Source organism: Sphingomonas sp. Root241 (genome assembly GCF_001428865.1).
Taxonomy (GTDB): Bacteria; Pseudomonadota; Alphaproteobacteria; order Sphingomonadales; family Sphingomonadaceae; genus Sphingomonas.
Window position 1 is genome coordinate 1,605,588 of sequence record NZ_LMIV01000001.1, and the last position, 115,343, is coordinate 1,720,930.

Annotated in this window: 92 protein-coding genes, 3 tRNA genes and 1 pseudogene (1 of these 96 only partly in view); 45 read left to right on the plus strand and 51 right to left on the minus strand. The window is 64.8% G+C overall.

The window, feature by feature from the left end:
- From ASE13_RS07515 to dapA, 5 genes are all read right to left on the minus strand, one after another.
- On the minus strand, positions 1 to 1,320 hold the 5' portion of the coding sequence (locus tag ASE13_RS07515; protein ID WP_056613177.1) for a M13 family metallopeptidase. The gene continues 771 nt to the left of window position 1, outside the view; 1,320 of the gene's 2,091 nt are visible here — the first part of the coding sequence; it begins with the start codon at positions 1,318 to 1,320; the stop codon falls past the left edge of the window.
- Between the two features lie 43 nt (positions 1,321 to 1,363).
- Positions 1,364 to 1,939, minus strand: coding sequence for a DUF2062 domain-containing protein (locus tag ASE13_RS07520; RefSeq protein ID WP_235536874.1), 576 nt, complete (start codon positions 1,937 to 1,939; stop codon positions 1,364 to 1,366).
- The gene (gene smpB, locus ASE13_RS07525) at positions 1,932 to 2,411 is read right to left on the minus strand and encodes an SsrA-binding protein SmpB (RefSeq protein ID WP_056613179.1); all 480 of its coding nucleotides are present in this window, start codon (positions 2,409 to 2,411) and stop codon (positions 1,932 to 1,934) included. The genes ASE13_RS07520 and smpB overlap by 8 nt, the downstream gene beginning before the upstream one ends.
- A 115-nt stretch (positions 2,412 to 2,526) precedes the next feature.
- Positions 2,527 to 4,839 carry a TonB-dependent receptor gene (locus ASE13_RS07530; protein ID WP_056613181.1) on the minus strand — a complete coding sequence of 771 codons (2,313 nt, stop codon included), beginning with the start codon at positions 4,837 to 4,839 and terminating at the stop codon, positions 2,527 to 2,529.
- 207 nt (positions 4,840 to 5,046) lie between these two features.
- On the minus strand, positions 5,047 to 5,928 hold the full coding sequence (dapA, locus tag ASE13_RS07535) for a 4-hydroxy-tetrahydrodipicolinate synthase (protein ID WP_056613183.1): 882 nt from the start codon (positions 5,926 to 5,928) through the stop codon (positions 5,047 to 5,049).
- 71 nt (positions 5,929 to 5,999) lie between these two features.
- Here dapA and ASE13_RS07540 point away from each other — a divergent pair, with 71 nt between their 5' ends.
- The 5 genes from ASE13_RS07540 to ASE13_RS07560 all read left to right on the plus strand — a co-directional run bounded on the left by ASE13_RS07540 (position 6,000) and on the right by ASE13_RS07560 (position 9,752).
- On the plus strand, positions 6,000 to 8,006 hold the full coding sequence (locus tag ASE13_RS07540) for a lytic transglycosylase domain-containing protein (protein WP_056614886.1): 2,007 nt from the start codon (positions 6,000 to 6,002) through the stop codon (positions 8,004 to 8,006).
- A gap of 97 nt (positions 8,007 to 8,103) precedes the next feature.
- Positions 8,104 to 8,583, plus strand: coding sequence for a transcription elongation factor GreB (gene greB / locus ASE13_RS07545; RefSeq protein ID WP_200955583.1), 480 nt, complete (start codon positions 8,104 to 8,106; stop codon positions 8,581 to 8,583).
- A gap of 109 nt (positions 8,584 to 8,692) precedes the next feature.
- On the plus strand, positions 8,693 to 8,971 hold the full coding sequence (locus ASE13_RS07550; RefSeq protein WP_056613184.1) for an acylphosphatase: 279 nt from the start codon (positions 8,693 to 8,695) through the stop codon (positions 8,969 to 8,971).
- Between the two features lie 51 nt (positions 8,972 to 9,022).
- Complete coding sequence (locus ASE13_RS07555) at positions 9,023 to 9,259, plus strand: hypothetical protein (RefSeq protein ID WP_056613187.1); 237 nt, start codon at positions 9,023 to 9,025, stop codon at positions 9,257 to 9,259.
- A 106-nt stretch (positions 9,260 to 9,365) separates the two neighbouring features.
- The gene (locus ASE13_RS07560) at positions 9,366 to 9,752 is read left to right on the plus strand and encodes a DoxX family protein (RefSeq protein WP_056613189.1); all 387 of its coding nucleotides are present in this window, start codon (positions 9,366 to 9,368) and stop codon (positions 9,750 to 9,752) included.
- Positions 9,753 to 9,756: 4 nt separating this feature from the next.
- On the opposite strand, the gene ASE13_RS07565 is transcribed toward ASE13_RS07560, so the two are convergent.
- Genes ASE13_RS07565 through ASE13_RS07575 form a run of 3 tightly spaced genes read right to left on the minus strand, consistent with a single transcriptional unit; the run spans position 9,757 to position 11,824 of the window.
- On the minus strand, positions 9,757 to 10,674 hold the full coding sequence (locus ASE13_RS07565) for a DUF2268 domain-containing putative Zn-dependent protease (RefSeq protein WP_056613192.1): 918 nt from the start codon (positions 10,672 to 10,674) through the stop codon (positions 9,757 to 9,759).
- A complete protein-coding gene (locus tag ASE13_RS07570; RefSeq protein WP_056613194.1) occupies positions 10,671 to 11,318 on the minus strand; it encodes a hypothetical protein in 648 nt (215 codons plus the stop codon). The genes ASE13_RS07565 and ASE13_RS07570 overlap by 4 nt, the downstream gene beginning before the upstream one ends.
- A 41-nt stretch (positions 11,319 to 11,359) precedes the next feature.
- Positions 11,360 to 11,824 carry a GNAT family N-acetyltransferase gene (locus ASE13_RS07575; protein WP_056613196.1) on the minus strand — a complete coding sequence of 155 codons (465 nt, stop codon included), beginning with the start codon at positions 11,822 to 11,824 and terminating at the stop codon, positions 11,360 to 11,362.
- 94 nt (positions 11,825 to 11,918) lie between these two features.
- Here ASE13_RS07575 and ASE13_RS07580 point away from each other — a divergent pair, with 94 nt between their 5' ends.
- Positions 11,919 to 12,719 (plus strand): transporter, encoded by an 801-nt coding sequence (locus ASE13_RS07580; RefSeq protein ID WP_056614893.1) that lies wholly within the window; start codon positions 11,919 to 11,921, stop codon positions 12,717 to 12,719.
- Positions 12,720 to 12,780: 61 nt separating this feature from the next.
- Here ASE13_RS07580 and ettA read toward each other — a convergent pair whose 3' ends face one another.
- Positions 12,781 to 14,460 carry an energy-dependent translational throttle protein EttA gene (gene ettA / locus ASE13_RS07585; RefSeq protein ID WP_056613198.1) on the minus strand — a complete coding sequence of 560 codons (1,680 nt, stop codon included), beginning with the start codon at positions 14,458 to 14,460 and terminating at the stop codon, positions 12,781 to 12,783.
- Positions 14,461 to 14,612: 152 nt separating this feature from the next.
- Between ettA and ASE13_RS07590 the strand changes: the two genes are divergently transcribed.
- The 3 genes from ASE13_RS07590 to ASE13_RS07600 all read left to right on the plus strand — a co-directional run bounded on the left by ASE13_RS07590 (position 14,613) and on the right by ASE13_RS07600 (position 17,841).
- Entirely contained in the window at positions 14,613 to 15,986 is a 1,374-nt protein-coding gene (locus tag ASE13_RS07590; RefSeq protein ID WP_056613200.1) for a M28 family peptidase, read from the plus strand.
- 173 nt (positions 15,987 to 16,159) lie between these two features.
- Positions 16,160 to 16,393, plus strand: a complete 234-nt coding sequence (locus tag ASE13_RS07595) for a hypothetical protein (protein WP_056613202.1) — start codon at positions 16,160 to 16,162, stop codon at positions 16,391 to 16,393.
- A gap of 122 nt (positions 16,394 to 16,515) precedes the next feature.
- The gene (locus tag ASE13_RS07600) at positions 16,516 to 17,841 is read left to right on the plus strand and encodes a dicarboxylate/amino acid:cation symporter (protein ID WP_056613204.1); all 1,326 of its coding nucleotides are present in this window, start codon (positions 16,516 to 16,518) and stop codon (positions 17,839 to 17,841) included.
- A 250-nt stretch (positions 17,842 to 18,091) separates the two neighbouring features.
- On the opposite strand, the gene ASE13_RS07605 is transcribed toward ASE13_RS07600, so the two are convergent.
- The 3 genes from ASE13_RS07605 to ASE13_RS07615 form a co-directional block, all read right to left on the minus strand.
- A complete protein-coding gene (locus tag ASE13_RS07605; RefSeq protein ID WP_200955585.1) occupies positions 18,092 to 18,997 on the minus strand; it encodes a YncE family protein in 906 nt (301 codons plus the stop codon).
- Between the two features lie 113 nt (positions 18,998 to 19,110).
- The gene (locus tag ASE13_RS07610) at positions 19,111 to 19,977 is read right to left on the minus strand and encodes a sterol desaturase family protein (RefSeq protein ID WP_056614898.1); all 867 of its coding nucleotides are present in this window, start codon (positions 19,975 to 19,977) and stop codon (positions 19,111 to 19,113) included.
- Positions 19,978 to 20,084: 107 nt separating this feature from the next.
- Positions 20,085 to 22,514: a TonB-dependent receptor gene (locus ASE13_RS07615; protein WP_056613207.1), complete on the minus strand. Its 2,430-nt coding sequence runs from the start codon at positions 22,512 to 22,514 to the stop codon at positions 20,085 to 20,087.
- Between the two features lie 274 nt (positions 22,515 to 22,788).
- On the opposite strand from ASE13_RS07615, the gene ASE13_RS07620 reads away from it, so the two are divergent.
- Together ASE13_RS07620 and ASE13_RS07625 are read left to right on the plus strand one after the other, a co-directional pair.
- Positions 22,789 to 23,124, plus strand: coding sequence for a hypothetical protein (locus ASE13_RS07620; protein WP_056613209.1), 336 nt, complete (start codon positions 22,789 to 22,791; stop codon positions 23,122 to 23,124).
- A gap of 112 nt (positions 23,125 to 23,236) precedes the next feature.
- Positions 23,237 to 23,563, plus strand: a complete 327-nt coding sequence (locus ASE13_RS07625) for a UrcA family protein (protein ID WP_200955587.1) — start codon at positions 23,237 to 23,239, stop codon at positions 23,561 to 23,563.
- Between the two features lie 65 nt (positions 23,564 to 23,628).
- On the opposite strand, the gene ASE13_RS07630 is transcribed toward ASE13_RS07625, so the two are convergent.
- Genes ASE13_RS07630 through ASE13_RS07640 form a run of 3 tightly spaced genes read right to left on the minus strand, consistent with a single transcriptional unit; the run spans position 23,629 to position 27,619 of the window.
- Positions 23,629 to 25,197: a tetratricopeptide repeat-containing sulfotransferase family protein gene (locus ASE13_RS07630; protein WP_056613213.1), complete on the minus strand. Its 1,569-nt coding sequence runs from the start codon at positions 25,195 to 25,197 to the stop codon at positions 23,629 to 23,631.
- Between the two features lie 24 nt (positions 25,198 to 25,221).
- A complete protein-coding gene (locus ASE13_RS07635) occupies positions 25,222 to 26,148 on the minus strand; it encodes a DNA-binding response regulator (protein ID WP_056613215.1) in 927 nt (308 codons plus the stop codon).
- Entirely contained in the window at positions 26,138 to 27,619 is a 1,482-nt protein-coding gene (locus tag ASE13_RS07640; RefSeq protein ID WP_235536875.1) for a hybrid sensor histidine kinase/response regulator, read from the minus strand. Before ASE13_RS07640 ends, ASE13_RS07635 begins: the two co-directional genes overlap by 11 nt.
- A gap of 306 nt (positions 27,620 to 27,925) precedes the next feature.
- Here ASE13_RS07640 and ASE13_RS07645 point away from each other — a divergent pair, with 306 nt between their 5' ends.
- The 12 genes from ASE13_RS07645 (at position 27,926) to ASE13_RS07700 (ending at position 41,108) form a co-directional block, all read left to right on the plus strand.
- The gene (locus tag ASE13_RS07645) at positions 27,926 to 29,008 is read left to right on the plus strand and encodes a putative urea ABC transporter substrate-binding protein (RefSeq protein ID WP_056613217.1); all 1,083 of its coding nucleotides are present in this window, start codon (positions 27,926 to 27,928) and stop codon (positions 29,006 to 29,008) included.
- 13 nt (positions 29,009 to 29,021) lie between these two features.
- Positions 29,022 to 29,837, plus strand: a complete 816-nt coding sequence (locus ASE13_RS07650) for an ABC transporter permease (protein WP_056613220.1) — start codon at positions 29,022 to 29,024, stop codon at positions 29,835 to 29,837.
- A complete protein-coding gene (locus tag ASE13_RS07655) occupies positions 29,834 to 30,631 on the plus strand; it encodes an ATP-binding cassette domain-containing protein (RefSeq protein WP_056613222.1) in 798 nt (265 codons plus the stop codon). Before ASE13_RS07650 ends, ASE13_RS07655 begins: the two co-directional genes overlap by 4 nt.
- 43 nt (positions 30,632 to 30,674) lie before the next feature.
- Positions 30,675 to 31,118, plus strand: a complete 444-nt coding sequence (locus ASE13_RS07660) for a CopG family ribbon-helix-helix protein (protein ID WP_056613224.1) — start codon at positions 30,675 to 30,677, stop codon at positions 31,116 to 31,118.
- Positions 31,115 to 31,936 (plus strand): urea amidolyase associated protein UAAP1, encoded by an 822-nt coding sequence (locus ASE13_RS07665; RefSeq protein WP_056613225.1) that lies wholly within the window; start codon positions 31,115 to 31,117, stop codon positions 31,934 to 31,936. The genes ASE13_RS07660 and ASE13_RS07665 overlap by 4 nt, the downstream gene beginning before the upstream one ends.
- Positions 31,936 to 32,571, plus strand: a complete 636-nt coding sequence (locus tag ASE13_RS07670) for an urea amidolyase associated protein UAAP2 (protein WP_056613227.1) — start codon at positions 31,936 to 31,938, stop codon at positions 32,569 to 32,571. Before ASE13_RS07665 ends, ASE13_RS07670 begins: the two co-directional genes overlap by 1 nt.
- On the plus strand, positions 32,568 to 36,167 hold the full coding sequence (uca, locus tag ASE13_RS07675; protein ID WP_056613230.1) for an urea carboxylase: 3,600 nt from the start codon (positions 32,568 to 32,570) through the stop codon (positions 36,165 to 36,167). The genes ASE13_RS07670 and uca overlap by 4 nt, the downstream gene beginning before the upstream one ends.
- Positions 36,164 to 37,915, plus strand: coding sequence for an allophanate hydrolase (gene atzF, locus ASE13_RS07680; RefSeq protein ID WP_056613232.1), 1,752 nt, complete (start codon positions 36,164 to 36,166; stop codon positions 37,913 to 37,915). The genes uca and atzF overlap by 4 nt, the downstream gene beginning before the upstream one ends.
- 75 nt (positions 37,916 to 37,990) lie before the next feature.
- Positions 37,991 to 38,332 carry a 2Fe-2S iron-sulfur cluster-binding protein gene (locus tag ASE13_RS07685; RefSeq protein ID WP_056613235.1) on the plus strand — a complete coding sequence of 114 codons (342 nt, stop codon included), beginning with the start codon at positions 37,991 to 37,993 and terminating at the stop codon, positions 38,330 to 38,332.
- 10 nt (positions 38,333 to 38,342) lie between these two features.
- The gene (bioB, locus tag ASE13_RS07690) at positions 38,343 to 39,383 is read left to right on the plus strand and encodes a biotin synthase BioB (RefSeq protein ID WP_082596424.1); all 1,041 of its coding nucleotides are present in this window, start codon (positions 38,343 to 38,345) and stop codon (positions 39,381 to 39,383) included.
- Positions 39,384 to 39,411: 28 nt separating this feature from the next.
- Positions 39,412 to 40,398 carry a sterol desaturase family protein gene (locus ASE13_RS07695; protein WP_056613237.1) on the plus strand — a complete coding sequence of 329 codons (987 nt, stop codon included), beginning with the start codon at positions 39,412 to 39,414 and terminating at the stop codon, positions 40,396 to 40,398.
- Positions 40,395 to 41,108 carry a hypothetical protein gene (locus ASE13_RS07700; RefSeq protein WP_321164332.1) on the plus strand — a complete coding sequence of 238 codons (714 nt, stop codon included), beginning with the start codon at positions 40,395 to 40,397 and terminating at the stop codon, positions 41,106 to 41,108. The genes ASE13_RS07695 and ASE13_RS07700 overlap by 4 nt, the downstream gene beginning before the upstream one ends.
- A gap of 103 nt (positions 41,109 to 41,211) precedes the next feature.
- Here the strand turns inward: ASE13_RS07700 and ASE13_RS07705 are convergent.
- From ASE13_RS07705 to ASE13_RS07720, 4 genes are all read right to left on the minus strand, one after another.
- Positions 41,212 to 41,288 (minus strand) — tRNA-Pro (locus tag ASE13_RS07705).
- Positions 41,289 to 41,354: 66 nt separating this feature from the next.
- Positions 41,355 to 41,430 (minus strand) — tRNA-Ile (locus tag ASE13_RS07710).
- On the minus strand, positions 41,421 to 42,479 hold the full coding sequence (locus tag ASE13_RS07715; RefSeq protein ID WP_056614901.1) for a polysaccharide deacetylase family protein: 1,059 nt from the start codon (positions 42,477 to 42,479) through the stop codon (positions 41,421 to 41,423). Before ASE13_RS07715 ends, ASE13_RS07710 begins: the two co-directional genes overlap by 10 nt.
- A 7-nt stretch (positions 42,480 to 42,486) precedes the next feature.
- Positions 42,487 to 44,211: a sensor histidine kinase gene (locus tag ASE13_RS07720; RefSeq protein ID WP_082596427.1), complete on the minus strand. Its 1,725-nt coding sequence runs from the start codon at positions 44,209 to 44,211 to the stop codon at positions 42,487 to 42,489.
- A gap of 182 nt (positions 44,212 to 44,393) precedes the next feature.
- Here ASE13_RS07720 and ASE13_RS07725 point away from each other — a divergent pair, with 182 nt between their 5' ends.
- Entirely contained in the window at positions 44,394 to 44,861 is a 468-nt protein-coding gene (locus ASE13_RS07725) for an Lrp/AsnC family transcriptional regulator (protein ID WP_025495035.1), read from the plus strand.
- A 51-nt stretch (positions 44,862 to 44,912) separates the two neighbouring features.
- Here ASE13_RS07725 and ASE13_RS07730 read toward each other — a convergent pair whose 3' ends face one another.
- Positions 44,913 to 46,169 (minus strand): hypothetical protein, encoded by a 1,257-nt coding sequence (locus tag ASE13_RS07730; RefSeq protein ID WP_056613241.1) that lies wholly within the window; start codon positions 46,167 to 46,169, stop codon positions 44,913 to 44,915.
- A 337-nt stretch (positions 46,170 to 46,506) separates the two neighbouring features.
- On the opposite strand from ASE13_RS07730, the gene gyrA reads away from it, so the two are divergent.
- From gyrA to ASE13_RS07760, 6 genes are all read left to right on the plus strand, one after another.
- Positions 46,507 to 49,251: a DNA gyrase subunit A gene (gene gyrA / locus ASE13_RS07735; RefSeq protein ID WP_056613243.1), complete on the plus strand. Its 2,745-nt coding sequence runs from the start codon at positions 46,507 to 46,509 to the stop codon at positions 49,249 to 49,251.
- A gap of 152 nt (positions 49,252 to 49,403) precedes the next feature.
- Positions 49,404 to 49,751, plus strand: a complete 348-nt coding sequence (locus ASE13_RS07740) for a DUF952 domain-containing protein (protein WP_056613245.1) — start codon at positions 49,404 to 49,406, stop codon at positions 49,749 to 49,751.
- A gap of 73 nt (positions 49,752 to 49,824) precedes the next feature.
- A complete protein-coding gene (locus tag ASE13_RS07745; RefSeq protein WP_235536876.1) occupies positions 49,825 to 50,229 on the plus strand; it encodes a hypothetical protein in 405 nt (134 codons plus the stop codon).
- Between the two features lie 55 nt (positions 50,230 to 50,284).
- Complete coding sequence (locus ASE13_RS07750) at positions 50,285 to 52,261, plus strand: TonB-dependent receptor family protein (protein WP_056613248.1); 1,977 nt, start codon at positions 50,285 to 50,287, stop codon at positions 52,259 to 52,261.
- On the plus strand, positions 52,261 to 53,592 hold the full coding sequence (locus ASE13_RS07755) for a PepSY-associated TM helix domain-containing protein (RefSeq protein WP_056613250.1): 1,332 nt from the start codon (positions 52,261 to 52,263) through the stop codon (positions 53,590 to 53,592). The genes ASE13_RS07750 and ASE13_RS07755 overlap by 1 nt, the downstream gene beginning before the upstream one ends.
- Before the next feature lie 44 nt (positions 53,593 to 53,636).
- Positions 53,637 to 53,711 (plus strand) — tRNA-Glu (locus ASE13_RS07760).
- A 755-nt stretch (positions 53,712 to 54,466) separates the two neighbouring features.
- Here ASE13_RS07760 and ASE13_RS07765 read toward each other — a convergent pair.
- From ASE13_RS07765 to ASE13_RS07780, 4 genes are all read right to left on the minus strand, one after another.
- Positions 54,467 to 57,385, minus strand: a complete 2,919-nt coding sequence (locus ASE13_RS07765; RefSeq protein ID WP_056613253.1) for a TonB-dependent receptor plug domain-containing protein — start codon at positions 57,383 to 57,385, stop codon at positions 54,467 to 54,469.
- Between the two features lie 507 nt (positions 57,386 to 57,892).
- On the minus strand, positions 57,893 to 58,954 hold the full coding sequence (locus ASE13_RS07770; protein WP_056614906.1) for a LacI family DNA-binding transcriptional regulator: 1,062 nt from the start codon (positions 58,952 to 58,954) through the stop codon (positions 57,893 to 57,895).
- Between the two features lie 375 nt (positions 58,955 to 59,329).
- A complete protein-coding gene (locus ASE13_RS07775; protein ID WP_056614908.1) occupies positions 59,330 to 60,871 on the minus strand; it encodes a tryptophan halogenase family protein in 1,542 nt (513 codons plus the stop codon).
- A 61-nt stretch (positions 60,872 to 60,932) separates the two neighbouring features.
- Positions 60,933 to 63,926, minus strand: a complete 2,994-nt coding sequence (locus ASE13_RS07780; RefSeq protein ID WP_056613255.1) for a TonB-dependent receptor — start codon at positions 63,924 to 63,926, stop codon at positions 60,933 to 60,935.
- A 305-nt stretch (positions 63,927 to 64,231) separates the two neighbouring features.
- On the opposite strand from ASE13_RS07780, the gene ASE13_RS07785 reads away from it, so the two are divergent.
- Both ASE13_RS07785 and ASE13_RS07790 read left to right on the plus strand, forming a co-directional pair.
- The gene (locus tag ASE13_RS07785) at positions 64,232 to 64,924 is read left to right on the plus strand and encodes a SapC family protein (protein WP_056613257.1); all 693 of its coding nucleotides are present in this window, start codon (positions 64,232 to 64,234) and stop codon (positions 64,922 to 64,924) included.
- Between the two features lie 14 nt (positions 64,925 to 64,938).
- Positions 64,939 to 65,931: a cupin-like domain-containing protein gene (locus ASE13_RS07790; RefSeq protein ID WP_056614909.1), complete on the plus strand. Its 993-nt coding sequence runs from the start codon at positions 64,939 to 64,941 to the stop codon at positions 65,929 to 65,931.
- A 20-nt stretch (positions 65,932 to 65,951) separates the two neighbouring features.
- Here ASE13_RS07790 and ASE13_RS07795 read toward each other — a convergent pair whose 3' ends face one another.
- The gene (locus ASE13_RS07795) at positions 65,952 to 68,012 is read right to left on the minus strand and encodes an alpha-L-arabinofuranosidase C-terminal domain-containing protein (protein WP_056614911.1); all 2,061 of its coding nucleotides are present in this window, start codon (positions 68,010 to 68,012) and stop codon (positions 65,952 to 65,954) included.
- A 470-nt stretch (positions 68,013 to 68,482) separates the two neighbouring features.
- On the opposite strand from ASE13_RS07795, the gene ASE13_RS07800 reads away from it, so the two are divergent.
- The gene (locus tag ASE13_RS07800; protein ID WP_321164345.1) at positions 68,483 to 69,355 is read left to right on the plus strand and encodes an alpha/beta hydrolase; all 873 of its coding nucleotides are present in this window, start codon (positions 68,483 to 68,485) and stop codon (positions 69,353 to 69,355) included.
- A gap of 1,026 nt (positions 69,356 to 70,381) precedes the next feature.
- Positions 70,382 to 70,834, plus strand: coding sequence for a DUF2231 domain-containing protein (locus ASE13_RS07805; protein ID WP_056613259.1), 453 nt, complete (start codon positions 70,382 to 70,384; stop codon positions 70,832 to 70,834).
- 175 nt (positions 70,835 to 71,009) lie between these two features.
- Here ASE13_RS07805 and ASE13_RS07810 read toward each other — a convergent pair whose 3' ends face one another.
- Positions 71,010 to 72,080: an alpha/beta fold hydrolase gene (locus ASE13_RS07810; protein ID WP_156404779.1), complete on the minus strand. Its 1,071-nt coding sequence runs from the start codon at positions 72,078 to 72,080 to the stop codon at positions 71,010 to 71,012.
- Between the two features lie 334 nt (positions 72,081 to 72,414).
- Between ASE13_RS07810 and ASE13_RS07815 the strand changes: the two genes are divergently transcribed.
- Positions 72,415 to 73,671, plus strand: a complete 1,257-nt coding sequence (locus ASE13_RS07815) for a ferritin-like domain-containing protein (protein ID WP_056613261.1) — start codon at positions 72,415 to 72,417, stop codon at positions 73,669 to 73,671.
- Positions 73,672 to 73,857: 186 nt separating this feature from the next.
- Here the strand turns inward: ASE13_RS07815 and ASE13_RS07820 are convergent, their stop codons facing one another.
- The 8 genes from ASE13_RS07820 to ASE13_RS07855 form a co-directional block, all read right to left on the minus strand.
- Positions 73,858 to 74,637 (minus strand): alpha/beta fold hydrolase, encoded by a 780-nt coding sequence (locus tag ASE13_RS07820; protein ID WP_235536878.1) that lies wholly within the window; start codon positions 74,635 to 74,637, stop codon positions 73,858 to 73,860.
- A gap of 22 nt (positions 74,638 to 74,659) precedes the next feature.
- Complete coding sequence (locus ASE13_RS07825) at positions 74,660 to 75,433, minus strand: SDR family oxidoreductase (RefSeq protein WP_056613265.1); 774 nt, start codon at positions 75,431 to 75,433, stop codon at positions 74,660 to 74,662.
- Entirely contained in the window at positions 75,430 to 76,059 is a 630-nt protein-coding gene (locus tag ASE13_RS07830; RefSeq protein ID WP_056613266.1) for a glutathione binding-like protein, read from the minus strand. Before ASE13_RS07830 ends, ASE13_RS07825 begins: the two co-directional genes overlap by 4 nt.
- A complete protein-coding gene (locus tag ASE13_RS07835; protein ID WP_056613268.1) occupies positions 76,056 to 76,790 on the minus strand; it encodes a sensor histidine kinase in 735 nt (244 codons plus the stop codon). Before ASE13_RS07835 ends, ASE13_RS07830 begins: the two co-directional genes overlap by 4 nt.
- A 64-nt stretch (positions 76,791 to 76,854) precedes the next feature.
- On the minus strand, positions 76,855 to 77,319 hold the full coding sequence (locus tag ASE13_RS07840) for a carboxymuconolactone decarboxylase family protein (protein ID WP_056613270.1): 465 nt from the start codon (positions 77,317 to 77,319) through the stop codon (positions 76,855 to 76,857).
- A gap of 20 nt (positions 77,320 to 77,339) precedes the next feature.
- Complete coding sequence (locus ASE13_RS07845) at positions 77,340 to 77,789, minus strand: hypothetical protein (RefSeq protein ID WP_235536879.1); 450 nt, start codon at positions 77,787 to 77,789, stop codon at positions 77,340 to 77,342.
- The gene (locus ASE13_RS07850) at positions 77,786 to 78,547 is read right to left on the minus strand and encodes an SDR family oxidoreductase (RefSeq protein WP_056613272.1); all 762 of its coding nucleotides are present in this window, start codon (positions 78,545 to 78,547) and stop codon (positions 77,786 to 77,788) included. The genes ASE13_RS07845 and ASE13_RS07850 overlap by 4 nt, the downstream gene beginning before the upstream one ends.
- Before the next feature lie 24 nt (positions 78,548 to 78,571).
- On the minus strand, positions 78,572 to 79,324 hold the full coding sequence (locus ASE13_RS07855; RefSeq protein ID WP_162254673.1) for an SDR family oxidoreductase: 753 nt from the start codon (positions 79,322 to 79,324) through the stop codon (positions 78,572 to 78,574).
- A gap of 353 nt (positions 79,325 to 79,677) precedes the next feature.
- Here ASE13_RS07855 and ASE13_RS07860 point away from each other — a divergent pair.
- Positions 79,678 to 80,498, plus strand: a pseudogene (locus tag ASE13_RS07860) (alpha/beta fold hydrolase).
- A 40-nt stretch (positions 80,499 to 80,538) separates the two neighbouring features.
- On the opposite strand, the gene ASE13_RS07865 reads toward ASE13_RS07860, so the two are convergent.
- The 4 genes from ASE13_RS07865 to ASE13_RS07880 all read right to left on the minus strand — a co-directional run bounded on the left by ASE13_RS07865 (position 80,539) and on the right by ASE13_RS07880 (position 83,799).
- Complete coding sequence (locus tag ASE13_RS07865; protein WP_056613275.1) at positions 80,539 to 82,164, minus strand: sensor histidine kinase; 1,626 nt, start codon at positions 82,162 to 82,164, stop codon at positions 80,539 to 80,541.
- The gene (locus ASE13_RS07870) at positions 82,158 to 82,523 is read right to left on the minus strand and encodes a response regulator transcription factor (RefSeq protein ID WP_056613277.1); all 366 of its coding nucleotides are present in this window, start codon (positions 82,521 to 82,523) and stop codon (positions 82,158 to 82,160) included. The genes ASE13_RS07865 and ASE13_RS07870 overlap by 7 nt, the downstream gene beginning before the upstream one ends.
- A 79-nt stretch (positions 82,524 to 82,602) precedes the next feature.
- Positions 82,603 to 83,259, minus strand: coding sequence for a response regulator transcription factor (locus tag ASE13_RS07875; RefSeq protein ID WP_235536880.1), 657 nt, complete (start codon positions 83,257 to 83,259; stop codon positions 82,603 to 82,605).
- Between the two features lie 78 nt (positions 83,260 to 83,337).
- The gene (locus ASE13_RS07880) at positions 83,338 to 83,799 is read right to left on the minus strand and encodes a hypothetical protein (protein WP_056613279.1); all 462 of its coding nucleotides are present in this window, start codon (positions 83,797 to 83,799) and stop codon (positions 83,338 to 83,340) included.
- Positions 83,800 to 83,891: 92 nt separating this feature from the next.
- Here ASE13_RS07880 and ASE13_RS07885 point away from each other — a divergent pair, with 92 nt between their 5' ends.
- Positions 83,892 to 87,005, plus strand: a complete 3,114-nt coding sequence (locus ASE13_RS07885; protein ID WP_056613281.1) for a sensor histidine kinase — start codon at positions 83,892 to 83,894, stop codon at positions 87,003 to 87,005.
- Positions 86,995 to 87,633: a response regulator transcription factor gene (locus ASE13_RS07890; RefSeq protein ID WP_056613283.1), complete on the plus strand. Its 639-nt coding sequence runs from the start codon at positions 86,995 to 86,997 to the stop codon at positions 87,631 to 87,633. The genes ASE13_RS07885 and ASE13_RS07890 overlap by 11 nt, the downstream gene beginning before the upstream one ends.
- On the opposite strand, the gene ASE13_RS07895 is transcribed toward ASE13_RS07890, so the two are convergent.
- The gene (locus ASE13_RS07895) at positions 87,630 to 88,379 is read right to left on the minus strand and encodes an SDR family NAD(P)-dependent oxidoreductase (RefSeq protein WP_056613285.1); all 750 of its coding nucleotides are present in this window, start codon (positions 88,377 to 88,379) and stop codon (positions 87,630 to 87,632) included. The genes ASE13_RS07890 and ASE13_RS07895 overlap by 4 nt on opposite strands.
- A 312-nt stretch (positions 88,380 to 88,691) precedes the next feature.
- Between ASE13_RS07895 and ASE13_RS20150 the strand changes: the two genes are divergently transcribed.
- Together ASE13_RS20150 and ASE13_RS07900 are read left to right on the plus strand one after the other, a co-directional pair.
- Positions 88,692 to 88,883, plus strand: a complete 192-nt coding sequence (locus ASE13_RS20150; RefSeq protein WP_200955588.1) for a hypothetical protein — start codon at positions 88,692 to 88,694, stop codon at positions 88,881 to 88,883.
- Positions 88,816 to 89,427 carry a hypothetical protein gene (locus ASE13_RS07900; protein WP_056613287.1) on the plus strand — a complete coding sequence of 204 codons (612 nt, stop codon included), beginning with the start codon at positions 88,816 to 88,818 and terminating at the stop codon, positions 89,425 to 89,427. The genes ASE13_RS20150 and ASE13_RS07900 overlap by 68 nt, the downstream gene beginning before the upstream one ends.
- Positions 89,428 to 89,530: 103 nt before the next feature.
- On the opposite strand, the gene ASE13_RS07905 is transcribed toward ASE13_RS07900, so the two are convergent.
- A complete protein-coding gene (locus tag ASE13_RS07905) occupies positions 89,531 to 91,906 on the minus strand; it encodes a putative bifunctional diguanylate cyclase/phosphodiesterase (RefSeq protein WP_162254674.1) in 2,376 nt (791 codons plus the stop codon).
- A 401-nt stretch (positions 91,907 to 92,307) separates the two neighbouring features.
- On the opposite strand from ASE13_RS07905, the gene ASE13_RS07910 reads away from it, so the two are divergent.
- The 3 genes from ASE13_RS07910 (at position 92,308) to ASE13_RS07920 (ending at position 97,705) form a co-directional block, all read left to right on the plus strand.
- Positions 92,308 to 93,372, plus strand: coding sequence for a serine hydrolase domain-containing protein (locus ASE13_RS07910; protein ID WP_162254675.1), 1,065 nt, complete (start codon positions 92,308 to 92,310; stop codon positions 93,370 to 93,372).
- A gap of 244 nt (positions 93,373 to 93,616) precedes the next feature.
- On the plus strand, positions 93,617 to 94,660 hold the full coding sequence (locus tag ASE13_RS07915) for a rod shape-determining protein (RefSeq protein WP_056613292.1): 1,044 nt from the start codon (positions 93,617 to 93,619) through the stop codon (positions 94,658 to 94,660).
- A gap of 546 nt (positions 94,661 to 95,206) precedes the next feature.
- Positions 95,207 to 97,705, plus strand: a complete 2,499-nt coding sequence (locus ASE13_RS07920) for a hypothetical protein (protein ID WP_156404781.1) — start codon at positions 95,207 to 95,209, stop codon at positions 97,703 to 97,705.
- Between the two features lie 85 nt (positions 97,706 to 97,790).
- Here ASE13_RS07920 and ASE13_RS07925 read toward each other — a convergent pair whose 3' ends face one another.
- Positions 97,791 to 98,819: a hypothetical protein gene (locus ASE13_RS07925; RefSeq protein WP_056613296.1), complete on the minus strand. Its 1,029-nt coding sequence runs from the start codon at positions 98,817 to 98,819 to the stop codon at positions 97,791 to 97,793.
- 1,014 nt (positions 98,820 to 99,833) lie between these two features.
- Here ASE13_RS07925 and ASE13_RS07930 point away from each other — a divergent pair.
- On the plus strand, positions 99,834 to 102,236 hold the full coding sequence (locus ASE13_RS07930; protein WP_162254676.1) for a TonB-dependent receptor: 2,403 nt from the start codon (positions 99,834 to 99,836) through the stop codon (positions 102,234 to 102,236).
- A 177-nt stretch (positions 102,237 to 102,413) separates the two neighbouring features.
- Here the strand turns inward: ASE13_RS07930 and ASE13_RS07935 are convergent, their stop codons facing one another.
- The 7 genes from ASE13_RS07935 to ASE13_RS20335 all read right to left on the minus strand — a co-directional run bounded on the left by ASE13_RS07935 (position 102,414) and on the right by ASE13_RS20335 (position 108,390).
- The gene (locus tag ASE13_RS07935) at positions 102,414 to 103,343 is read right to left on the minus strand and encodes a family 43 glycosylhydrolase (protein WP_056613300.1); all 930 of its coding nucleotides are present in this window, start codon (positions 103,341 to 103,343) and stop codon (positions 102,414 to 102,416) included.
- Positions 103,344 to 103,677: 334 nt separating this feature from the next.
- The gene (locus tag ASE13_RS07940) at positions 103,678 to 104,334 is read right to left on the minus strand and encodes a hypothetical protein (protein WP_056613302.1); all 657 of its coding nucleotides are present in this window, start codon (positions 104,332 to 104,334) and stop codon (positions 103,678 to 103,680) included.
- 69 nt (positions 104,335 to 104,403) lie between these two features.
- A complete protein-coding gene (locus tag ASE13_RS07945; protein WP_056613304.1) occupies positions 104,404 to 104,712 on the minus strand; it encodes a hypothetical protein in 309 nt (102 codons plus the stop codon).
- A 125-nt stretch (positions 104,713 to 104,837) separates the two neighbouring features.
- Positions 104,838 to 105,584 carry a hypothetical protein gene (locus tag ASE13_RS07950; protein ID WP_235536881.1) on the minus strand — a complete coding sequence of 249 codons (747 nt, stop codon included), beginning with the start codon at positions 105,582 to 105,584 and terminating at the stop codon, positions 104,838 to 104,840.
- Positions 105,577 to 106,803, minus strand: a complete 1,227-nt coding sequence (locus ASE13_RS07955) for an MFS transporter (protein ID WP_056613306.1) — start codon at positions 106,801 to 106,803, stop codon at positions 105,577 to 105,579. The genes ASE13_RS07950 and ASE13_RS07955 overlap by 8 nt, the downstream gene beginning before the upstream one ends.
- Positions 106,800 to 108,221 (minus strand): glycoside hydrolase family 30 protein, encoded by a 1,422-nt coding sequence (locus ASE13_RS07960; protein WP_156404783.1) that lies wholly within the window; start codon positions 108,219 to 108,221, stop codon positions 106,800 to 106,802. Before ASE13_RS07960 ends, ASE13_RS07955 begins: the two co-directional genes overlap by 4 nt.
- 43 nt (positions 108,222 to 108,264) lie before the next feature.
- The gene (locus ASE13_RS20335) at positions 108,265 to 108,390 is read right to left on the minus strand and encodes a hypothetical protein (RefSeq protein ID WP_268801286.1); all 126 of its coding nucleotides are present in this window, start codon (positions 108,388 to 108,390) and stop codon (positions 108,265 to 108,267) included.
- Positions 108,391 to 108,417: 27 nt separating this feature from the next.
- On the opposite strand from ASE13_RS20335, the gene ASE13_RS07965 reads away from it, so the two are divergent.
- Entirely contained in the window at positions 108,418 to 109,389 is a 972-nt protein-coding gene (locus ASE13_RS07965; RefSeq protein ID WP_056613307.1) for a cupin-like domain-containing protein, read from the plus strand.
- On the opposite strand, the gene ASE13_RS07970 is transcribed toward ASE13_RS07965, so the two are convergent.
- The 3 genes from ASE13_RS07970 to ASE13_RS07980 form a co-directional block, all read right to left on the minus strand.
- Positions 109,386 to 110,885: a tryptophan halogenase family protein gene (locus tag ASE13_RS07970; protein ID WP_056613310.1), complete on the minus strand. Its 1,500-nt coding sequence runs from the start codon at positions 110,883 to 110,885 to the stop codon at positions 109,386 to 109,388. The genes ASE13_RS07965 and ASE13_RS07970 overlap by 4 nt on opposite strands.
- Before the next feature lie 150 nt (positions 110,886 to 111,035).
- Positions 111,036 to 113,885 (minus strand): TonB-dependent receptor, encoded by a 2,850-nt coding sequence (locus ASE13_RS07975; protein WP_056613312.1) that lies wholly within the window; start codon positions 113,883 to 113,885, stop codon positions 111,036 to 111,038.
- Positions 113,886 to 114,084: 199 nt separating this feature from the next.
- On the minus strand, positions 114,085 to 115,182 hold the full coding sequence (locus ASE13_RS07980; RefSeq protein WP_056613313.1) for a LacI family DNA-binding transcriptional regulator: 1,098 nt from the start codon (positions 115,180 to 115,182) through the stop codon (positions 114,085 to 114,087).
- Positions 115,183 to 115,343 lie beyond the last annotated feature (161 nt).

Genomic DNA, 115,343 nt, shown 5'->3' on the forward strand with positions numbered 1-115,343 from the left:
ATAGCCGATCTTCGGGGTGAAAGCGGCGAGCTTGGCGTGTGCCTTCACCTTGGTCTCGGGCGCCATCCAGTCGAGCTGATCGATGCGGCGATCCATCGCGGCGATGACGTTCTTGACCAGGTCATCGGCCGCCGCCTTGGTCGCGGGCGGGAAATATTTGGCGACATAGGCCTTGCTGACCTCGTCCGACACCGCGCCGGTGGTGAACTCGACCGCGCGCTTCCAGCGGACCTGCTGTTCGGGCGTGCCCGAGAGCGTAGTGCCGTAGAAAGCGAACTGCTCCTTGTCGAAGGCCGAGGGGAGCACGTCGGCGAAATTGTCGAGGCTGCGAACGAGGAGCTGGTCCTTGAGCACCGCGATCGGCGTCGCCTGGACGAGCTTCGCGATCCCGGTCACCGCGCTGGGCTGGGCGACGATCACGCTGGCGACCGGCGCACCGATGCCCGCGAAATAGCCCTTGAAGTCGAAGCCCGGCGCCTTCCGCGCGAGATCGGCGACCGCCATCATGTTGTAGGTCTTGTTCGCGTCGCGGCTCTCGATGCGCGTCCAGTGCGCCTGCGCGATCCCGGTCTCGAATGCGACGATCGCCTTGGCGCGGATCGCGGCATTGGGCTCGCCGGCGAGCGTCAGGACGTTGGTCAGGTGCTTCTCGTACGCGGCCTTGGTTTCGACGAGCTTGGCATCCTTCGACAGATAATAATCGCGATCGGGCATGCCGAGGCCGCCCTGCGACAGGTTGAGCGCATAGGCTTCGGGGTTCTTGTCGTCCTGGCCGACATAGCTGCCGAACAGGCCGCGCACGCCGTTGCGATCGGCCTGCGCATAGAGCGCGGCGAGGCCGGATTTGGCCTTCACGGCCTTGATCTGGTTGAGCCAGGGCTGGATCGGGGCGAGGCCCTTTGCGTCGATCGCGGCGGTATCGAGATAGGTCGCGTAGGTGATGCCGATCTTCGAGTTCGGATCGTTCTTCGCAGCCTCGAGGATCTCCTGCGTGCGCTGCTTCGACAGGTCGTCGATGACGTTGAATGCGCCGTAATTCGACTTGTCCGCCGGGATTGGCGTGGTCCGCGCCCAAATGCCGTTGGCGAAACCGTAGAAATCGTCGCCCGGCGCGATCGACTTGTCCATGCCGGCTTCGTCGAAGCCGTAATTGCCGAGTTGCGGGCGCGGCGCGGTAGCCGGGGCGACGGGGCCTACGGAAGCCTGCGAGACGGTTTCAGTCTGGGCGGCGACCGCAGGCGGCGGGGTTTCGCCGCGCGTGCAGCCGGCGAGCAACGCGGGCGCAGCGAGGAAGGTGGTGGCGAGAAGCGAGAGACGCATGGAGGGCCCTTCGAAAAGAGAAAGGCGCTGTCTTAACCCTCTACTACGCCGCGTCAATCTGCCGCGCTGCGCGCTCGGCCGACCGCCTGCGCCACTTGCGCGAAATCCACAGCCGCCAGCTCAGCGCAGTGACGAAATAGCCCAGCACGCCGCCCAGCACCGCGCAGATCGCCATGCCGACGGCAGTGGGCAAGCCGACATCCGCCGCGAGCCAATGCAGCCACCCGGTATCGACGACGGCGGTCTTCGCAGCCGTCGCCGCAGTCGTGCCGCCCAGATGCAGGACCCAGCCGCCGATCTTGTAATAGAGGACGAGCAGGAACGGCGTGGTGAGCGGGTTGGTGAAGAAGGTGGTCAGCGCGGCCGCGGGCACGTTCGCACGCAGCGGCAGTGCGAGCACCGCGGACGCCGGGATCTGGCCCATCGGGATCAGGATGCCGGTGAACATGCCGAGCGCGACGCCGCGCGGCACCGAGCGCCGCGTCATCCGCCACAGCGACGAATGCAGGATGCGATGCGCGATCGGCTTCAGCCAGCGGTTCGACTCGAAGCTCTCGCGCGTCGGCAGGTTGCGATCGACCCAAGCGCGGAAGCGCGGGCCCAGCCCCCGCTCAACCACGATCGCGGAGGAGTCGGCCTTGCTCTCGCTTCCAGTCCCGTTCCTTGATCGAGTCACGCTTGTCATGCGTCTTCTTGCCCTTTGCCAGCGCGAGTTCGACCTTGGCACGCCCCCTTGCGTTGAAGAAGATCGAAAGCGGGACGAGCGTCATGCCCTCACGTGCGACGGCACCATGGAGCTTGTTTATTTCGCGCTCATGAAGGAGCAATTTACGGGGCCGCTTGGGCTCGTGATTATAGCGGTTGCCGTGGCTGAATTCGGGGATGTTCGAATTGATCAGCCACACGCCGGTATCGTTGACCTCGGCATAGGATTCGGCGATCGAGCCTTCGCCGAAACGCAGCGATTTCACTTCGGTGCCGGTGAGGGCGATGCCGGCTTCGTACACCGTATCGATGAAATAATCGTACCGCGCGCGCCGGTTCTCGGCGACGGTCTTTACCTTTGCGGAATGGGCGTGCGGGCGAGCCATGAGAGGGGCGCATGTAGGGGGCCGATGGGCTTAAGGGAAGCGCCCTCTGCGGCCGGAAATGCAAGAAGCCCGACAGCATGCTGCCGGGCCTCCCTTTCGATCTCGCGCGGGGCGATCAGCGCATGCGGGTGCTGAACGAGACGCCGATGATCCGCGGATCGTTGAACACCGCGGCCATATAGTTCTCAATCACGCCCTTGAGGTTCTTCTCGTTGGTGATGTTGCGCGCGAACGCCGCGATTTCCCATTCGCCACCGTTGCCTTCGTAGCCGATCTTCAGACCACCTTCGAAGTTGCCGTCGGACGTGAATTCCTTGGTGTCGTAGAGCACGAAGCTGGTGAAGCCCTGGAGGTTCCAGTCGGTCGAGACGAAGAATTTGCCGTCGTTCGCGGTCGGGATGTCATAGCGCGCGGCGATGTTGAGATTGTACTCCGGCGCATTGGGCAGGCGATTGCCGTCGATCCGGGCGAAGGTGCCGCGCCCGGCGATGGTCACCGTCGGGTCCTTGACGGTGCAGACCACGACTCCGCCGAGCACGCAGACCTGCGCGAGCGCGTCCTTGTCGTCGATCTCGGTGTGCAGCCAGCTGCCGCCCAGCGAAAGCGCGAGATTATCGGCCGGATGCACGTCGAGCTCGGCCTCGACGCCGTACGCCTTGGCCTTGTCCGCGTTGAGCAGCACGCCGTTGCCGTTCACGTCATTGGCGTTCAGCTGGATGTCGTCGACCGTGTAATAGAAGCCGCTCAGATTGAACCGGACGCGGTTGTCGAGCAGCGTGCCCTTCACGCCGGCTTCCCACGACAGGATCGTCTCCGAATCCGCCGTGGTGAAGTCGGAATTGAACACCGCCGAACGGCCCTGGATGGTGGGTCCGCGGAAACCCTTGGCGACGCGGGCATAGAGGCTGGCATTGTCGCCGAGCTTGTAGAGCGCACTGACGTCCCAGCTTTCCTTGGTGTCCTCGAGCTCGACGAAGCGGCGGCCGGTATAGGTCACCGCGCCGGTTCCGGTGTCGGCGGTCTTGAGCAGGCGCGTCGACTTGCTGTCGTTGGTGATGCGCGCGCCGGCGGTGATCGTCAGGTTCGGGACGACTTCGTAGCTGGCCTGGCCGAACGCCGCCCAGCTGGTGTTGATGTTGTGCAGGCGCACCCAGTTATTGGGGTTGCGGCTGTTGGGGTTGGCCGGATCGAACGGCGCCGAGAGGAAATAGCGGCGCTGGTAGAAATCGGTGACGTCGCGCGAATCGAAATAATAGCCGCCGAACTGCCAGTTGAACTTGCCCGTGCCCGGGCTGGCGAGACGCAGCTCCTGGCTGAACTGGTCAAGATCGCGGACATTGCCCTGCGACTGGCCGTAGAAGGGCGTGCCGGTGAACAAGGGCGCCGCACCGCCGTCGGTGTCGCCGCGGCTGTAACCCGAAGTCGTCTCCCAGGCGGAGATCGAGGTCAGCACCGCGCCGCCCAGATCGTAGCTCGCGCGAAGCGATGTGCCGTAGGTGTCGTATGCCTGGGGATTGTCCATCGCCTCGTCATAGGCGACGCGGTCGCGCGGTTCGTTCTCGACGCTGTTCGAACCCTTCACCAGCGCGCCGCGGTGGAAGAGCGTGGAGGTGCCCTTGTACCAGCGGCCATGGCCCGAGAGGTCGAAGGTCAGGCGATCGGTCGGGGTGAAGCGCAGTTGGAGGCGCAGGTTGCGGTCGTCGAAACCGCCCATCGCGTTGAAGCTGCCGCGGGTGCCGTCGAAGCTCGGGCCAGTATAGGTGTTGTCGACCCAGTCGTCGCGGTGCTGGTAGAGGCCGGAGACGCGGAACGACAGAATGTCGTCGACGATCGGGCCGCCGAAGCCGACATCGATGTTGCTGCTGCCATATTCGCCGACCGAGAGCGCGGCGCGGCCCTGGAAGGTGTCGCTCGGGCGGATCGTGTCGAACTTGACGATGCCGGCGGTGGTGTTGCGGCCGAACAGCGAGCCTTGAGGCCCACGCAGCACTTCGATGCGGTCGAGGTCATAAACCGGGTTCGACTTGAGCACGACATGCTCGAGCACGACATCGTCCTGGATGATCGACACCGGCTGCGAGGCGCCGAGGTAGAAGTCGATATTGCCGAGGCCGCGGATGTAGAAGCGTGGGAAGATGCGGCCCGTGGTGGTCTCGGCATAAAGGCCGGGAACGCGGCCGGCGAGCGCAAGCGTGTCGTCACCCGCCGCCTGGAAGTCGCGGAGCGAATCGCCCTGCACTACTGCTACCGAAACCGGCACGTCGACCAGCCGCTCCTCACGGCGCTGCGCGGTGACGACGATGTCACCATTGTCGGCCTGCGCCTCAGGCGCGGTTGCGGTTTCCTGCGCGAAGGCAGTGCCGGCGTAGAGCCAGGCGGCAATGGCGGCGCTCGAACGAAGCGCGCGGCGGGCAGATACGAATTTCATCGGTTCCCCAATCTTCTTTTCTTGGTTTCGCGGACGCACGCAGCCATCGCCCCGCACGCATGGTGCGCGGGACGGCTGGTGTTCGCGAAAGGGCTTGTTCCCTGAGCGGGCGGCTAGGCGTGGATTGTGATCGGATTGTGACAGCCAGGCGCGGCTTGCCGCATCGCAAGGTGCATAGTTTGCAAGTGAAGTCCGGAAAGAGCCCGGTCAGATCAGTCCAGCATGCGCCAGCGCGGCGTCGACCGCGACACGGCTCGCTTCGGAAGCCTCGGTCATCGGGAGGCGGATCTCGCCCGGGAAACCGGGGCGGACCTTACCGAGCGCATATTTGACCGGGCCCGGCGAGGCATCGGTGAACATCGCGATATGGAGCGGATAGAGCCGATCGTGGAATTCGAGCGCGCGGGCATTGTCGCCGGCGGCCCAGGCAGCCTGAAAGTCGGCACAGAGCCGCGGCGCGACATTGGCAGTGACCGAGATGCAGCCCGTGCCCCCCATCGCGTTGAAAGCCAGCGCAGTCTCGTCATTGCCCGAGAGCTGGATGAAGCCGGCGCCGCAGCCGGCGCGCTGCTCGGAGACACGGCCGAGCTGGCCAGTGGCATCCTTGACTCCGATGAAACGTTCCGGGAACCCCCGGGCGATCCGCGCCATCGTCGCCGGCTGGATGTCGGTCACCGTGCGGCCAGGGACGTTGTAGAGCACGATCGGCAGGTCGGTCGCTTGCGCCACCGCCTCGAAATGGCGGAAAATGCCTTCCTGGCTCGGGCGGTTATAATAAGGCGGCACCATCAGCACTGCGTCGGCGCCCGAAGCCCTGGCGGCGTGGACGTTGGCGATCGCCACCCGCGTATCGTTCGAGCCGGCCCCGGCGAGCACGGGCACCCTGCCCTTCGCCTGATCGGCGCAGACGCGCACGACTTCGAAATGCTCGTCCTTGGTCAGCGTCGCAGCTTCGCCGGTGGTGCCGCACGGGACCAGGGCCGCCGAACCTTCGGCAATCTGCCATTCAACAAGATCGCGGTAATCTTGCTCGGCAAAGGCGCCGTTACGGAACGGCGTGACCAGTGCGGGAATCGACCCGGAGAACATGGCGTGAAAATCTTTCTTAAGTCCCGAGATCGGGACTGGCAGATAGTCGGCGATTCCGTATGATGTCCAGCATGCTCGGGTCGTTTATCAAGAGCGCGGTGCTGCTCGCTGGAGTATCGGGGGTCGCGGTCTCGTCGCAGCTCTCGCAGGATCAAATCCGGTCGTTCGCGGGGGCGCTGCAAAATGCCGCCTCGCCGGCGCCCCCGGCATATGCCCAGTCGGATCCGCTTTCCTACGCATTGATCGAGTGGAAGCGGCTTCAGCAATCCGACAATTGGCCCTTTACCGATTATGCCAATTTCATGCTCGCGCATCCGGGCTGGCCGGGCGAGACCAGCCGGCGCGCGGCGGCCGAGACGGTGCTCGACAGCGGGAGCTACGCACCCGCGCTGGTGACGCGCTTCTTCGAGCGCTTCCCCCCGCTGACGCCCGCCGGCCGCCTCCGTTTTGCCGAGGCGCTGGCGGCATCGGGTAAGCGCGCGGAAGCCAATGAGCAGGCCAGCCAGGCCTGGCGCTCGGGGACGATGCGGGCATCCGACGAGAGCAAGCTGATGTCCGGCTTCTTCCCGGCGCTGACGCCCGCGGATCACGACGCGCGGATGGACATGCTGCTGTGGAAGAACGCGACCAGCGCGGCCATGCGGCAGCTTGCCTTCGTGTCACCGTCGAAGCGGTCGATCTTCGAGGCGCGGATCGCCTTCCGCACCAAGGCGGCGGACGCGGCACTCAAGGGCGTGACGGCGTTGGACACTGGCCGCAGCGATCCCGGCTATATCGCCGATCGCGCGCGCTGGCTGCGCGACACCGGCCAGAGCCCGGCGATGCGCTCGTACCTTGCGCAGCGCCCGCGGCTGACTTCGTACCCGGGCGATGCCGAGGCGTGGTATGAGGCGCTGCTGCTGGCGGCACGCGGTGCCTCGTCCGACAATCAGCACAGTCTTGCCTATCAGATCGCGAGCCAGGTCGACGACGCGTTCCCTTCGACCACCGTCATCGCCGAGCTGCCGCTGGGCGAACGCGACGATTATACCAGCCTTACCTGGCTCGCGGGCACGACTGCCTTCTACAATCTCGCCCGTCCGCGTGACGCGATCGGCATGTTCGAGCGCTATTCGCGCGGCTCGAAGACGCCGACCACCCAGTCCAAGGGATTATATTGGGCCGGGCGCGCCGCGGAGGCTGCGGGCGATCAGGTCGCGGCGCAGGACTATTTCACGCGGGCCGCAGGATTCTCCGATCTCTATTATGGTCAGCTCGCCGCCGAGCGGCTGGGCCGACCGCTGAAAGGGCCGCCGCCGCTCGATACGCGTGTGGCAGCCCCGGAGGCGCGCGATGCCTTCTATCGGCGCGAAACGGTGCGCGCGGCGCAATTGCTCGGGACGATGGGCGACCGCGTGTCGCAGGGAATGTTCATCCGCCAGATCGCGCGCGATGCGACTACCGACAATGACCATGTGCTCTCGGCCGAGCTCAGCCGCACGATCGGGCGGCCTGATCTGGGCGTGATGGTCGGACGCAGCGCGCTCGAGAACGGGCTGTCGGACTATACCGCCGCGGGATACCCCTCGGTGCGCGTGCCGGAATCGCAGCGCGATTACTGGACGATCGTCCACGCCATTGCGCGGCAGGAGAGCCAGTTCGATCGCGCGGCGGTGAGTCATGCCGGCGCGCGGGGCTTGATGCAGCTCATGCCCGGCACCGCGGCGGAAACCGCTGGAAAGCTGGGGCTGAGCTACAACCGGGAGTCGCTCACCACCGACACCGATTACAACATCAAGCTCGGCTCGAGCTATTTCCAGCGCGTCTTCAGCCTCTATGGCAGTTATCCCCTGGCGGTGGCGGCGTACAATGCCGGGCCGGGCAACGTGAACAAATGGCTCCGCGCCAACGGCGATCCGCGGCTGCCGGGCGGCGACATGGTCAAGTGGATCGAGCAGATTCCGATCTTCGAGACCAAGAACTATGTCCAGCGCGTGCTCGAGAACGCCGTGGTCTATGACCTGATGAACCCCGAACATGCCCGCTCGCGCGGGCCGGCGAACATGAGCTGGTATCTCGGCAAGAGCCGGCCGGGCTGATGGCGTATGCCGTCATCCCGGCGAACGCCGGGATCGCATGCCGCCAGCGTGTGCTTCGATCGCACGAGACCCCGGCGTTCGCCGGGGTGACGAGTAAATGATGGACCGCCCCAACTACATCACCCCTGCCGGATATGCGGCGCTCAAGGCCGAATATGACACCCTTTTCGCCGGCGAGCGCCCCAAGCTGGTGGAGACGATCTCCTGGGCCGCGGGCAACGGCGACCGCTCCGAGAACGGCGACTATATCTACGGCCGAAAGCGGCTGCGCGAGATCGACCGGCGGCTGGGCTTCCTGTCGAGACGCATGAAGGCGGCGAAGGTCGTCGATCCGGCACGGCAGGAGGATCGCAGCCGGGTGTTCTTCGGCGCGACGGTGACGATCGCCGACGAGGACGACAACCGCCGCGAACTGACTTTGGTGGGCGACGACGAAACCGACGCCGGCAAAGGGCTGATCGGATGGAATGCACCCCTGGCGTGGGCATTGCGCGGCGCCGCGGTGGGCGATCTCAGGCGCGTCACCTTGCCCGGCGGAGAGCGCGAATATGAAGTGATTGCTGTAACTTACCCCTGAAGCGTGCCCCGGATGCGGTGAACCGAATCGTCGCTCCGCTTGGTTCTCGATGGTCCGTGCTAGACAGGCGACGAGACCCGCATTCGGGTCCGGGTTCAGCGTGGGGATTATGGTAACACAGCGTATTCTGGTTTCCGGCCGCGTCCAGGGCGTCGGCTATCGCGACTGGGTGGTGCGCACGGCGCAACGCACCGGCCTTACCGGGTGGGTGCGCAACGTCAGGGATGGACGCGTCGAGATCCTCGTTTCCGGCGACGACGACACCGTCGCCAAATTGATCGAGGGATGCCGCGAAGGCACGCCGCTAGCGCGGGTCGAGAATGTCGAGGCCTATTCCGCCGAGGGCGAGAAACAGGCCAAGGGCTTCACCAAACGCTTCACCGCCTGACGCGGGAACAGCCGCCCTGCCCCGGCATTGTCCGGAGTGAGGAGATGGCAGATGGAAAATCCCCGCACCGAGGCCGCGCGCGCCAATGACGACAGCGACCTGATCGACGATACGGAAGGCAGCGCTGGCCAGGCGACCAGCAGCGGCGGCAACCTGGCGCGCGACGTGGCGAGCCGGGCCGAGGAAGCGCTGATCACCGACTCCGCCGGCGTGACACGCGTCACCAAGCAGGACGACATCGAGCACGGTACGGAGGTTCGTCCCGCTCGCGCCCGTGCAGCCGACTGACGCGGAAACGCAGGGTTTCGCTGGCACCGGTTGATTCGGCGGCGCGGGCATGAAAGGTTCCGCTTGTGAAACGGCGCGATCGAGCGTCGTCAACAGGAGGAACGCAATGCCCATTCCCGCAAGCTGGTCCGGCCCTTTGCTGAGCGTGCTTCGCATCGCCGCGGCGCTGTCTTTCCTGCATCACGGCACGTCGAAATTCTTCGGGCTCCCGCCCTTCCCGATGCCGGCACCGCTGCCGCCGATGCTGCTCGCGGCGGGCACGATCGAGCTGGTGGGCGGCGCGCTGCTGCTGGTAGGCTTCTTCACCCGGCCAGCGGCGTTCATCGCATCGGGCATGTGCGCGGTGGCCTATTTCATGGCGCATGCGCCCAAGAGCCTATACCCGTCGGTGAACGGCGGTGAGGCCGCTCTGCTCTACGCCTTCATCTTCCTCTATATCGCCGCAGCCGGCGCTGGCCCGTGGAGCATCGACGCGGCGCGCAGCCGGGCTTGATCGTTCAGCTGCAGGCGGCGAGCTCCGCCATCGCCTCCTGCAGCAGCGGCCTGACCTTGGCAGGCGGCATCTTCGCCAGCGCCGCCAGGTTATGCTTGGTGCCGATCGTCGCGACGAGACGATAGCCGAGATAATAGCCGAAGCGCGGCGGATATGGCGCGATTGCACTCGCGCCACCCGTGAAGAAGGCGCGGATATCGGTCTCGTCCTTCGATGCAAACTTGCCACGGGTGAAGCAGACCACTTCGGCCAGCTTCGGCTCGATCTCGGGTCGGATCGGCCGCGGCTGATTGAGCAGCAGGCCGGCGTCGTCCGCCGACGGGTTCATCTGCGCAGCGGCATGGACAGCGAGCCCCTCTATCCAGAGACTGCACCAGAGTTCGCCGCAATCGGGAAAATATTGACCGTGATAGATGTGGAAGAGCTCGTGATCGAAGAACGGCCCGATCGTCTTCTCGTCATGGATGCGCGCGATCACATCGGCGCCGAACACCATCACCTCCTTGCCGCGCAGCGTACGCCCACCCCCATCCATCTCGCCGAGCGAATGGACGAGGTAGATAGGCACCGAAGGGCGGAAGTCGGGAAACGTGTCACGGAAATGCGCGGTGCCGGCGACATAGGCGCGGCCGAACGCGGCGGCCGCAACGAGATATTTGTCGCGAAGCGCCGGATATTCGTTGAGCGCCTTGGCCACGCGCGCATCGTATCGGGCGTCGTCCAGCCCGTTGCGGGGTTCATAGAAGCCGGGAAGGAGCGCGTTGAAGCGCGCGCGGAACAGCTTCACGCGCTCTGCCCCGGGCAGGGCCGCAGTCTCGCGCGCGAAACGATCGAATTCGTCGGTGAAGGACCGGAACGAGGGCTGCGCCACTGCAGGTGCGGCGACGACGAGCGTCAGCGCAGCGAACAGCTCCCGTATCATCGGATGCCGCTGCAATCGCCGCCGAGCCGCTGGGCGAAGCCGCCGCCTGCATAACCGAGCTCGGCGTTATCGGCCTTGCCGATGAAGTAGCGGATCTTGCGCTGGCCGTCGGGGCTGGCCTCGACCACCCAGGCGTCGCGCTCTCCCATTTTTTCGCTGCCGACCACGTCGAGGCTGAAGCGGCCGAAGCCCTTGTCATATTGATAGAAGGGCAGTTCGAAATGCGCGCCCTCGGCGAGCGGCAGCGCGGCGAAGGTCAGGCCCCAGAGATTGCCGTCCCAGACGGGACCGGCCAGCGGGGTCTCGACAGGCGCGGCGCCGGGGCGCGTGGTGACCAGCTTGCCGAGCCCATAAGCGACGCGAACATGCTCCACACCCGCCTTGCGGCTATCGAAGGCGAGCGGTGCCAGATCCCTTTGCCGCAGCACGAAATGGTCTCGCAGATCGAACTTGTCGCCGACCCGCTGGTGAATGACGATATCCCATGCCGGCGCACCGTCGGCATCGGTTGCCTTCACGGTCTGGAGTGTGGCGCCCATCACCGTCTCGCCGCGGGCGATGGCATAGCAGACGGAGCCGGGCTGGAGACGGGTACCGTCGACAGCGGGGAGCGCGGCCTGTGCCGCCAGTGCGAGAAAAAGCATGCCGTCAGTCTAGCCGCATGGGCGGCCCCGTCCAGCGTGTTTTATTCAGCTAATGCACCTTCCAACCGCTTGCGTTGGATCACCACTTCGATGCCATGCGCATCCACTTCGAAGCCAGCGACGTGGAAGCCGTGGCGCAGATTGAGCCGGATCATCGGATTGTTGGCGGCGCGGGTGCGCGTTTCGACGAAGCTGTAGCCAAGGGCCGCGGCATGCGCGTGCTGGCGCTCCATCAACTCCGAAGCGACGCCCTGCCCGCGCAGCCGAGAATGGACGCCGCCGAGCCATGAATAGAGTAACGCGTCGCCGCGACGATAGCCGAGCTTGAACCCGGCCCATTCGCCATCCTCGATCGCAAGCCAGAGATCGGGATCGGCGATATGGGGCAACCGGGCGAGCAGATAGGTGGAGTCGAATTCGGCGAAAACGGCCTTGCAGAGCGCGAGCAGCGGATCGGCGGCGGCGGCGATCGGCCCGGTCCAGCGCTGATATTCAATGTCTGACATATCGGCTCGTTACACGAGCGCGCGGCAGGAACGAAAGTCAGTGCGTCTTCGAACCACGTATCGTCTCCTACCACCACCGTCTATGAATCAGGTCATGAGGCATTTTCTCGCGCTGTCCGTAATCCTGTTTGCCGGCATCGGCACTGCCGGCGCCCAGGAATTGCGGCCGCTCTGCCCCGACCGGCCGGGGCTGGGCACGCCAGCCTGCTCGGTGGACCGCGGTCATATCGTGACCGAATTGGGCAGCGTCGACTGGTCGCTCGAACAGGACGGCACCGAACGCATCGACAGCTGGACGCTGGGCAACGTACTGCTCCGCTACGGCGTGACCGACGATCTGGAGGTCCAGGCCGGCTGGACCGCGTTGGGCTCGGTTCGCACCCTCGACAGGGTCACCGGCTCGATCGCGCACAGCTCCGGCACCGGCGACATCATGCTCGCGCTACGGCGCAACCTCTCCCATCCGGACGGATCAGGCTTCTCGGCGGCGGTCATGCCTTATGCCACGCTTCCCGCCGGCGGCGCCGCGATCGGCGCGGGAGACTGGGCCGCGGGACTGATCGTGCCCGTTAGCTACAGCTTGAACGACACCTTCGGCATCGCGCTGACGCCCGAAATCGACGCGGCTGTCGACGAAGACCGGCGCGGGCGGCACTTCGCTTATGGCAGCGTGATCGGGCTGAGCGCCGCGCTGACCAAGTCGATAAGCAGCGCGCTCGAAATCGAGGCGGTGCGCGACGAGGATCCGTCGGGCAGTTCGACCGAAGAGCTGGCAGGCCTGTCCTTCGCTTGGCAGCCGCAGAACGACCTGCAGTTCGATGCCGGCGCGGTCGCCGGGCTGAACAAGGCGAGCCCCGATGTCGAACTCTACGTAGGGATCGCGCGGCGCTTCTAAGTTCGTGCCGACGGAAAATCTCGACGCGCTCTTCCCCGCGGGGGAAGAGCGCGTCAGGCGATCAGCGCGTCAGCTTCTTGTACGACAATGCCGTAGGCCGATCGGCGGCGTCGCCGAGGCGGCGGCGCTTGTCTTCTTCATAGGCTTCGAAATTGCCTTCGAACCATTCGACATGGCTGTTGCCTTCGAAAGCGAGGATGTGCGTGGCGAGGCGATCGAGGAAGAAGCGATCGTGGCTGATCACCACCGCGCAGCCCGCGAAATTCTCGATCGCCTCTTCCAGCGCGCCCAGCGTCTCGACGTCGAGATCGTTGGTCGGCTCGTCGAGCAGCAGGACGTTGCCGCCGCGCTTGAGCATCTTTGCGATGTTAACGCGATTGCGCTCGCCGCCCGAGAGCTTGCCGACGTTCTTCTGCTGATCCGCGCCCTTGAAGTTGAACGCGCCGACATAGGCACGGGTCGAGGCGTCGTGGCCGTTGACCTTCATGTAATCGAGCCCGTCGGAGATCTCTTCCCAGACGTTCTTCTTCGGATCGAGATGATCGCGGCTCTGGTCGACATAGCCCAAGCGGACGGTCGAGCCCATCTCGATCGTGCCGCTGTCGGGCTTCTCCTGGCCGGTGATCATCTTGAACAAAGTCGACTTGCCGGCGCCGTTGGGGCCGATCACGCCGACGATACCGCCCGCGGGCAGCGTGAACGAGAGGTTCTCGAACAGCAATTTGTCGCCATAGGCCTTGGAGATGTTCTCCACCTCGATGACCTTGCCGCCGAGACGCTCGGGCACCTGGATGACGATCTGGGCGCCGCTCGGCTTGCGATTCTTCTGCGTTTCGACCAGCTGCTCGAACTTGGCGATACGCGCCTTGGACTTGGTCTGGCGCGCCTTGGCGCCCTGGCGGATCCATTCGAGCTCGTTCTTGATCGCGGTCTGGCGGCTCGATTCCTCGCGCTCCTCCTGCTCGAGGCGCTTGGATTTCTTCTCGAGATAGGTCGAGTAATTGCCCTCATACGGGAAATATTTGCCGCGATCGATCTCGAGGATCCAGCCGACGACGTTGTCGAGGAAATAGCGATCGTGGGTGATCATCAGCACCGCGCCGGCATATTCCTTGAGGTGGTTTTCGAGCCACTGGACGCTCTCGGCATCCAAGTGGTTGGTCGGTTCGTCGAGCAACAGGATCGACGGCTTCTGGATCAGCAGCCGGGTGAGCGCGATGCGGCGCTTCTCGCCGCCCGAGAGATTCTCGACCGGCCAGTCCGACGGCGGGCAGCGCAAAGCCTCCATCGCGACTTCGAGCTGGTTATCGAGCGTCCAGCCATCGACTGCGTCGATCTTGGCCTGGAGATCGCCCATCTCCTCCATCAGCGCGTCGAAATCGGTGTCGTCCTTGGGATCGCCCATCTCGGCGGAGATCGCATTGAAGCGGTCTACGAGGTCGGCAGTCGCGCGCGCGCCTTCCTTGACGTTCTCGAGCACGTTCTTGGTCGGATCGAGCTGGGGCTCCTGCTCGAGATAGCCGACGGTGATGTACTCGCCCGGCCATGCCTCGCCGGTGAAATCCTTGTCGACGCCCGCCATGATCTTCATCAGCGTCGACTTGCCGGCGCCGTTGGGGCCGACGATGCCGATCTTGGCACCCTGATAGAATTGCAGGTTGATGTTCGACAGCACCGGCTTGGGAGCGCCGGGGAAGGTCTTGGTCATGTCCTTCATGACGAAGGCATATTGGGCGGCCACGATAGGGTCTCCGATGGGTATCTGGGAAATGCTGGAAGTTTGGCGGCGATGTAGCGATCGAAGCGCCAAATGGCAACGCGGCCGCGATGGAAACAAAAAGGAAACACGCGAACCATTGGCAAACGTTACGGGGGTGGCTAGCAACGCATCCCATGACCAAGCGCATCCTGCTCGCGGCCGCCGCCGCGCTCGCCCTTCCCTTTCCCTCGCTGGCGCAGACGCATGACGTGACGGCGTTGCGCGATGCGGCGCTCAAGGACGATCTCGCCTGGGAGATCACCGAGGGGCTGACCACCGAAGTGGGGCAGCGGCTGGCGGCGACCGAGGCCGAGGCGCGGGCACGCGCCTGGGCAGTGAAGAAGCTGACCGCGCTCGGCTTCCAGAACGTCCATATCGAGACTTACAGGATGCCCGTCTGGGTGCGCGGCGAGGAAAAAGCCGAAGTGCTCGGCGCCTCCGCGCAGAAACTGACGATCGCGGCGCTCGGCAATTCGGGATCGACCGGAGCCAAGGGCGTCGAGGCGGAAGTGGCCTTTTTCCCGACGCTCGCCGATCTGGAGGCCGCGCCGGCCGAAGCCGTGAAGGGCAAGATCGTGTTCGTCAGCCATTCGATGACGCCGACGCAGGATGGCTCGCAATATGGCGCGTTCGGCGGCGCGCGCCGCGCGGGACCGAACCTCGCCGCGACCAAGAACGCTGCCGCGATCCTGATCCGATCGATCGGCACCGACCATCACCGCAATCCACACACCGGCGTGACCAACTGGACGCAGGGCGTGAAGCCGATCGCCGCGGCGGCGCTGTCGCTCCCCGATGCCGATCAGCTCGAGCGGCTGCTCAAACGCGGACCGGTGCGGCTCAAGCTCCTCGTCACGCCCGAGTTCAAGGGCGAGGCCGAATCGGGCAACGTCATCGCCGATGTGCCGGGTAGCGACCCCAATGCCGGAATCGTGCTGATCGGCGGGCATCTCGACAGCTGGGATCTCGGCACCGGCGCGATCGACGACGCTTCGGGCGTCGGCATCACCACTGCGGCCGCCAAGCGGATCATGGACGCGGGCCAGCCGCGCCGGACGATCCGCGTCGTCTGGTTCGGCGCCGAGGAAGTCGGCGGGTTCGGCGGCGAGGCCTATGCCAAGGCGCATGCGGGCGAGCGCCACGTCTTCGCCTCCGAATCGGATTTCGGCGCCGATCGGGTGTGGAAATTCGAGACCAACCTGCCCGACAGCGCCAAGGCGGTCGGCGATCGGCTCGCCGTCGCTTTGACGCCGCTTGGCATTTCGCGCGGGCGCGGCAACGCCGGCGGCGGCACCGATGTCGGCCCGGTGCTGCGCACCGGCGTCGCGGGGATCGACCTCGGCCAGTCGGGCCTGCGCTATTTCGACTATCACCACACGCCCGACGATACGCTCGACAAGATCGATCCCGAGCAGCTGCGCCAGAATGTGGCAGCCTGGACCGCCTTGCTCGCGATCGTCGCAAATGCGCCCGAGGATATCGGCAAGGTGCCGCCCGCCGGACACTGACCCTCTCGCACCGCAAGGCGCTCGAATGTCCGAAATCGGGCAAAAAAGTGGCAGAATTTTTGCGGTTCGACGCATTTGCGATTGACGGAAACGCAACGACCGCTATTTCAGCACCTTCGCGTCGGCATTCGGGCCGGGTGCGAAACGTTTAATGTTCCATGGGAGCAACCCACATGAAGAAGATCCTCATTGTTGCTGCGACCGCCGGCCTGATGTCGCTCGCGGCTTGCAACGGCGGCACCACCAACACCACTGCCGAGAACGTCGCCGACAGCCACGAGGCGAACGCCGCGATCTATGACGACGCAGCCGACAACACCAGCAACGCCGCTGCCGCGGACGTGCTCGAGAACGCTGCCGACGTCGAAGAGAATGCCGCTGACGCCGCTGACGCGAACGCGCATTGATCGGCGTTCCGGTCCTACGGGATCGGAGCTGAGAGTTAGGAAGGGCGCTCCCGCAAGGGGGCGCCCTTTTCCGTTTGGGGCAGACCCGCGATCGGCATAGAAAAGACGCGAAGGGAATTAGGATGGGGCCGACCACGGCAGAGCACGGGCAGAAACAGCCTTTCTGGCGGCTGCTCTATTTCTGGGTCCTGGTGGGCATCATCGCCGGCGTTGCGGTCGGCACCTTCGCGCCGGCGTTCGGGGCGAGCCTGCAGCCGCTGGGCGAGGGATTCATCTCGCTGGTCAAGATGATCATCCCTCCAGTGATCTTCCTTACCGTGGTGACCGGCATCGCGGGATCGCACCAGCTCGCGGCGCTGGGCCGCGTAGTGGTCAAGGCCTTCGTCTATTTCCTGTTCTTCTCGACATTGGCGCTGATCGTCGGGCTGATCGTGGCCAATGTCGTCCAGCCGGGCGCGGGCATGCACGTCGATCCGCGCACGCTCAACGCCGCGGCGGTGCACGGCTTCGAGGAAAAGGCGCACGAGACCACACTCACCGGTTTCCTGCTCTCGGTGATTCCGACCACGCTGGTTTCGGCCTTCACCAGCGGCTCGATCCTCCAGATCCTGTTCGTGGCGGTGCTGTTCGGCGTGTCGCTCACGCTCGTCGGCGCACCTGCCCGGCCCGTTACGGACATGCTCGAGCGAATCGCCCTGGTCGTGTTCCGGCTGGTGACGATCGTGATGTGGGCCGCGCCCGTCGGCGCATTCGGGGCGATGGCGTTCACGATCGGCAAATACGGCCTCGGCAGCCTGTGGAGCCTCGGCGCGCTGGTCGGGACCTTCTATCTCACCGCCCTGATCTTCGTGCTGGTGATCCTCGGCACAGTGGCGGCGCTCAACGGCTTCTCGATCTTCAAGCTGCTCCGCTACCTCAAGGCCGAATTGCTGCTCGTGCTCGGCACCTCCTCGTCCGAAGCCGCCCTGCCCGCGCTGATCCAGAAGATGGAACGCGCAGGGTGCGACAAGGAAGTGGTCGGCGTGGTGGTGCCGACCGGCTATTCGTTCAACCTCGACGGCACCAACATCTACATGACCCTCGCCGCCCTGTTCATCGCGCAGGCGACCGGCGTTCAGCTGACCCTGGGCGAGCAGCTCGCGCTGCTGGGCGTGGCGATGCTGAGCTCGAAAGGCGCGGCGGGCGTCACCGGATCGGGGTTCATCACGCTCGCCGCGACGCTGGCGATCGTGCCGAAAGTGCCGATCGCAGGCATGGCGCTGATTCTGGGCGTCGACCGCTTCATGAGCGAATGCCGCAGCCTGACCAACTTCATCGGCAATGCCGTGGCGACGGTGGTGGTGGCGCGCTGGGAAGGTGCGCTGGATCGGGAGAAGCTGGCGCGGGCGCTGAACGGGGTGCCGGAGGAAGTGCCGGCGGCGGCGGCGGTGGAGACCGATCCGGATTGAGCGCCCCGGAGACGGCGATTCGTCCGCGTCTGGTAGGACTTCACGGGCTTAACTTCGCACTTTGCCCGCAGATTCGCTCATAAAATTGCGCAACTCGGAAACTTTCGTGCACGCACGGAAGACCGTTGCACGAGGTTCCAAAGAGCGACGGCCGTTCGCGGCCGCGCCCGGAGTGCACCAGACGAAATCCTACATACGATAGGAAGCTGGTCGGGAAAACGGCGCACCACGAGGACTGCTTTCGGGCGCCTCACTTCCCGATACGGGCAGGCTTCTTCCACCAGGATAGCGTGTGAACGTCATGCGATGTCGTCCACACGCCCTTGCGCGTATATCGCAGGGCGCCGCTGCCGGTTCCCTTTCCGACCCGCGCGCGAATGGCGAGCGTCCGGGGATCGATCACGACGAACGTCTGGCCCGCAGTGGTGCGCAGCCAGATCTTGCCGCCGCCTGCGTCGATATCCCCGTATTTCAACGTCTCGTCGACCTTCACGCGGCCGGAGATCTCTCCGGTCTCGGGGTCGATCCGGGCCAATGTCCCGTCTCCCTGCTCCTGAACCCAGACCGCGCCCTCCCCGGCGACGAGGAAGCCGGGCTCCCGGCCCAAGGCCGTTCGCTTGACGATCGCGTTGGTCTGCGGATCGATCTTCTGGAGGCTCTGATGCTCGGCACTGACGGCCCATAAAGATCCGAGACCGAATGACAGATAATAAGTGCCGGGATCGACCTGGATCGAGCTCGTCACGCTGTTGCTGGCCGGGTCGATACGGGCGATGACGCCCTTGGCGTCGCTCGCCACCCAGACCGATCCGGCGCCGGCCACGACATTCAGTTCACCCTTGGGATTGGCGATGCCGGTCGCGATCACGGCCGTTTTCCGCGCCGTCTTGAGATCGATCCGGTTGAGGGTCCCGTCCTTGCAGTCGGCGACCCATAAGGAGCCGAACGCGACTGCCATTGCGCCGCAGGGGTGCGTCATCGTGACTTCCGCGAGCTTGCGCTTGTTCGACCAGCGCTCGACCCGTCCGCTGTTGGTCGCCCAGACCGATGATCCGTCCACCGCGAGGAAATCGGCGAATCCCGGGACGTTGAGTACTCGCTCCTCCTGGGCGGAAGCGGCAGAGGACACCAGCGCAAGGCCTCCCGCGATCGCCATGACGACCCGATTCCTGTTCAAACACCCGATGATCATCAGGAAACGCCTCCAGATCGATATCCAAAAAATAGCGGACGGCGACGTCCATCCGCATCGGCCCGGTTGGGCGCAGTCTAGGCGTAACCCCGTCTCGCCCTGATCTTCGCGATCAGCGGCTGGAACGGGAAGAGCATTTGCTCGCCGATCGACAGGCGCCGGCGTTCGTCCTGGCCCACCAGCTCGGCCTCTCCGTCGCGAAAGGTGCCGAAGATGCGATCGAGCAGGATCAGCGAGTTCCCATAATTGCAGCGGGTTTCTTCATACCCCACCGAATGATGCAGGCTGTGGTTCTGGATCGTCGTGAAGAAGAACGCATACCACCGGGGCGGGTCGCACCGCGTATTGGCGTGCGCGAAGGTCGATATCACGGAGAGGACGTGGAAGGCGCAGAACATGGCAGCCAGCGGCAGATCGAACAATGCGACCACGCTGAGGCTGATCAGGAAGAGTTCGATCGGATTGCCGACCGCGCCCTTCATCGCATTCAGCTGGGTGATGTGGTGGTGCGGCGCGTGCGTCAGCCAGAATGGCGTGTAATTGTGCATCAGCCGGTGCATCCAATACTGGCCGAACTCGACCAGGAAGACGACCAGCGCCACCTGCACGACGAAGGGCAGATGCATGGCCCATTCCGTGGTGATGCCCAGTGCGTGCTTTGCTGCGATTAACGGATCTTCGGCCAATCGGGCAGTAACCCACGCGATCGCGGTCATGCTCAGGACCATGTAGAAGAGGTCGGTGAAGAATTCCTTCTTCGTCAGGCGCCAGCTGGCATGCCGTTCGTTGAGCCATTCGAGCCCGAGAACGAACAGCGTCGTGAGCGATATGCCAATGGTGAGTGTCCAGGCGTTTTCGACCCAGGTCTTGGGAACGAACGCCCAGAAGAACAGGACCGCCACGACCATCGCCGGCTGTATGTAGCTGAACAGGATCTTCTTCATGGCATTTGCTCCGGTCACGTCAGCGAAAGGAGGGCTCCCGGCGATGGCGCCGGCCCGTTCCTCGATCGCAAGCAGATTGCTGTCGACAGGCACGGGCCGGCGGTCGCTCAATAGTGAATGCGGAAGTCGATACCCACGCGGCGCGGCGTCAGCACGCCGCGGGCGTAATAGCGCTCGACCACATCGGTGCGGACCTGATTGTGGGACGAGATGTCATTGCTGATCGCAGTCACTGCATATTTGTCGAAGATATTGTCTGCGAACAGCCCGATCTCGAAGCGCTCGGTGATGTAGTTCAGCGAAGCGCCGTGCGTGACATAGCCCGGGATTTTCTCGCCGTTGCCCTGGAGCCCCACGCGCGAATAGATGTCGCCGCGATAGATGGTGGCCCAGGTCGCCTCGATTTTGCGTCCGTCGCCCAGCGGATAGCTGTAGATGAGCTGGCCGCTGGCCGAATTCTTGGCCGATCCAGGCAGCCTGTCGCCCGCGGAGGCGTCGTAGCGAACGCCCTGGCTGACCACCAGCCCCTCCACATCCTCGGTCAAGTGTGCATCGACATAGGAATAGGTGCCGAGCAGGCTGAGGTTCGGCGTGATCTTGAGCGCGCCCTGGAAATCGAAGCCCTTGGAGACGGCATTAGCGCCGTTCACCGTGATGCCGATCGCGCCATTCACCGTCTGGCTCGGCACCTGCACGCCGTTCCACGCGATATGATAGCCGTTGAGCGTCAGCTGGAGCCGCTTGTCGAACAGGCTGGCGCGCACGCCCAGTTCGATATTGCGTGTCTTGTCCGGCCCATAGACCAGTTCATTGGGCAGCGCGCAGAGATTCTGGCCGGGCGCCAGCGGCAGGACACAGGGCACCACCCGGTTGACTCCGCCGATGCGATAGCCGGTCGAATAAGTGAAATAGGCCAGCAGATTGTCGCTGAACTTGTAGGAAGTGTTCGCCTTCCAAACGACGCCGTCCTTGCCAGTCGATCCGGTCCGGATCCGCTTCGGGAGGATCGTCGTCGATGGATACGGGGCGACGCCGCTCCCCAGAAGCGGCAGCGCGGAGCCACCGGCGACATCCGCATCATATTTGAAGTAGCGAATGCCGCCCGTCACCTGCCACGCCTTGGTCAGGTGCAGCGTGGCCTCGCCATACACCGCCTTCTCGACGTTCTTGCTGTCGACCATGGAGATATATTCGAGGTTGTCCGGGCGATTGACACCCCAATAGACGGAAGATTCCGCAAAACCGGGCGTGTATTCGTGCCGGTCGGAAGTAAATTCCAGGCGGTTGTAGAACCCGCCGATTACCCAGTTGAATGGACCGCCGTGGGTCGAGACGAGCCGCACCTCCTGATTGAGCTGCTTATACTTCCGCCTGTTGTTCGCGTAGGAGGAAAACTCGGGAAACGCTTCGTAACCATAGTCCAGATCTAGGAGCAGATCGGTATTGTCGTCCGTATTGTCGATGGTCTGCTTCGTGTAGGCAGTGGTGCTGACAAGCTGCGCGATGTTGAAGAGATTGACGTAAATTTCGGCCGAGAAGAGATCCGACTTGCGATCGAACGGTTCGAGATAGCGCCACGGTCCTTCATATTTCCCGGTGCCCAGCACGCCGGCACCGTTGGCCTGGCGGCCACCGCTCTTGGTGCTCTGATGGGCGTAGGTGAGATACGCCCTGATATTGGGATTATATTCGAGCAGCAGCTGGTTGCGCGTGGTGAACGTATGCTCATAGTTCACGTCTTCGGCGCGCTTGAAATTGGCGAGATAGTCGGCCGGGCCGCCAAGGGAACCCGTCGAGCCGCCCGATGCGCGGACCGGCTGGGGATCGGAGACGCCCGGCTGCTTCAGCAGATAATTGTAATCGATGAAGCCAGCATTGCTGTAATAGCCCGTCGCGGTCCGGAACGCGATGTGATCCTTCAGAATCGGCAGGTTGACGGCGATATCGCCGATGCCGCTGAAATCATCCGAATGCGATTGCGCGTAGCCGCGGCCATGCACATCGACCGAGAAGCGCTCCGTATCGGGCCGATTGGGGATATAGCGCACCGCGCCCGCGAGCGTGCCGAGGCCATATAGCGTACCCTGCGGTCCTTGCAGCACTTCCACGCGGCTGATGTCGATCAGCTTGAAGTCCAGATAGAGCGGAACCTCGCCGAGATAGACGCCGACCGCGTCGTTGGAGTTGGAACCATTGACGCTGGTGTCGCCGGACGAAATGCCGCGCAGGATGATCTCACCCGTCGATGCCGGGCCGGTATCCGCGATCGTGACGCCGGGCGTGAAGTTGCCCAGCGCGCGGATGTCGTCGAGCCGCAGGCTTTCGATCGCCTCGCCGGATACCGCGCTGATGTTGATCGGGGCATCCTGGAGCGTGGTCCGCCGGCGGCTACCCGTCACCACGATCTCGTTCGCGGTAGCGGAGCCGGAAGATGCCTCCTGTTCCGGAGCGGACGCTTCCTGCGCCAGCGCCGGAGCGGCGGCGACGCTCACGAGCGCGGTCGCGCAAAGCAAGCCCGTGCGAGAAAGTCGTCCCATCTTCTACCCCTTGCTTTTTATGATCCCGAGCGCCTCCTTCGACATCCTTCCTTTGCGTCGGCTTGCTTCGAGCTTTCGCGTATTACGAATATGCTAAACGATAATAACGACCCTGTGACATGGGGTGTTTGACGTAAGCGGATCGGCAGGCGGCGCGCCCTACGTCAAACTGCCCATACCGCCGTGAGGCGGGGACCCGTATCCGACCGTGATGGTTGCCTCCGCCCGGACCCGGCCCGCATCGAGAACCCTCTGCTTGTTTCTGGGCCTCGCAATGGTTGCGATTCCGGAGAGTGCCGTCGCCGCACCAAAGGCGCGGCTGGTCCATTGCGGCGACGCGACCTGCCTGCGCATCTCTGGCCGCCGTCCCCATACCGCAGTGGCGGTCCGGGTGGCGGGCCGTCCCCTCATGGTCGAAGGCAAGCGCTCCTGGCGCGCGACAGTGCCGCTGACGACGGCGCGTGACTGGGCGAGTGCCGATGACGGCAGGCTGACGGTGACCCTGACCGACGCACGGAGCGGCGGCGAGAGCATGGAAACCGTTACGTTGCCGCCGGGCGCGCTCGGCAAGCGGATCGAACTCGCAAGTTTGATAGTAAGCGCATACTGATATTCTATTTAGTAATACTCATTATTTACTTGCAACGACTGTCGGCCAGCACTAATTGGCCGTGACCTGATCGCCGGAGAGCGGCTGGGCAGAACAGACGCAGGAGATGATGATGAAGATCGGCATAGTGGCGCTCGCCGCGCTGATGATGGCAGCGCCTGCCTTCGCGGCGCCCCGCGACAATCCCTTTTCGGCAGACAGCGCAGTGCTCGACTTGCGCGGGCTCGATCTCACCAGCGTCGAGGGCCAGCAGCGTCTCGCGATCCGGATGGATCAGGCGGCAAATACGGTCTGCGGCGAGGGGATGAGTTCCATCCATCTCGCGCTCGGCGCCCAGGCGCGGGCCTGCCACGCGGACGTGATCGCCAACATTCGCTCGCGTATCGCGGCCGCTACGGCCGCCAACGGCGCCACGGCAAACCAGCTGGCATCGCGCTGAGGCGGCCGGCAGCGTTCGGGTCCGGCGCCTGATCGCGGGTGCCGGCCCGATCGCTGGTGCGCGGCTCAGTCGACGGCGATACCTTGCGCCTCCAGCCAGGTGCGCACCGGCGCCAGCGCGTCAGCATGCTTGCGCCAGCGCGCCACGGAATCCCGATAGATCGGACGGCGAACCTGCGCGGCGCTCGGCGTCGACACCGCAGCGGAATTAGCATGAAAATTCAGGCATTCATCGGACCAGTCGAGCCCGCAATGGGCCAATAACCGGCGGGTCTCCCCCTCCTGGTCCTCGACCAGCTCTTCGTAGCTGAGCTCGAGGATGCGGCCCGGCAGTGCCGTGCGCCAGAACGCCATCAGCCGATCGAATCGCGCATAATAAGCGGCGATGTCGAAAAGATCGTAACTATAGTCATAGTAACGCGATCCGATCGCGAACAAATTACGGAAGTTGGCGAGTATCGCGTCCATCGGATTCCGCCGCAGGCAGACGATCGCCGCGTTCGGCAGCGCGCGCGCCGCGATTCCCGCATAGAAGAAGTTGCCCGGGAACTTGTCGACGAAGCGCAGCGCCGGGGTCCGCCGGTGATGGGCTGCGCGCGCCAGATAGTCGCGGCCGATCGCGCCCGCATCGTGCCCGGCGGCGGCCAGGATCGTCTCGGGATCGAGGACATTGCGGCTGCGCGTCTGCGCCGCGGCCTTGAACGCGAGCGGCAGGGCCTGAAGCTCGCCGACACTCTCGACCTGGGGGTGCGATGCCAGGATGCGATCGACCAAAGTCGTGCCGGTGCGCGGCATGCCGATCACGAGGATCGGCGCCTCGGGCGCGCCCTCCCCCACCGGCGCCCGTGCGGCGACGGGCCACGCCGCTTCGACTGCATCGAAGACCGCGGCATCGCGCGTGAAATCATAAGCGAGTGTCGCACGGTGCGCGCCGTTGATCGCGACGAGGCGCTCGAACGCCTCCTCCGAATCACCGACGTCCTCGAGCTCCTTCACGAGCGCATAGCCCGTCAGCAGACGGTCACGCCCCAGCGACGCGCGGCCGTGCACGGAGTGAAGCCGCTCGACATGGTTGCGCGCGGGGGTCTGCTTCCGCAGCCCGGCCAGCAGATGATGGGCCCTCGAATCGTTCGGCGCGCGGCTGAGGATCAATTCGACCACCGCTTCGGCTTCCTCGGTGCGGCCGAGGAAGCTCAAGGTCGCCGCATGATTGTAGCGGAACTGGTCGTTCTCCGGCGCGAGATCGACCGCGGCAACGAAATGCGGAAGCGCCGCCTGATGATCGCCCAGGCGCGCATAGACGCAGGCCATCGTGTCGCGACCGAGTGCATCCGCGGGCGGTGCGGCCTCGGCCGCGCGGAGTGTGGCCGCGGCCTCGCCGTCGCGGCGGACGAGCGTGTAGAGGCGCGCGAGTTGCGCACGATATTCGCCATGCGGCGCGATCGCGACCGCCTGCTCGATCTGGTGGATTCCGTCCTGCACCCGGCCCGCCTCGGCATCTGCGATACCGAGCAGGAAATATGCCTCCGCCTTGCCGGACGCCTCCGACATGCGGACCGCCGCCAGGCGGCGCGCGCCGGCGAAATCGCCCCCCTCCAGCACGGCTCGCCCCGCGGCGCTCAGGGCTCCCCTCATGCTCTGCCAGGCCCCTGTCATGACCTATTGCGAGAGCGTGGCGACCGCGATCGCGGTGGCAGAGGCACGATTCTCGACACCCATTTTCTCGAAGACCTGCTCCAGATGCTTGTTCACTGTCCGCGGGCTGATGTGCAGGATTTCGCTGATCTCGCGATTCTGCTTGCCGCGGCTGATCCAGACCAGGACCTCGGCCTCGCGCGACGTCAGGCCGTGCCGCTCGGCCAGAAGGCGCTCGGCATCCCCCTCGCGTCTCTCGGTCAGCCGGAACAGCCACTCGTCGGCGCTGCTCTGGCGCAGGAACGTGCATTCCACTGCGCCCTGATCGATCTTGAACGAAGCCTGGGCTCCCGGCGGCACACCGGGTTGCTGCAAGGGCCTGACCGTTGCGGCAAGCTGTTCCGGCAGCCGGCCGTCGCGCGGCGCCCAGCCGGGGAATAGCCGCTCGATCGTCGCAGTCGCCAGGGGCGTCAGCCAGATGGTCGCGCCGGTCTCGTCGATCGCGAAGGACGGTCGGCCTGCGGTGTCGAGCGCGAGCTGGCTGCCCTGCGCGACGCGGGCATTGGCAAGGTGTACCGATACGCGCGCCAGCAATTCGTCGACCACGATCGGCTTGTGGACATAATCGACTCCGCCCGCCTCCAGCCCGTGCACGACATGCTCGGTCTCGGTCAGTCCGGTCATGAAGATCACCGGCAGATGGTGGAAGCGGCTGTCCGACTTGATCCGGCGCGTGGTCTTGAAGCCGTCCAGACCGGGCATCACGGCATCCATCAGCACCAGATCGGGCGTGACATGTTCAAGCAGCTCGAGCGCGGCGAGCCCGTCGACCGCGATCAGGACGGTCATGCCGGCATGCTCGAGCGTGCTGGTCAGGAAGCGCAGCGATTCCGGCGTGTCGTCGACGACGAGGATCGTCGCGCGCGTTCCGGTTCCCGGGCTAGTCGCCATTGCCGAGCCTCCGGGCAAGCCCGCGCAGGTCGAAATCGTCCAGGTGTCGCCGCATCTCGGCAACCGCCCCGGCGCTGTCCGGCACTTCGGCCTCCAGCTCGGCGAGGAGCTTTTCGATGCCGCGGACATGACCGGTTTTGACATGGTGCCGCAAGCTCACGAGATAGGGTTCGGCGGCACGGGGAAGCGGGCCGGAAGACGGGCCCGCCGTGCGCTCGACCTCACCGTCACCGGACGCGATCCAATCCACACCGAGCTGCCGACCGACCATATCCAGCAACGCATCGAGATCGACCGGTTTGGAAAGAAAGGCGTCGTGGTGGCTCTGGCCGTCGCCGCCCGCGCGATATTCATGCGCATTGGCGGAAACCATGACGATCCGCAGCGGCCGGCCGAGGGTCGCGCGCAACCGCTCGGCAATCTCCCACCCGCTGCAGCCCGGCATCTGGATGTCGAGCAAGACCAGATCGGGAGCGCAACTCTCGGCCAGCGCAAGCCCCTCGGCAGGGCTCGTCGTCGCGAAAACCAGGAAGTCCAGCGGCAGCAGCAGACGCTGCACGACGATGAGTTGGGAGGGATCGTCGTCTATGACGAGGATCGTCTTGCGATCCCCGCTATGGCCGGTCACGCGCTCATAGGCCGGCGCCCAGGTCGGGGCGACCATCGGTTCGGGCAACAGCATCTGGAGGCGGAAGCTGCTGCCGCGGCCAACCTCGCTCGACACCGTCACTTCCCCGCCGAGTATCCGCGCGAGCACACGGGTAATAGCCAGGCCGAGGCCGATCCCGGGCTGCATCGCTGAATCGGGCAAAACACCGCGCTCGAACGGCTCGAAGATCCTTTCCAGATCCTCGGGTGCGATTCCGATGCCGGTGTCGGTGACGTCGATCTGGGCCATTTGACTGCGATATCGGATCGTCAGGGTCGCGCCGCCTTTGTCGGTATATTTGATGGCGTTGGACAGCAGGTTGATGAGGACCTGCCGCAACCTTTTCTCGTCGGTGCGGACGAACGGCGGCAGCCGGCCCTCGACCTTGTATTCGAGCGAAAGGCCTTTGGCCGCTGCCTGCATGCGGAACATGTCGACGACCTGATCGAGAAGAGCAGGCAGGCGAACGACGTCCTGCCGCAGCTTGAGCACGCCGCTCTCGATCCGCGATATATCCAGCAGACCTTCGACGAGATTGGTGAGATGCTCCGCGGAGCGCCGGATTACGCTGCCTGCCTCGACCGGCGGAATGGCATCTTCGCGCTCGAGAAGCTGGGCATAGCCATAAATGGCATTGAGCGGCGAACGGATTTCATGACTCACCGCAACAAGGTAGCGGGTTTTGGCGGCGTTGGCAGCCTCTGCCGCCTCCTTCGCGCGCGCGAGTTCGCCAAGGGTCAGCCGATGGGCGGCGATCTCATCCTGGAGGATTTGGGTCTGGCACAGGCGTTCCTGCCGCGCTTTTCGGCGCGCGCCGTGCATTATGATGAACAACGCCCCGATCAGACTGACGACGACGACCGCCGCACCTGACAATATCCATCGGGACACATGTGCCATCGTGCAGCCTATCCTCGGCGCCGCAGGCGATCGAGCGCCGACCGAACCGCAGGGCCATCTCGGATAGTGCGCAAATGACGCATTGCAGCATCATAAAATGCGGTGACACGTCTCATCGGCTCGATATATATTTTATTACTGGATTGCGCAAACGTAATATCGGCGGCAATGTGCATCCCACGGTTTCCGGGCGTTTCGGGGCGCGCGGCGCGAAGCAAGGGAAGAACCATGGCAAACTGGATGTCCAAAACAGGTTTGGCGGCTGCAGCCGCAGCCTTGCTTCTCACCACATCATGCGGTGGCGGTGCACAACAAAATGCTGCACCGCGACATGATTTCTCGATCGGATGGTCGATCTATGCCGGCTGGATGCCGTGGCCCTACGCCCAGAAAGCCGGCATTGTGAAGAAATGGGCCGACAAATACGGCGTCAAAATCAACTTCGTGCAGGTCAACGACTATGTCGAGTCGGTGAACCAGTTCAACGCCGGCAAGCTCGACGGCGTCACCGTCACCAATATGGACGCGCTCACCATCCCCGCCGCCGGCGGCAAGGACACGAGCGCGATCATCCTGGGCGACTATTCGGACGGCAATGACGGCGTGGTCCTGAAGAACGCGTCGAGCCTGGCGGACATCAAGGGGCGTACCGTCTACCTCGTCGAACTGTCGGTTTCGCACTATCTGCTGGCGCGCGCGCTCTCCACCGCCGGGCTCCAGCTTTCCGACGTGAAGACCGTGAACACGTCAGACGCCGACATCGTCGGCGCCTTCGCCAATTCCGCCACGAACGCCGCGGTCACCTGGAACCCGCAGCTCACCGAACTCGCCAAGATGCCGAACGCGAAATTGGTCTTCGATTCGCATCAGGTGCCCGCCGAAATCCTCGACCTGCTTGCGATCGACACTGCCACGCTCAAGGCCAACCCCAATCTCGGCAAGGCACTGGCCGGCATATGGTACGAGACGATCACGCTCATGCAGCGGAAGGACGCTGCGGGCGCCGCGGCTCGTGCCGAGATGGCGAAGATGGCCGGATCGAGCCCGCAGGCATTCGATGCGCAGCTCACCACCACGCACTTCTATGCCACGCCGCAGAACGCCGTGGCCGCGCTCAAATCGCCTGCACTCGCCGATACGATGATCAAGGTGCGGGACTTCAGCTTTTCGAAGGGCCTGTTCGGCACCGGCGCCAAATCGGCCGACGCCGTCGGCATCAGCCTGCCGGGAAAGACCCTCGGCAACCCGAACAATGTGAAGCTGCGCTTCGATCCGAGCTTCATGGAACAGGCCGCGGCGGGCAAGCTCTGAAGGGAGCGCCACGATGCGCTGGGTGAACATCAAGCCAAATCGTCGCACCGCGGTCCTGCTCGGAACATTGCCGCTGCTGGTGGCCCTGATCGGGTATCTGATCGCTTCGGCGACCCGCCACGCAGCCAATGCCTCGGACAAGGTACTCCCCACGCCCGCCGCGATGGCGGACGCGATGCGTGGCCTGCTCTTCGAGGCGGATCCGCTGAGCAGCCGGATCATCTTCTGGGCGGACACGGCCGCGAGCCTCGATCGACTCTTTCTCGGGCTCGGCATCTGCGCGCTCTCGGCGCTGCTCGTCGGCATGGTGCTGGGCGTCCTGCCCGCGGCGCGCGCGACCTTCGGGGCATTCGTCACGACCGTCGCGGTGATCCCGCCGATCGCACTCCTGCCGATCCTCTTCATCGCCTTCGGGCTCGGTGAGACGGCGAAAGTCGCGCTGATCGTGATCGGCGTGGCTCCCTTCCTGATCCGCGACCTCGCCGCGCATGTCGCGGCACTCCCGCAGGAGCAGTTGGTCAAGGCGCAGACGCTGGGCGCGAGCAGCTGGCAGCTGGCATTGCGCGTCGCCCTCCCGCAGGCGCTCCCGCGCCTGATTGCGGGACTTCGCCTGTCGCTGGGGCCGGCCTGGGTCTACCTCATCTCGGCCGAGGCGATCGCGTCCGACGTCGGGCTCGGATACCGGATCTTCCTCGTCCGCCGCTATCTCTCGATGGATGTCATCATTCCCTATGTCGCCTGGATTTCGCTGCTCGCGATCCTGACGGATGTGCTGCTCCTGCAGTTGAGCCGTCGCGCGTTCGCATGGGCGCATCAGGACCAGCGATGAGCGACCTCCTCGCCTTCGACAATGTCTGGCTCGAATATGGCGAGAAGATCGTGCTCGAGCGCGTGAATCTCGGCATCGCCGAGCGCAGCTTCGTCTCGATCGTCGGCCCGTCCGGCTCGGGCAAGAGCAGTTTCCTGCGGCTTGCGCTGGGTCAGGAAACCCCCAGCCGTGGCAACATCCTGCTCGACGGCAAGATCCTCACCCCCGAATGCGGGCCCGATCGCGGCGTGGTCTTCCAGCGCTATTCGGTGTTTCCGCACCTGACCGCCCTGCGCAACGTGATGTTCGGACAGGAGTGCGCGAAGGCGCCTTTCACTGCGCGCCTCTTCGGTGCCGCCCGGCGGCGCGCGGCAGAGGAAGCCGAGGCGATGTTGATCGAGGTGGGTCTCGGAGATTCGCTCGATCTGTATCCGTCCCAGCTTTCGGGCGGCATGCAGCAACGCCTCGCGATCGCCCAGGCATTGATGGCGCGGCCCCGCGCGCTGCTGCTCGACGAGCCGTTCGGCGCGCTGGATCCGGGCATCCGGCAGGACATGCATCGGCTCATCCTGCGGCTGTGGGAGGAACATGGGCTCACGGTGCTGATGGTGACGCACGACATCGTCGAGGCCTTCAAACTCGGCACGCGCGTGCTGGCATTCGACAAGCGTCGCATCGATCCGCACGCGCCGCACCGCTTCGGCGCGACCGCAGTCTACGACATCCCGCTCACCAACAAACTGCCGCTCGACGCGCCTGACGTATCGGTGTCAATTATTACGATTGACAGAATCAGTAATAACTTTGAGGGTTAAATCCGTGACCGACACCCCTCCTTCCAGCCTGGCCCGGCTCAGCATGAGCCTGCCTGCCGAGCTCTCCCGTCAGCTTGACCTGATGGTGGAGGAGCGCGGCCTGCCCTCGCGTTCCCAGCTGATCGCGGAGCTGATCCGCAACGAGCTTGCCCAACACGGCGCCACCATGCGGCCCGAGGACATGCTCGCCGGCACGATCACGTTGGTCTATCGCGGCGACATGGGGCGCGTGCGCCACCAGCTCGCACAGACCCAGGCTGAGTATCTCAAGGAAGTGATCTCCTCGCAGCACGTCTTCCTCGAGGATGACCAGTCGCTCGAGGTGTTGCTCGTGCAGGGCCCGGCAGTCCGGCTGCGCGATCTGTGCGACGCGCTGCGCAAGGTTCGCGGCGTGCAGCAGCTCCGGCTCTTCACCACCACGGCACTTCTGCCGCCGCTCCACGAGCAGGAGCGCGGCGCTGCACAGACCGGGGACAAGGTGGCATGAGTGCTGCACTCGCCGATCCCAATGCCGCGCGCGCGCATGCCCGTTCCATGGACGGCATTGTCGTCGAGGCGATGCCGGTCCTGCCGCCCCGCGCCGACGATTTGCCGGCGGGCGTTTCGTCCAACGACCTGCTCTGGGAAGAGACGATCGCGGGAGCCGGCTATGCCTCCCGAATTCTCGCACGGGGCACGCGGCTGCGTCTGATTGATCTCGAGGGCGATGCCTGCGCGTCGCTGCTGCTGTTCAACGCCGCCACGCCGACCGAGCGGCTCAACATCGCCGATACCGTCAAGGTGCAGTGGGATGCCTATCCGTCGGCGGGCAGCCTGCTGTTGTCGGACATGGGCCGTGTCCTCGCCAGCATCGAGCAGGACGATGCCGGCACCCATGACGCCTTTTGCGGCGCTTCCAGCGAAGCGTCGAACCGGCGTCATTATGGCGACGGGCGCAACTGCGGCGCCCATCCCAATGCGCGCGATCGGCTGCTGCTCGGTGCCGCGAAACACGGGCTGGGCCGGCGCGACGTCCATCCCTGCATCAATCTGTTCAAGGGCGTGCGGATCGCCGTCGACGGCGCCATCGTGCCGGAGCTCGGCCCCTTCGCGCCGGGCCGCGCGCTCGTCCTGCGTGCCGAGATGGACCTGATCCTGGTCCTCGCCAACTGCCCGCATGTCCTCGACGGCCGGCCGTGGCGCATCACGCCGCTGCGCGCCACCGCCTGGCGCGGTCCGGTCACCGACGCGGACGACCCGATCCGCAACGCGACGCCCGAACGGCGGCGTGCCTTCCTCAACACCGAAGATCTGTATCGCCGCTGATGGAAAACGATCCGCATATCGCCGGCCTTACCGGCCGCGTGGTCCACGACGAAATCGTGGCCGCCCGCGCTCCCTGGATGCACCGCGTGCGTGCCGGGGAAACGCTCCGCATCATCGACCTCGAAGGCAATCAGGCCGTCGATTTCCTGCTCTACGCCACCGACGAGGATGCCGAGCGCTACAGCGCACAGGACACGGTCGCCGCGCAGGCCAACATCTTCCTGCGTACCGGCAGCGTGCTGCTCTCCAGCGAAGGCCGGCCGATGATGACGATCACCGGCACGTCGGTCGAGTATCACGACACGATCGGCGGTGCGTGCTCGTGCGAGTCCAACAGCCTGCGCTACGGCCATCACACCAAGGCGCAGCACAGCTGCGTCGACAATTTCCTCGAAGCCAATCTGCGCGACGGCCGCGGCAAGCGCGACATGGTCTCGAACGTCAATTTCTTCATGAACGTGCCCGTCGAGGCGGACGGTGCGCTCGGCATCGTCGACGGCATTTCGGCACCGGGCCTTTCCGTCGACCTTCGCGCCGAGATGGACGTGACCGTCGTCGTCTCGAATTGCCCGCAGATCAACAATCCCTGCAACGGTTTCAATCCCACGCCAGTCCGCATGATCGTGACCGCATGAACTTCGGCACCGTCCTGATCGCCAATCGCGGGGCGATCGCCTGCCGGATCATCCGCACGCTGCGCAACATGGGCATTCGCTCGGTCGCCGTCTTCTCCGACGCCGACGAGGCGTCGCGCCATGTCGCTGAAGCCGATGTGGCCGTGCGGATCGGCCCGGGCCCGGCCGCGGAAAGTTACCTCGACACTGCGCGCATTCTCGCCGCCGCACGCGAGACCGGCGCCGATGCGATCCATCCGGGCTATGGCTTCCTCTCGGAGAATGCCGACTTTGCCGAGGCCTGCGCCGCGGCTGGCATCGTCTTCATTGGGCCGAAGCCGGACAATATCCGCGCCTTCGGCCTGAAGCACAGCGCCCGCGCCCTCGCCGAGGCCGAAGGGGTGCCGCTCGCGCCCGGCACCGGGCTGCTGGCGGATGCGGAGGCGGCAATCGAAGCCGCGGCGCGGATCGGCTATCCCGTGATGCTCAAGGCGACCGCCGGCGGCGGCGGCATCGGCATGCGCGTATGCGCCGATCCCGCGGCGGTGCGCGAGGGCTATGCCGCGGTGGCGCGGCTCGGCGCCGGCAATTTCGGCGACGCCGGCCTGTTCCTCGAGCGCTTCGTGCCTCGCGCCCGGCATGTCGAAGTGCAGATCTTCGGCGACGGCACGGGCCGCGTCGTCGCGCTCGGCGAGCGCGACTGCTCGCTCCAGCGCCGCAACCAGAAAGTGATCGAGGAGGCCCCTGCCCCCAATCTTCCCGAGCATGTCCGCACCGCGCTGACCGAAGCGGCGGTGCGGCTGGGAGCGGCGGCTCGCTATCGCTCGGCCGGAACGGTCGAATTCCTCTACGACGCAGAGCGGCAGGACTGGTTCTTCCTGGAGGTGAATACGCGGCTCCAGGTCGAGCATGGCGTGACCGAGGAAGTGACCGGCATCGACCTGGTCGAGTGGATGGTCCGCGGCGCGGCCGGCGACTACGCCTTTCTCGACGTCCCCGTCCCGGCCCCGCGCGGCTGGTCGATCCAGGCGCGGCTCTATGCCGAGGACCCCGCGGTCGATTTCCGGCCCGCCGCAGGTTTGCTCACCGAAGTCGCCTTCCCGGGCGAGGCGCGGATCGAGACCTGGGTCGAGAGCGGGGCGAAGGTCTCGCCCTTCTACGACCCGATGATCGCCAAGCTGATCGTGCGCGGGAAGGATCGCGACGCCGCGGTTACGGCGATGCAGGCGGCGCTCGACGCGACGCGTCTGGCCGGTATCGAGACGAACCTGCGCTGGCTGCGCGACGTGGCGCGCACCGACGATTTCGTGTCAGGCGACGTCTCCACGCGCTCGCTCGAGCGGGTCGAGCATCATCCGCGCAGTATCTCCGTGCAGGCGGCCGGCACGCTCACGACCGTGCAGGACTTTCCGGGGCGGATCGGGCTGTGGGATGTCGGCGTGCCGCCGTCCGGACCGATGGACGCGCGCGCCTTCCGGCTGGGCAACGCGCTGCTCGGGAATGATGCGGCGGCCACCGGGCTCGAGATCACGGTGACGGGCCCAACGCTCCGGTTCAACACGCCGACGCGCATCTGCCTGACCGGGGCCGAGTTCGATGCCACGCTCGACGGCAAGCCCGTGTCACGCAACCAGGCGCTCACGGTCGACAAGGGCCAGCTACTGGCGCTCGGCCGCGTCCGCGATGGCGGCATGCGCGGCTATATCCTGTTCGCCGGCGGCCTCGACATTCCCGCCTATCTCGGCAGCGGCAGCACCTTCGATCTGGGTGAGTTCGGCGGGCATGGCGGCCGCAGATTGCTCGCGGGCGACACCCTTCATTTGGCGCCGCACCCGCCCGCCGTGATCCCCGGCCCGCGGATGGTCGAGCAGCCGGCCTTCGGCCCGGACTGGACGATCCGCGTGCTCTACGGTCCGCACGGTGCACCCGATTTCTTCGCCCCCGAGGATATCGAGACGTTCCTCACGGCCGACTGGCGCGTCCATTATAACAGCAACCGTACCGGCGTCCGGCTCATCGGGCCGAAACCCCATTGGGCGCGCCGGGACGGTGGCGAAGCGGGGCTCCATCCATCCAACATCCACGACAATCCCTATGCGATCGGCGCGCTCGACTTCACGGGCGACATGCCGATCATTCTCGGCCCTGACGGCCCCTCGCTCGGGGGGTTCGTCTGCCCATTCGTGGTGATCGCGGCCGATCTCTGGAAAATCGGCCAGCTCGCGCCGGGCGACTCCATCCGGTTCGAGAACGTCAGCCTCGCCGACGCGGATGCGGCGAGCGCAGCCGAAGAGGAATGGATCGAGGGCCGCCCCGCCCGTCCCTCCCTGGAGACCTCCGGCAGCGGATCGGATGCGATCCTGGCTGAGATCGCGCCGCAGGGCCGCAGCCCGCGCGTCCTGTATCGCCGGCAGGGCGACCGCAACCTGCTCGTCGAATATGGCCCCATCACGCTGGATCTCGAGCTGCGCCTGCGGGTCCATGCCGCCACGACGGCGCTTGCCGCGCTGGAGCTGCCCGGCATTCTCGACATCGTACCCGGCATCCGTTCCTTCCAGGTCCATATCGACGGCGTGCGCATCCGGGAGGACGCGCTTCTCGACCGGCTGATGGCCATCGAGCAACAGCTCGGCGAACTCGACGATTTCGCGATCCCCTCGCGCATCGTGCATCTCCCGCTGAGCTGGGACGATCCCGCCATTCACCAGACGATCGAGCGCTACATGGCCGTGGTGCGCGACGACGCGCCCTGGTGCCCCGACAATATCGAGTTCATCCGTCGCGCAAACGGGCTGGAGAGCGCGGACGACGTCCATCGCACGGTCTTCGACGCGAGCTACCTCGTTTATGGGTTGGGGGACGTCTATCTGGGCGCGCCGGTAGCGACACCGATCGATCCGCGGCATCGGCTGGTGACGACCAAGTACAATCCGGCGCGCACCTGGACGCCGCCCAATGTCGTCGGCATCGGCGGCGCCTATATGTGCATCTACGGGATGGAGGGCCCGGGCGGCTATCAGCTGTTCGGCCGCACCATCCAGGTGTGGAACACTTGGCGGCAGGGCGGCGCCTTCATCGAAGGCAAGCCCTGGTTGCTGCGCTTCTTCGACCAGATCCGGTTCTTCCCCGTCAGCCATGAGGAACTCACCGAGTGGCGCCGTGATTTCCCACTCGGCCGCCGCACGATCGAGATCGAGGAGACCGAATTCCGCCTCGCCGACTATCGCGCCTTCCTCGCCGAGAATGCCGAATCGATCACGGCGTTCGAAGCGCGCCGCAACGCCGCTTTCGCCGCCGAGCGCGCCGAGTGGGAGCGCCGTGGCGAGTTCGATCGTATCGCGAGCCTGACCGAAGCGGTCGATGACAAACCTGCCGACGTCATCGTGCTTCCCGAAGGTGCGGAGCTGGTCGAGGCCCCCTTTGGCGGCAGTATCTGGAAGTTGATGAAAGCACCCGGCGACTTGGTCGCTGCCGGCGAGACCATCGCCGTGATGGAGGCGATGAAGACCGAATTTCCGCTGGTGAGTCCGGCCGCCGGGACGGTGGCGGCCCTCTACGTCGCCGAGCGGCAAAGCGTCATGCCCGGCGCGCCGATGCTGGCGCTGATCCGCACGTGACGGCACTCGATCGCCTGTCCGTCGAAGCCATCGCCGCCGACGTGCGATCGGGGCGCCGCACCGCCGCCGACGTGATGGAAGAGGTCATCCGGCGCCTCGACTGCTATGACGCCGTCCAGCCCGCGGCCTGGATATCCCGCTTCGACGCCGCCGCGCTCCACGCCGCCGCGGCAGCAGTCGATGAACGGGTCGCCGGCGGCGAAGTGCTGCCGCTTGCCGGTGTGCCGTTCGCGGTGAAGGACAATATCGACGTCGCCGGCCTCGACACGACGGCCGCTTGCCCCGCCTTCGCCTACGCGCCGCCGCGATCGGCGACGGTGGTCGAGCGCCTGGTCGCCGCCGGAGCCATTCCCGTCGGCAAGACCAATCTCGACCAGTTCGCTACCGGCCTCAACGGCACCCGCAGCCCCTATGGCATTCCACGCAACGCCTATAACCGGGCCTGGGTGAGCGGCGGATCGAGTTCGGGCTCGGCGGTCGCGGTGGCGGCCGGGCTGGTCGCCTTCGCGCTCGGCACCGACACCGCGGGATCGGGCCGCGTACCCGCAGCCTTCAATCACCTGATCGGCTTCAAGCCGACACGAGGACGATGGAGCAGCCGCGGGCTCGTCCCCGCCTGCCGGTCGCTCGATTGCATCACGGTCTTCGCCGGGACGGTCGAGGACGCCGGGCTTGTCGACGACATCGTCGCCGGCTTCGATCGCGAGGACAGCTTCTCGCGCGCGTTCGACGATCTGCCGCGCGCGCGCCGCCGGATCGGCGTCCCGCGCGTCGACCAGCGCCCCTGGTTCGGCGATATCGAGTCCGGCTTCCTCTACGACGCGGCGCTGGCCGGCCTCGATGCCGAGCTGGTCGAGATCGATATGGCGCCGCTCAACGAGGCGGCCCGGCTGCTCTACAACGGCCCCTGGATCGCCGAGCGGACCGCCGCGCTCCAGGACCTGCTTCGTGACGACCCGGATGCGATCCATCCGGTGGTCCGCAGCATCGTCGAGGAGGGTCAGGTCTACAGCGCAGTCGATGCCTTCGGGGCAAGCTATCGGCTTGCCGACCTCGCTCGCGCGGCGGAGGAGATGTGGGCAACGGTCGACCTGCTCGCCTTGCCGACCGCCCCGACCAGCTATCGCGTGGCCGAGATGCTCGCCGCCCCGATCACGCTCAATGCGAGCCTCGGTGCCTATACCAATTTCGTCAATCTGCTCGACATGGCCGCGCTCGCGGTCCCGACGGGCCGGTATCACAGCGGCGTCGGCTTCGGCGTCACGCTGATGGGGCCGGCCGGCAGCGACCGCAGCCTGATTGACCTGGCGAAGACTCTTTTACCCGCGCCGGTGGTTCCGCCGCGGCTCGATCTGGAGGGACGAATGGAGACTGTGAAGCTAGCCGTCGTGGGCGCGCATCTGAAGGACATGCCGCTGCACTGGCAATTGACCTCCCGCGACGCGCGCTTCGTCGGCGAGGCCCGCACCGCTCCCGCCTATCGTCTCTATGCGATAGCGGACAGCGTGCCTCCCAAGCCGGCGCTCGTGCACAGCGGCGATGGCGCCGCGATCGCGCTCGAAATCTATGAGCTCGACATGGCGGCGTTCGGCAGCTTCGTCGCCGAGGTCCCGCCCCCCCTCGCGATCGGCACTGTGACGCTGGAGGACGGCAGCCAGGTCAAGGGCTTCGTCGCGGAGCCGCGCGCGACCGTCAATGCCGAGGACATCACCGCGCTGGGCGGATGGCGGCGCTATCTCCAGCGATAGACGCTCGGGACGTATCGAAAATCAACCGGCGGCGCTCCGGCCGGAGTGCGCGCTTTTGTACGGAGTGAAACCAATATGACCGAAGCCGCCCTGGGAGCGTCGATCCAGCTGCATGTCCTGGATCTGGCGGGCGACACCCGCGTGATCGAGGGCGCGATCGGCAATTCGCTCATGGAGATCATCCGGTCGGCCGGGATCGATGATATTCCGGCCTTTTGCGGCGGCTGCTGCTCCTGTGCGAGCTGCCACGTCCACGTCGATCCGGCCTTCGTCTCGATGCTGCCCCCGATGTCGCAGGACGAAGACGACCTGCTGGACGGCTCGGAGCATCGCGCGGCCGGTTCACGCCTGTCGTGCCAGATTCCGGCATCGGCAGCGCTGAGCGGCATCCGGCTGACGATCGCCCCGCAGGAGTGAAATAAGCGAGATGCACGACGCAGGCACCCGCGCCGACTGGACCCGCGACGAGATCGCCGCCTTGTTCGACCTGCCGTTCGGCGAACTGGTGTTCCGTGCGCAGACCGTGCACCGCGCGCATCACGCGCCGGATCAGGTCCAGATGTCGACCCTGTTGTCGATCAAGACCGGCGGCTGCCCCGAGGATTGCGGCTATTGCAACCAGTCGGTGCATGCCGAGACCGGGCTCAAGGCGACGAAGCTGATGGACGTGCGCGCGGTGCTGCAGGCGGCGGCGCAGGCGAAGGACAATGGCAGCTCGCGCTTCTGCATGGGCGCGGCGTGGCGCAACCCCAAGGACCGCGACATGCCCGCCATCGTCGAGATGGTGAAGGGTGTCCGCCAGATGGGGATGGAGACCTGTATGACTTTGGGCATGCTGACGCCTGCCCAGGCGGCGATGCTCGGCGATGCCGGGCTCGATTATTACAACCACAATATCGACACGTCGCCCGAGCGCTATGGCGAAGTGATCACCACGCGCAGCTTCGAGGATCGGCTCGACACGCTGGACAATGTCCGCGAGGCGGGGATCAACGTCTGCTGCGGCGGCATCGTCGGGATGGGCGAGACGCGCGCGGATCGTGTGGGTTTCGTCCACGCGCTCGCCACGCTGCCGCGGCACCCCGAGAGCGTGCCGGTCAATGCTTTGGTGCCGGTAAAGGGCACGGTGCTCGGCGACATGCTCGCCGATACGCCGCTCGCCAAGATCGACGATATCGAGTTCGTGCGGACGATCGCAGTGGCGCGGATCACGATGCCGGAGTCGATGGTGCGGCTGTCGGCGGGGCGCGAGAGCATGAGCGATGCGACGCAGGCGCTCTGCTTCATGGCGGGCGCCAATTCGATCTTTACCGGCGACAAATTGCTCACCACGGGCAACGCCGGCGACGACAAGGACGCGGCGCTGTTCGCCAAGCTGGGGCTGACGCCAATGCGTCACCTGCCCGAACAAGCGACCGATATACGTCCGATGACGTATGCCGCCGCTGCGGGGTCCCCGATATTCTAGAGCCGACACTCGATATCGCGGGGACAAGATGGACGGAATTCGCGTCGGCAAGAGAGTGATCGGAGCACAGGCACCGGTAACCGTGGGCTGGGAGAACATCCCCAGGGTGGAAGGCGGCCCGGTGAAGCAGTTCATCTTCACCTGGTTCCAGCCCACCATGTTGTTCGTGCTGATCGCATTCTGGTACTATGCGCCCAATTCCATCGCCAAGGCATCGACCGCGATCGGCATCGGCATCGGCTTCAAGGTGCTGCTGCTGGGGCTCGAATGGGTGAACCCGCGCTACGCGAGCTGGCGCCTGACGTGGAAGGAACTGGTCACCGACCTGTTCTATGTCGGGCTCGGCTACACGCTGCTCCGCCTGGCCGACAATTATGTCGGCGACGGCGCCATGATCGAAGCCATCCAGCACTCCTTCGACTGGGACAAGTTCGCGTGGTTCATCGGGCTGCCGCTCCTGGTGCAGGCCTTCCTGATCTCGTTCACTTTCGATTTCGGCCAGTACTGGATGCATCGCGGCATGCATAACTGGCACCCGCTGTGGCTGACCCACGCGCCGCATCACTATATCACCCAGTTGAACATCAACAAAGGCGCTGTCGGCAATCCGGTAGAACTGTTCCTGATCGGACTCGGCATCGGCGGATTCTTCGATTTCCTGCCGCGCGCCGCCCTGCTCGCCGGCTCCATCGGCCTGGCGGTCGGCACTTACCAGCACATCAATGTCCGCTTCAACTCGCCGCGCTGGTGGCGATTCCTGTTCAACACCACCGAGCATCACAGCCTCCACCATTCGCAGGACTATGAAGCCAGCCGCAGCAATTATGCCGGCAGCTGGATCGTCATCGACCGCATGTTCGGCACCTGCGTGGACGGCGAGGCGGAACTGCTCGGGATGGAAGGCGGTCGCCGCATGTCGATCCGCGAGACGATGGTCTATCCCTTCGTAGAAGGCTGGAAGTCGCTCAAGGAACGATTTGGCCGGCCGGTCGGGATTGCGGTGCCGGCCGAATGAGCGACCTGCGTGACATTCGTCGTGTCCAGGCGGGCGCCGCCATGGCCAGTCGGGCTTGGGCCTCGCCGCCACGGCAGCATCGCAAAGCTCGCTCAAAAGGAGATTATGTGAGCCTGCGTTTCATCGACTGGATCTGGCAGGTCAAAGGCAGCCTGGCGCTCGCTCCCGAGCAATCGGGCGACGATGCCTTTGACAAGCTCGCTCCCCTGTTCCGCCAGACCGGCACCAGCCACGAACGGACGAACGACACACTGACTTTCCGCAAGAAGGACCCGGCGGCCCAGGACAAGATGTCCGTTTTCGACAGCGGTGTCTTGCAGATTGAAGAAGGCGCGGCCGGCTCCGTGCTGCGCTATCGGCTGAGCAGCCGGATATTGATGTTCTGCTTCCTGGCGCCGCTGCTGTTTCTGGGCTTTGCGCAGCTCACCATAGCCCTGAACAAGTTCGAAAATCCGTCGAGCGCGGAATCGAAAAAGTCCGCTAAAAAGGACGTAGTCATTCCGATGAACCCGATAGACAAGGCTCTCGGCGCACCCGCACCCGAAAAGCCCAAGAAAGAAGAGAAGGGCAAGGATGAGAAAGGCAAGAGCCCCTCGCCCACGCCGGCCTATGTCTTTGCGGCGATCTTCGCTGCTCTCTATGTCGTCGGACGCATTCTCGAAGACAGGCTGATCAAGACGCTGTTCAGGAAGAGCCTGCTGGGCTCGTAACTCCCCGCCCCGGGATCGCCCAGCCGCTCTCCTGCGCGTCCGACCTCGAGCGGCGTGCGCTTGGACGCCTGGAGAGGTTCCGAGCCCCTTAGGAAAGTGATGATGGTCGGGGAGACAGGATTCGAACCTGCGACCCTCTGGTCCCAAACCAGATGCGCTACCAGGCTGCGCCACTCCCCGACGTCGGGCCGCTTAGAGCTTCGCGAACCAGGGCACAAGGCATCGAGTGAACTATTACGACCGCGCTGGTGGGCCCGGCAGGACTCGAACCCGCAACCTAGCCGTTATGAGCGGCCAGCTCTAACCATTGAGCTACAGGCCCCCAGCGCCCGCGGCAGTAGCGGAGGATGGGGCCGCGCCGCAAGCCGCGTCGAGCAGTTCGGCGAGCGATGCAGGCACGACGCCCAGCCGCGCGAGCAATGCGAAAACCGCGTCCCACCAGCGATAGAAGGCCGCGAGGTCGGCAGCGTCGCGAACATAGGGGGTGTGGCCGGGCTCGACCGAGGGCGAATGGAAGCTGAAGTTAAGCAGGCGCGCCCCCTCGCCCGCCGCTACGCGAATCGCTTCGAGCGCGTCGGCGAGCGGCATGTCCTCGGGAGTGAGCGCCACTCGCGAGAGCAGGTTGAGGCGTGCGGCGAAGCCGCGGCCACGCGGCAAGCCGCCCAGCCCGCGGTGGAGGTTCGCGCCGCCGCGGCGCAGGACGCCGGTGAAGACCGTCGTCAGGGGAAGCTCGACGATCGACCCGTCGGGGCCGGTGCGGAAGGCATGGTTGGGGATCGCGGAGAAATCGGGTCCGCCATCGGGGCCGTAATCGTACCGCGCGCGCATCGACGTATCAGCGCGGTAGCCGAGCCGGGCGAGCGCGGCGAAGGTGTTCGGGCCGATGCCGTAGCGCCCGGCGCGATAGACCAGGGGACGCGTGCCGAATGCCGAAGCGATGGCATGGGTGAGCATGGCGAGCTTCGCTTCTTCGAGCGCGGCGGGAAGATTACCGGCGAAGCTGTTGTAGACGCTCACTTCCTCTTCGAAGGGCGGATTCACCCAGGGATGGAGCTGGGTGCCGATTGCCGAGCGACCATCTTCGATCAGCCGGCGTAATATCTCGACGGAACGCGGACAGGTAGCGATGGGATGATCGATCAACCAGGTGAGCGGGACGCCGTGTGCGGCGAAGCGCGCATGCGCTTCGGGCATGGCCGCCATGTGGGCGGTACCGCGCTCCTCGCGGCTGAAGGAGGTGCCCCAGTCAAATTCCTCCTCGGTATCGACGAAGACCGTGAAGCGCATGCCGAAGCTCTCGGGCCATTGCACCAGCGCGGCGAGCGGCGGCGCTGGCAGGCGGTAGCCCGTGCCGGAATGGCGGTCCCCCACCGTCAGTTCAGATCGCCTGGCCCACCTGGCTGTTTACGGCGGCGGGAAGCCGCAAAGTCAAGATCGAGGGCGCGATCACGAGGCTGCCGCCGAGCTCGCGCGCAAGGTTGCGGGCGAGGCGCAGTGCGAAACCGGTACCCAGCAACGTCGCATCCTCGCGCTCGTCGTCGATGCCCAGCACCGAATCGCCGGGATAATCGGCGAGCGCGCGGGGACGGTCGATCGCCACCGCGACCTTCTGATCGCTTTCGAGCGCCATGTTGACGCCTATCCGCTCGCCCGGGCGGCTGGCCGACACCAGGGTCGCCATCAGCCGCGCGAGCAGCCGCTCGACCGCGCGGCGATCGCCGGTGACGACGAGGTCTTCGATCGGTAAGGCGATCATCGAGCCGCGCAGTTCCAGCAAGGGCGCGAGATCGTCGGCGATTGTCGCGAGGACGGGACGCAACGACACCCGGTCGGGAACCAGCGTCAGCGCGGCGCTGTCGATCCGTGCGGCGAGATCGAGATCGTCGATCGCGCCGAGCAGCTCGCGCGCCTGGCTGCGGATGACGTTGGCACGATCGCGATAGACTCCGGCGACGGGCCCGAGCATCTGCGTCTCGATCATCTCGGCGAAGCCGGCGATGGCGTTGGTCGGCGTACGGAGCTCGTGGACGAGCTGGCGCAGCGATTCGGCGGGCGAGCCGACCGGCGCGCGCACGGGCTCGGCACGCTCGTCGGCGCGCGGACGCCGCGCGGTGCCGCGATAGCCGGTGAAGCGGCCATTGGCCGGATCGAATACGGGGATGGCGGAGATCAGCCAGTCGCCGGCCGCGTCCGAATTGCCTTCGATCGTCATCCGCGCAGTGGAGAAGCCCGCGCGGCGGCGGAACGCCCCGGCGGCGATGCCGTCGACATGAGAGCCGTCGACGCCGAGCAGATCGAGCGAAAGGCCGATCACGGCGGCGCGGCTGACGCCGTCGATCCAGCGGACCACGCCCTTTTCGTCGGTTTCAAAGCGGAAATGCTCGACGACCGGCGGCGCAGGCGTCGGCACGGCCCCGGCCTCTTCGCGGTTGCGCCAGAACGCGTCGATCCGCGCGACCACTTCGGCGATTTCGAACGGACCCTCGTCCTCGACCTGCGCCGATTGCGCGGCTGATCGTGCCGGCGCCTCCCGGGGCGCCGCGGCCGAGATCCTCTCGCTATGGTCCATCGTCAGGTTCTGCGCGTCCGGCTCCGCCTCCGCAATCGATCCGGCGGAACTATCCACAACTTCCGTCGCGCTGGCGTGCCCGACACCGGTTTCCGACATCCCCGCGTCGTTCGGAAGCACGAAATCGACCGGTCCGAAGCTTTCGAGCGCGCGCTGGACCGCGGGCGGGAGATCGCGACGGTTGCGCAGGACCGTGCGCGCGGCGGGGGCGAGATCGGGAAGCAGCTGGATCCATTCGGATGCCGACAGCCGTGCGCTGCGCAGCACGGGAATCGCGATCGGCAGCTCGTCGCGCGCGAACAGCCGGACCAAAGGCGCCGGCGGATTGGAAAATTCGAGCGCGCGGGCGCTGGCGGCACGTACCGGCCTCGGCACTTCGCTCTTGATCGCACGCAAGGTCGCCATCGCGCGGGTAGCGGGGGGCACGCGGCGGCGGCCGATCAGATCGACGAGCTGGCGCCATGCCGACTGAACGCCGTAAGGCGTGCCCAGATCGGCCGCGAGCACGGTCTCGAGAGTGTCGTCGAAGCGCACGCGCCTGTCATCGTCCCCCGGCGCGGAAATGCACCGTTCAATAAATTCTTAACGCTCGGGGGAGGCCCTAGATACAGTCCATTTCGGCACGTCGCATTGTGGGACAATTGCGTTGCGTTGTAATTATCTTATAGTCTAGCAACCCCTGCATGCAACGAATCCACAATGAAAGAGACGAGCTCATGCGATTCGACGATATCGACGTACGGATCCTGGGGCTGCTGCAAGATAATGGCCGGATGACCAATGTCGAGCTGGCGGAGCGCGTCGGGCTGACCGCCCCGCCCTGCCTCCGCCGCGTCCGCGCGCTCGAGCAGCAGGGCGCGATCAGCGGCTATCACGCCGCGCTCGATCCGGCGGCATTGGGCTATAACCTCACGGTCTTCGCAATGGTGAGCCTCAAGAGCCAGGCCGAGAGCGACCTGCGCGCGTTCGAGCAACTGGTGGCGGACATTCCCGAGGTCCGCGAATGCCATATGCTCAACGGCGAAATCGACTTCATTCTAAAGATCGTCGCACCCGATCTGCAGAGCTTCCAGCAGATCCTGACGACCAAGCTGACCACCGCGCCCAATGTCGAGCATGTGAAGACGTCGCTGACGATTCGCACATCGAAGGCGCTACCGGGCGTCCCCGTACCCGAAATGTGAAAAGGGGCGGCATCGCTGCCGCCCCTTCCCTGCTTGCCGTGGCCGCGCCGCTCAGGCGAGCGGCGGGAAGTCGATCGAAGCCTGCCAGAGCAGCGCCAGATTGGCATTCGCGCCCTTGACCGCCTGGAACGCAGTGCGCGCCTCGTCCTTGCGGCCGAGCGCACGCAGCGCGACGCCGCGGTTGAGGTTCACTTCGTCGGCATCGACGCTGCCCTTCTGGAGCGACAGATCGTAGAGTTCGAGCGCGCGGGCGTAATTGCCCGAGGCGAGGAAGGCATCGGCGGTCTGCTGCGCGCTGCGGCCGTCCTTGGCCGAAGTCGCTTGCTTGGCGAGCCCTTCGAGCGAGCCTTCCGATTTCACTGCGGTCTGCGACGCGGTGTAGGTGCGCTGCACGTCGGCGTCGGCCGCGGGAATCTTGCCCGCCTTGCGGCCTTCGTCGATCACCGCGACTGCCTCCCAGGGCAGGCCCGATTGCTGCGCGGCGAAGCTGTAATCGGCATAATCGCCGCGATCGGCCAGCGCATTGGTGGCGCGCATCAGCCGGTAGAGGTTCATCTTCTCGCTCTTGCCGGCCGCCGGAGTGCCCTGGCGATAGACCTGGATCGCCCAGCGCCAATTCTGAACGGTGGGATATTCCGCGATGTAGCGCTTGAGCCAATCGGCCATCGCGGCGCGATCACCCGTGGCGTTCACGCGCGGAATCGCGAACTTGTACCAATCGACCGGCGGCTTGCGGCCGGCAGCCTTGCTCGCCTCGATCGCGCGGTTCACTTCGGCGATCGACTCGTTCGGCTTGCCGGTGGCGGCATAGGCGTTGGCGAGCAGAACGGGGAGATCCTCCTGGGTGCTGCCGAGTTCGCGCGCCTTGAGCAGCGGCGCGATCGCATCCGCAGGCTTCTTCTGGGCGAGATATTGCGAGCCGACCATGTAGTTGTAGATCGCACCATAGACCTTGGCCCGATCCGGCGGCGTCTTGGGATTGCTGGCGAGGGCGCCCAGCGCCTTCATTTGACCTGCTTCGTTCTTCTTCTCGAGCTCGAGCTGGAGACGCAGGAAACCCGAATAATATTTCTCGTCGTCGTTTGCCGCGACGGTTTCCGCGGCAGTGAGCTGCGTATCAGCGGTGGCGAGATCCTTGGCCTTGAGCGCGGTCTCGGCGGCAACGGCGGCCTTGCGGAACGCGTCGCTCACCTTGAGCTGCGGTTCAGCCTTCTTGTCCGCCTTCTGCGCCAGCGCCGGCGCGCTGCCCACGACGGAGGCGCCCAGCGTCAGCGCGGCGGCCAGCGCGAGCTTCGAAACGAACTTCATGTACAACTCTCCTCGTGGGAACGGCATACTGGTCGGCGGCCCCTGTAAATGCCCGCCGCGCGCCGTTCAAGCGGACGCAGATGAGTTAGCGATGGCAAGGGCGCCCTGAACGACGATTGAACGTCGCTGATCGTTCCATTACCGCGTTGGATGCCGATGACATGCGTGCTGGCGATCTCGATCACCGATCGCCGACAAAGTTCGCGCTATAGCCGATCTCTCAATCCACAGGATAATCGCGCCTCACGCGCGCGTGTACGCGCACGCGCGGGTTGGCAGGTGGTATCGGGGGCGCTAGAGCCCTATCTAACGTAACAAACTCCGAAAGCGTGATCCTTTGACCGACGAGACCCTGCTCGCCGACCCTTCCGATATTACCCCGATCTCGATCGTCGACGAGATGAAGACCTCGTACCTCGATTACGCGATGAGCGTGATCGTGGCGCGCGCCCTCCCCGACGTTCGTGACGGCCTGAAGCCCGTCCACCGCCGCATCCTCTACGCCGCGCAGGAAGGCGGCTATGTCGCCGGCCGCGCCTATCGCAAATCGGCGCGCCTCGTCGGTGACGTGATGGGTAAATATCACCCGCACGGCGACAGCTCGATCTACGATGCGATGGCGCGCATGGCCCAGGATTGGGCGATGCGGGTGCCGCTGATCGACGGCCAGGGCAATTTCGGGTCGATGGATCCCGATCCGCCTGCGGCGATGCGCTACACCGAAGCGCGCCTCGCCCGAGTCGCCTCGGCCCTGCTCGACGATATCGACAAGGACACGGTCGACTTCCAGGACAATTACGACGGCTCGGAGAGCGAGCCGACGGTCCTGCCGGCCCGCTATCCCAATCTTCTGGTCAACGGTGCCGGCGGCATCGCAGTCGGCATGGCGACCAACATCCCGCCGCATAACCTGGGCGAAGTGATCAACGCCTGCCTCGCTTATATCGAGAATGGCGCGATTTCGCTCGAGGAACTGATGGAGATCGTCCCCGGACCCGATTTCCCGACCGGCGCGATCATCCTCGGCCGCAGCGGCTGCCGCTCGGCGTACCAGACCGGCCGCGGCTCGATCATGGTCCGCAGCCGCCACACCACCGAGCAGCGCGGCGAGCGGCGTTCGATCGTGCTTACCGAAATACCGTACCAGCAGGGCAAGAACGCGCTGGTCGAGAAGATCGCCGAGGCCGCCAAGGAAAAGCGGATCGAGGGCGTCAGCGACATTCGCGACGAATCGAGCCGCGAGGGCGTGCGCATCGTCATCGATCTGAAGCGCGACGCGACTCCGGAGGTCGTGCTCAACCAGCTGTGGCGCAACACGCCGGCGCAGAGCTCCTTCCCGGCCAACATCCTCGCGATCCGCGGCGGGCGCCCCGAGCTGCTCAACCTGCGCGACATCATCGAGGCGTTCGTCAAGTTCCGCGAAGAGGTCATCACCCGGCGCTCGAAGTTCGAGCTCGCCAAGGCACGCGACCGGGCGCACATCTTGCTCGGCCTGGTCATCGCAGTGACCAACCTCGACGAGGTGGTGAAGATCATCCGCAGCTCGCCGAGCCCGGCAGTGGCACGCGACCGATTGCTCACCCGCGAATGGCCGATCGCCGAGATCGCGCCCTATATCCGGCTGGTCGAGGCGATCGACACCGAAGTCACCGGCGACAGCTATCGCCTCAGCGAAGTGCAGGTCCGCGCGATCCTCGACTTGCGCCTGCACCGCCTGACGGCATTGGGCCGCGACGAGATCGGCGACGAACTCGCCAAGCTCGCCGAGACGATCGCCGAACTGCTCGAGATCCTCGGCAATCGCGCCAAGCTCTACGAAGTCATCGTCGAGGAGCTGACCGCGGTCCGCGATCAGTACGCGACGCCGCGCCGCACCGAGATCGCCGCCGCCGCCGACGGGATCGAGGACGAGGACCTGATCGAGCGCGAGGACATGGTCGTCACGGTGACCATGGAAGGCTATATCAAGCGTACCCCGCTCGACACTTTCCGTGCCCAGAACAAGGGCGGCAAGGGCCGCGCCGGCATGGCAACCAAGGATGAGGATGCGGTCACGCACCTCTTCGTCACGTCGACTCACACGCCGGTGTTGTTCTTCTCCACCGAGGGCAAGGTCTATCGCATGAAGGTGTGGCGCCTGCCCGAGGGCGGGCCCGCCACGCGCGGACGGCCGATGATCAACCTGTTGCCGCTGGCGACGGGCGAGACGATCTCGACCGTGCTGCCGCTGCCGGAGGACGAAGCGACCTGGGGCGATCTCCACGTCATGTTCGCGACCGCCAAGGGCTCGGTACGTCGCAACTCGATGGACGCGTTCGCCAATATTCGCACCAACGGCAAGATCGCGATGAAGTTCGAGGAAGGGTCGGAAGATCGCCTGATCGGCGTGTCACTGCTCACCGAGGAGGACGATGTGCTGCTCGCGACGAAGCAGGGCAAGGCGATCCGCTTCGCCTCGACCGACGTGCGCGAGTTCCAGAGCCGCGATTCGACCGGCGTTCGCGGTGCGCGGCTGGCCGAGGGCGACGAGGTGATCTCGCTATCGGTGCTGCGCGGCTTCGACGCGACGCCGCAGGAGCGCGAGGATTACCTCAAGGCCGCACCGTGGAAGGAGGGCGATCGCGAAGTCACGCTTTCGCCGGAGCGGATGAAGGAGTTCGAGGATGCCGAGGAGTTCATCCTCACCGTAACCGCCAACGGCTATGGCAAGCGCACCTCGGCCTATGAATATCGCCGCACCAACCGCGGCGGCCAGGGCATCACCAATATCGTCAGCTCGGATCGCAACGGCCCGGTGGTGGCGAGCTTCCCGGCGCATAATGGCGAGCAACTGATGCTCGTCACCGATCAGGCCAAATTGATCCGCACCACGGTGGGATCGGTGCGGGTGACCGGACGCAATACGCAGGGCGTGATCCTGTTCCGCGTCGCCGATGACGAACATGTCGTCTCGGCCGCGCGGATCGAGGAGAGCGAGGAAGAGGCCGAGATCAATCTCGCCGACGGCGCAGTTGCGGGTGAGCCGACGCCGGATGGTACGACGAGCGAGGATCTGGCCGCGGGGCCGGAGGACGGGCAGTAATACTAACCGTCACCCCGGCCTTGTGCCGGGGTCCACTGCGCAGCGCGCACCAGCATCAGTTGCTGAAGGTTTCGTGCGCGGCTTGGTGGACCCGGAACAAATCCGGGGTGACGAAGTAGTGCTGCTATGGCCAGCCTCTTCCGGAGGACAGCATGCCCGATTCCACTGCCTATAAAGTCCTCACCACCGACCAGATGTCCGTTCTCGAAACGGACGGCAGCTTCGCGGGTGCGCCGGTGGACCTGGCCGACGGCTATATCCACCTCTCCACCGAGGCCCAGCTGCAGGAGACGATCGACAAACATTTCGTCGGGCAGGACGGACTGTGGCTCGCAGCAGTCGATCTGGAAGCGCTGGGCGACGCGGTGAAATGGGAGCCGTCGCGCGGTGGGCAGCTTTTCCCGCATATCTACGGACCGCTGCCGCTCGACGCAGTCACTGCCTATAGCGAACTCCATTACGAGCCTGACGGTAGCCTGCGCCTGCCGGTCACCGGGTGAGATTGGACAAAATGTCCGCTTGTGTCCGCGCGGTGGTTCGGCAAAGGGCTGCCGGGTGAATCGATCGGCATCCGTGCAACAGAGCTGTTTGCGGCGCCTCGCGCTGCTGCTGGTCGGCTGCGCATTGCTCCTGCGGATGGCGGTTCCCGCCGGCTGGATGCCGCAGGCGAACGCCGCAGGCGTCACGCTTTCCTGGTGTGCCGATAGCGGAGCGAGCGGCCCCGCGGCACTCAGCGAGGCGAAGGCATTGCTCGCCGAGGCGATCGGCAAGAACGCCCCTGCCGAGCACAAGAAGAGCGCCGACCAGCCCTGTGCCTTCGCAATGGCCGCCATGCCGTTCGCGCCTGTCGACCCGATCGTCGCGCCGCCGGCGCCGGCCCGTGCCGAACCGGTCCCGCACGTTCGTCTCGAGACCGCGCCGGGCCGCGGCCTCGCCGCCCCTCCCCCGCTCGCTACCGGCCCCCCTCGCCTCGGCTGACGCTGCCGGCGTGCTCCGCGCACGCCTTTGCCCGTTATCTGTCGAGGATCAGTTCATGTCGAAATTCGTTCGCGCGCTGCTTGGCGCGCCTGTCTTGCTCGCCGCCCTTCCCGCGCTCGCGCAGGAAGCCCCCGCCCGATCCGACGAGATCGTCGTCACTGCCGAACGGCTGGTCGAAGAGGCGATTCAGCGCGTCGGCGAGACGCCGGGCGGCGCCAATGTCGTCCCCGCCGGCGACTTCGACGAGAAGGTCGCAGTCTCGCTCCGCGATGCGCTCGCTTTCTCCCCCGGTGTCTATGCCCAGCCGCGCTTCGGGCAGGAAGTGCGCCTGTCGATCCGCGGATCGGGGATCAGCCGCGGCTATCACATGCGCGGGCTGACGCTGTTGCAGGACGGCGTGCCGATCAACCTCGCCGACGATAATGGCGATTTCCAGGAGCTTGATCCGGCATTCCTCCAGCATGTCGAGATATTCCGCGGCGCCAATGCCCTGCGGTTCGGCGCATCGACACTCGGCGGGGCGATCAACGGCGTCACTCCGACCGGCCGTTCGTCGAACGGCGTGCGCCTGCGAGTCGACGGCGGAAGCTTCGACACGCTGCGCGGTTTCGCCAGCGCGGGCTATGCCGATGCGCGCGGCGATGCATGGCTGGCGATCGCCGGCGATCGCTCGGATGGCGACCGCGATCATGCCCGCCGCAAGGCGCTGCGGGTCAACGGCAATGTCGGGCTGCGGCTGAGCGAGGGCGTCGAGACCCGCTTCTACGCGAGCGCACAGACGATCCGGCAGGAACTTCCCGGCGCGTTGACCTATGCCGCCGCGCGCAGCACGCCCGGGAGCGGCAACTTCGCCGGCGATCAGGCGCGCGATATCGACTCGCTGCGGCTGCAGAACCGGACGAGCATCGCGATCGGCAGCGGCAATCTCGACGTCGGGCTGTTCCTCAATGCCAAGCAGCTCCACCATCCGATCTACCAGTTGATCGACCAGAAATCGCTCGACTGGGGCAGCTATGCCCGGCTCGATCAGGATTTCGGCACCTTCGGGCTGACCGCCGGCGTGACCGCACGCTTCGGCAGTGTCGCCTCGCGCCGTTTCGTCAACATGAACGGCGAACAGGGCGCGAAGACCTTCGACGCCGACCAGCGCGCCCGCACGATCGATGCCTATGCCGAGGCGCGCGTACGCCCGGTGCCGGCCCTAACGCTGATTGCAGGCGCCATCTACACTTCGGGGCTGCGGCGGCAGGATCAGGTCTTCCCTACCCTGGCGAGCGGCCGTGCCGCGTTCGACCAGCTCTCCCCGAAGCTCGGGCTGCTGTTCGAGCCGACGGGCGGCGTGCAACTCTATGCCAATCTCAGCCGCAGCCACGAGCTGCCCGGCTTTATCGAGCTCGCGCAGATCTCGAACTTCGTGCCGCTCGACGCACAGCGCGGCTGGACGGCCGAGATCGGCGGGCGCGGCAAGATCGGGCCGCTGCGCTTCGATCTGAGCTATTATCGCACGGATCTCGACGGCGAGCTGCTCCAGTATAATATCGCGCCGCCGACGATCCCGGCTGCCACCTTCAACGCCGGACGTACGCGGCATCAGGGCATCGAGCTGGGGCTCGATCTCGATCTCGCCGCATGGGCACGGCTGCGGCAGGTCTATATGTGGAGCGACTTCCGCTTCCGGCACGACGCACAGTTCGGCGACAATCGCCTGCCGGTCGTGCCCGAGCATTACTATCGCGCCGAGCTGCGGCTGGGCGGCGATGCGCTGCACCTCTCCCCGAACGTGGAATGGACGCCGCGCGGCGCCTGGGTCGACTATGCCAACAGCTTCCGCACCAATGGCTATCTGTTGTTCGGGCTGAGTGCCGAGGCGAAAGTCGATGACCGCTTCACGCTGTTCGCCGATGCACGCAATCTGGGTGGGCGCAAGGCGGCGGGGGATATATCGGCGGTGGTGCAATACACACCCGCCAGCGCGATCTTCACTCCGGTCGAGCGGCGCAGCGTCTTTGCCGGCGTGCGGGCGGCCTTCTGATGGCAACCGCTCCGGGCACGCGCTGGTACAATGCGGTGTGGCGCTGGCATTTCTATGCCGGGCTGTTCTGCATGCCCTTCGTCCTGTGGCTCGCCGCGACCGGGACGATCTATCTGTGGAAGCCGCAGATCGAGGCGTGGCTGGAGCGGCCCTATGACACGCTGACGCCTTCCGGCCCGCGGGCCAGTGCCGAGGCGCAAGTGAAGGCGGCGCTCGCCGCCGTGTGGGGCGCGACGCTGCACAAATACCAGCTTCCTCAGGCACCCGGCGAAGCCGCGCGCATCATCGTCGGCAAGGACGGAAGTGAAACGCGCGTCTATGTCGACCCTTACCGCTTGCGCATCCTCCGGACCGAGGTCGAGAGCGAACGGCCGATGCGCGTGATCTCGGACCTGCACGGCACCTTCCGCGCGGGCAATCCGGGGAGCTGGCTGGTCGAGATCGCGGCCTGCTGGACGGTGACGATGCTGCTCACCGGACTCTATCTCTGGTGGCCGCGCCGCGCACGGGGATTGGCCGGTGTGCTCTATCCGCGGCTCCGCTCCGGCAAGCGGCTGTTCTGGCGCGACTTGCACGCCGTGGCCGGGATCTGGGTCGCGGCGCTGGCGCTGTTCCTGATCTCGACCGGCCTGCCCTGGGCCAAATTCTGGGGCAGCTATTTCAAGGACGTCCGCGCGGTCACCGGCACGCTCGACGGACCGCAGGACTGGCCGACGGGTGCCCGCAGCGCGATGCTGGGCGACCATGCCGAGCATGAAGGGATGACGATGCCGCATGCGGTCGCGCGCGGTGGCGATCTCGATCGCGTCGCGGCCGCCGCCTATCCGCTCGGCATCGCGCCGCCGGTGCTCCTCGCCCCGCCGGGCGCCAAAGGCACGGAATGGACCGTGACGTCGGATGCCGCCAACCGGCCATTACGCACCACGATCACCGTGGACGGCGCGACCGGCGCCCTCACCTCGCGTCGCGACTTCGCCGAACGGCACTGGCTCGATCGCGTGGTCGGTTACGGCATCGCCGCGCACGAAGGCGCACTGTTCGGGATCGTCAACCAGTTGCTCGGCACGCTGACGGCGCTGCTCCTCGCCACTCTGTCGGTTTCGGGAGCGGTGATGTGGTGGCGCCGGCGTCCAGGCGGCTTACTGGGGGCCCCGATTCCGCTTTTGCGGCCGCGCTACGGTCCAGTGCTGATCGGCGCCATCGTGCTGCTCGCAGTGGCGATGCCGTTGTTCGGTGCCACGCTGGTGCTGGCCGTGATTTTCGACCGACTACTGCTTCCCCGCTGGCCCGCCGCACAGCGCTGGCTCGGACTGGTGCCGATACGTGCTTGACGGACCGGCAAGCGCCCCGTAATTGCGCGCCTTCCGCAGCACATGGCCCCTTCGTCTAGCGGTTAGGACGTCGCCCTCTCACGGCGAAAACACGAGTTCGATTCTCGTAGGGGTCACCAGCGATTTCAATGCTTAGCCGCTGATGTTGAGATGAAATCTAGCGATCTGGCCGGAACCTGGCCGGAATAGCTCCTCGGATTTCGCCGGATATTCCCGGATGATTACGTCGGATGCGAACCGATGCCGTCGTTTGGCCGAATCGCTTGAAAGCCTTCCGCGAAATAGAGAATCTTGCTGATTCTCGCGATCTGGAATTCGCCATGGCGTTCGAATCATAGCCTTGGTGGGAGGACACAGTTCGCGCAGGAACGGAGTCGCGCAAGAGAGTATGTCTCGCGGATCGTAGGCAATGGGCGGGCAAGCGTGCCTCAGGCGACCTCCGTTCCCAGGAGGCGACTTCCGCTCGTGGCTTACCACCCTCCGAGACGGGCGTGGAGAGCAGGCAAATGTTGCTCCGGTGGGGCATTCTTCACAACGTTCGCTTGGCCATATTGGCTATGCTGATTTTTGCATCGGCGTGGCGACGGCCGCGTAACTTTGGTCTCCCGGCCTGATAGGAGACGATGCAGAAATCAAAATTTCTGCATCAACCTGCCCCGGCAATTTCTTCCGGTTGCGATCTAGCGACGCGCGAGGTCAAGTAACGCTACCATTGCCATTAGTCAGACTTTCTCAATCTGCGTTTGAGCTACCCCCCGGCCGGTGCATCATCCCCTCCCCGATTGATCCGCGAAAAATCGGCCGGCCACCCTTTCGGGTAGCCGGCCAAGGCACGCCTGTGAGGGGAGGTCTGGCGGACCGCCATCAGGCGAGGTCAGAATTTGAACCGCACTCCGGCGCGGTAGATGCGGCCGACAATGTCATACAATGCCGGATTCGCATTAAACGGCGACTTGGCCGGATCATGGTCGAAGACATTGTCGACCTTGAAATAGCCAGTGATCTGGTCAGTGACGTTGTAGGTTCCGCCGATGTCGAGATAGAAGGCGCCGGGCATGAAGTTCCTGTCGATCGTCGGTGCAATCGCTGTCGACGTCGGACAATTGCCAGGCGTGCAAACGACATATTGGTTGCCGTAGTTGCCGTCGGTGAACCAGCGTTGCTGCAGCGTCAGGCTGAGCCGGTCGTTCGTGTAGGTCTGCATCGCCAGCAATTTCCAGTGCGGCGTGGCACCGGTGTTCACGCCTGCCGAGTCCGTCGGCGCAGTGCCCGGAAGACCTGCCTCGGTGATGTACTCACGGATATGGGTGGCGAGCGCCCGCAAGGTGAAGCTGCCCGGCAAGCCCAGCGGCTGCCGCCATTGATAGCTTGCCTCGATATCGAACCCGCTGGTCTTGATCGACGCGAGATTGAACGACTGCACGTTGATGAAATTGGGGCCGTTGGGGTTGTTGAGATTATAGGCGCTGCACGTTTCGGGGAGAATGTTGCGAAAGCAAAGGTCGACGATCTGCGCCGCGCCAAGGCTGGAGACGACGTCGGTGATCTTGATCTTGTAATAGTCGACCGAAACGCTGAACCCCGGAAGCCAGGAGGGGTTCGCGTAGACCGCCCCGATCGTGGTGTTGCGGCCAATTTCGGGCGTGAGATTGGGATTGCCGACCACGCTCTGGATCGCGACGACGTTCACGTTGCGCGCCGGGTCCAGGAAGTTGGGCAGCGTGGTCGTAACCGGCGCCGCGAACAGCTCGGACAGGTTCGGTGCACGCACGTCGCGCGAGGTGACGCCGCGTATGCGCAGGCCGTCGAGCGGCGTGTCCCAGGTGCCGCCGACCTTCCAGGCCCAGATGGTTCCCGATGTGCTGTATTCGGTAATACGGGCGGCCGGATTGATGTTTGCCCGCCCGAAGGTGTCACTGTTGAACAGCGGAACGTTTAGCTCGAGGAACGCTTCCTTGACGCTATATGCGCCATTGCCATTCTTGTAATTGCCCGCATACCAGTTGTTGCCTGTGGTCGAGAGCAGCGGATCGACCGGATAATCGGCGGTGTTCGGGCTGATCGGAGCGACGCCGGCTCCATAGGGGTCCGCATAGACCTCGTAGAATTCCTTGCGATATTCGGCGCCGAGCGCGATCGACACCGGTCCCGCGCCCCAGTCGAACAGCGAACCCGAGAAGTTCAGGCTCGCCACATCCTGGGTGATGCGCAACCGCTGGAACGGTCCATTCTCGGGCATGATATAGGCACGCGCCGCGGCGGACGGCTCGGCGCCGCCGAGGATGTTGATCGGCTGGCAGCCATTGGCCCTCGCGACAGCGTCGGCACAGACGATCGCGCCGTTCAGCAGGACTGCGTTGATTGCCTGGTTATAGCGCGGCGTGAGCATGATGTCTTCGACATCGACCGCCGTGTGGTTGACGCCACGCTCGTAATAGGCGTCGTAGCTCCAGTCGGTGCCCGCGATGCCGAACTTGCCTTTAAGACCACCGACGAACCGGTATTGGCGGCGATCGGTGCGCACCTTCGTGTTCGGCAGCAGCGCGTTGGCCGTGCCGAACGTGAAGCTGGTCACGCCCGCAGTCGCGCACTGCGTCTGGACCGACACGGGCACGAACGGGTTCGCGCACTGGATCGTCAGACCCGTACGGTTCTGGCCGTTGACGGGCTGATTGTGGGTCTTCACCTGGCCGACGTTGTAGGTGAAGTAGATCTCGTTATCTTCGGCAAAGTCGTAGCCGATGCGGCCATAGCCGGTCAGGCGCTGAATGCCCGATTGCAAGGTGCGTCCGGTATCGGTGTTGCCCGAAAGGTCGCCGCCCACGCAGAAGCCAGGAAAGCAGCCGATGACGTTCCCTGCAGCGTTGCGCGCGGGCGTCCCGTTCGATCCATAATTGAACTGAAAGGGCCGGCCATTCCGGTCGAACGCGATGCCCTGGAGAGGACCGGCGCTAATCAAACCGTACTTCGTGAAGTTGTAGGGCTGCGCGAAGTCGCGCATCACATATTGCGGCGATCCGTCATTGGTGACGTTCCGGTTGATCATCGTGGTCTGGGTGAACCAGTCGCGATCGCCAGCGAGATCGACTCCGAAATCGCCCGGCCCGACGCCCGCTTCCTTGGCGAACTCGCCGCTCGCCACGACGTGCAGCCGCCCATCGAAGAAGTTCTTCCCTGCGGCGAGCTGGATCAGGCCCTGCTCGTCATCGCCATAGGTGGTGACACCACCCTGGATATTGCCCTTGATTCCAGTGAAGCGGGTATCGGTGATGAAGTTGACCACACCGCCGACGGCGTCCGATCCATAGGATGCGGATGCGCCGCCGTTCACCACGTCCACCCTGCGGATGAGCAATTGCGGGAACAGACTGACGTCAGCGACTCCTGTGTAATAGGCGCCAACGACGCGCTGGCCGTCGATCAGCGTCAGCGTCCGGATCGTGCCGAGGCCCCGAAGCGAGAAGGAACTGAGGCCTTGCTGCCCGCTCGAGGTACTGAACGTATTCGTCGTCGAACCGCTCGATCCTTGCAGCGAGGGCAATTGGGTGATGGTCGCGAATATGTTGGGTTGCGCGTTATTCTGAATTTGCTCTTCGCCGACGATCGTGGTCGGGGTTGGCGCCGCAAAGCCGGTCGCCTGAATGCGTGAGCCGGTGACGATGATTTCGGCTTCTCTCGACGCCTCCGCTTCCGTCTCGCTTCCCGCGGCCTGCGCGGCTCCAGCCGGTTGCGGTGCCGAGGTCTGGCTCGCCGTATTTTCCTGCGCCATGACCGGAACGGCAAAGAGCGCCATCGACGCGATGATACTGACCGAAAGCAGGGCGTGCAGCCTCGCCCCTTTCCGGCCGTTCGCGATTGCGACTTCGAGCTGCGGATACCTGCCTCGAGACATCACCCCTCCTCCTCACCTGTCCGCAGCCTCTTCGGGCCGCGCCGCACCCGCGACGCCGAATGGCGGCGACGGTAGCGTTAACATTGAATCGTAGGTTCCGCCTCGCGACGAGTCAATGCTCGGACAAATCTCGCGACCCATCTCGTCAAATTGCTCCCGGTGAGCCCTTATAACGGCATTACATGTCCATATAATGGTATATGTCGTTATATTTTGGACGATAGTGCCACGATAACGTTATCGTAATCGTGAAAAATTGCAGGCAGATTGGGGCTAGAGACGCCGACACAGGATGCCGCGCGTTCTACAAGCCGATGAGGCTTAGATCTCGCCGCTCGAGACTTTGCATCGCCAATGCAGACGGAATGCTGCGTGACAGGCGGAACCTCGCGCACGGGCCCGCGCCCATTAGCTCTGCGTGAGGGCCCGCTCCTGGCACGGTGGCTGCGCATGGGAGGCCGATTGCCGCTTCACAATCGCATGCTCCAGGACATGATCGGGGCGACCGGTGCTCGGGCGAGTCGCGTTGGCGATCTCGGCGACCAATAGCCGAAGAGCCTCGGATGCAAGCTGCCGCACAGGCTGATGAACCGTGGTGAGAGGTGGCCAAAGCATGACAGCCCCAGGGGTATCATCAAATCCGACCACGGTCAGTTCGCGCGGGACGTCGATCTGACGCCGGTGTGCGACCGAGACGGCAGCGGCCGCCATATCGTCATTACTCGCGAAAATCGCCGAGGGCAGCACGGGGCCATCCAACAATTGCTCGGTCGCAGCGAGACCCGACGCAAAGCTGAAATCGCCCTGCGCAACTAAAGCACGGACATCGCCTGCTTCCCGAACGGCAGCGTAGAAGCCAGCGAGCCTCTCTACGCTTGCCGCCTGATCCGGATTGCCGGCGACGAAGCCCAGCTGTCGATGTCCCAGCCCGATCAGATATTGTGTCATCTCGTAGGCCGCGCGGCGGTCATCTATGCGCACACAAATCGCGTCTTCGACGGCATGCGCGCCCACAGCAGCGATCGGAAGTCCCGTTTCGCGAAGCAATCGCAGCAAGGCCGGCGACTCCCCCAAGGGTGGTGTAACGATGAAACCGCCCACGCCCGAAGCGGCAAGGTCGGCCAAGCGCCCCTGGGCCGGAGGGCGCCCGCCCTCGCCCTTTAGAAGCACGAGGCGAAATCCGCGCGCGGATGCCTCCTCGAATACGCCGATCAGGAAGTCGCTCATGAACGCGGCGCTTGGGTTGGAGTATATTACGCCGATTTTCGGCTCTGCCGCGGTAACCAGATTTCGAGCAGCGATGTTGGGCGTGTAGTCGAGTGCCCGTATGGCGGCTTCCACGGCCGCGCGTGTCTCCGGCCCGACGCCGGCCTGCCCATTGATCACGCGCGAGACCGTCATTGGAGACATGCCGACTCTAGCTGCAACGTCCTTGATCGTGGCGCTTCGCGGCCGCGCGCTTCGTGTCACCAAGACCCCTCTTCAACTGCCTCGAACCACGCACGAACTAGACGATTTCGGCCAGCAATCAACGGCTATGCCAAGCTTGCCGGTCTGCTGCGCGGCGAGCCTTGTCTCACCGGCGCCTGCTCAGCGGGCTTCGTGAGTCGGAGCCAGGCGGCCGCTATTGGGCGCCTTGCTGCCGACGTGCCTGCCGGGCGAACGAGGGTTTCGGGAAAGCTGTACCGGGGCAAGAGCGAATGACCCATCACGCCACTTCGCACGAAGGATTTTGGCGTTTCATCAAGTCAATTCAAGTATGCTTCAGGCGGATGGATGCGATAGCCGCAACGTCGCGCCTATGGTCGGAAACCACTTCTGCAGCGCCCATCTTGTTTCAGGCGGTCAGACCGGTTGGAAGCCATGTTCGTGGACCTTGTAGATCAGGTCGCGGTGCCTCGGCAGTCCGACGCGCAGTCGCTCGGTGTGCGTGACGTTCTCACGCATCGCGCGCTCGGCGAGCCGCGCTTCCCCGGCAAGCGCCGAGGGCTCGATCTCGGTGCGGAAGCCCATTCCGTAGAGTACATATTGATAGCTGGCCGGGGGGAAGACTTCCTCGACCCGGTCGAACTCGTCGTGGAACCAGGGGGGCTGGTATTTCCACAGGAGCATCAGCTCCTGCAGGCGGTCCGGTATGCTCTCGGGCCGCACATTATCCCGCCAGAAGTCGCTGTCGGTGCGGCGGGTGAGGACATAATGGAGCTTGAGGAAATCCACGATCCGGCCCCAGCGATAGTGCGTCGTCGCATTGAAGCGCGAAGCAACGACATCCATGACTTCGCGGCACACCGGCATCTGCTCGGCGATGAGCTTCGCCGACAATTCGATGAGCACGATTGCCGAGGATTCGAGCGGCTCGAGGAATCCCGCGGCAAGCCCCACCGCGACGCAATTGCCCTTCCAGAACGTTTCGCGATGGCCGGAGCGTATCCTGATCTTGCGGACCGGGAGGTCCTTTCCAGCCTCTCCTAGATAGGCCCGCAGCTCTCGTTCGGCCTCGTCGTCGGAAATATGATGGCTCGAAAAGACGTGGCCGGTGCCCCGGCGGGTCGGCAGGCCGATATCCCAGATCCAGCCGGCAGACTGGGCCGTGGAGGTGGTGTGCGATGCGATCGGGCTGTCCTCTCGCGCATACGGCACCTGGACCGCGAGCGCGGTGTCGCAGAACAGAACATCGCCGCAGTCCTTGAACGGCACCCCCAACGCGTCGCCGAGCAACAGCGCGCGGAAGCCCGTGCAGTCGACGAAGAGATCGCCTTCGATCTCGCCGGCTTGTTCGGTCTCGACGCTTCTGATGTCGCCGTCTTCGGTCAGGTGAACGCGCCGGACATCCGCCAGGACATGCCGCACGCCCAGCTTCTCGCAACAATGGCGCTGCAGGAAGGGCGCGAACTTTCCGGCGTCGAGGTGATAGGCGTAATTGGCGACGGCATCATATTCGGGCGTGGCGATCGTCTTGGGCGCAAGCCCCGCATCGCAAATACGCCCCTGCGGCGTGACGGCGTCGCAGAAACTGCCCTTGACTGGGCCGGCCAGCCAATGCGGCACGAGGTTGAGCTGGTGAAAGCTCTGCGGCAGCATCAGCGGATGATAATACGCGTCGTCGAGCGCGCCTGTCGTCCAGCGCGCGAAGCTGGCGCCCTGCTTGAACGCCGCGTCGCACTCACGGAAGAAATCGGTTTCGGAAACGCCGATCTTGGGAAGCGTCGTCCGTAGCGTCGGCCAGGTACCCTCGCCCACGCCGATGATCGGCGTAGTGGGGGATTCGATCAGCGTAACCGTGAAGCCGGCCGCCATCCGGCCACGGTGCTTCGCCGCGACGATCCCGGCGGTCAGCCACCCGGCGGTCCCGCCGCCGACAATGACGATATTCTTGATCGGACGCATGCGCGCAATCTTCAGCGACAATGCCGGGGGTGTCAAAGACACCCCCGAAGTAGGGAAAGGGTCAGAGCTTGATGCGCAGACCCGCAGTAAACCGCCGTCCGTAACCATAAACGTCGAGCAGCTGGTTGTTGTACCGGCCGTGCGTGCTCATCGTCTCGTTGGTGATGTTCAGCGCCTCACCGAAGACATTGATGTTCTCGGTGATCTGGTAGCTGGCGCTGAGGTCGACCTGGGTGCTGGCATTGACGAACGTCGGTTCGGCCCCGAATGCGCCGGTGTTCTGCACCTGGCCGAATTGCAGCAGATATTCGTCGCGCCAGTTGAGCGCCGCGCGGAACTCGAACCCGTATTTGTCGAAGAAGCCGACGAAATTCGCCGAGTTCGCGAGTCCGGTCACCGCGAACCCGCTCTGGCTGATGTCGCTGCGGTCATAGGGCTTGTTCGTTTCCACGAACGTGCCGTTGGCGATGAAGCCGAAGCCCGAATCCCCGAACGTGTGCTGCAGTGCCAGCTCGACACCCCGAACCGTCGCGTCCGGCCCGTTCACGCGCTGCGAGACGCTGAACTGCGCCGCCTGCCCGGTCGAGGGATCGACGACTCCGTTGATCGTCTGGCGCTGCGTGCCCTGGACGATGAAGTTCGAGACGTTCTTCAGGAAGAAATTCACCGACGCATAGGAATTGCGCTGATAATACCATTCCGCCGCGACATCGAAATTGTCGGCAAGATAAGGCTGCAACAGGGGGTTGCCGCCATCGGCGGTGAGCGCTCCGACACGTTGGCCCGAGCCGATATTGAGCACGGGCGTCAGCAGATTGAGCGTCGGCCGCGTCAGCGTGCGCGAGGCGTCGAAACGCAGCACCAGCTTGGGCGTGAGCTCGAGCTTCATGTCCACCGCGGGCAGCAAATAGCTGTAGCTGTTCCGCGTCGTCACTTCCTGAGACGGGCCGAAGTTCACGGTGAGCAATGTCGGGTCGGTGGTGCTCGGCGTGATCGAAGTCGGCAGCCGGCCGACGCCGGTGGAAGCGAGCTTGGTCGATTCCTGGCGCACGCCGGCATTGAAGTGGAACGGCATGCCGGCGATTTCGGTCTTGTACTTGGCCGACAGGAAGAGCGACCAGGTCTTTTCGTTGATGTTGCGATAGCTGCCGACATCATTGGCGACGTCGAACGTGCCGGTGAAGGCAGTGCCGCAACAGCCATAATTATACCCAGGGATCGTCGTCGCCTGCGGGTTGCCGAGACCGGTCAGGAAATCCTGATACGCAACCGCCGAGAAATTGATCAGCGTCGGTGGGAGCGTGCCGCTGAAGCCGGGAATGAAGCCATCGGTACTGATGGTGCCCCTGTACAGGTTCGCCGGGATGGCGACGCCGCCCGTCGTTCCCGATGCCGGGCCATAGCCCGAATAGGCCTGCCAGAAGTTGTTCGCGAAGGTGTTGGCGCTGCGGAACTTGAACGTATCGTCCACATAGGATCCGCCGATCGACAGCGTCAGATCGTCCTGCGTCCATTTGGCCCGCAGCCGGCCCTGCTTGATCGTATCGGTATTCTTGTTCGCGATGTTGACGGTGACGTGCGATCCGATGGCCGACATGTCGGCCCAGCGGTTCGGATCGCCGTTGACGCCATAGCTGTGGAGCGACGGGATCACTTCGTCGCTGTCTCCGGTGATCGCGATACCCAGCGCCGGGCCGATCCCGAACCCGTAGCCGACATCGGCGCCCTTCCCGTTGACGCGTCCGTCAGGGTTCAACCAACTGCGCGAGAGGCTGCCGTCAGCCTCGATTTCCAGATTCTGGGTCGCGTCCCACTTGACGTTGAGCCCGGTCTGGTTGGTGCGCCGCCAGTTGCTGTCGGTGCCGGCGGTAAAGTCGGTCTGCGATCCCGCCTGCGTGAAATCGAGCGGCACCCCATTGTCGTCGAGCTTCACGTTGCGCAGCGATCCCTGGTTGAACCAGATACCGAAGCCGAACGTGTCCGTGTTGATGCGCTGATCGGAATAATTGTTGTCGACCGTCAGCAGCAGATCGTCCGACGGCTGCCATTGAATGGCGATCCGCCCGTCGATGCGCTCATCCTTCGTATAGGATTGCTGCGCACCATATTGCTGCTCGAAGAAGCCGACGATCGTCTGCTGCTGCGACGCCGGCGCGGTCGTGTCGGAGGTCGGGTTGCACGTCGCAGCGGTGCTGCCGGCGAGCTGGCACGGCGCATATTTCCCGCCCGGGAATCCGTGGACGAAGACATTGTTCGTGCGGGTGTCGTGCCGCGTATAGATCACGCTGGCAAGGATTCCGAAGCTATCGTCCGCGAAGCTGTCGCTGATCAGCAAGCCGCCCGAAGGCACGATGCGCTTCGAATAATTCTGGATCGACCCCGAAGCCGACGCCGCAAGGCGGAACCCGGGATGGTCGAGCGGCTTGGGATAGGCGATGTCGATGGTCGCGCCGATCGAGTTGGCCGCGACCGTCACGTCCGGGGTCTTGTACACGGTGAGTGCGCCGATGAAGTCGGATCCGACGGTGCTGAAATCGATCGACCGTCCGCCCGTGGCGGTGGCGAGACGCCGACCGTCGACGAGAGTCTCGTTGAAATCGCCACCGAAGCCGCGGATCGTAACGCCGTTCGCCTCGCCCCGCACGCCGTCGCGCTGGATCGAGACACCGGGAAGACGCTGCAGCGAGGCGGCGACGTTCGAATCAGGGAACTTGCCGATGTCCTCGGACGAAATGACGTCGACGACTCCCGACGCCTCGCGCTTCGCATCGAGGTTGCGCTGGAGCGAGCCGCGGATGCCGGTGACGACGATTTCGTCCTGCTCGGCCTGGGTCACGGTCGACTGCGCATCGGGCGTTTCGTTCTGGGCGGTCCTCGTCGGGGCGTCGCGGCCTGTAGGGTCAGGTGCGGCCCGCTCGTCTCTCGACACCGTTACCGAAGATGCGAGAGCCGGCAGCGTGAATGTTAGCGCTACCAAACTTGAAGCACAAAAAAGCGCCAATTTGACCGTCGAGCGCGTCCCCGACGCATTTGTCTGTGTAATAATGCCCTTCATGCCGATACCCCCTCCTTAAGGTATAGACCGATTGCACGCCGGATCACCGGCGCGGACTCGCGCGAAGCGGTTGAAAACCCGCTTTATTATTCGATAGGCAAGCACCCGCAGCGTCGCGGACACCCGCGAGCCGATAACGGCCATCCTCCCGATCCATCTCTGCGAATCTGCCCGGACAATAACCAACTACGTTAGCGCTATCAACAATAATTTGTCGGCGTATAACAATGCGACAGAGCGTTGACCTCGCGCGGCTTTCGGCATCGAATAATTGATGCCCGGCGCGGCCAGCTTCAGGAGGGGGAATGCCGAGAGAGCTCGAATTGCTGGATACCGAGGCGCATCGCGATCTCCGCATCGCGCGCGGGCAGGAAACCGCGCCGCACTTCGTGCAGGTGGTCGTCTCGGAATTCGCCTCGGCCGCCACTTGCTGTCCGATCCTGCTCACCAAGAACCCGGACACCGGACAATTCTATGCCGGGGCCATGTACGGATTCAAACCGGGCGAGAATCTGTTGCGGGATCCGGTCGGGGAGACGCGGCCTTATCATCCGCTCGACCTCGAGCGTCAGGGCTTCTTCATCTCCGGCGACAGCATCGCGATCGACCCGCACCATGCGAGGTTCGATGCGCCCGACGGAGAGGCGCTCTTCGCCGACAATGGCGAACCCGGCGCGCGGCTGCGGAAAATCCAGCAGGTGCTCCGCCAATTGAAGACCGGCGTGGAGGAAACCGACAGGTTCATCCAGACGCTGCTCGCGCATCGCCTCATCGACCCGGTCGATATCACGCTGCGTTTCGATGACGGTGAGACGCTGGCGCTTCAGGGGCTCTATACGGTCAGCCTCGACAGCCTGCACGAGCTCGACGACGCAGCCGTGCTGGAGCTGTTCCGACTGGGCTATCTGCAGCTCGCTTATTGCATGGCCGATTCGCTCAAGCAGATTCCGGCCCTCGCCCACCGGCGCAATCGACGCCTGGCGGCCACGCCAGGATAGTCCGGGTGCGCGAGATTTCCGCCGACCAGGGATTCGCTCCCGAAAGCTTTCAACGGGAAGTAGCCGATGCCTGCGCGCCGGTCATCCTTCGCGGGCTCGGACAAGACTGGCCCGTCGTCGCGGCAGCGCAGGAGTCGCGTGATGCGCTGTTCGCCTATTTGCAGCGCTTCGATTCCGGCCAGACTGGCCAGGCATTCATCGGCCCTCCCGCGATCGCCGGACGTTATCATTATGGCACCGGCCCGGACGGCTTCAACTTTGCGCGCGAAACGCTGTCGCTGCCGGAAACCCTGCGGCGCATCGCAGCTGCGGCGGATCAGCCGGAGCTGCCCTCGGTCTATATGGGCTCGCTGCCGACGGACGCCCATTTGCCGGGCTTCGCAGACGAGAATCGCGCAGCCTTCCTGCCACGCGCCATTCGACCACGCATCTGGATCGGCAACGCATCGCAGGTCGCGTGCCACTACGATACCTATGACAATCTGGCGCTCGTCGGAGCCGGACGGCGGCGCTTCACGCTCTATCCGCCCGACGCCATAGCCGACCTCTATGTCGGGCCGATCGACCATAATATGGCCGGCCAGCCGGTCAGCCTGGCAGCCGGATCCCCCGACGGCGATTCACGCTATCCCAAGTTCGAAGCGGCACGCCCGCGGGCGCTGCACGCGGAGCTGGAACCCGGCGACGCGCTCTACATCCCGAAGCTCTGGTGGCACCAGATCGAAGCGACCAGCCCGGTGAACGTCCTGATCAATTACTGGTGGGACGGGTTCAGCGCCGGCCCCGATGCGCCTTATGCTACGATGATGCTGGCGATGATCGCCATCGCCGAGCGCCCAGCCGCCGAGCGTGCGGCCTGGCGCGCCTTCTTCGACCATTATGTCTTTCGTCCCGACGGCCATCCGCTCGCGCATCTGCCCGAGGAACGGCACGGCATATTGGGGCCGCTGCGCAGCAATTACGGGCGGATACGCGCGATGGTGATGCAGGTCCTGCGCGGCGGTTGAGCGCCGCCGCGCAGGGTCGGTCATTGTCCGACGGGATATTCGAAGATCGTCACCGATATCGGATCGACGGTGAGTGAACGGCCGAGCGCCGGCACGCGCCTCTCGCTGATCGTCACGCCGGCCGGCTTGCCGACCTTGTTCTCGGCGTCGAGTGATTTGCCGGTGAGCAGCCACCGGGTGCCCGCGCCGCCCGGCTTGAGACCGCGCGGTTCGACCGTCAGGCGCTGTGGCTTGTAGGTAGCGTTCACCACCGCGATACGCAGCCGCTTGCCGTTGGGGCTCAGCCCGGCGATCACATCGAGCGGCCAGGTCGCGCTTCCCGCCTTCACCTGTGGATGCGCGAAGCCCACGGGATAACGTGGGTCGGGTTGAGGGACGTTGCCCTCGACTGCCAGCGGGATCGTGCCCGCGCCGAATCGTTCGCCGTACAATTTGAATATCGCGCCCGTGGTGTTGAGCGTCGCGGCGGTCGGCGTGATGTCCATTGTCGAGGCACCGGTCGTGAAGGCGCTCATCGTCAGGAAATCGGTGTGGCGCAGCATTTCCTGCATCACCATCGCATAAGCGAGCGCATTCTTGAGCGTCGGCTTGCCGAAATAGGCGTACTCGTCAATCGACAGGAATATCTTGCGATCCCGGATCGCCGGGAAGCGCTGCTGGTAGATCTTCCATTCCTCGGCCTTCATCCGGACGTGGTTCGAAGGCGAGCGCGCATATTCGATCAGCTCGGCATCCGCGGGAGCATTCGGGCGCTCTTCCGGGCGGTCATACCAATGCTCGCTGATGCCATCGAAACTGCCCATCGCATGCGCGAAGAAGCCGCCGGTCCAGTCCTCCTCGGTTCCGAATTTGTGCTGGATGCTCTCGAGCGAGGCATTTTCCTTGAAATCGCGCGGATGGAGCTGATCGGGCATCGCACCCGAGGCGATGAGCGTGATCGACGGGTCTACCTTCCGCATCCGCTCGGCGAACTCGCGATGCTTGATCAGATAATATTCGAGGCTCGTCTTGCCGATCTGCCACCATCCATAGGGCTCGTTGCCAATATTCCAGAGCCGGACGCCATAGGGTTCGGGATGACCGTTGGCCGCGCGCTTCGCACCCCAGTCGCTGGTCGCCGGGCCGTTGAGATATTCCACTTCCTCAGCGGCCGAATTGGCATCGCCCAGGCCGGCATTGACGGTGACATAGGGTTCGACATCCAGGATCCGGGTGAGCCGCATCCATTCGTCCATGCCGATGTCGTTCGGCTGCATGGCGCTCCACGCATGATCGAACATCGGCGCGCGGCGATCGCGCGGACCGAGCGCGCCGTGCCAATCCCAGTCGGAGAGGAAATTCCCGCCCGGCAGCCGCCAGAAGCCCGAGTTCAGCGACTTCGCAATGGCAGTCGTGTCGGCGCGCCAGCCGTCGATATTGTCCGAAGGCATGAGCGAAACGGCGGCGATCCGGAAGCGGCCGCTGCCGGTTCCCGTGATCTCGAGCCGCGCGTCCGTGGTGTCGGCGCCCGGCGTGAAAGCGAAGTCTGCGCGCTGCCAGGCGGGCCCGGCGGCGGGCAAAGTCACGACCTGCCGGTCCCCTTCGCCGTCGCCCCAGATCAGCGCGACCTGCACCTTGGCCGCCGCATCGCCCGACAGCCACAGCGATCCGTCGTGGCGGTTTCCCTTCGCGACGCCGATGCCGGATTGCGCCAGCCCGCGCGGCGTTTCGCCGACCGCGACGCTGGGGCTGTGCGGACCGACGAACGGATCCTGCGTGTCCATCTTCACGGCATCGTCGCCCCCGATCGGGCGCCATTTGCGATAGGCGACTCCGGGGCGGCCCTCGGCATTGGGCGGCGGCGGAACGTCCTTCGCCTCGGAAACGACCGGATAATAGAATTTGCGGTCGTCGAGCATCTCCGCCCACAAGGTGCGCGCCACCAGCCCGCCGATCGGCTCGATGAACATGCCATAAGCGTAGCGCGTGACCGGTGCGGCACGTTTCGCGCCATCGATAGTGACACGGATCTCCTGTGCGCCCAGTGGCGCACCTCCTGCGAGAATCAATGCGAGCGTCGCCGCTTTCGCTGCCGGCCTCATCCATCCCTCCATTGTGTTATTTTCTGTTGCCGCTACGCGTAACGGTAGCGTTAACATTGCACCAGCCCTGTTTCGGCAATTTGTCGGAGTGCTGGGCTTGCAGCAGAAGATGCGGGAATGTTCGTAAGGATCGACAACGGGCGATCCGTCACAGGAGAGGATGAACAATATGGCGAAGAGGCGTGCTTATCTGCTGGGCGTGGCGCTGGCGTTGATCGCGGCCTGCCCGGCCTCGGCACAGGTGACGACTCGCGTTCCGGCGCCCGTGCCGGGTGCGCCTTCGGCCAGCGTCGAGCGTATCAAGGTCCACTCTCCCGCCATTCTGGGCAATCTGGAGGGCGAGTCCGCCGATCGCGACGTGCTGGTGGTGCTGCCTCCCGGTTACGCCAGCAACCCNGCGTATCAAGGTCCACTCTCCCGCCATTCTGGGCAATCTGGAGGGCGAGTCCGCCGATCGCGACGTGCTGGTGGTGCTGCCTCCCGGTTACGCCAGCAACCCGAAAAAGCGCTATCCGGTGCTCTACGCCCTGCACGGCTACTCGATCGGTGCCGAGCAATGGGTCAAGGAGATCCACGTCCCCCAGACGATCGAGGGCGCCTTCGCCAAGGGCGCGAAGGAAATGATCGTCGTGCTTCCCGACAGCAAGACGGCGCATAACGGATCGATGTATTCGAGCTCGGCGACCACCGGCGATTTCGAGACGTTCATATCGCACGACCTGGTGCAGTATATCGACCGACATTACCGCACGCTGGCCAGGCGTGAGAGCCGTGGACTGGCCGGCCATTCGATGGGCGGGTACGGCACAGCGCGCATCGGAATGAAGCACCCCGACATGTTCGGGGCGATCTACATGATGAGCCCTTGCTGCCTCTCGCCGCGCGACCCCGCCCAGTTCGACGCAGCCACCGGGGCGAAGCTCGCCAAGGTGCAGTCGCTGGAAGAGGCCAGCAAGCTCGGCTGGGGCGAGCGCGCGCAGCTCGCCACCGCGGCGGCCTGGTCGCCCAATCCCCAAAAACCCCCGCTATACCTGGACCTGCCGATGAAGGACGGGGTGGTCCGGCCCGAGATACTGGCGAAATGGGCGGCGAACGCGCCGCTCGCGTTCGTCGACCAATATGTCGGCAATCTCCGCCGTTACCGCGCGATCGCCATCGATGTCGGCGACCGCGACGGGCTCAAGGACGATTCCCGGAAGCTGCACGAAGCGCTCGATCGCTATGGCATCGCCAACAGCTTCGAGATCTATCCCGGCGATCACACAAGCGACGTCGCCGCGCGCTTTCAGGAACAGGTGATTCCCTTCTTCAGCAAGCACCTGGCGTTCGCGCAGAAACGCTGAGGCGTCCGCATCGAGGATGCGTGCGCGTCGCCCGCAGCCCTGGGACCGCCAGAGGCGATCGTGTCGAAAACGCCAGCATAATCCGGCAGCGGAACGCGTGGTGGCTCGCGTCCGCTGTTTGATTGGGTGGTGCAATTACCGCCATGCCGATACAGGCGCTCAGCACGATCAACGCGGGATCGGCCTGACAAGCTCCATTGGCTAGCCGGAATCGGTGTTCGAACTGCGTGCTGGGAGGCTTCCGCGGGTCCGAGGCACACCTTGCTCGACAGCATCTCATTCTAGTCGCGGCGCCCAGCCCCATTGCGTAAAGGATCGGTGCGCCACGGCGTTGAGGCCGACCGACCTATGGTTGACGACACCCGCTGCAAAGGACCGCTTGTCGCCGTTTGCAGTCGTTTGCCGACCGATAATGGCTACTTTCTCGCGCCGCACAAACGGCACGGACAGCAAGACTGCCGGACAGGTTCAGCGGGCTCGCCGCTTCCGCCAGCCGATCGTCACCGCAGGCCGAGACCTGCGGCGCGGGGCTCGGTGGTCCGCCGCGGACGGCCATAGAGCGGCGGTCGGGCGGCAACGCCGTCCGAGGCGTCAAGCTCCGCAAATCTCATTCCCGCCAGCGCATCAGCGCCCGATATCGTCCATGGCGACGACGACCAGATTGTCCCGATCGGAGATGTGGCAGAGCTTTCGGCGCGGACGGCGCCAAGGGCGCAGCTCATGGGGTATTTGCGGGTGCAATGACCGTGATCGGGTCAGCCATCTTTGTAATCACAGAAAGCCGTTCACCGTCTGACTGGGACGCCGTCACAACGACTGTCACGGCTGGACTTGCGCTGCTTGCAATCGTTCTGCTCTCCGTCGGAGTCGCCGGGTTACGACGTCGAAGCGTTAGCGCATGGTCTCGGGTTGCGGCGACTTCTTTGAGTTCGGCGCGCTGGGTTTGAGGGCGGTCCATCTGCGCCCGGAACCCTCTCGAGATCGCGATGGTTTATGGCGGGGCCGGAAAGTCAGAGGAGGCATGTCATGGACGCTTCCAACCCTCGTTCGACCGCCAAGATTGCCGGTCACCCGATCCACCCGATGCTGATCCCATTTCCTATTGCCTTTTTTGTCGGAACGCTCGCGGTAGACATCGCCTACAGTCAGACGGGCGATCCCTTCTGGACCACCGCGGGACGTTGGCTGTTGATCGCGGGCCTCATCATGGCCGCGCTCGCGGCGTTGGCCGGGCTTACCGACTTCCTCGGCGATCGACGAATTCGTGCGCTCAGCGCCGCTTGGCATCATATGATCGGCAACGTGATCGTGGTGCTGCTCGAAGTGTTCAACCTCGGGCAACGGCTCGGACAGGGAGACGGCTTTGTCGTTCCGATGGGGATGATCCTGTCTGTGGTCGTGACGTTGCTGCTTCTCTACAATGGCTGGCGCGGTTGGGAGATGGTTTATCGCGGCCGGGTCGGCGTGACTGATAGTTGACGCGCGGAGCACGAGACCATCAACCTGAGGGCGGGGCCGATGCTGTCGGTTGCAAGCGCGCCAGACGCCTTGGTTCTGTCCAGCTCACCCGTCGTGATGGGGTAACGGGCCTTCACAGAGGCGTCGCGCAGCAGCGAATAGCAGCGCTTTGGAAACACCTTTCCATGAGGGCTGCTCAGGGACCGTCGATGAAGGCGTGGACAAGTCGAACGGTCGCAGCAGGATTTTCCTGCATGATCCAGTGACCGGAGTTCGGGACCAACCCGGCGGTCACGTCGGCAGCAGCGGCGCGCATGATGTCCGCCATCTGCATGCCGAGACCCTCTTCAGCGCCCAACGCCAGCACGGGGATTGCCAGTTTTCCGTGCGCGGCCAGCCACGCCCGATTGTCGTCCGCATCCTGGTCAAAGGCACGATATTGTTCGAACACAGAGTGCATTGCACCGGGGAGCGCATAAAGCGCGGCATATCGGCTTCGCGATCGCTCCGTGAAGCGCCCTGGGTCCCCCGAAAATTCGTTCCAGAAGCGATCGAGATAGATGCGCTCACGCCCCTTTACGAGCCGCTCCATGTCCGGGCCGCCAAAACGGAAATGCCAGGTCGCCGGGCTCTTTGCGATCTCGTCCCAGGGGCCAATCCCGGGGATCGGCGCATCAATCACGATCAGCTTGGTTACCCGGTTCGAATATTTTTCCGCAAAGGCAAAAGCGACCATGTTGCCAATATCATGCGCCACAACATCGGATTGCACGATCTTCAGCGCGTCCATCAACTCCGCGATGTCCGTAGCCTGGTTCATCTTGGAGAAACCACCCGCCGGCTTCGATGACCGACCCATGCCACGAAGATCAGGCACGACGACGGTATGATTTCGGGTCAAGCTTGCAGCTAGCGGAGACCACATATCTCCACTTTCGCCAAAGCCGTGGATCAGGACAATCGCAGGTCCGCTGCCGCCAATGCGCACATGGATCGTCACGCCATTCGCTTCGATTTCCTCGGTGCGAAATTCGGCCGGATAGGGCAGTTCCTGTGCCTGGGCGGGTGCGGATACCGCCAGCAAAGCAGCCGCCAGGAAGGAGAATGGGAACTTGGCCAAAAGGCGATTGGGCAGGCTCAACTCCCCGCCGCGGCGCTTAGTGACGGCGACCTGCGCACCTTCAGCGGCAAAGCGCTCTGCCGCGGCCAACCCGATACCGGGGATTCCGCCAGTGATCAGTGCAGTCTTGCCGGTAAATAGTGCCATTGCGGCAGGGCCCCCCTTCAGCTTGTGCGCTAGGAAGATAACGGCCGCTGCCGCCCGCAAAACCTATGCGCAGGTCGAGCCAGTCCAGGATTAAGGATCAGACCGATGGCATTCCAGGTGCTTGGTCCCTCGGCCGGCAAGGTCCGGATCAGGTACGGAGACGCCTCCCGAAACGTGATTGCATCCTGTCCCAAAGTGTAGCCAACCCGAGGAAAAGGCATAGGCGTCTGCTCCTTCCCACCGGGAGAACCACGGCCCAGGCAGAGCTGCGGCCTCTGTCATGGTTCCCTAACCGGTCGTTCGACCGGAGCGCCCGCTCCGGAAAGGAGCGATCATGACCAAGGAATCCGACCATCCGGTAACCCGGGAAGGACTGCTGCACGCGCTGTACGAGGCGGCGGAGCTCGAACAGAATCTGATGTGCACCTATCTCTACGCGGCCTTCAGCCTGAAGGATGGCGAAGCGGAGGGATTGCGACCGGAAGAGGCAGAGGCCGTCACTCGGTGGCGGCATGCGATCATTGCGGTCGCCGTCGATGAGATGGGCCATCTGGCGGCAGTCTGGAACATCACGTCCTCCCTGGGCGGGGCGCCCCGGTTCGGCCGAACGAACTTTCCGCTCGAAGCGGGCTATCTTCCGGCGAACATCGTCGTGAAGCTCGCGCCGTTCAGCGCGGAGGTGCTTCAGCACTTCATCTATCTCGAGCGTCCGGACGGCTCCAACGAGCCGGACGGCGAAGGCTTCGTACCTTCAGAAGCGACGGTGCGCACCCCGGCGCCGCTTCGCCTCACCCCGACGGGCTATGATTACGCTACGATCGGCGATTTCTATCAGCGCCTGGAAACGGATTTGCATTCGCTGGTCGACAGGCTGGGCGAGCGCGAAGTCTTTTGCGGCGATCCTGCACTGCAGCTCGGTGCCCCCGAGACCTGGCTGAAGGGCGCAACAGCGGTCACCGATCTTGACTCAGCGCTCGCCGCACTCACCGAGATCGTGGTCGAAGGCGAAGGCGCTCCGGAGCATCGCGAAAATTCCCACTTCGCCCGGTTCCTGGCGATCCGCGATGAATTCCGGCAGTTCAAGGCCGCGAACCCCGATTTCGCACCAGCGCATCCGGCTGCCATCAATCCGGTGCTGCGCAAGCCGCCACATCCCGAAGGGAAGGTCTGGCTGGAGAATCTGGAAGCGATCGCCACTGTCGATGTGGCGAATGCGATCTATGTGCTCGCCCTGCGCCTGCTGGCTGGCGCTTATGCCGTACCGCGACCGGATGCGCGCAAGGCGTTGTATACCAGCTGTGCGGTTGCGCTGATGCACGCCATCGATGCCATGGGCGCGCGCGCCGCGCGGCTGCCTGCCGGGCCTTCGAACCCCGAATGCAATGCGGGCGTATCGTTCACGGCATTACGAGAAGCATCCGCGCTCCCGCAGGGGCCGAGCGCGCGCGCACTATATGCGGAGCGGATGGACGAGCTGCTTGCCGCAATCGATGCGATGGATACCGAGGACCCTAAAATCTCCCATGTCGGGCAAATCCTGCAACGCCAGGCAGAAAGCCTACGGTCCACGCCGGACGATCCGGCCGCGTGACATCGTAAATGGAGGCGGCCCAATAACCGCCTCCATTTCGGGGCGAAGCCAGCTTCTTTCTCAATGTCCGCAACTTGCCCGTTAGCGGACCGGCCGCTTCCAGGCCGCTCGGGTCGGAAGGGGTCGTTCGCCCGCGTTTGCAGGCCACGACCGCTTCCGACAGTTCTGCCTCCGTCCGGCTATCGCTTATCTTGCGGTAGCCGCATCCTCGATCAGGGCCGTGACTTCGCGGGGATGCGAGACCATCAATGCGTGCGAGGCGCCCGCGATTTCGACGGTCTTCCTGGCATGCGCGCGTTCGGCCATGAACTTCATGACCGCGGCAGGGATATTCCGGTCGGCCGTGCCGTAGATCATGTAGGACGGCAAAGTCTTCCAGCTGGCGATGCGCGACGGCTCGCCCAGCGCAGACCGCGTCACAGGGCGTTGGGTGGCCGCCATCGTCGCGGCCTGGCTTTCGGGAACGTCGGCGGCGAACTGGGCGTGGAACTTCTCGGGGCGGATGTAGAGATCTTCGTCGCCGTCCGGGAGCGCGACCGTCGTCAGACTGTCGCCCAAAGTGCTGCCCGGGAATTTCGAGGAGAGCGTGAGGCTCGATTCTCCGGCCTCGGGCGCGAAGCCGGCGACATAGACCAGCGCCTTCACGTTGGAATTGCCACTGGCCGTCTCCGTAATCACCGGGCCGCCATAGGAATGGCCGACCAGCACGACCGGTCCCTTGATCGTCTTGACGATAGCCGAGACGGCGGCGGCGTCGCGCGCAACCCCGCGCAACGGATTGGCGGCGGCAATGACGGTGTAGCCGTCCTTCTCGAGCCGGGCGATGACCGGATCCCAGCTCGCGCTTTCGGCGAAGGCGCCGTGTACGAGCACGATCACTGGCTTGACAGGTGGGGCTTCGGTCTGGGCCATGGCGGAACCGGAGAGGAGCAGGGCTGCGGAAAGCAGCGGTTTGGAAAAGCGCACGAATTTTCTCCTTGGCGGGGCTTTAATGGACGGGAATCGAGAGACGGGGCGGCTGCAGACTGTCACGCAGCCAGTCGTCGAACCTGAGCTTGGCGATGCGCGCGCCGGGGCCGGGCAGCAGCGAGCGCTCGCCGAGCGTGGCGCCGAAATAGGGCGCGCCGATATCGGCGACGATCCGGCGGCTATCCTCGAAGGCAGTGGCGATCTCGGCCGCGACCTGATCGAGCCGTAGCTGCTCGGGCCCGGCGACCTCCAACGCGCCGTTGAACGGATCGCTGAACGCCGCATCGGCCAGCATGTCGGCCAGATCCTCGCCCGCGATCGGCTGGACGAGCGCCGGCGCGATACGGATGTCGCGCGCCGTGCCGGCCTGCACCACGTCGCGGACGAACTCGAAGAACTGAGTCGAGCGCAGGATCGTGAACGGAATGCCCGATCCGGCCGCCATCTCCTCCTGCATCTTCTTGCCGCGGAAATAGCCGCTCGCGAGCAGGCCGTCGGTACCGACGATCGACAGGACGACGTGATGGCGCACGCCGGCCCGGCGCCCCGTTTCGAGCAGGTTCCGGCTCGAGGCCTCGAAGAACCGCTGCGCCGTGTCGCCGTCGTCGGGCGAGACGTTGGTGACATCGATCACCACTTCCGCCCCATCCAGTGCTTCGGCCAGCCCGGTGCCGGTGAAGCTGTCGACCCCGGTGCGGCGCGAGGCCTCGACGACGGGCAGGTCCTCCTGGCGCAGGTTGCGCACGAGCCGCTCGCCGATCCGGCCGCGGCTGCCGATAACCGCGATCTTCATATCAGTGCCTCGATCGAAGAGGTGTCGATCGAAGGCAGCGGCGCGAACAGCCCCTCCTCGATCAGCGCCCGGCGGACGGTGGGGCGTTCGGCGACGCGCTCGAAATAGCCGAGCATCGAGGGCGATATCGGCACGTCGAACGCCTGCGCCCAGCGCAGCATGACGAAGAGATAGGAATCGGCCACCGTGAAGCGCGGCCCGAACAGATAGAGCTCGTTGATATGCTCTTCGATCAGCGCCAGCCGCTGGGCGACCGCCTCGCTGGCGGCGGCGCGTTCGTCCACGTCCTCGGAATGCCAGAAGGGCTTGAACGCGACATGCAGCTCGGTCGATAGCCAGGAGAGCATCTCGATCAGCCGGGTGCGGCCGAGCGGGCCGCTCGGCGCCAGACCCGAATCCATTCCTGCGATGAACTCGAGGATCGCGGTGTTCTCGCTCACCGCATTGCCGTCATCGAGCACCAGCAGGGGCACATAGCCTTTGGGGTTGATCGCGACATAATCATAGCCGTGCTCGGTGGTCTTGGTCTTGATGTCGACTCGCTCGAACTCGGCGGCGAGGCCGGCCTCGTGCAGCGAGATCCGGCCGGACAGGCTGCAAGCGCCGGGGGCGTAATAGAGCTTCATGATCGGGTCTCCTCGGGAATGGCGGGCAGGCGCAGGGTGACGACGGTCCCGACGCCGGGCTCGCTCTCGATCGAGACGCTGCCGCCGGCACCGCGGACGAAGCGTTCGACCATGGGCAAGCCGATGCCGCCCAGGCCGTCGCGCTTGGTGGTGAAAAAGGGATCGAAGACGCGCGCGAGCACGGCGGGCGGCATACCTGACCCGCGATCACCCACACGGAGATCGACCCATCCGGCCACGGCGCGAGCGTCGATTCGCACGCTCCCCTTCCCGCCCATCGCATCGCGCGCATTGAGGACGAGGTTGAGCACCGCGCGGCGCAACCCGGTGGAGTCGCAGGCGGTATCGGGCAAGCCCGGTTCGAGCTCGATATCGAGGGTCAGTTCGGCATCTTCGCGGGCGACCATCAGCGTCGCGATGTCCGCCAGGCAGTTGGCGATATCGCTGCGCGGGGGCTGCGCAGCGGTATCGCGGGCACGCACGACGGACTGCCGGACGATCGTGCCTGCCTGATCGAGCGAGGTCCGGGCGCGATGCAGGATCGGATCGCGGTGGCTCCCCGGCATCTCCGGCGTGCGGGCGACGATGTTGAGCGCGGAACTCGCGATCTGGATCAGGTTGCCCAGGTCGTGGAGCACGCCGGCGGCAGCGACCGCGAACTCGCGATTGGCCTGCCCCTCTTCGATGGGGGGCAGGATTTCGGGTTCATGTGGTGCAGGCTGACAGAGCATCACGTTCGTCCTTTCTCGAGCGGGCCGCGGAGCGCAGAGGCGGGTCGCCCCGCGGCCCCGCAAGTCAGGCGGCGGCCGCAGCCGGCGTCTCGAAGGGGTGAACGGCGCGCAGGCTGATCTGTACCCGGTTCCACAGATTGATCGCGCCGATCGACAGCGTCAGCCAGGCGATCTCTGTCTCGTCGAACCGGGCCTGGAGCATCGCGTAATCGGCATCCGGAGCATGGCTCTTGCCGATGCGGGTGACCACTTCGGTCCAGTTGAGCGCGGCGCGCTCGCGATCGGTGAAGGCCGGGGAATCACGCCAGCCGTCGAGCAGGTGGATGCGCTGGTGGCTCTCGCCGCTCTTGACCGCGTCCTTCACGTGCATGTCGATGCAGAATGCGCAGCCGTTGATCTGCGAGGCGCGGATCTTAACCAGCTGGAGCAGGCTGTGCTCGAGGCCACTCTTCTCGATCGCGGTTTCGACGCCGATCATCGCCTTGGTGCCTTCGGGGGCAACCTGAAAGATATTCATACGGGGGGTCATTTCAGTCTCCTTGCTTGGGATCAGGGGTTGCGGGCGGCGCGACGGTCGCGCAGCGCGAACAGGGTGAGACCGGCGCCGATCAGCGATGGGAGCGAGACGGCGGGAAAATCGCGCAGTAGTGCTGAGGGACCGCAGATGCCGGCGGCGACTTCCCAGATGTGGAAGAGCGCGTGGCAGGCGAGCCACAGCGTCGCCCCGCCCCACAGCACCAGACGCGTCTCGCGCCGCGCCGCGCCGATCAGGAACGCCGCGCCGAGGAACAGGAAGATGATGCCGATGTCACGGATGAAGTGCTGGTTGAACGGACCGGTGGTGGTCACGCCGGGCACGGCGAAATACCAACCGACCGGCGAGACGAGCATGTACGCGCCATTCGCCAGGCCGCCCGCGCCGAGCAGCACGGCGAGGAAGATGCAGAGCTGGCGCAGCGCCGGCATGTCCTCGCCGGCGGGGATCGCAGGCGCGGTCATTTCGACACCGGCGCGGGCACATTGGCGAGCCACCAGTCGAAGCCGGTGGTGCCGAGCCGCGCATCGGGCCCGGGCATCAGCGAAGCATCATCGATCGTCACGCCGAAATACGCCGCCGCCGGATCGGAGACCACGCGGCGCGGGTCCTTGTCGAATGCGAGTACCCGCGCGACCAGTTCGTCGATACGCCAGACCTGCGGGCCCGCAACTTCGATCATGCCGTTCACCGGCTCACCGAGTGCAGCCCAGGCAACCGCGGCCGCAACATCCTGCGCGGCCATCGGCTGGAAGCGCGCGGACGAGAGGCGAACCGTGTCGCCCTCGGTCGCCGAATTGGCGATGCCGCGCAGGAATTCGAAGAACTGGGTGGCGTGGACCAAGGTGAACGGGATACCCGAAGCCGCGATCCCCTTCTCCTGCGCGAGCTTGGCCTGGAAATAGCCGCTGGCCTGGAGCCGATCGGTGCCCACGACGGACAATGCGATGTGGTGACGCACCCCTGCCCTTTTCTCGGCCGCGGCGATATTCCGCCCCGCCTTCTCGAAGAAATCGAGCGCCGCCGGGCCGTCGAGCGTCGGCGAATTGGAAACGTCGATCACCACGTCGGCGCCTTCCAGCGCGCGATCGAGCCCCTCGCCGGTCAGCGTGTTCACGCCGGTATTGGGCGCGGCGGCGAGCACGTCGTGCCCCTCCTTGGTCAGCAAGGCGACGGTCTTCGAACCGATCAGCCCGGTACCGCCAATCACTACGATCTTCATGACACTTCCTTTCGGTTGGGGGGGTCAGGCCGGCGCGAGCGCGCGCTGGAGCCAATATTCGAAGCCGGCGTCGTCCGAGCGCACCGCTGCACCGGTGACCAGCGCATCGACCCCCGGGCGCGCACCGAAGAAGGGCGCGGCGACATCGACGAGCACGGGGCGGTAATCCTCGGCGGCGGTCAGGATCTGCTGGGCGAGATCGGGCAACGCATAGATGTTCGGCCCCGACACCTCGACGATCGCATTGGCGGGACCGCGAAGTGCCACCTGCATCAGCACCCGCGCAGCATCGTCCGTGGCGATCGGCTGGACACTGAGCGGCGGCACGCGGACCGATTCCTCGCTCCGCCCGGCATCAAGGATGGCATCGATATATTCGAAGAGCGGAGTCGAGCGGACGATGGTGAACGGAATACCGGAAGCCGCGACCAGCGCTTCCTGCGCGTACTTGCCGCGGTAATAGCCGCTGCCGATCCGCTCGGCGCCGATCGCTGAGAAAGTGATGTGGTGCGCGATGCCCGCTGTCTTCCCGGCGGCGAGCAGCGTGGCACCGGCCGCCTCGAAGAAACGGAGCATATCCGCCGGATCAGCATAGCCGGGGTTGGAGACGTCGATGACGACCGCGGCACCTTCCAGCGTCCTATCGAGTCCCGCCCCGGTGACGATATCGACACCGGTCGAGCGCGCGGCGACCACGACATCATGGTTCGCCGCCTCGAGTTGCCGGACGACCCTGGCTCCGACCAGGCCGGTCCCTCCCACCACGACGATGCGCATGATCGTTCTCCTCCGCCCGGCACCGACATGGCGCCTCGGCATATAAGGAAGATCGCGGATCGGCCGCGTCGTCTCCATCGTACGCAGGGATGCGCCAGGCCCGCTTTTAGGCAGGCGACCCTATGCCCAGGTGCAGGTCAGGCCGGCCGGATGCGGGGTCGAGCCCGCTCCACCGCGCAAATCCGCGGCCAGGGCGTTGGCCGGTCAAACCATCGGCGAACTCCCCCTTGCCCTGCGGCGGGGGAGACCGCGTCTCAGGTGCCGTCGCGACACGGACGGCTTCCCGCCTAGCCCTCTCTCGCCAGAAGGCGGCCCGCTACGGGCCGTGCGGCGCTTGTTCAAGGAGACCCGAGGTGCCGATCTTCACCACCAGCGACGGACACGAGATGTACTATAAGGACTGGGGCAAGGGCCCGGTCGTCACCTTCTCGCACGGCTGGCCGCTCAGTTCGGATGCCTGGAGCATCCAGATGCAGTTCCTAGCCGAGCAGGGGTATCGCTGCATCGCACATGATCGCCGCGGCCATGGCAAGTCGGCCCAGACCAGCACCCGCAACGACATGGACGGCTATGCCGACGACTTGGCCGAGCTGTTCAGCGCGCTCGACTTGCAGGACATCGTCATGGTCGGCCATTCGACCGGCGGCGGCGAAGTCGCGCGCTATATCGGCCGCCATGGCACAAAGCGGGTCAGGAAGGCAGTGCTGCTCGGCGCGGTGCCGCCGGTGATGCTGCAGAGCGAAGCCAATCCCGAGGGGTTGCCGATCGCAGCGTTCGAGGGCCTGCGCCGCGACATCCTCAAGAACCGATCGCAATTCTACAAGGACTTCGCGATTCCCTTCTACAGCGCCAATCGCGAGGGCGCGAACGTGCCGCAGAGCCTGCTCGACGAGTTCTGGCTGATCAGCATGCAAGCGGGCCTGAAGAACGCGCATGACTGCATCAAGGCATTCAGCGAGACCACTTCACCGACGATCTGAAGAAGTTCGACGTCCCCACACTGATCGTGCACGGCGAAGACGACCAGATCGTGCCGATCGCTGACTCGGCCTATAAATCGGCCAGACTGGTGCCGGGCGCGCAGACGATCTTCTATCCGGGCCTGCCCCACGGCCTCACGGCCACCCATGCGGACCGGTTCAACGCCGATCTGCTCGCGTTCCTGCGCAGCTGAGGCGCGGCGTCCGGCGGTGTACCCCAGCGCCGCCGGACGTTCAGGCGGGAATCGAGGGCAGCGAGAAATGGAAACAGGCGCCACCCTGTTCATGGTTCGCCGCCGCGATCGTTCCACCATGCGCGGCGATGATCGACTGACAGACCGCCAGACCGATGCCCATCCCCTCCGCCTTGGTGGTGAAGAAGCCCTCGAACACGCGGTCGATGTTCTCGGCAGCGATGCCAGGCCCGGTGTCGCGGATCGAGAAACCCACGCCGCCAGCGCCATCCGGACCGGTGGCAAGCTCGATCCGGCCCTTTTCGACGCCCGCCAGCGCCTGGAGGCTGTTGATCAGCAGATTGACCACGACCTGCTGGAGCTGGACGCGATCCCCGAGCACGCGCGGCAGGCCGATATCGAGGCGCACCGAGAGCAGGATCGCCCGCGTCTCGATATCGTGGCAGACGAACATCAGCGCCTCCTCGACCACGGCGTTGAGGTCGAGCGGCGCCGGCTCCGGCACATGACGCGATGCCATGCCGCGAATGCGCTGGACGATCTCGCTGGCGTGGCGGGCGCTATCGCCGATGCGCCGGGTGAGCTGCTCCACCTTGGCGAGATTGGGTTCGTCGCGCTGCAGCCAGCGGAGACTGGTCTCGGCGTTCATCGCGATTGCGGCCAGCGGCTGATTGACCTCATGCGCGATCGAACTGGCGAGTTCGCCGAGTGTGGAGATGCGCGCGGCGCGGGCATGCTCCTCCTGGAGCTGGCGCAGCTGCGCCTCGGTGCGAAGCTTGTCGGTTACATCCTCGAGCGTGACCAAGGTCACGTCCAGCCGCTCGGGCGGCGTCGGGAAAGTCACGGTCAGCTCGACGTCGAGCAGGCGGCCGTCGAACGTCTCGAGCTTGATCCGTTCGACATGGCTGCGTCGCCCCTCGAAATGGGCGATGACGACATTGTGCGCAGTCTCGGGCGTCCGGGCGAAGATGAAAGCCACCGGACCGATCAGATCCGCCACCCCGCCCGCTCCCATCAGCCGGGCAGCACCGCCATTCGCATCGGTCACGCGCACGATCGCACAGGCCTGCTCGACCAGTCCGGGATGCGCGTCGAGATGTGCGACGATGTCCGTCACGCCCTCGGCTCGCAGCTGGTAGAAGACGGCGCCCATCGGCCGAGCATCGACCTGGAGCAGTGCGCCGGGCAGATGATGAATCAGCCGGCGATAGCGCTGCTCGCTGGCACGCACTGCCCAGAAGGAGCGGTCGTCGGCGATTTCGCCGTCCACCTGCACCCACACCGTGTCGGCCGCGCCCGGCGTGCCCCATACGGTGAGTGTGGCGTCGCGCAGCATGAAGGAATTGACCGCCTGGGCGCGGACCGCATGCGTCGGATCGTTGGCGACCGCCACGATCAGCGCGGCGAGCGCGTTCCAGCTTTCCTGAGGGCAGAAATTGGCGACCGGCTGTCCAAGAATGATCTCCCGCGCCGAAGGGGCGCCGACCAGCTCGAGGCTACGCCTATTGGCATCGACGATGCGCGCGCCGTGCAGCAGCGCGGCGACCCAATCGGCCCATTCGCCCCCGGCAGCGATCGTGTCGATCAGGGAGCGGACGTGCGACAGGTCGACTTGCCAGCAGGCGGCCTCGGCCACATCCTGCACCAGGGCCGGGCCGGTCAGCATCGCGGGAGCACCGCCTTGAGGGTACCGAGCAGCGCTTCGTCATCAACCGGCTTGGTAAACCAGCCTGCCGCACCGCCCTGGAGCGCGCGGGTGCGCAGCACTTCCTCGTCACACGAGGTCACATAGATCACCGGCATCTCCGAGCCGCCGGCACGTAGCCGGCGCTGGAGCTCGATCCCGTCGATCTTGGGCATGCGGACATCGGTGATCACGCAGTCGAAATCGCCGCATGCCTCGAGAAAGGATACCGGTCCCTCGAAAGTGCGCGCAGGCAACCCCTCCACCAGGAGCAAGTCGAACAGCGCATTGCGCACGGCCTCATCGTCATCCACGATCGCGATCACCGATGATTTGGGCAAGCGGAGGGTCCCTATCGACGCGCAAGCCGCGCCCGCCGGATGTCGCTGAATTTACAGCGCGTTGGTACCATACCATGGTCTAGGTCCCCTCGTGCCTTAGGGGTTCGGGCAGCACGTCCCAGGCGCGGATCAGCTCACCGACCGTATTGGCCGCCATCTTGCGCATCACGCTGCTGCGGTGGAGCTTCACCGTGACTTCGCTGATGCCGAGATCGAAAGCGATCTGCTTGTTGAGCCGGCCCCGCGCCACCTGACGGAGCACCTGGCGCTCGCGCGGGGAGAGCGTGCCATAGCGGTCGGCCTGGAGCTTCATGATCCGCGCGCCGGCCCGTTGGGCGAGATCGCGCTCGATGCCGAGCGTCACCGCATCGAGCAGCGATTGGTCGCGCACCGGCTTGGTGAGGAAATCGATCGCGCCGGCCTTCATCGCCTGCACGCTCATCGGGATATCGCCATGCCCGGTCAGGAAGATGATCGGCTTGGCATTACCCCCCGAGGCGAGATGCTGCTGCAGATCGAGCCCACTCGACCCCGGCATGCGCACGTCGAGCACCATGCAACCCGGCCGCTCAGGCAACTTCGCCTCGAGCAGTTCGCGCGTCGAGCCGAAGCCGGCCGCATCGATCCCCACCGAAAGCATCAACTCCTCGATCGACGTACGGACGGCGGTATCGTCGTCGACGATCACCACCAGTGGCCGATCCTGCGCGGCCCACATCTGCAGTCCCTCGTTCATCTTGCGACCTCCGGGCTGATATGGCTGGAGACAGGTAAATCTCTCACGACAGGCAACAGGCCGTAATCCCGAACCCGGTTAGCCCGGACCTCCCCGTTCCGGGGATCGCGGTTCGAGCCGGATCACGCGGCGGCCATAAAGATGCGCGTCGATCGACCAGGCGCCCGGGCCGAGCAGCACCAGCGCCACAGCACCACCTGTGCAGCCGATCAGGAACCAGATGAGATCTCCTCGCGCGCTGCCGATTCCGATCGCCAGCACGGCGGCGAGCAGCAACGCCGCCGCCCGCGCGCCGAAGCCTGACACGAGTGCCAGCGCAATCGCTGCCGCACCGAGCCCGATCGGCACCGTGATCGACGGCGCCGGCCAAAGGCGCGCGAGCGCCGGGAACGCGATCACGGCATAAGACAGTCGCAGGAGCAACAGCGCGACGCCGAAAAGGCCGTCAGGATAGCGTAGGATCAATTTGGGCACCGTCAGGCGATAGCCCTCATATGCGCCCCGGCCAGCCTTCGCTCCGGGGATTTTCCACTCCCCCATTCGGGGGTAGCATCGCCGGCGCCTGACGGCGAAGGCCGGGTTGCTTCGGATTAGGCTCAGGCGGGAACCCCGGGGGAGTTGCTGGAACGACAATGCAACTGATCAGGGTCCTCCTCGCCGCCGCGATGCTGCTGCAGCCGGCCGCCATGGCGGCGGCCAGCCCTGATACGAATTCCCCGCGCCTGATGGCGCATTACACCCACCAGCGCTGGAGCGAGGAGAGCGACGCGCCTCGCCCGGTGTTCGCGCTGGCGCAGGACCAGCGCGGCTATCTGTGGATCGCCGCCGCCACGGGGCTTTTCCGCTTCGACGGCATCCGCTTCGAGCCGGTGGGTGCCGGCATCGACTTTGTCGCCCAAGGCGCGCCTTCGGCGATCCTCGTCCGGCGTAACGGCGATGTCTGGACCAATTTCGAGCGCACCGGCCGCTTCGCCGTCTATCGCGACGGCCGGCTGCGCCTCCTCGATGCACCGCCTTCGCCCGATCGTGTGCTCGCGATGCACGAGACTGCCGACGGTACGATCTGGGTGCTGACCGAAAAGATTGGATTGCCCCTGCTGCGATACCGGGCCGGTCGCTGGGCTTCGTTCGGCACCGAAGCCGGCGCACCGCTCGACAATCCGTTCAGCATGGTCGTCAGCGCGGACGGGACTGCCTGGGTCAGTTTCGCGCTGTCCGGCAAGGTGGCAAGGCTACGTCCCGGCGCCGGCAGGCTCGATTTCGTCCGTCACGATCCGGGTGCCCAAGGGCGATTGTCGCTGGATCGGCAAGGGCGCGTCTGGATCAGCGACGTGCGCGGGAGCTATCCGCTGACCGGCCCCGGCGCACAGGGCGCACCGCCGCCGCTTCGCCATCCCTACGCCACCGACGCCGGAGAAATCCGCGGCTGGCCGCGCTTCGATCGAGAAGGAAATCTGTGGATCGCCACTTATTATGGCGGGCTGCAACGCGTCACCCGGCCCGACCCACGCGGCGCCGCGACCAGGGCCGAGGCCGCTGCGCGGGTGGAGCGTTTCACCGCGCGCGACGGGTTATCGTCCAACGCCACGACCCGGGTCTTTCAGGACGCGGAAGGCAATGTCTGGGCCGGCACCCAGAACGGGCTCGACCGGTTCTGGCCGGCGACTCTGCGCAACGAACCCGGGCTTGCCCAGCCCGCCGCATATGGCGACCTGTTGCTGCGTGCATCCGACGGCACCGTCTATATCGGGGAAGCCGCGACTGTCTATCGCGTGCGGCCAAACGCGCGACCCGAGCCGATCTTCCGGAGCCCGGGCAACGAACCGCGTACGCTGTGCGAGGCGCCCGATGGCGCGATCTGGATCGGCCTGAACAACGGAAACGCGAACGGTCCGAACCCGGGCAAGCCGATCATGATCTGGCGGAATGGCAGCATCCGCCCCGGCCCGCGCGTCCCGCTCGATTATGTCGTGTACGACTGCGCCTTCGACGGGCGGGGCGATTTCTGGGTAACCGCCTGGCTGGGTGGCATGGCGCGGCTGCATCAGGGCCGCTGGCAGCGGATTGCCGGCGCGCCGGGGCAGCCATTCGCGCCGCGTTCGATGATAGCCGACGATCAGGGGCGGATCGTCGTACATTGGAGCGATCGCGTGCTGAGCCGGCTCGACGGGCTCACCCGGCAATCCTTTCCAATACCGTTCGGCGGATATGCGCCCGACGACATCTCGCTCAACCGCGATATTCCCAACGCCCTCCTAGTCGGCGGGGAATTTGGTCTCTCCCGCTTCGATGGCATGGGGTTTCGCACAGTCACTGCGCGGAGGTTGCCGCAGTTCAGCGGCGTCAACGGCACGGTTCGCACCGCCACCGGCGACACCTGGCTCGCCAGCCCGACAGGGATTTTGCGCTTGCGTTCGGCCGATCTCGACCGCGCCTTTGCCGAACCGGCCTGGACGCCGCCCATGCAGGTGTTCGACGCGGCAGACGGTCTCCGGAGCCGCCCCCATTCGCACAGTCGCAACGCGATCGTGCAGGGTGGCGACGGACGGCTCTGGATCGCCACCCAGACGGGCACCCTGTGGCTCGATCCCAGGGACGTGAAGCGCAGTATGACCGCGCCCAAGGTCGCGGTCGGCGCGCTCGTCGCGGACCGGGTCTATCGCGACCCGGTCAGCGTGACGCTCCCCGCTGGCCGCTCGAACATCCAGTTCGACTTCGCGGTGCTGAGCTTCTCCAATCCGCGCGCCGCCCAGGTCCGCTACCGGATCGAGGGGCAGGACACCGACTGGGTGGAAGCCGGCACGCGGCGCCAGGCCTTCTACACCAACCTCGCTCCCGGCACCTATCGCTTCCGGCTGATCGCGGCGAACAACAATGGGGTGTGGAACGAGGCCGGCGCCACGGTCGAGTTCACCATTCCGCCCACCTTCTTCCAATCGAAATGGTTCCTCGCTTTGTGCGCGGCGTTCGTGCTGGCGCTGCTCTGGCTCGCCTATCGGCTGCGCATGGCGCAGGTCGCCGGCCGCATCCGGACGCGGCTGGAGGAACGGCTGGGCGAGCGCGAGCGCATCGCCCGCGAGTTGCACGATACCTTGCTGCAAAGCGTGCAGGGCCTGGTGCTCCGCTTCCAGTCGGTCGCCAACAAGATGCCGCCTGAGGGGCCGGCGCGCGGCCAGCTCGAATCCGCGCTCGCGCGCGCCGACGACATCATCGCCGAGGGCCGCAACCGCGTACAGGACCTGCGCGGCGCCGGCGACAAGGGGGACCTGCCCGAATTGCTCAAGGAGCGCGCGGTGGCGGCCGGCTTCGATCCCGCGATCGGGGTGCGCATCGTGGTCGAAGGCCGTCAGCGCCCGGTCGATCCGCTCGTCGCGGTCGAACTCGGGCGGATCGTCGACGAGGCACTGTTCAACGTCTGCCGCCACGCCAATGCCAATGCGGTCGAGATCGTCGTCCGCTTCGGCACTCGCCAGCTCGGCGTGGAGATCCGCGACGACGGCGTGGGCATGCCGCCCGAAGTCGCCGCCCAGGGTCACAAGCCCGGCCATTTCGGTCTGGTCGGGATGCGCGAGCGTGCCGAACGGATCGGATGCAGCTTCTCGATCGACAGCCGCCCGGGCATGGGCTGCGCGGTTACCCTGACCCTGCCTGCCCGTCTCGCCTTCGCCGACCACGCGCCCGGCCGGCGCCGGCGGCTTTTCTCCCGACTTCTCCGCAACAGGAAAGAACCGAGCCATGCCGCCTGATAAGGGCGCCTCGCCCATCCGCATCCTGATCGTCGACGATCACCCGGTGTTGCGCGAAGGCGTCGCTTCGATCCTCGAGGACCGCACCGACATGATCTTGATCGGCGAGGCGCGTGACGGCGCGGAGGCAGTCGCGCGCTACCGCGAGCTGCGGCCCGACGTGACGCTGATGGACCTGCAGATGCCGGTGATGAACGGTGTCGATGCGATCACCGCGATCCGCGGTGATTTTCCCGATGCGCGCATCCTGGTTCTCACCACCTATGCCGGCGATGTGCAGGCAGTACGCGCGCTCAAGGCGGGGGCGACCGGCTATCTGCTCAAGAGCAGCCTGCGAACCGAGATGCTCGACGCGATCCACAACGTCCATCGCGGACGCCGCCACGTGCACGGCGACGTCGCCGCCGAGATCGCGCTGCACGTCGGCGAGGACAATCTGAGCGGACGCGAAATCGCAGTGCTGCGCCTCGTCGCCGAAGGCAAGGCGAACAAGGAGATCGGGAATGCGATGTCGCTCTCGGAAGAGACAGTGAAGGCGCATCTCAAGAACATATTCGCCAAGCTCGACGTCAGCGACCGCACCCATGCGGTGACGGTCGCCGCGCGGCGGGGGATCATCGAGCTCTAAAGGAGCGCCATCCCGCCATCGACGCGCAGGTTCACGCCGGTGATGAAGCTGCTCATGTCAGACGCCAGGAACAGCGCCGCGCTGGCCAGCTCCTCCGGCCGCCCGAGCCGCCCGAGCGGGATCGCCGCCGCCATCTGCGCCTCGAAAGCCGGGCGCTGTTCGGGCGTGACGCCGAGCTTGCCGAGTATCTCGGTATCGGTCGGTCCCGGGCTCAGCACATTGACGCGGATGCCGCGGTCCTTGAGCTCGAGCGCCCAGCTGCGTGCGAAGGCCCCGATCGCCGCCTTGGAGCCGGCATAGACGGCATGGCCGTCGAGCACCTTCTCGCTGGCCAACGAGCCGGTGATCACGATAGCACCCCGATCGCGCAGGATCGGCGCGATCTTCTGTACGCCAATGAACACGCCGCGCGTATTGGTCGCGAACTGCGCATCATATTCCGCCTCGGGCACCTCCCCGGAATGGCGGATCGTGTTGATTCCGGCATTGGCGATATAAATGTCGAGCACGCCGAACCGCTCGGCGATCTCGTCGGCGGCCCGGGCGTGGAATTCCGGATCGGCGACATCGCCCAGGACGTGCGAAGCCCCGGCCCCGATCCGTCGTACCGCTTCCTTCGCCGCGTCTTCACGGCGCCCGGAGACGATCACCCGGGCGCCCTCCACCGCAAACAGCTTTGCGATCGCGAAGCCGATGCCGCTGGTGCCGCCCGTGATCATCGCCGTCTTGCCGGTGAGCAATACCATATGTTCCTCCTGAATTGCGTCTACCCGGAGGTGGTCATGAGGGCCCATGTGCGTCACCTGTTCCTTGGTTCAGCCCCGCCCCTTCCAAGGTTTTAGCCGCTCCCCTCCCCTGGCCAGATGCGGTCGCCGCGCAAACCCGTCACAAGGCGGGTCGAGGCTCCGGTCGAAGTATTGGAGCAGCTTGGGGAGCCGTGTTAATCGGACGCGACAGGGATGATGAACGCAGGGGTTTTTCCGATTTCACCCTGCGGCCAACGAAGTGGCAGTCGAGCGTCCCACCTGTCCGGCTCTTCCAGTGCTCAGGAGGAATGAATGTCGCCGCCGATCCGTATCCTGCTCCAGACGACGATTCCGGGAATCGAAGACGACTGGAATATCGGTCGCTTCTCGATGCTGCGCGACTATCTTGCCGAACTGAGTCTGCACGCTCGGCGGCGTGGGCGAAGCGCATTTCTTCCACAGCAAGAAACCGGAGCCGGACGAAGCGCGCCGCGTCATCGATGACCGGGAGACCGGTTATATCCTCTGGCCGAACTATCATTCCGGCGCGAACGGCGATTTCCAGGAGATCCACATCGTCGGCGAACCGCATCGCGTGCTGCGCGATCCCGAAGCGCCCGGCGGATTGATCCGCTACCTGCCTTCGCATCCGCATGAAGGAGCGGTCGGCGCGCCACCCACGGACTCCTCCGCCCGGGTGATCGCCACGGGCACCAGCAAGGTGACCGGTCGCGCCTTCAACATCGCCGTGGCGTTCGAACCATCGGCCGCCGGCGGCCCCGCACTGGCGGAATCGACCTTCCACCACTTCACCGATTACAATTGGGACCCATCGCGCGGCTGCCCCAGCTTTGTCGGCGAGAAGCCGGGCCACGCGCTGGCGCATTCGCCCGAGGCCCAGCGATCGATCCGTCATTATGCAAGGAACCTGGCACTGTGGCTGGCCCGCCGATCTCCCACCGGCGTGGCTGCCGAAGCGCAAGACCGCGCCCTCGACGAGGCGCTGGACGAGAGTTTTCCCGCCAGCGACTCGCCTGCAATCTATTAATTGGGTTCCGCGCTCGGCGACCTCAATCCTTTTGCGTACGCGCATCCCCGCGAGCGTTGTCGATTGCGAGTGGTGTTCCAAAGGGCCATCCGGATTTGGAGGCTCAGGCCGACGCCGATCGTGCCCGGTGCCCGGAGGCCAGCGGGGTGAACGCATGGTTCAACAACGCATGCAGTTCGCTCTCGAGCAGCGCCTTGGAGAACAGGAACCCCTGCAGCTCATTGCAGCCTGCGACCTGGAGCAAGCATCCCTGTTCCTCGGTTTCCACGCCTTCCGCGGTGACGGAAAGCGCCATGGCATGCCCGAGAGCGATCACGGCCTGCACGATGGCGATCGCCTCGGGATCCTGCCCGAGCCGCTTCACGAAGCTCTTGTCGATCTTGATCCTGTCGACCTTGAACTTCTTCAGGTAGCTGAGACTGGAATAACCGGTTCCGAAATCGTCGAGCGCGATACGGAAGCCTTCCGCGCGCAGTTCCCGGAGCGCGGCTTTCACAAGCTCGTCGTCTTCGACGAGGATACTCTCCGTCACCTCAAGCTCGATCCGGCGGGGATCGATGTCCGCCTCGCGCACGATCGAACTGATCGACTGCGCCACGCCAGGCGTCCGGAACTGCACCGGCGAGATGTTCACGGCCATCGACAGTTCTGGCCAATTTAGCGCCACGCGGCACGCCTCGCCGAGCACCCAGTTACCGATCAGATCTATCAGGCCGCAATCCTCGGCCACCGGAATGAATGCGTCAGGCGCCAGTTCGCCACGGGTGGGATGCCGCCACCTTACCAGCGCCTCGAGCCCGACGATCTGCGCGCCGGATGCGTCAAGCTTTGGCTGGTACGCCACGAACAATTCGTCACCGGAGCGCAACGCGGCTCTCAGATCGTCTTCGATGACACGCCGGTTGGCAATGCTCTCATCCATCTCGGGACTGAAGAAGCGCCAGCCGTCGCGACCGCTCCCCTTGGCCCTATACATCGCGATGTCGGCCATTCGGAGCAGCTCCGTCTTGTCGGTCCCCTGCGCCGGGCAGATCGCGATCCCGATACTGCCGCCGACGTGCACTACGGATCCCATTATCTCGAACGGACCTCGCAATTCGGCCAGCGCCGCTTCGGCGACCCCGGCTAGTTGCTCGGTACCGCTGCAGTCGGTGATGCATACGGCGAATTCGTCACCGCCGAGGCGAGCCACGACGTTGTTGGCGCCCACGCAGTTCACGAGCCGCGCCGCGACAGCCTGAATCAACCTGTCGCCGGCCAGGTGGCCGAGCGTATCGTTGACGTTCTTGAAGCGATCGAGATCAATCAGCATTACACCAAGCTGCCGCTCCGCTCCCAGGTCGGCGATCGATTCCTCGACGAACTTGCTGAACGAGGCCCGGTTCGGAAGCGCGGTGAGCGGGTCGTGGTGCGCCAGATACTGGGCCTGCGACTCTTTCGCCTGAAGTTGCAGGCGCGCTTCTTCCAGCACCGCGATCGATCTCGCATCTCTGGACATGAGCCGGCCGATGCCGGCGATCAGCGCGGCCAGCAGCACGAGCAGAGCGAGGAGCGCGACTCCGCCCTGAAGCAGCACGGAGCCAAGAATGGCCTTGCCGGGCATTTCGGGCCGCCAGGTGAAATAGCCGATGCGCCGGCCGCGAAATGAGGACAGGGGCACGCTGTATTCACCGGACGCGCCGTCGGCCACTGTCCTGGTGAACCGGGCACCTGCGATTCCACGCACGCGTTGCAGGTCATGCATGAGGCTGGTGTTCAGGTAGCGAATGCTGACAAGCAGCGGTTCCGATCCCGCCGCCGCTTTGGGTTTGTGGGAATCGGGCACCATGCGCATGACGCTTGCGACCGCGGCCTTTCCCCGGATGTCGACCAGATCGGTGGCATGCACTGCGGTGGGAGAAGTCCGCACTGTGCTATCCGGATGCGGCTTTCGGTTGGGAAGACGTTCATGCGGATTGGCGGGGCCGGTACTCTCGCCTCGCACGGCATCGATGAGCGGGCGCACGCCCGCCTCGATCGAGGCAAACGTCTCGAGCTTCGCCCGAACGCCGTTTTCCATTGCGTAGACGGGGCGATTGCTGCCGTCGAGGATGACGTCCAGCTCGTGATTGAAAACATAGTTCAGCCATGTGCCCACATTCTGATCGAGCCAGTCCAGATCGGGTTTCTGCTTGCCGAGTTCCACGACGGCCGGGTCCCAGATCGCCACACCGGCCTGGCTTTGCGCAAGCTCGTCGAGTGTCGCCCCAATGGCGAGACGAACTTCGCGCTCTTGTCTGTCGCGGGTCGCCTGGTCGCTCCTTTCTGCCGTAGTCCACAAGCTCCACAGGCCGAACAGAACAAGTGCGGCAGCGAGACAGACGGTGGGTAACGCAACGAAAGCGATGAAGCGGCGTCTCGATCCTGCGATTTGGGTAGCTGGAGAGTGGAACATCGAACCGCGCACATGATCAGAGGAATGCGGATTGCCAAAAGCCAATGGGCTGCCTGCCCAAGGCGAAGGCAATATCGGGCAAAGGCGTCTAAATTCATTATAGGCCTGTTCGCGTCGACGACGCGCATTTGGCGGCCACATTGATCTCTCTCAGAGCGGCTGCGCCAGAAGTCTGGACGGTAAAATCGGGCGACTGCTTGCGAGCGGTAAAGCTAAGGCGCTTCCGCGGCCTCTACGGAGGTGCTTGCCATGAATCGAAACGCAGGCGATCCAATCAGATGCGATGCACACAGAATCAGGCTGTCGCGCTTTCGATGCGCTGCTTCCAAACAGGAGCCGGGAAAATGACAATGACGCGGCGGCAAGCCGTCCGATCGATCGGATTCGGCGCGGCTACGCTCTCCGCTCCGGTACTGGCAGCACCCCGATCCCGGAATTGGGGGAAAGTGATCGATTCCATTGCCCATAACGCGGTCGAGAAAGGAACTGTGGCCGGTCTCGCTATCGGAATCGGCGACAAGCACGGCCCCCTCTTTCTGCGCGGCTATGGCTTCGCAAACCTCGAGACGCGCGCACCCGCGGACGAGAACAGCGTCTTTCGCATCGCCTCGATCACCAAGACCTTCACCGCAGCCGCCGTGATGATGCAGAAGGAAAAGGGCAAGCTGCGCCTCGATCAGACACTCGCCGATTTTTACCCGGATATACCGGGGGCACGCGACATCACGCTGCGGCACCTCCTGTCCCATACGGCGGGGCTGCATGACTATTCCCAAGGCGGGTATCCGGCGTCGTATGGAAAATGGTCGACAGCGGACGAGTTCGCTCGGGGAGTCCTCGAGATGAAGCCGCTATACGACTTCCCACCCGGTACCCGATACAATTACAGCAATGGCGGCTACGTCCTGCTGGCAGGCGCGATCGAGAAAGCCTCCGGGACGACCTATGCGAAATTCCTGAAGGACCGCATCTTCCTGCCTTGCGGGATGACCGCGACCGAGGTCGATGCCCCTCTCGACGTCGCCGTCCGACGCGCGGACGGCTATTCTCTGATTGACGGCAAGCCGGGTACATTCCGACACGCCGATTATATGGACCGGCTACCCTTGTCTGCCGGGGCGATACGCTCTTCAGCCACCGACATGCTCCGCTGGTCGGCCGCCTTCTTCGGCGGACGAGTCGTATCGCCAGCCTCGGTCGCGGAAATGACGAAGCCTGCAACAGTGACCGGCGGCACACTGGTGGGCGACGCCCGCTGGTGGCCCCCGGGGTTCGATCCGGGCAAGCCCCCTGCATTCGCGACCGATGACAATTACGGCCTGGGCTGGGAGATGACGACCTTTTACGGGCGTCCCACAGCCAATCACAGCGGCGGCATCAATGGGTTCAATGCGATGCTCACCCATTATCTCGACGAGGATCTGACGTTGGTTTTGCTCGGGAATACCGATAATGGAGTCGTCGAGCCCTGGAGTGGGCTGATCCAGCAGCTTGGCTCCCGACGTCCCTAGCAGCTCGGAGCCGACCGACGATCCGGCGGGCCTCGGTGCGCTCGCCGGCACGTTCCACCGCGACGAACCTCGCCGTCTCGGCCAATTGGAGGATGGAATACACCTCAAGTGAGCGCCCTCGCAACTCGGGCAACCGCTAACCGGGTTGACCAGCCTTCGGTGCGAGCCCACCGAATGTTTTCACGCGGTCGATATGCAGTTCGCTCGACCCCGAGCCTCTGGCGACGCCAACAGATTGACTTCGATGCGGTTTTCTCGCTTTTTTCCTGGCGGCTCCTACGACCTTTCGATCGATCTCGGCACCGTAAACACGGTGGTATATCTGCGCGATAAAGGGATCGTTCTCAGCGAGCCCTCGGTCGTGGCGATGGAGACGATCAACGGGATCTCCCGCGTGCGTGCGGTCGGTGCGGAGGCAAAGCTCATGCTGGGCAAGACCCCTGACAATGTCCGTACAATCCGTCCGCTTCGCGACGGAGTGATCGCGGACATCGAAGTGGCGGAACAGATGATCAAGTACTTCATCGACAAGGCCCGCGGCGGATCGCGCAGGTTCGCGCGCAGCCCAGAGATCGCCATCAGCATTCCCAGCAGCGCTACCCAGGTGGAGCGGCGTGCAATCCAGCAGGCCGCTACGAACGCCGGCGCCCGCAAGGTGTACCTGATTGAAGAGTCCATGGCTGCCGCGATTGGCGCCGGCTTGCCCGTAACCGAGCCGATCGGCGCCATGGTCGTAGACATTGGCGGAGGCACGACCGAGGTCGCGATCCTCTCTCTGCGGGGACTGGCCTATAGCGCGTCCGTTCGCGTCGGCGGCGATCGAATGGATGACGCGATAGCGTTGGGTATCCGGCGCAAGCACAACCTGATGATCGGCGAAGTCACGGCTGAACGGATAAAAATGGAAATCGGAACCGCCCAGGCGCCGGCAGATGGTGTTGGCGCGGTAACGACGGTCAGGGGGCGTCACCTGGTCACCGGCATGCCCGCAGAAGTCGAGGTGAGCCAGGGAGAAATCTCCTACTTCCTTGCCGAATTGACCGCGCAGATCGTGGAAGCGACGTTTTCCGCGCTCGAAAAGGCAGAGCCTGAACTGGCATCCGACATCCATGGTCGGGGTATCGTCATGACCGGCGGCGGCAGCCTGCTTGCCGACCTCGACGGCGTGCTCTCGACGGCAACCGGGCTTCCGGTCACCGTCGCGGAAAATGCGCTGATGTGTGTGGCTATGGGCGCGGGGCGAGCTCTGGAAGACCCGACATATCGAGGCGTGTTGATCGGCACCTGACCCGCCGACCTTGTGAGCACTGGTCCTCGGCGGGCCGGCATCAAGGGTAGCTAACGCCCCAATAGCGGTCGTAATTCCCTCTCCGCCTGCTGCAGCCGATCAACATGGGATCCGCCAGCGGTCGCTTCAGCCGCCCGTTCTCGTCCTCAAGCACCTTCGGCCTGCGAGCCTGCGGCACGGCACCGCGCGCCTCTCGATCACTGCTCCGTCTTGCGGACATCCTGCCCTGTCCGCCGACAAAAATGTCGTTTTCCAGCGTGCTCATCTTGGGCGTTGCCCATTCTGTATTTGATCGACTGAACAGGTAATCAAATTCCATCTGGCACCGATTCGTCTTTAAGTGGTGGGTATATCCTTAGTTATATGATCTCGTGCGCTCATCATCGTTTGATATTCTGGAATTTGTGTCGAAACGACACCAGTAACGTCGACTGCGCTTGCCTGGAAGGCAACATATATCTTTGTGAATCATCTACGATTTGGTAGATTTTAGCGATGGGGCGCCAGAGATATTTCAGGACGACAATTTGCCTTCCTCTTTGGCTCGTGGCCATGCAGCCGGCAAGAGCAGACGAAACGGATGGCCCTCAGGATCAGCAGCCGCAGACTGCCGATGACATCGTCGTTTACGGCCCCCGGCTGGGATTGTTGCCGGGTGTCCCTCCGGAAAACGAACTCAACGAAGGCGATATCGCAGCGTACGGCGCCAACAGCGTCGGCGATCTGCTCGATCAGGTGGGCGGCGCAGCCGATGCGTCCGGTGAAGGCCCCGTGGTCCTGATCAATGGCCGGGAAACCAGCGGCCTGAACACGATAAACGACCTCCCGACCGAGGCAATTCGCAAGATCCAGGTGTTGCCGCAACGCGTGGCGGGTCGGCTGGGCGAACGTCCGACCCGGCGGGTGATCAATGTGGTGCTCAAGAACGACCACCGGCAGATCACCGGAAATGCCGAGGGGAGTTTCGCAACTGCCGGTGCGGGGCGCAGCTACAAAGCCGAGATCAACTTGTTGCGGCTGAAGGGCGGCAATCGCGACAGCCTGGTTTTCCGCAGCGAACGCGTCGATCCGCTGTTCGAAGGCGACCGCGACATCGTCAGCGAGCCATTGACGGCACCCTATGACAGTCGCGGCAATATCTTCGCGTCGACGATCCTGGGAGCGGAGATCGATCCGGCGTTGAGTGCGCTGGCGGGGCAAATGGTAATTGTCGCACCGGTTCCGGCCGGCAATGCGGCGCCGACCCTGGGGGCGCTGGCAGCCAATGGCAACCGACCCAATTTTACCGATGTTCGCGATTTTCGCACGCTTGCTGCCGGCAAGCGCATCTTCTCGGTGAACGGCAATATTGCGCGACAATGGGGGAAGACGGCGCTCTCGCTCAACGCGCGCGCGGAATGGGTGCGCACGGACTCGCAGTCGGGCCTTGCGGGCGTGTCGCTGACGCTGCCGGGCGGGTCGCCGTTTTCGCCGTTCACGCGCGATGTCAGGATCGCCCGCTACGTTGGCGACGCGCTGCGCCAGCAGGGCCACAACGCCAATCTCGAACTTGGCGGCGATTTCACGACGCCGGTCGGCGGCTGGAACCTGCGCCTTGCCGGAAACTGGCAACACCTTGCCGCCAGGACCGATAGCCAGGCGGCCTTCGATCCGGCCCCGCTCCAGGCCGCGATCAGCGCCGGCACGGTCGATCCGTTCGGAGCGCTGCCTGCCGGCCTGACACTGCTCCGGTACAATTTTGCGCGTTCGCGCAGCGACAATGCGTCGCTGCGGGCGACGCTTTCCGGGCGGGTGCTGGAATTGCCGGCGGGCGCGATGCGCGCCGCGGTGACGGCGGCGGTACGGACGGACCGGCTCGACGGGCGGTGGGAGTTCCTGTCGGTGCCGAACGCGACGGGGTTTACGCGAAACGAAGCGGCACTTTCCGGCAACCTTCAGGTCCCCCTCCTCGGCGACAAATCGCCGATCGGCGATCTGGAACTCGACCTCAATGGAGCGATCCGCAGGCTCAACCGGATCGGGACCGTCGAGGATTTCGGCACCGGCCTGGCGTGGCAACCGGCCAGGTCGCTGAATTTCCGCGGCGCGTTCGACATGCAACGGCTGGCGCCTTCGGCCCAGACACTCAGCGACCCGCAAATCGTCTATGAAAATTACCGTATCTTCGACTTTGTCACCGGACAGACGGTCCAGGTCCGCTATATAACGGGGGGTAACCCCGGTTTGCCCGTTGCCCGGCGCAGGATTTGGTCAGTCGGGGGCACTTGGCTGCCCTTCGACAGCGCCAATCTCATCCTGACCGCCGAATATTCCAGCCGGCGAACCGCCAATGTTCAGTCGACGCTCCCGCCTGTCAACGCGCAGGTCCAGACGGCATTTCCCGATCGCTTCGTTCGCGACGCCAACGGCGTCCTGACGATCGTCGACAGCCGGCCGGTCGCCTTTGCGTACGACAATAGCGACCAATTGCATTCGCGGATCGACTTTCATGGCTCGCTCGGAAAACCCGGTCCGGGACGCGCGGCCGGCTCGCGCAGCGATTCCGACGGCGCCTTTTCCTTCGACGGTCGGCCGCGCTTCAATTTCAGTCTCGAGCACAATTGGATCCTCCGCAGCGTGCGTCGCGCCCAGCTCGGCCTGCCCGAGATCGATTTGCTGGCCGGGGGAGCGACGGGATATGGCGGAGGCCTGGCTCGGCACACCGTCCGGGCTTCGGCCAATCTCGCCGGTCGGGGCGTGGGGATGCAGCTTTACGGTACCTGGCGCAGCGAAACGCTGATCAAGTCGTCCGAAACGCCCTCGCCAAGCGACCTGTTTTTTTCCGCGCAGACCAATGTGGATATGCGGCTTTTCGCCGATCTTGGCACGCTGGCGCCGAGCAACGCTGTTCTGAAAGGCGCGCGCTTGTCCCTGGCGGTGACCAATTTGCTGGATTCGAAGCAGCGGGTTCGTGATGGCAACGGACTGACACCGATACGGTATCAGCCCTATCTGTTGAACCCGCTCGGGCGCGTGATCACGATCGGACTTCGCAAGGTATTCTGAGCCGATCCGCCCTGGCCGCCGCCGGAATCAAAAGCCCCGCTAGTGTTATCTGGCGAGGCTCTTGAAGTCGGTAAGCTGGCGAAAATCAGACCACCGGGACCGTGACCCAATTGTGGCTGCCGTCATTGAGGTTCGGAACCCCGACAGTCGCGCCACCATTATACCAGACGGTCGTGCACTTATCGCCGGTATAGCCGTTCTGCTTGGCCCAGGCACCCGGTAGCTTCGTCCCGGACTTGCTCGGCGAGATGCAGACCACGACCTGACCGATGATCAGCGTCGCGCTGGTGTCGAAGCCTGCGCCGGCATCCTCATGCGCGCGGAGCGCATTGGTCTGGTCGACGTTGATCGCAGTCTGCGCTTCGTTGCCCTGCAGCGTCGCCGGATCGTTATAGGCATCATGGTGCTCCGTGTACGCCGCGGTGCCTTGGAACATGCAGTGCGGATTGGCGTCGCTGCCGCCATGGAACGGGTCGCCCCACCAGGTCGGGAGGTTCAGCGGATCTTCGCCTTGCTTGGTGAAGGCCGCGCAATTGCCCCGGACTGCATCCTCGGAACCGCCGAAGTCACCAGCGATCACGTAGATGCCGACCGCCGGATGGAAAATGTCCACCGCGGGGTGATAGAGCGCCTTGAGGATGTCGCAGCTGAACGCATGGGCGTACGTCGTCTTGAACGTTCCCATGAAATCATAGGTGCTGGCGCTGTAATGGCCGCCAACGGCCTGCTTGATCCCGAACATGTTGACGCTGCCGCCGTTGCGATACGGGTCGCCGAGAATTTCGACATGCCCCGGGGTGAAGGTGCCGGCGCCGACGAGGGTGCCGGCAATCGCGTCGGTGATCGAATGGGTGCCCGTTTCGACAGGTCCGGCAGCCAGCGTCACCGGGCCGAGCACCACCTGGCCGGACCAGATGTCGCCACCTGCGCCATCGGTGTCGTGCGCCATTGCCGCGGCGTCACAGGTGGTCTGCATTCCGGGAAGAACAACCTGCCCGGGATCGGCCGCCGGCGTCGGATCGACAAGGGTGACCGCGGCAAATGCCGGAATCGGGGCGACGGAGACTGCGAGCGCGATGATCGCACTGGCAGAGGCTCGAAAGGTCGGAATCATGGTCCACTCCTATTTTTTCCGCGAATTCATTATCTCCCTGTCCACGACTCGCAGTTCTATCGGGGGCTGTGAAAATCCTGCGACCGGTAAACCCAATAGTAAATAGGATGTTAACGGCTTTACGGTAATAATGTGATCTATTACGAAACTAGAGATATAAGGTGTTATCCAAGTATAACTTTGGTTATATTGTTTATGTTTTGGCAATATCCTGCATTCTTGCTTTTCGAAGGTGTCTCCGACTTGTCGGGAAATGGGAGCCTGGATCTGGCCGCGCTACGCGCCGCAGTCGATCAGCCGCTCGCCAAGCCGGTTCGGCATCGATCACCAAACAACTGATTGTACTCGCCATGGGGATGACCGGCGCAGCCCGTTTGGATCGAACGCGGCGCTGACCTCAGCCTGGTGAACGCAGGGCATCCGGCTTCTGCCTTCCATCACGACCAGTCCCGAAACGGGCATGGTACCGGTACGGCCGTTTCCTTCCATGCCGTAGACGATGTAGCTGTAGGGGCCGTTCGTGAACCTGAGTTGATGCTATGCCCGCGCAACGCTCGGTCCTGTGGAATACACTTCCCCGCGCCGCGCTGCCGATAATCGCCATTTCGGCTCGCGTCGGTCTGCCGAACTGATAAGCCAAAGTGCTCCCGACTGCCTAACGGACACGAACTTGTTGCCCAGGGCGGGGAATGGCGCGCGGCGGCCCTTCCGGTTCATGACGGCGTGGACGATGACTGAACAACCGCGTTCAAATACAGTAAATGAGAGCGTTTTCGTTGCGCACTTTCGAACTCGTCAAGCGGCCGCAACCGATATAGTCAGCGCCGGAACACCTGCGGGGATGGGCCAATGACCGGAAGAATGGCATCCCAACGGCCATGGGCCAGACGCGGACTGGTCTCCTCGGTCGCCATCTACGCTACCGTATTTGGATCCGCGGCGTGGGCACAGCAACGAGACGATGCACCGCTGCCGCCAAGTGAACAAACCGAGGATGATAGGACCGACATCGTCGTGATCGGTAGGCGCGGTTCGGCGGTGACCGACGTAGCGCCGGTGGCGGAATTCGATGCCGACGCGGTGGCAGCCACCGGCGCTACGACGGTACCCGAGCTCTTGCAGGCGATCCGCGGCACGACGCAGGGAGCCGATGGCTCCGATCCGATCTTCCTGCTGAATGCCCAACGCGTGTCCGGCTTTGCCGAGATCGGCTCGCTTCCACCGGAAGCGATCGAGAAGGTCGAAGTGCTGCCCGAACAGGCGGCGCTGAAGTTCGGATTTCCTCCGACACGGCGCGTGGTGAACTTCATCACCAAGGCGCGGTTCCGGCAATTCGAAGCCAAAGCGAGCGCCGGCACTACTACCCGGTGGGGAAGCGCCACCGAAAAGGCCAATCTGGGCATGACCCGGCTGCGCGACGGAGCGCGGCTGACGGTGGGGCTCGAATACCGGCGCACGGATCCCCTGCTCCAGTCGGATCGCGACATCGCGCCCGACCCCGGCATCGCGTTTGATGCGATCGGCAATGTCACCGCGGTAAATGGCGGCGAGATCGATCCGGCACTGTCGGCTGCCGCCGGCCGGCCCGTCACGATCGCGCCGGTGCCCGAGGCGGCGGCGGACCGCGGCGCGCTCGCAGCCTATGCCTCCGGCGCCAGCCCGCGCCTGTTCGATCTGGGGCCCTATCGGATGCTGGCTCCGGCCAATGACGCGATCAAGGCGGAAGCGGTAATCGCCGATCGGATCGGCGAGGGGCTCTCCGGATCGATCAGCCTTTCCGCCGAGCAAAGCCGGAACAGGAATCTCGCCGGCCTTGCCGGCGTGAAGCTGATCGTCCCGGAAACCAACCCCTACTCGCCCTTCGCCAGACCCGTGATACTCAACCGCTATCTGATCGAAGCCGGCGTACTGCACGAACGCCAGACAGTGACCGATCTGCACGCCGGCGCCGTCCTGCGAGGCGCGGTCTCCGGATGGCGTTGGGACTTCACCGGCGAGTTCGATCAAAAGCAGACCGATGGCAATGCCGAGCGCGGCGTCGATCCTGTGGCCGCCAACACAGCGATTGCCGCGGGTGCCAATCCCTTCGCTCCCCTCGACGCCGCGCTGCTGACGGCGCGGCTCATCGACCGGACACGCCTGCGCTCGCGCACGGCTGGGGCGAAGACGGTGGTCACCAACACGCCGATCCGCCTGCCGGCGGGCCGGGTGGCGATCACGGCAACAGCGGAAGCGGCGCGATCGACCGCCGCCTCCTCCTCACGCGGATCCAACCCGTTCGATCTGCGGCTGGGCCGCACGCGTATCGAAGCGGGTCTTGCGGTCGACGTGCCGCTGGCATCGAGGCGCGAGAACGTGTTGCCTTTCATGGGCGACCTTTCGGTGAATGCTTCACTCAATGTGCGCGACGTCAGCGGATACGGGGCGTTGCGCGACGCGACGTTCGGCATGGCATGGGGACCCATAGAAGGCGTGCAGCTGCTCGCCACCGTCAGGAGTAGCGAGGCCGCGCCCGACATGGTGCAGCAATCGACGCCCGTGACGCGCGTCCCGAACGTTCCGGTATTCGATTATGGAAACGGTCGCACCGAGCTCGTCACGCTGATTCTGGGCGGTAATCCGGACCTAGCCCCCGAGCGGCGTCTCGTCGGTTCGCTCACGCTCTCCGTCAAGCCGTTCGCCAAACGCGAATTGCGTTTCTCCGCTACCTATGAAGCAACGACGATCCGCAACCAGACGGGTACGGTCTATGCGATTACGCCACAGACCGAGGCAGTCCTGCCGGATCTGTTCGTCCGCGATCCCGCCGGGCGACTGGCGTCGGTCACCTATCAGCCGATCAACTTCGGAATCGAGCGCCAGCGCACGCTGAACCTGACGGTGAACGCCAGCGGGAAACTGGGCAAGGCGCCGCCTGCCTCCCCTGGCGCCAAGGGCAAGGCGCCCGTGCTGACCAATTATTATGCCGGCATCGGGCCCAGCATCAAATTCAGCGACCGGCTGCAGCTACGCCCGGGCACTCCCGAACTCGACCTGCTGCGCGGCGACACGATCCGTGGTTGGGGCATGCCCCGTACCTATGGCTACGCTTATGGCGGGATAAACCATGGCGGCATGGGCCTGACATTCAATGCCTGGTATCAGGCGCCGAACCGGATACGCAGCGCGGATCCCGCGGCGGATCTGCGCTTCTCATCGGTCTTCAAGCTCAACACAGGCGCCTATATCGGCCTCGGCAGCCTGCTGCCGCGCGAGAAGTGGGCACGCAGATTGCGGCTAGCATTCGACGTCAGCAATCTCACCGATGCGCGTCAGCAGGTGCGCGATCGCAACGGAATTGTCCCGAACCGCTTGCAGCCGGACTATCTCGATCCGATCGGGCGGACCGCCACTGTCACCCTCAGAAAATTGTTCTAATTGGCGCCCCTCCTTCCGCTTTCGGATTCACGCGCCGCCGTGCCGACGGCCAGATGTGGAAGCACAGCCGATACGAGACTAAGCGACCAGAAGAACGGCAGCGGAGTGGCAGCTTTCGGGGTATTCAGGCCGGACAGCTGCCATTTTCCGGCTATCGCAGCGGCACTCCCCCAATCGTTATGGTTTTGCTCCAATCGTCTGCCGCGTTACCGTCTCTATCGTGCCATCGCGGTTGTAGCGCAGCGGAGCATAGGTGATGGACCGGCGGTGGCTGCCGCCACCGGAAAGCAGATTGTCATGGTAGAAGAGCCATGACTGGCCTGCATGCTCCAATACGGCCTGGTGGTTCGTCGAAATCGGCAAATAGTCCAGGATCACGCCGCGATATTGGTAGGGACCGAGCGGCGTCGTCGCGGTGGCATAGACGATCTGGCCAGGCCAGCCGGTCGAGAAACTGAAATAATAGAGGCCCCCGCGCCGATGCAGGAACGGCGCCTCGCCGTACATCTTTTTGGAATCTTCACGGGGAAAGCCATTGATCGTCAGATTCCGGATCGGCCCGTCCAGCGTGACCATATCCGCCTTCAGCTTGACGATCTTTGGCACGCGCGTGCCGAATAGCAGATAGGCTTGGCCGTTCTTGTCGACAAATACTGCGGGATCGATGGGTTCGTCGCCCGCATTCGGATCGCGTGCCTTGTCGATCAGCGCATTGGCTCGAGCATCGCGGAACGGGCCTTCGGGCCGCTTCGCAACCGCAACGCCGATCTTGTCCCCGCCGATCGGCGCGTAGAAAAAGTACTTGCCGTGACGGAAAGCGGCTTCAGGTGCCCAGGCCTTGGCGTCGGGCTTCGCCCATTTGAATACCGTTACGTCGAGTGGCGCTCCCTTATCCAACCAGGTTTTCATGTCTTTGGAGGTGTACAATCGCCATGCCGTGGAATCCCAGTAGGTGCCGGAGTTCGAAGCGTCGTCGGTCGCGTAGACGTAGAACTGCCCGGCAAAGAAGTGCGGCGAGGGATCCGCGCTGAAGCGAGGCGTGATTGGCGTCTGTGCTGCAGCCGCCAGTGGCGCGAGGAACGCTGCGACGAACACGACAGTCTTCACGGTCTCACCTGTAAATGTCTGACTAATGCATTGAGATCAGGTTGGCTGCATGTCGTCAAGCGCCCCCGGCCCCGATCACCAACCATTTATGGGTCGGTCCGTCGTGGCAAAGAGAAATGAGGGAGCGAGAGCCACGGTAACGGCACGACCAACAGTGGCGAGGAAGCAGGCAGGATGGATTCACGCTTCACAATTGGCGTTGAAGCGAGCGCCCTTTTTCCGTGAACCCGTGTTCGTCACCAAGGCGATCGCCGATCTTGCATTCTTCGGCCTATGCCTTTCGGCTACACGGCTGATGTATCGAAAAAACCGGCCCGCACAGCGCGATCCACCGTCAGCGTGCGCCGCCTGCGAGGGCCTGAACCCGAAGGCGCGGAAAAACCACCTCGAGCGGCTTCGTGTCCGGCAACACGTAGACATATCCGCCCTTCCTGCGGAAAAGCGGCTGCACGGTCTTGCTGTAGAAGGCCATGGGCACGTTGATGCACCCGAAGGTGATGCGATTGTCGTCCGAAGTCGGCGACAGCATCCGCTGGCGGCGGCGCTCCTTCGCGCTGACGCCCTTCGGGATCGGGTGCAGCGCCACGGACGTTGCGTAATCGACCCAAAGCACCTTTTCCCTGCCCGCGGCCAATCCGTATTTCGCGAGGAAGCGCCCGGCGGGCGTCGTCTTCTCGGCGGGGCCGATCTCGGCGAGGTTCTTGCTGCCGATGCCGGGGCTGGCATCGTCCCCGACGGCAACCCCGATCAGCACCGGAACCTGGCCGAGCGCTTTCCCCTTCGCATCGAACAGCAACAGGGAAGCACTCGTCTTGTCGACGATGATGTAGGGCAAAGAACGATTATCTCCCGATGCGGCGACCCAATCGGCCACGCGCGCAGCCGCCGCCGAAGGGCTGATTTCAACCGGCGGCGTTGCTTCCGATGGCCGGGGATCCCCGGCCACCAGGAAGCTTGCGAGTCCAGCGAGCGCCAGAACCAGGTTGCTCATCGATTCAGGCGCTCATCATGCGGCGATACGCTCGCCGCGAAAGATATCAGCATTTACGAGCCTGTAGTTTCAATTGCGCGGCCGCTTCGCCCGATTCTCCTGCGCCTGCAGCCGCTGCTCCACCCCATCGACCCGGCCGTTGAGCTGATCGAGCCGCTGGCCGTTATTCTGCGCCTGTCCGGATGCGGCCTGCGCTTCTGCCAATGCAGCCTTTGCGGTGCCGTCGGTTTCCTGCAATCTCGCCTCGAGCGCATCGACGCGCTGGCTGACGGGAGCGATCTGCTCTCTCACGAAGGACTTGGATGCGCAGCCGCCCAGGCCGGTCGCACCGACCAGAATGACGGCTGCGGGCAAAAGTTTAGTCACGAAGTGCGACATGGTGTTTCTTTCATTAATTAACCAAGCGCAACAACCCAAGCCGACCGTTCTGGTTCCAACAATCCGATTCTGTCCGGCTGTGCATCTTCTCGGGCCAGCGGAGGGCGGCAGTCCGCGATCGCCTGCTAGTCCCTGGACCTGGGCTCGGCGTCGGGTGCGAACGGGTCCTTCGGTATCTGACCGGAACGCCCCTTCTCACGCGCGCGCGCCGTTGTTTTCGCACTGAAAATCTCGACGCAGCGCCGGAGCTCGGCGACCGCGGTGCCACTCCCATCGAGGCTCAATTGCTCGACCGGCACCTTGTCGCGATAGATGTGGAGAGCCTTGGAGGCAGCGAAATAGGAGGGGAATTTCGCTTCGAAATTCGTGACGAATCCCTGCTTTCCCTGCGACGCCATTCCGACGACCGGCTGGTTGGAATATCCGCCATTGGAGAGGCGGAAGGTCAATTTCCACCGATCCTTCGGCTTGATCGACCAGTTGGCGTTCAGAACCGAGAGATGGTTGCCGCCATCGACATCAAGGCCGAGAAGAAGCGTCGTTTCGCCCTCGCCCTCGTACGTCCGGGTCACGAAGCAACCCTCTTTATCCTTGCTCGCCGCCACGGTCCAACCGCCGATATTCCGCGCGGGATATTCCTGGGCGAACGCATGCGCGCTCGCGAACAGTCCGGTGAAGAAGGCGCACGGAACGAATGTCGAGCGGATGGTCGCTCGAAACCAGGCATGGACCAGTTCACGCATTCGGCACCTAATCTCCACGGCGATCTTATCCGACAGCGGCTTATCCGACAGCGGCGTCGCTGGCCACGAACGCAACGCGATGGCGAACGCTCCGTAGCCGCAATGGGCGCAAAGCCGAAGTTCAGGCACTCCCCGCCTCTCGGGCAGCCGCTGGACCGGCCGTGGCGAACAGGAGAATATAGGCGTAAGCCGCGAGCGCGACGGCAAAGCTCCAGTGCAGGCCGAAATGGTCGGCAATCTCGCCGGCCAGCAGGGGAAGTGCCGCGCCCGCGCCGATCGCGACGCACAACAGGCCGGAAGTCGCGGATGCGGACGCGCTGGAGCGTTCGAGCGTGATCGAAAAGATCGCCGGGAACATCACCGAGTTGAACAATCCCACTGCCAGCAGGCACCACGCGCCGCTCGGCCCCGGCAATGCGAGCGCCGAGCCGCAGAGCAGGACCGCCATTCCCGCGGCGATCATCAGCAATCGAGGCGCGGATATGCGGCGAAGCGCCCAACTCCCAGCGAACCGCCCGATGAGTGCACCGCCCCAGTAGAAATTGGCGACGAACGCGCCAGCCTCGGCGAGCGTGAGATTCAGCGTGCGGGGAGATGCCAGATGGAGGATCAGCATGCTGCCGATCGTCACCTCCGCGCCGACATAGAGCGCGATACCACCGGCACCGAGCAGCGCCTGCCGCGACCGCATCGCATCGAGCAGCCTCGCCCGCCGCTCGTCCGGCATGGGCGCCACTGCGATCTTTCGACGTACGAGCACGACCAGCAACGCCAGTACCGCCAACAACGCCGCGATGATCAGGAAGGCGCGGTTGATCGCGGCAACGCCCTCGAGCTGCGCAGCCCCTGGCTGCAGTCCCTCACTGGCAAGGATCAGTCTGGCGCCGAAATGCACGCCGCAGACCATGCCCAGCGAATTGAACGAATGCGCCAATGTGAGGCGAAAATGGCTATGCTTGGACGGGCCCAGCATCGCCGCGAGCGGATTGGCGGCCACCTGGAGCGCGACGATCCCGGTGGCGAGCACGAACAGGCCGGCGAGCACCAATGCGAAGTGCGGCGCCCAGGCCGTTCCCTGTATGACCAGACAGCCAAGGATCATCGTGACGAGCGCCGCGAGGATCGTGCGCAACGCCCCCAATCGCGCGAGCAGCGCCGCAGCCGGCAGCGACATCGTCGCGAAGGCGAGGAAGAAGACGATCTGCGTGAACAACGCCGCGGTGTAGGACAGATGAAAGATCGTCCGCATCGCGGCGATCAGCGGGTCATTGTTCGCGCAGATGAAGCCCCAGGCGAAGAATAAGGCCGTAACCGGCACGAAGGCGGCGGCGGCGCGTCCCTGCGTCATCGCGTCCCGCGCCAGCGGAAGGTCACCGCGGCATTGGGCGGTAGCGGATAGGCGAAATGCCCGCCATCGGCCTGCACGCTCACTGTCTCCACCCGCGCGCCAGCATTGAAAGCCAGCAGCACGCGCGTACCGTCTGGATTGCGGAAGGCGACCGTCTCGATACCGCCGAGCCGAGTGTCCGACGCGATGCGATGCGCGCCGCGCGCCACGAAGCGGCTCACATGGCCGAGCGCGTAATATTCGACGTTGCGGGTGACCGCGCCCGTCTTGCTGTCGATCGTCACGACGCCGCGGCAATTGTCGCAGCCGCCGAGATGCGGTCCGTATTTCTCGTCGAGCGCGAGATTCCACATCAGCACGCCGCGTGCCCAATGGCGCGGCGCGCCGATCACGAGGTTGCGCATCGTCCACGCCCAGCTGTCGGGCCACGCCTTGGACCATTCGCCACCCGAGCATTCGGTAAAGAACACGTCCTTGTCGGGATGCTTGTCGCGAACCACGCTCTGCGCCGGCACGTCGCCCTTGTAGCAATGCCAGGCGACGCCCGCGACGTAGCGCGAAGCCGCGGGATCGGCGAGCACGCCCAGCGGCTGTTCGGGCAGATCCCAGTTGTGATCCCAGTCGAGGATGCGCGTCGGCAGCCCTGCCCGCTTCAACTCGGGCCCGAGCAGCGCGATTGCCCGGGCGCGCTGGGCGGGACTCAGCCGCATACCCGGATAGTTTTCGGGCTCGAAATCGGGTTCGTTCTGGATGCTGAGATAGTCGACCGGACCGATTTCCCTGGTGAAGTCCCGCACCGTGCGGAGAAGATATTTGGCGAAGGGACCATAGGCATCGTCGCGGAGCGTTCCCTTGATCAGCGAATCGGTCGTCTTCATCCAGCCCGGGGCGCTCCACGGCGAGACCATCACCGCGAGGTTCGGATTGACCGCGCGCGCGGCCCGTATGGTGGGCAGCACCTCCGCCCTCGCCGGCGCGATCGAGAAATAAGCGAGCTCGGGATCGCGCTCGCCCTTCGGCCGATCGTCATAGCTGTAATGGCTGCGCGAGAAGTCCGACGCGCCGATCGTCACGCGCGTGAAAGAAAAGCCGATCCCGTTCGGGCCGAACAAATCGGCGAGCAGGGCGTCGCGCTGCTCTGGACTCATCCTGCGCTGGATCAGCCAGGCCGAGGCATCGCTGATCGCCGCGCCGTACCCCACCATCTCCTGGAAGCGCTGCGCCGGATCGACCGTGATCACTCCCGCCGCCGCGCCCGGCTGCAACGCGATCGGCGCCTGCCGCGCGAGCAGCGCCGACTGGTCGGGCAGCGTCAGCCAGACCTCGACAGAGGGAAATGCACCTGCAGCATCGCCGGGATGCGCCGCCTGAGTGCAGGCCGCCAGCGCCAGTGCTGCAAATCCGATCAGCAAACGCATGATGCTCTCTCTCCTCATTGCACGCGCAGGAACCTCGCCACGGTCAACCCTCCTTCACGCTCCGTAGCGGGGAGTGCGATGGCTTCGGGATCGGCGCGAAATTCTCAACGACGACCACGGGCTGGCGCTCGGCGCCGATATGGTCGACGCGGATCGATCGTTGCTCCATTCTCCGCTCCCCTGATAGGCTCGCGTCATGCATTCCATCCGCGCCTGGCACGATGTCACTCTCGCTAGCTTCCAGGATATCCGCGCCGCCGGAGAACCCGCCGTCCTGAAGGGGCTGGTACGAGACTGGCCCGTCGTGCGCGCGGCCGATGCGGCGGCCTTTCTGCGCGAACGCGCCGCGCCCAAGCCGGTGCGCTTCATGCATGCGCCGCCCGAGATCGAAGGCCGGATGCATTACGGCGCGACGATCGGCAGCCGCAACTTCACGCCCGAGCAGGCGCCGCTTCCCGAATTTCTCGACAGGCTGGTTCAGGAGCGCACCGATGCGCTCGCGCTGCAGGGGCTGAGCGCCCGCGAATACTTCCCTGGCTTTGCCGAAGCGCACCTGATGCCGCTGCTCTCGCCCGAGGTGCCGGCGCGGCTGTGGATCGGCAATGCCGCCAAGGTCGCGATCCACCACGATCCGTCGGAGAACATCGCCCGCGTCTCTGCCGGACACCGGCGCTTCACGCTGTTCCCGCCCGAACAGGTCGGCAATCTCTATATGGGGCCGTTCAACCCGACGCCCGCCGGGGTGCAGGTGAGTATGGTCCACCTGACCGCGCCCGACCTCGATCGCTATCCGCGCTTCGCCGCGGCGCTGGAAGCCGCGCAGACCGCCGATCTGGAGCCGGGCGACGCGCTCTACATTCCCTATCAATGGTATCACCATGTCGAGGCGCTCGATCGTTTCAACCTGCTGGTGAATTATTGGTGGGATCCTGCCCCCGCCCTTCCCGGCACGCCGTGGGACGCGATGATGCACGCGCTGATGACTGTGCGCGGTCTCCCCGCCAACCAGCGCCGCGCGTGGCAGGCGATGTTCGCGCATTACGTGTTCCTGGCCGATGGCGATCCCGGCGAACATCTGCCTGCCGAGGCGCGCGGCATATTGGGCGCGACCTCGCCCCAGCATCTCGCCCGGATGCGCGAGGCACTGCTGGCGAAGCTGAAAGGCTAGGCCGCGGGACACGTCTTCGCGACATAATCGGCGTGCCTCGGCATCACCGCGACGCATTTGCCGATGACGTTCTCGACATTGCCGAGGAACTGCGCGACCTGGACATCGCTCTTGATGTCGACCAGCGGATCATAGCCCCGCGGGATCACGCCCTGGCCCAGGAACACCTGAATCCAGCTCTCCTCGGTGAACAGTTCGTCATCCTCGCGGAACACCCGGCCATTGGCGGCGAACAGGTCGATTTTGCGCTGGAGCGTGTCGGGCACCTCCATGTCGCGGCAATAGCGCCAGAAGGGCGTGTCGTCGCGCTCCGTCGCCTTGTAGTGGAGGATGATGAAGTCGCGGATGCGCTCATATTCGAAGTCGGTCTGGCGATTGAACTCGGCGATCGTCGCGGGATCGAACCCGGCATCGGGCAGCAGCCGCACCATCCGGATGATCGCCGACTGGATCAGGTGCAGGCTGGTCGATTCGAGCGGCTCGAGAAAGCCCGAGCACAGCCCGATCGCGACGCAGTTCCTGTTCCAGGTCTTGCGCCGCTTGCCGGTGGTGAAGCGGATGCGGTTGGGCTCGGCGAGCTGCGCGCCGTCGAGGTTGGCGAGCAATTGCGCCTCGGCCTCGGCATCGTCGATATATGCGCTCGAATAGACATGGCCGTTGCCGGTGCGGTGCTGGAGCGGGATCCGCCATTGCCAGCCCGCAGTTCGCGCGGTTGCGCGGGTATAAGGCGTGAACGGTTCGGTCCGCGCGCACGGGACCGCCATCGCGCGGTCGCAGGGGAGCCACTGACTCCAGGTCTCGTAGCCGGTCTCGAGCGCTTCCTCGATGATCAGCCCGCGAAAGCCCGAGCAATCGACGAACAGGTCCGCCGCGATCACTTCGCCGTCGTCCATCGTCACCGATTCGACGAAACCGTCCTCGCTACGCAGTGCGACATTGGCCACCTTGCCCTCGCGCCGCCGCACGCCCCGCGCCTCGGCATAGCCGCGCAGGAACCTGGCATAGAGGCCCGCGTCGAAGTGGAAGGCGTGGGCGATATGGCCGATCGGCGATTCCGCCAGCTTGGGATCGGCGCGCATGAACTTGTTGGCGAGCGCGGCCGCGGTGTTGATCGAATAGGCCGCGAAGTCCGATGCCTTGCCCGCCGCGCGCGCCTTCAGCCAGTAATGGTGGCAGCGCAGCCAGCCCAGGTCCTGACCGATCACGCCGAAGCCGTGGATGTAGCTGTGCCCGCGCCGCCACCAGTCGACGAACTGGATGCCCAGCTTGAAGCTGCCCTGGGTGCGCGACATGAATTCGTTCTCGTCGAGCCCGAGCAGCTCGTTATACTTCTTGATCGCCGGGATCGTCGCCTCGCCGACGCCGATCGTGCCGATCTGCTCGGATTCGACGAGGGTGATCTCGTACAGCCCCTGGAAGAGCTGTGAAAGCAACGCGGCGGTCATCCACCCGGCCGATCCGCCGCCGACGATCAATATCCGCTTCAGCTGCTGCATGCCTCTCCGCGCCTCTTGGTTCGCGCTTGCCGCCGGGTGTCGCAGGTTGCCGGCCGGGTTGGCAAGCATTGCTCTGATTCCAAAAGAACGGGGAAGCATGAGGCTCGCTCGTGCTTCCCCGCAATGATCCCGGAGGGGTCCGGGTGAACGCTAGAAGCGGTAGTTGAAGCCCAGCAGGAACTGCCGCCCGTATTTCTCGTAAGTCTCGAGCAGCGAACCGCCGTCCGCCGTGTGCGTGCCGCCGCTGTCGAGGCCGAGCCGCGTGCGATAGGGCGAGTCGGTCAGGTTGTTGACCTGGAACAGCACGCCAAACCCGTTGAGCGCGCCCTTGTCGAATGTGTAGCCGATCTGCGCGTCGACCTGCCGGTCGGCGAGGATCTCGGTCTGGCCGCGGGTGGCGAAGAGCTGGACCACTTCGCCCTTGAAGGCCGAGCGGTAGCGATAGCTCGCACGCGCCTGGAAGCCGCCATTCTCGTAGTAGCCGGTGATGTTGTAGATCGTTCCCGACAGGCCCGGGATGCGGACTTCCTGGCCGTTGTCCGCTGGATTGAGATCGGATTCGGTGAGCGAAAGGCTGCCGATCACCCCCAGGCCGTTGAGCGCGTCCACCACGGTGCCGAAGTCGAACGCGCCGCTGAACTCGACGCCCTTGATCGTGCCGCCATTGCCATTGGCGGGCAGCGTGATCTGCCCGAGCGGGCTGATGATGACGCCCGGCGGGATCGCCGATGCCGTGGTCGGCAGCGGGATGCCCGAGAAGTCGAACACATCGGTGCGCTGGTAGATGTAGCTGTGCAGCTTTTTGTAGAAGCCGGCGATCGAGAAATAGCTCGTCTTGTTGACGTACCATTCATAGGCGACGTCGAGCGCATCGGCGCGCCACGGCTTGAGATTGGGATTGCCGCCCGAAGCCGACCAGGGATTGACCGTCTGGCCCGCCACGCAGGGCTGGCCGCTGCACACCAATGAGTTGAACCCCGGCGTCACATTGGCGCGCATCTCGTCCATGCGCGGTCGCGCCATCGTCTTGGACGCGGCCAGGCGCAAGCGATGGCCGCCGCCCAGCTCCCAGATCAGGTTCAGGCTGGGCAGCACGTCGGTATAGGTCTCGCCGGCGGTGCGCAGCACCGGCACGATCGGCTGACCGGGCTCGAGCCCGTTGATCACCACGCCGGTCGAGCTCTGGCGCTGCTCGACCACCTGCACGCCGATATTGCCGCGCACCGGTCCGGCCTTGAAATCGGCCTTGAGGAAACCGGTGAGCAATTCCTCCTCGATATCCCAGTTCTTGTCGAAATAATTGGCGTCGAGGATCGGTGCGCGGTTCCAATATTTGTCGAGCGCGCTTTCGAGATCCACGCTCAGCACATTGCCGAAGCCGGTAAAGCCCAGCGAGGTCGGCGCGACCAGATCGGCCGGGTCGACCAGCACCTGCTGGCGGCCGTTCTTGAGGAAGAGGTCGAAATCGTCGACGCGCTTGCTCTTCTCGCGATGCGTGAAGTTCACGCCGCCGGTGACCTTGCTCAGGAAGCCGTCGAACTCGTGGTCGAGCTTCAGGTCGATGGCCCAGATGCTCTCTTCGACATCGGGGAAGCGGATCGCGCCGTCATGCCCCCAGCCGCCCCAGGGCGCGCGATCGCCGAGCGATACCTGCGCGGCGTCGGCATAGTTCAGGCCCTCGCCATAAGTGGGATAGCTGTCCTCCGGGATCTCGAAGCTGATCGTGTCGAAGGTCCGGCCTACGTCGGGCGTGGCCGGGGTGACCCCGCCGGTGCCGCGACCATAGCCGGCATAGGTTTCGAGGATCTGCTCGGTGCGCTTGTTCTTCGAATAGGAAAGGTCGGCGATGAACCGGGTGCGATCGTCCATCTGGAATTCGTTGTTCCAGCCGGCCGAGAAGATCTCGTCGTCGCGCTTGTTGAAGTCGTTGCGCAGGATCGGCACGCCCCGGTTCAGCGTGCCCCCGGTCGCGATCGACGATCCGCCGCGGTCCGCGGTGGTGACGCCGGTGAAGGTGGCGCCGTCCGCCCAGCCGTTCGAGAACCACTGCGCGCCCCGCGTCGTCTCTTCCTGATGGAACTTCGAATAGAACAGGTCGAGCGTCGAATGGACCATCGGGGTGGGCTGCCATTCGATGACGCCCATCACCGCGTCGCGCCGGTTCAGGCGCGACGTAGCGAAGACTTCCTGGCCGTTGAGCAGCAGCGCATTGGCCGCCGATGCCGGCTGCACCGTCGTCGGGCTGACGCCACCGAACGATTCATAGCCATAGGCCTTGAAATGCTTGTTCTGCGACGGGCTGTCGAGGTGCGCATAGCCGATCGCGATGCCCAAGGTGCCGCCCGCGAACTGGTCGATATAGCTCACGCTCGCGCGGCCGCCCCAGTTGCGGACGTCGTCGTTGAGCTTCGAGCCTTCGGTCTTCTCGCCGCGGATGTTGAGCGCGATCGCGCGCTTGCCGAAGGCGAGCGGACGGACGGTGCGGAGGTCCGCGGTGCCGGAGAGGCCCATTCCCGAGATCGCCGCGTCGGGCGTCTTGTAGATGACGACGCTCGACAGCAGCTCCGATGGATATTGGTCGAACTCCACCGCGCGATTGTCGCCCGAGCTCGCCTGCGGGCGGCCGTTGAGCAACGTCGTGGTGAAATCGGGCGCGAGGCCGCGGATCGAGATGACCTGCGCGCGGCCGTTGACGCGCTGCGCCGCGAGGCCGGGCAGGCGCGCGATCGATTCGGCGATCGACACGTCGGGAAGCTTGCCGATGTCCTCGGCCGAGATCGCCTCGACGATCGAAGTCTCGTCGCGCTTGGTGTTGATCGAATTCTGCAGGCCCGCGCGAAGGCCCGTGACGACGATCTCGTCGCCGGTCGCGTCCGCCGCCTGATCGTCCTGCGCCCGGGCGGCGGTCGGCAACGCGGCGGCCAGCGCCAGCGCCGAAGCGGTCAGTGCGAACTGCATGCGGATGCGGCCATTGCGACCGAAGCGCCCGTTCAGGCCCATATCACTCTCCCCTTTTTGGCCTCTGCTGGGCCTGTGTTCCCGACCTTCGCGATCGTTATGGGCCCCAATCCAATCCGAACTGGAAGCGCTTCCAGTTTGCTACGGGGCATGCGTCAACGGTGTCAACGACAAAGTTCGCAAGGAACCAGGTTCCCCGTCGACTGAGACTTTCGGGAGACAGGCGGAGCGCCGCGCCGCCCTAGCCGCGCGCCGCCGCCAGCGATTCGCGCTCGACGAGATGATAGGCGATCTGCTCGAACCGCGGCCTTGGCGCCTGGCCGCGCAGCAGCATCTCGACCAGTTGCTCCACCGCCGAAGCGGCGATCCGGCGGATCGGCTGGTGCACAGTGGTGAGCGGCGGCCAGATATGGCCCGAGATCGGCGCATCGTCGAAGCCGACGATCGAGATGTCGTCGGGCACCACCAGATGCTTGCGATGCGCCGCGAACAGCGCGCCGACCGCCATGTCGTCATTGGCACAGACGATCGCGGTGGGATGTCGTGCGCCGTCCAGCAATGCCTGGCCCAGCTCTACCCCCGAGCGGAAGCTGAAATCCCCCCGCAGCGGAGTCACGGTATCGGCGCCCAGCCCCGCTTGGGCGAGTGCATCCAGGAAACCGGCGAAGCGCTTCTCGGCGGAAAGATGTCCTTCGATACCGAGCAGATAGCCGAACCTCCTGTGACCATGTGCCAGGACGAGCTTCCCCACTTCCTCGCCCGCCGCCGCCTCGTCGAAGCCGGCTCCCGGCAGCATGGCTCGAACCGCGTCGCTGGGCGAAATGCACACGACCGGGCATTTACGCTCGACCAGCAGGGCGGCAAGCGCGGCATCGTCCGACAAGGGCGGCGCCAGGATCACCCCGGCGCTCCGGCCGGATTCGAAAAGCTCGATCACCCTCTCGCTGCGGCGCGGATCGTCGACGTCGATATTGAGCGTCGACAGCTCGAATCCGGCGATCGCCGCCGCGCGCAATCCGCCGAGCTCCAGCGCGGCGAAATAATAGGAATTGGGTTCGGCATCGAGCGCCGCGCAGTTGATCAGGGTGAGCGCCTTGCCGCTGCGGCTGGCCAGGCTGCGAGCCTGCGGGTTCACGCGATAGTCGAGGATCTGGACCGCGTGCATCACGCGCTCGCGCATCCGGGCGCTGACATTGGCCTGATCGTTCAGCGCCCGGGACACCGAGGCCCGTCCTACCCCGGCCAGCGCGGCGACATCGTCGATGGTCGGGCGAGCCGTCCGGCCCGGCTCGAGCGCCCTCGCCTCGCCCGCAATGCTCAAGTCATGCTCTTCGCTCATCGACCGCGTGGGGTGACACAGCCATCGGTCGAACGACAATAGCTTATTGCATCGCGCTCCCTGAACTGCCGCTGGGACGCGCAATTCCGCCCGGCGGCGGCACCTCGGCGAAGGCGGATGGACAGTTCGACGTCGTCCGTGAAAGCCAATGCTCCGAGACC

Coding starts and splice junctions, on each gene's coding strand:
- smpB (WP_056613179.1), bottom strand. CDS start 2,411: ATGGCTCGCCCGCACGCCCATTCCGCAAAGGTAAAGACCGTCGCCGAG.
- ASE13_RS07530 (WP_056613181.1), bottom strand. CDS start 4,839: ATGAAATTCGTATCTGCCCGCCGCGCGCTTCGTTCGAGCGCCGCCATT.
- dapA (WP_056613183.1), bottom strand. CDS start 5,928: ATGTTCTCCGGGTCGATTCCCGCACTGGTCACGCCGTTCCGTAACGGC.
- ASE13_RS07540 (WP_056614886.1), top strand. CDS start 6,000: ATGCTCGGGTCGTTTATCAAGAGCGCGGTGCTGCTCGCTGGAGTATCG.
- greB (WP_200955583.1), top strand. CDS start 8,104: ATGATGGACCGCCCCAACTACATCACCCCTGCCGGATATGCGGCGCTC.
- ASE13_RS07550 (WP_056613184.1), top strand. CDS start 8,693: ATGGTAACACAGCGTATTCTGGTTTCCGGCCGCGTCCAGGGCGTCGGC.
- ASE13_RS07555 (WP_056613187.1), top strand. CDS start 9,023: ATGGAAAATCCCCGCACCGAGGCCGCGCGCGCCAATGACGACAGCGAC.
- ASE13_RS07560 (WP_056613189.1), top strand. CDS start 9,366: ATGCCCATTCCCGCAAGCTGGTCCGGCCCTTTGCTGAGCGTGCTTCGC.
- ASE13_RS07565 (WP_056613192.1), bottom strand. CDS start 10,674: ATGATACGGGAGCTGTTCGCTGCGCTGACGCTCGTCGTCGCCGCACCT.
- ASE13_RS07570 (WP_056613194.1), bottom strand. CDS start 11,318: ATGCTTTTTCTCGCACTGGCGGCACAGGCCGCGCTCCCCGCTGTCGAC.
- ASE13_RS07575 (WP_056613196.1), bottom strand. CDS start 11,824: ATGTCAGACATTGAATATCAGCGCTGGACCGGGCCGATCGCCGCCGCC.
- ASE13_RS07580 (WP_056614893.1), top strand. CDS start 11,919: ATGAGGCATTTTCTCGCGCTGTCCGTAATCCTGTTTGCCGGCATCGGC.
- ASE13_RS07590 (WP_056613200.1), top strand. CDS start 14,613: ATGACCAAGCGCATCCTGCTCGCGGCCGCCGCCGCGCTCGCCCTTCCC.
- ASE13_RS07595 (WP_056613202.1), top strand. CDS start 16,160: ATGAAGAAGATCCTCATTGTTGCTGCGACCGCCGGCCTGATGTCGCTC.
- ASE13_RS07600 (WP_056613204.1), top strand. CDS start 16,516: ATGGGGCCGACCACGGCAGAGCACGGGCAGAAACAGCCTTTCTGGCGG.
- ASE13_RS07605 (WP_200955585.1), bottom strand. CDS start 18,997: ATGGCGATCGCGGGAGGCCTTGCGCTGGTGTCCTCTGCCGCTTCCGCC.
- ASE13_RS07610 (WP_056614898.1), bottom strand. CDS start 19,977: ATGAAGAAGATCCTGTTCAGCTACATACAGCCGGCGATGGTCGTGGCG.
- ASE13_RS07615 (WP_056613207.1), bottom strand. CDS start 22,514: ATGGGACGACTTTCTCGCACGGGCTTGCTTTGCGCGACCGCGCTCGTG.
- ASE13_RS07620 (WP_056613209.1), top strand. CDS start 22,789: ATGGTTGCGATTCCGGAGAGTGCCGTCGCCGCACCAAAGGCGCGGCTG.
- ASE13_RS07625 (WP_200955587.1), top strand. CDS start 23,237: ATGAAGATCGGCATAGTGGCGCTCGCCGCGCTGATGATGGCAGCGCCT.
- ASE13_RS07630 (WP_056613213.1), bottom strand. CDS start 25,197: ATGAGGGGAGCCCTGAGCGCCGCGGGGCGAGCCGTGCTGGAGGGGGGC.
- ASE13_RS07635 (WP_056613215.1), bottom strand. CDS start 26,148: ATGGCGACTAGCCCGGGAACCGGAACGCGCGCGACGATCCTCGTCGTC.
- ASE13_RS07640 (WP_235536875.1), bottom strand. CDS start 27,619: ATGCACGGCGCGCGCCGAAAAGCGCGGCAGGAACGCCTGTGCCAGACC.
- ASE13_RS07645 (WP_056613217.1), top strand. CDS start 27,926: ATGGCAAACTGGATGTCCAAAACAGGTTTGGCGGCTGCAGCCGCAGCC.
- ASE13_RS07650 (WP_056613220.1), top strand. CDS start 29,022: ATGCGCTGGGTGAACATCAAGCCAAATCGTCGCACCGCGGTCCTGCTC.
- ASE13_RS07655 (WP_056613222.1), top strand. CDS start 29,834: ATGAGCGACCTCCTCGCCTTCGACAATGTCTGGCTCGAATATGGCGAG.
- ASE13_RS07660 (WP_056613224.1), top strand. CDS start 30,675: ATGAGCCTGCCTGCCGAGCTCTCCCGTCAGCTTGACCTGATGGTGGAG.
- ASE13_RS07665 (WP_056613225.1), top strand. CDS start 31,115: ATGAGTGCTGCACTCGCCGATCCCAATGCCGCGCGCGCGCATGCCCGT.
- ASE13_RS07670 (WP_056613227.1), top strand. CDS start 31,936: ATGGAAAACGATCCGCATATCGCCGGCCTTACCGGCCGCGTGGTCCAC.
- uca (WP_056613230.1), top strand. CDS start 32,568: ATGAACTTCGGCACCGTCCTGATCGCCAATCGCGGGGCGATCGCCTGC.
- ASE13_RS07685 (WP_056613235.1), top strand. CDS start 37,991: ATGACCGAAGCCGCCCTGGGAGCGTCGATCCAGCTGCATGTCCTGGAT.
- bioB (WP_082596424.1), top strand. CDS start 38,343: ATGCACGACGCAGGCACCCGCGCCGACTGGACCCGCGACGAGATCGCC.
- ASE13_RS07695 (WP_056613237.1), top strand. CDS start 39,412: ATGGACGGAATTCGCGTCGGCAAGAGAGTGATCGGAGCACAGGCACCG.
- ASE13_RS07700 (WP_321164332.1), top strand. CDS start 40,395: ATGAGCGACCTGCGTGACATTCGTCGTGTCCAGGCGGGCGCCGCCATG.
- ASE13_RS07725 (WP_025495035.1), top strand. CDS start 44,394: ATGCGATTCGACGATATCGACGTACGGATCCTGGGGCTGCTGCAAGAT.
- ASE13_RS07730 (WP_056613241.1), bottom strand. CDS start 46,169: ATGAAGTTCGTTTCGAAGCTCGCGCTGGCCGCCGCGCTGACGCTGGGC.
- ASE13_RS07740 (WP_056613245.1), top strand. CDS start 49,404: ATGCCCGATTCCACTGCCTATAAAGTCCTCACCACCGACCAGATGTCC.
- ASE13_RS07750 (WP_056613248.1), top strand. CDS start 50,285: ATGTCGAAATTCGTTCGCGCGCTGCTTGGCGCGCCTGTCTTGCTCGCC.
- ASE13_RS07755 (WP_056613250.1), top strand. CDS start 52,261: ATGGCAACCGCTCCGGGCACGCGCTGGTACAATGCGGTGTGGCGCTGG.
- ASE13_RS07765 (WP_056613253.1), bottom strand. CDS start 57,385: ATGGCGCTCTTTGCCGTTCCGGTCATGGCGCAGGAAAATACGGCGAGC.
- ASE13_RS07775 (WP_056614908.1), bottom strand. CDS start 60,871: ATGCGTCCGATCAAGAATATCGTCATTGTCGGCGGCGGGACCGCCGGG.
- ASE13_RS07780 (WP_056613255.1), bottom strand. CDS start 63,926: ATGAAGGGCATTATTACACAGACAAATGCGTCGGGGACGCGCTCGACG.
- ASE13_RS07785 (WP_056613257.1), top strand. CDS start 64,232: ATGCCGAGAGAGCTCGAATTGCTGGATACCGAGGCGCATCGCGATCTC.
- ASE13_RS07795 (WP_056614911.1), bottom strand. CDS start 68,012: ATGAGGCCGGCAGCGAAAGCGGCGACGCTCGCATTGATTCTCGCAGGA.
- ASE13_RS07805 (WP_056613259.1), top strand. CDS start 70,382: ATGGACGCTTCCAACCCTCGTTCGACCGCCAAGATTGCCGGTCACCCG.
- ASE13_RS07810 (WP_156404779.1), bottom strand. CDS start 72,080: ATGGCACTATTTACCGGCAAGACTGCACTGATCACTGGCGGAATCCCC.
- ASE13_RS07815 (WP_056613261.1), top strand. CDS start 72,415: ATGACCAAGGAATCCGACCATCCGGTAACCCGGGAAGGACTGCTGCAC.
- ASE13_RS07825 (WP_056613265.1), bottom strand. CDS start 75,433: ATGAAGATCGCGGTTATCGGCAGCCGCGGCCGGATCGGCGAGCGGCTC.
- ASE13_RS07830 (WP_056613266.1), bottom strand. CDS start 76,059: ATGAAGCTCTATTACGCCCCCGGCGCTTGCAGCCTGTCCGGCCGGATC.
- ASE13_RS07835 (WP_056613268.1), bottom strand. CDS start 76,790: ATGCTCTGTCAGCCTGCACCACATGAACCCGAAATCCTGCCCCCCATC.
- ASE13_RS07840 (WP_056613270.1), bottom strand. CDS start 77,319: ATGACCCCCCGTATGAATATCTTTCAGGTTGCCCCCGAAGGCACCAAG.
- ASE13_RS07845 (WP_235536879.1), bottom strand. CDS start 77,789: ATGACCGCGCCTGCGATCCCCGCCGGCGAGGACATGCCGGCGCTGCGC.
- ASE13_RS07850 (WP_056613272.1), bottom strand. CDS start 78,547: ATGAAGATCGTAGTGATTGGCGGTACCGGGCTGATCGGTTCGAAGACC.
- ASE13_RS07855 (WP_162254673.1), bottom strand. CDS start 79,324: ATGCGCATCGTCGTGGTGGGAGGGACCGGCCTGGTCGGAGCCAGGGTC.
- ASE13_RS07865 (WP_056613275.1), bottom strand. CDS start 82,164: ATGCTGACCGGCCCGGCCCTGGTGCAGGATGTGGCCGAGGCCGCCTGC.
- ASE13_RS07875 (WP_235536880.1), bottom strand. CDS start 83,259: ATGAACGAGGGACTGCAGATGTGGGCCGCGCAGGATCGGCCACTGGTG.
- ASE13_RS07880 (WP_056613279.1), bottom strand. CDS start 83,799: ATGGGGGAGTGGAAAATCCCCGGAGCGAAGGCTGGCCGGGGCGCATAT.
- ASE13_RS07885 (WP_056613281.1), top strand. CDS start 83,892: ATGCAACTGATCAGGGTCCTCCTCGCCGCCGCGATGCTGCTGCAGCCG.
- ASE13_RS07890 (WP_056613283.1), top strand. CDS start 86,995: ATGCCGCCTGATAAGGGCGCCTCGCCCATCCGCATCCTGATCGTCGAC.
- ASE13_RS07895 (WP_056613285.1), bottom strand. CDS start 88,379: ATGGTATTGCTCACCGGCAAGACGGCGATGATCACGGGCGGCACCAGC.
- ASE13_RS20150 (WP_200955588.1), top strand. CDS start 88,692: ATGTCGCCGCCGATCCGTATCCTGCTCCAGACGACGATTCCGGGAATC.
- ASE13_RS07915 (WP_056613292.1), top strand. CDS start 93,617: ATGCGGTTTTCTCGCTTTTTTCCTGGCGGCTCCTACGACCTTTCGATC.
- ASE13_RS07925 (WP_056613296.1), bottom strand. CDS start 98,819: ATGATTCCGACCTTTCGAGCCTCTGCCAGTGCGATCATCGCGCTCGCA.
- ASE13_RS07940 (WP_056613302.1), bottom strand. CDS start 104,334: ATGAGCAACCTGGTTCTGGCGCTCGCTGGACTCGCAAGCTTCCTGGTG.
- ASE13_RS07945 (WP_056613304.1), bottom strand. CDS start 104,712: ATGTCGCACTTCGTGACTAAACTTTTGCCCGCAGCCGTCATTCTGGTC.
- ASE13_RS07955 (WP_056613306.1), bottom strand. CDS start 106,803: ATGACGCAGGGACGCGCCGCCGCCGCCTTCGTGCCGGTTACGGCCTTA.
- ASE13_RS07960 (WP_156404783.1), bottom strand. CDS start 108,221: ATGCGTTTGCTGATCGGATTTGCAGCACTGGCGCTGGCGGCCTGCACT.
- ASE13_RS20335 (WP_268801286.1), bottom strand. CDS start 108,390: ATGGAGCAACGATCGATCCGCGTCGACCATATCGGCGCCGAGCGCCAG.
- ASE13_RS07965 (WP_056613307.1), top strand. CDS start 108,418: ATGCATTCCATCCGCGCCTGGCACGATGTCACTCTCGCTAGCTTCCAG.
- ASE13_RS07970 (WP_056613310.1), bottom strand. CDS start 110,885: ATGCAGCAGCTGAAGCGGATATTGATCGTCGGCGGCGGATCGGCCGGG.
- ASE13_RS07975 (WP_056613312.1), bottom strand. CDS start 113,885: ATGGGCCTGAACGGGCGCTTCGGTCGCAATGGCCGCATCCGCATGCAG.
- ASE13_RS07980 (WP_056613313.1), bottom strand. CDS start 115,182: ATGAGCGAAGAGCATGACTTGAGCATTGCGGGCGAGGCGAGGGCGCTC.